We start from the raw sequence: 114125 nt of genomic DNA, 5'->3' as shown, positions 1-114125 counted from the left end.
GCGCACCATGGTGCGCAGCACCGCCATGCGCTGGCAAGCACTGCTGACCGAGCGCGAGACCCTGCTGGCACAGGGCGACGTCTCCGACCGCATCGGCTTCCTGCAGCATCAATTGAACGAACTGCAGCGCGAGGATCTGGACCCGGCGGCAATCGCGACGCTGGACGCTAACCACCGTCGCCAGGCCCATGCTGCCGCGTTGATCGCGGCCTGCGAGAGCGCTGCACAATGGCTCAACGGGGACGACACACCGGCGGCACTGGAACTGTTGCAGCAGACCCGCCATGCACTGGACAAGGTCGGCGAATACGACCCGCGCCTGAGCGAGGTCCAGGCACTGATCGACAGTGCCAGCATCCAACTGGAAGAAGCGCTGACATTGCTCGAACGGACGCGCGACGACCTCGATGCCGACCCCGCGCAGTTCGAGGACATGGAACGCAAGCTCGGTCGCCTACACGACCTGGCACGCAAACACCGGATCGGCATGGAGGCGCTGAGCGCACATCGCGACGCACTGCTCGCCGAAGTGGAGAGCCTGCGCGGTACCGGTGAGCGCTTGGACGGGCTCGACGCAGAGATCGCGCAGGCCGCGCAGGCTTGGCGCGAAGCCGCGACCGCGTTGACCGCCACCCGCGCGCGTGGCGCGCAAGCGCTGTCGCGCGACACCACCGCACTGATCGGCGAACTCGGCATGGGCGGGGGGCATTTCCTGATCCAGCTCGAACCGCACGAGAGCGAACGACCCGATCCGACCGGGGCCGAACGGGTCGAATTCCTAGTCGCCGCCAATGCCGGACAGCCACCTCGCGCTTTGCGCAAAGTCGCTTCCGGCGGCGAACTCTCGCGCATCTCGCTGGCGATCGAGGTCGCCGCACTGGGTCTGGACGCGGTCCCGACCATGGTCTTCGACGAAGTGGACTCGGGCATCGGCGGCGCAGTCGCCGATATCGTCGGCAAGAAGTTGCGCGCGCTGGGCGAGCAGCGTCAGGTCCTGTGCGTGACGCATCTGCCGCAGGTCGCGGCGCAGGGTCATGCCCATTACCGGGTCAGCAAGGCACCGGTCGAGGGCATGACCCAGAGCGCGGTGGAACTGCTGGAACCGCGCCAGCGCGAAGAAGAACTGGCACGGATGCTCGGTGGTGTTGAAGTCAGCAAGGAAGCACGCGCGGCAGCCAAGCGGCTACTGCTCAGCGTCGGCTAACGCACACGGGACACACCGCGTCACGGCGTAGACGCATCGAGGCACGGCAGGCCAACCTCATCGGCGCTCTACGCCCAGTGGGGGCATGCCGCCACACGACATGCCGCACTGGCTGCGCACTACCGAACTCATCCCCTCTTGCCGCCCAAGCGCTTGCTGCGCACGTACAGCACCAGCGAGTGCTCTTCCAGTTCATAGCCGTGCTCGGCAGCGATCTTGCGCTGCAACTCCTCGATTTCCGCGCTTTCGAACTCAATGATCTTGCCGGTATCCACATCCACCATGTGGTCGTGGTGGACACCGCGGTCCAGCTCGTAAACCGCCTGCCCACCTTCGAAGTTATGCTTGAGCACAAGCCCCGCCGCCTCGAACTGGGTCAGCACCCGGTACACCGTGGCCAAGCCGATCTCGTCGCCATGGTCAAGCAACTGACGATAGATTTCTTCCGCCGTCATATGGTGACGCGCCGACTTCTGCTCCAGCAGCTCGAGGATGCGCATCCGGGGATGCGTGACCTTCAAGCCGACTTTGCGCAGATCGTGGGATTCCATGGTGTCTCCGTTCATAGCTGGTTTATCGCCAACCGCCTTGGATGGGTCGCGGCGGTCGCTGTAAGTGTATCATCGACACGATTTCCCTCATTCCTGTCCCCGATGCGCACTCTTCTGCTGGTCGCCGCTCTTGCCTTGTCCACCGCTGGCTGCGGCATCATCTACAAGCAGCCCATCTACCAGGGCAATTTGATCAAGCAGTCGGCCGTCGAGCAGCTCAAGGTCGGACAGAGCAAAGAGCAGGTCAGTGCATTGCTGGGCAGCCCCTCGATTCCGGATCCGTTCCATGCCCAACGCTGGGACTACACCTCAACCGAGCGGCTGGATCGGCTGGGCCGGACCAAGATCAAGAATTTTGTGGTGTTCTTCGAGAACGACCAGGTGACCCGCTGGGAAGGCGACTACTTCCCCGACCAGGATGCCGAACTGTCCAAGAACAGCGTGCACCAATTCGGTCGCAATCTGGCCAAGGACAAGAAGAAGCAACGCCGCGGCGAGTAAGCCCATCGCCGCTATTGGCAACATAACAAGGTTTCAACCCGGCTTGGCACGTCGCCGACGGGCATCCTTCGGATCGACCAACAGCGGCCTGAGCAGTTCCACACGATCGCCGTCCTGCAACACCCGGTTCGGCGCGGCGATCTCACCGTAGATCGCACAGGGCATGCCCGGTGTCGCTTCGGCCAACGCAGCCGACGCCAACGCATCGGCGACCGTCGCACCATCGTGCAATTGCAGCGTCCGCGACACGAATCGCTCCGGCCAAGCCAGCACCACCTCGATCTGCAAGCAAGCTACTCCCGTTCCTGGTCGGCGACACGAACGAAGTCGTTGACCATGCGATCGGCCAGGCTCTGGAAACCCAGCGCCAGCGCCGGCCCCAACAACCGCGAGGCAGGCTCGAAGTCCAACATCAAACTGACCTTGCTGGCGCGCTCGTTGAACCCCTGAAACTCCCACTGGCCTTGCATCCGTTTGAATGGGCCGTCACGCAGCAGCATCTCGATGCGTTGGGGACGCTGCAACCGATTCTCGGTGGTGAACCATGTACGGAACGATCCCAAGCCCAGATCCAGCCGCGCCACCAGGGACTGGTCGCTCTGCTCCAGGATGTGGGCCGCATCGCACCAGGCAAACCGGCGCGGATAAGCGGCGACGTCGTTGACCAGATCGAACATGCGCGTTGCGGGGTGTTCGACCAGAGCGCTGCGGCGGATGATAGGCATTCGATACGAGGAAATCAGACCAAGACGATTCGGGAAGCCCCGAATCGGAGACAATAGCAAGATGAGCAAGAAACCTGGCAAGGATAAAGCAAACGGCCCGACGGCCAACAAGACCATCGCCCTGAACAAGCGCGCGCGCCACGAGTACCATCTGGAGGATCGCTACGAAGCCGGGCTGGCCCTACAGGGCTGGGAGGTCAAGTCGATCCGCGCTGGCCGCGCCAACATCGGCGAGAGCTACGCTTTCGTCCGTCAAGGTGAACTGTTCCTGTTCGGCGCGCAGATCACGCCGTTGATCCAGGCCTCCACCCATGTGGTCGCCGACGACCGACGCACGCGCAAACTGCTATTGCACCGGAACGAGATCGACAAGCTGATCGGTCGCGTCGAACGCGACGGCTACACCCTGGTCCCCACGGCGATGTATTGGAGCAAGAACAAGATCAAGCTGGAGATCGCACTCGCCAAGGGTAAACAGGACCACGACAAGCGCAACGCAGCCAAAGACCGCGACTGGGCCCGCGACAAACAGCGGATCATGCGCCGGCACAACAAGAACGCGTGATGCCTGGACCCGGACATCGCCTTGCGGGCAGAAAAAAACCCAACGGAGAACAGTTGGGTTCTGGGTGAATGGTGGAGGTGGGCGGAATCGAACCGCCGTCCGAAGGCACTCCATCCCCGGCACTACATGCTTAGCTCATCGTTGCATCTCGCCCCGGAACAGCACGATGTGCGAAGCGCATCCCGGGACCAGCCTGCTTGATTTAGCCAGTGGCTGACAGGCAGCCACCACCGACGATTCCGTGATAATGACCCTACGTCGCGAGCACGGACACAAGCGATTTCGGGGCTAGGCCTTAAGCGGCCAGAGCGTAGTTGTCGTCGTTGGCAACTATAAGTTTGCGGCTGGATTTACGAGGAAAGCTGCCCCCTCGGCATGCGCCAAGCGATTTTGCAACCCCCGTCGAAACCAGTGCACCCCCGGGGACAACGTCAAACGCTGACTACGATAGTGTAAGGATTGGCGAGGGCGGTCACAAGACGCGCCGAGGTGTTCGACTATATGGAGATGTTCTACAACCCCAAACGCCGCCATGGTTCAAATGGCGACCTGTCGCCTGTAGAGTTCGAGCGGCGCTACGCGCAACGAGGGTCATGAGTGTCCACGGAACCCTGGGCGTATCACTGGGCAATTCATTGCCTACACTCGCCGAGCATCGCAATCCAGCAGGCGGGGCCTCCAAGTGGACACAGCTGTCGCGATGGTTTGTTACCATGTCGCAGCACCCTTCGCCGGGTGCATGCTATGGACGACGCCACTCATTCCCCTCCCCTGCGCCACCCTGGCGCACCTGTCCCCGCTTCCCTTGCCGCCAGGGAGCGCGCGCATGCTTGAACTGTTGATCGTGGCCGCTCTAGTGCTGCTGAACGGCTTCTTCGCGATGTCGGAGATGTCGCTGATGACCTCGCGCAAGAGCCGGCTGAAGCAGATGGCGCAGTCCAGCTCCCGCGCGGCCAAGGCACTGGCGCTGGCCGAGAATCCCGAACACTTCCTCTCCACGGTGCAGATCGGCATCACCGCCATCGGCATCCTCACCGGCGTATTCGGCGGCGAAGCCATCGGCACGGCGATCGCCACGCGGCTGCAGGTGCTGTTCCCGGCGCTAGCCGCGAACTTCACCCTGATCGGCCACCCGCAGCCGTATTCGGCAATGATCGGCAAAACCCTGGCGATCGTACTGATCACCTTCCTGACATTGATCTTCGGCGAACTGGTACCAAAACGCGTGGCGCTGACCCGTTCGGAAACCATCGCCAGCATCGTCGCGATCCCGATGGGTTGGCTGGCGCGGATCGCCGCCCCAGGCGTTTGGCTGCTGTCGCGCTCGACCCGACTGGTGCTGCGCCTGCTCGGTCTGGGCAAGGAAGAATCGGCATCGGTGACCGAAGAAGAAATTCGCATACTGGTCGCCGAGAGCCACGAGGCCGGCGTGATTGACGCGCACGAGCGCAACATGATGAACCGGGTCATGCGCCTGGGCGACCGCACCGCCGACAGCCTGATGACCCCGCGCAATCGCATCGCCTGGCTCGATGCCAACGCCGAGCCGCAACGCAACCTACAGGTGATGCACGAACATGCATTCTCGCGCTACCCCGTGTACCGCGGCAACGATCAGGACATCGCTGGCGTGCTGGAAGTGAAATCGCTGGTGACGCGCATGGGGAGCGGCGGCGAGCAGTTGTTCCAAAGCCTGCGCGACACGCTGTTCGTGTCCGAATCCACTCATGCGATGAAGCTGCTGGAGATTTTCCGCGAGGAACAGCAGTCGATGGCGCTGGTGGTGGACGAGTACGGCGAGATCCAGGGACTGGTCACGGTCAGCGACCTGATGGGCGCCGTGGTCGGACGCCTGCAATCGGTGGACAACGCCGACGAGGATGCATTGGTAGTGACACGTAGCGATGGCTCGCTGCTGATCGACGGTTCGCTGGCAATCGAGGATCTGCGTGAATTGCTGGGCGGCGCGGAGTTACCCAGCGCCGAGGAAAGCGACTACAACACCCTGGCCGGCTTGTGCATCTACTACTTCGGACGCATCCCGCATACCGGCGAGTTCTTCGACTGGGCCGGCTGGCGGATCGAGATCGTGGATCTGGACGGCGCACGCGTGGACAAGTTGCTATTGCACAAGCTGCGGGACGATGACAGCGATGACATCACAGGGTGAATGGCCGTCGCGAACGACGGCAAAGGCCGCTGTATCGAGGGTAGCTGTGCGATAGCACTTGCCTGGCACAGGCCTCTGCCTCAGGGCTGGAGATGAACCAAGTATGGACGCAACGCAGCGTTAGTTAATGCCACGCTGCAACACCGACACCATCCGCCTCACCCCTGCAGAAGACGCAGGTCCGATTCGCTGACGAACACGTGACTCACGCGCGGCGTGGTGGTGTTCATGCCACGGTCATCTGAAACATGACTGCGCAAACGCTCCAGATAGATCGACATCTGCTGCAAGGCAGCTTCCAGTCCACAATCGTGCACAGAAGGCGCAGGATGTTGTTCGCTCATGTCGTCATCACCTATTAGAACTTCGTTGACCGAAGCCGCATCACTGCGACCGGTAACCGTAGTGAAACACGGTGCAGGCAGATGACACACCCGACAAAATCAACTCTCCGTGAAGAGGCTTCGATCCTGTGATACACATCGACACAACAGACCCTACAGCCGGACCGGCACTCGCTTCCTCCGCAGGCACTTGCGCAAACACCTAACGAATTCAGGCTGCAACGGCGCCCTCGCTCCCTATATCGGCGCCGGGCTAAAACGAGCATAACGGTGCGATGTCGTCGTAGCTGTTGGCAATCAACAACCACTCGTCACGGCAATAGCGAGTCAACGCCGATTACCGACAAATTACCCAATGCACGCTGCATTACAGCGACAACAAGCCGAACGCGGATGTACGCTGGCATCGCTATCGGTCATCAGCCGTCACGGCGACGCCGGCCACACGGCATCACCGCCACGCTGTGCCCCCACCCTGCCCGAGTGCCACCATGCCCCTTCTCCCGCCGTCCTCTAGCGTTTCCCTGCCGCCGTTGCGCGATCGTGTGGTCCTGATCAGCGGCGGTGCACAAGGTATCGGCCGCGGTGTGGCGCATGCGGTGCTGGATGCCGGCGGCTATGTCGCGCTCGGCGATCTCGATACCGAAGCCGGGCGTGCCTGTCTGGCCGAATTGGGTGCAAACGACCGCGTGCTATTCCGACGCCTGGATGTGACCGCCGAGGCGAGCGTGCGCCGTTTCATCGACACCGCGCTGGCGCGATTCGGACACATCGACGGCCTTGTCAACAATGCTGGTATCGCCGATCCATACACAGGGCCGCTGGAACGCCTATCGTTGCGCGAGTGGCACCGGCGCCTGGCCACGAACCTGGGCGGCGCGTTCCTGTGCTGCAAACACGCGCTGCCGGCCCTGAAGGCCAGCCGTAGCGGCGCGGCGATCGTCAACATCGCCTCTACCCGCGCCCATCAGTCGGAAGCGGACAGCGAAGCCTACGCCGCAGCCAAGGGCGGGCTGGTAGCCTTCACCCATGCGCTGGCAATCAGTGCTGGACCTGCGGTGCGGGTCAACTGCATCAGCCCAGGCTGGATCGCCACCGACGCATGGCGCAAGCCGAGCACGCGACGTAAGCCAATACTGTCGCGGCAGGATCACACCCAACACCCTGCCGGCCGCGTGGGCACACCGCAGGACATCGGCGCACTGGCGGTGTATCTACTCTCGGAACAGGCAGGCTTCGTCACCGGTCAGGACATCGTGGTGGACGGCGGCATGACCCGGAAGATGCAGTACGCCTGAACGCAACAGGTATCTACGGCACCAATGGCTGCAGGTGCGGATCCAGCGCCACGCGATCGTCGAAGACGAAACAGCGACCGTCGTACCCCTCTCCCCCCACTTCCTCGAAGTAACCGAGAATGCCGCCATCCAGTTGCAGTACATTCTCCATGCCATCGGCGCGCATCCAAAGTACCGCCTTCTCGCAGCGAATCCCGCCGGTGCAGAAGCTGACCACGGTCGCGTCGGCCAGGGCCGTGCGATACGGTGCCAGCGCCTCGGGCAGCTCGGTGAACTTGACGATCGGCAAGGTCAGCGCGCCGGCAAAGGTGCCGTGCTCCACTTCCTGCGCATTACGCGTGTCCAAGAGCACCACGCGCCGACCGGTGTCGTCGTGACCCTGGCGCAGCCAACGCTGCAACGTGACCGGCGCCACCGTCGGCGCGCGCGCGCCATCCAGTGGCGAGGCGGCGTCGCGACGGAAACTGATGATTTCCGGTTTAACCTTGGCTTTCAGCCGTGCGAACGGTTGCTGCACACTGACACTGGTCTTGACCCGTAAATCGGCAAAGCGCGGATCGGCGCGCAACTGCGCGTAAAAGGTGTCGATGGCCAGCGTCGCCCCAGCCAGGAATAAATTGATGCCCTCGCCCGCCACCAGAATGGTGCCGCGCAATCCGACCCGTTCAGCCGATGCGTGCAATTGCGTGGCAAACGCATCCGGATCGGCGATAGCGACGAAGTGATAGGCAGCGGTATTGGCGATCATCTGCGTATCTTAGCCTCGCACCTGCGCCTCTAGCCGCGCAGCAGCACGAACGGCAACAGCACCAGCGAAGCAACCAGCAGCATGCCCAGCAAGGTGCCCAGCACGAACAGTGGACGCCGCCGCAGCAAACTGACGAACGTCTCGGCGCTGCCATCGCGCAACGCCGCCGCGCGCTCGGCGCGAGCACGCGCGCCGCGCTGTGTCTGGTATTCGGCCAATAGCGCTTTGGCACGCGCTTGCTCGGCATCCTCGCGCAGCCAGATGCCGCCAGCAGAGATGCCAAACGTGCCGGCTCGGGTTTGGTAATAGTCGATGCAGGCGGCATCGAGCAACGCACACACCTCGGTGCGTTCGTCCTCGGGTACGTCGCGCAGGTTGAGCAATCGTTTGGCCATGCGCCGATGATAGCCGCTGCGGCGATGCGCTACCCTTGCACGCCCTGTCCGCCGTCGATGTTGCCCATGCGCCGTGTCCTGCTGTTGTTGAGCCTGTCGTTGCCAGTCTGGCTGTTGGGCGGCTGCACCCCGCCAGGCCCGCCGCCTGGCGGCCGGATCGCCAGCTTCCAGGCACTCGACGAGCGCGTCGGCAACGGTGCCGAGGCACACCCCGGCAATCGCGTGACCGTGCATTACACCGGCTGGCTGTACGACGAAAACGCCAAGGACAAGCAAGGCGTGAAATTCGACGCCTCCGCCGACCATGGCCAACCCTTTTCCTTCCTACTCGGCGGTGGCCAGGTGATCCGTGGCTGGGACGAAGGCGTGGCCGGGATGCGCGTGGGCGGTAAGCGCCGATTACTGCTGCCACCGGAGTACGGCTATGGCGACAACGGCGCCGGTGGCGTGATCCCGCCTGGGGCCTCGCTGGTGTTCGAGGTCGAACTGCTCGACGTCACGCCACGTTGAGCCAGTCGCAACGATGTCCACCGATAAGCTCGTCGCCCGCGTGCACGGCCGCATCGCCATCGTCGGTGGCGGCCCGGCCGGGCTGATCGCCGCCGAAACCGCGTGCGCGGCCGGCGCCGAGGTCGATCTGTACGAAGCCAAGGGCTCGGTCGGGCGCAAGTTCCTGATCGCTGGCAAGGGTGGACTCAACCTCACGCATTCCGATCCGTTCGCAGACTTCGTCTCGCGCTACCGCGAGCGCGCCACCGCAGTCGGCGACTGGCTGGCCGATTTCGATGCGCAGGCGCTGCGCGCCTGGGCGCAAGCGCAGGGCGTGGAGACCTATGTCGGCAGTTCCGGGCGAGTGTTCCCCCTGGACCGCAAAGCAGCACCGCTGCTGCGCGGATGGGTGCGCCGACTGAAGGACGCGGGGGTACGCTTCCACGTACAACACCACTGGCTGGGCTGGCACGCGGATGGTGCACTGCGCTTTTCCAGCGCCGCTGGCGAATACCTGGCCCAAGCCGATGCCTGCGTGTTGGCGCTGGGCGGCGGCAGCTGGCCACAGCTCGGTTCCGATGGCGCCTGGCAGGACACACTACGTGCCCGTGGGGTGGAGCTGGCACCACTGCGACCGTCCAACTGTGGCTTCGAGGTGGCCTGGAGTGCGCATTTCCGCGGGCGCTATGCCGGCACCCCGCTGAAGCCGGTGATCGCACACTGGCACGACACCGATGGCCGTGCGCAGTCGCTACAAGGCGAATGCGTAGTCAGCGACTCAGGCATCGAAGGCAGCCTGATCTACGCGCTGTCGGCGCACCTGCGCGAGGCAATCGCCACCTACGGCCCGACAACAGTGTGGCTGGACCTGGCGCCAGGCCGCACACTGCAACGTCTACAGGCCGAACTGGGCAAGCCGCGCGGTGGACGCAGCTTCGGCGAACACCTGCGCAGGCAGGCGGGAATCGATGGGGTCAAGACCGCTCTGCTGTTCGAAGTGCTGGGCAAACAGGCTGGTCAGGATCCGGCCCAGGCCGCCGCCACACTCAAGCGCCTGCCGCTGACCCTGTTGCGGCCGCGGCCGCTGGCCGAGGCGATCAGCAGCGCCGGCGGCGTGCGCCTGGAAGCGCTGGACCCACAACTGATGCTGTACACCCTCCCAGGCACCTTCTGCGCGGGCGAAATGCTCGACTGGGAAGCCCCAACCGGGGGCTACCTGCTAACCGCCTGCTTCGCCAGCGGAGTACGCGCCGGTCGCGGCGCCATCGCCTGGCTGCAACGCCACACTGGCTGAACACGGTAGCGCCCGGTACCGGGATGGGCCAGCGCGACGCTCAGAGCGTCGCGATCTGCACGCGACGGTTGGGGTCACGCTTGGCCGCATACATTGCCTCGTCCGCACGCTGCGTGAGTAGTGTCGGGTCAAAGACGGGGCCAGTCTGCAGAGCGATGCCGATGCTCGGCTGCAGCGGCAGACGCTGGCCTTCGACCAGACAGCCCTCGGCGGCGACGGCCAGCACCCGCTCCGCCGCAGCAGTCGCCTCGCGGTGCGGGTCGTCGAGAATGTCCAACAGGACCACGAATTCGTCACCGCCCAGCCGCGCAATGAAGTCTTTCTCGCGCAGGCACGTCTTGAGCAGGCGGGCGAAATGCACCAGCACCGCGTCACCGACATGGTGACCGTAGCGATCGTTGATACCCTTGAAATCGTTCATATCCAGGAACATCAACGCAGCATGGGCATCGCTGCGACGCCCAGATTGATTGAGCAGTTGGCGCAGAGCCTGATTCCAGGCCATACGGTTGGGCAGCCCGGTCAGCTCGTCGTGCAGCGCACGCGCTTCCATCATCCGCGCCGACCGGGTCTGTCCGGTAATATCGCTGACCATCATGTGGAAACCGGCACGTTGCGGCGCCAATGCATCATCCGGCACTAAGCTGAAATGCATGATCCGCGCCTGGCCAGCCGCATCGTTGAGCTCGGCGTCGAACTGCGCTGGCTGCCCATCCAACGCCGGTGACACGTGCGTGGCAAGCAGTTCGAACTGCACCTGATCCAGTACCTCGTGCAGATGACGGCCGACGATCTGTGCCGGCAGCAGCGCGAACCAATCGGCATAGGGCTTGTTAACAAACTGGAAGCGCAGATCGCGATCGACGTAGGCAATCAATGCCGGCGCATTATCGGCGATCGTGCGTAGCTGCGATTCGCTGTGGCGCAAACGCTGCTCGGCCAGCTGCCTCTCCGTGACATCCTGGATTTGCGAGACGAAATGCACCGGACGCTGGTGTTCGTCGCGCACCAGCGATACCGCAAGATGCGCCCACAAGGTACGGCCATCACGACAGAGATAGCGCTTGTCCAAGTGGTAATCGTTACGCTCGCCAGCAACCAACTCCTCCAGCAACGCCGCGTCCCTGGCAATATCCTCCGGATGCGTGATACGTCTGAAATCCATGTCCAGCAACTGCGCGCGACTGTAACCGAGCATCGCGCACAAGGCATCGTTGACCTCCAGCCAGCGTCCTTCCAGCGATACCAGCGCCATACCATGGGCGGCCGCCGAAAACGCACCGGAGAAGCGCTGTCCAGCAAGCAGCGCCGCACGCGTGGCCTCGCGTTCAGCGGTGACATCGCGCATCACGCACACCGCGCCGAGGATGTCTCCGTCGGGGGCGTACAGACGCTCGGCATTGCACAGCACGCTCCGCTGCTGTTGCCCCTTGGCGGCGATCACCATCTCCACGTCGCGTATCGACTCGCCACGCCAGGCGCGCACCAGCGGCACCTGCTCCATCTCGAGCAGGCGTTCGCCGTCTGCATCGAACAAATTGAAGTGCTCCGGCCATTGCGCCGGCGGCAGCGCGCGGGGATCGGCGCTATGCCATTGCCGCGCAACGCGGTTGAACTGACCCAGGGTGCCGTCGGCCGTACACGACACCACGGCATCGGGCATGGTCTCCAGCAGCAACGACAGTGTCTGCGCCTGGGTCTGGGCGATGCGGCCATCGCGGCGCGTCTCCAGTTGCGCGGTGACCTGCTTGGCTAAGCGCTGCAGTCCTTCGCGCTGACGCTCGCTCAACTGCCGCGGCCGGGTGTCGATCACGCATAAGGTGCCGTAGATATAGCCGCCACTGCCCAGCAAGGGCATGCCGGCATAGAAGCGGATGTGCGGCGCCCCCAACACCAACGCATTTTGGGCAAAGCGCGGGTCCAACAGTGCATCGGGGACTTCCATCAAGTTTGGCGACAGCAGCGCATAGGCGCAGAACGCCAGCTCGCGCGGGGTCTCGATCACGTCCAGCCCACAGCTCGCCTTGAACCATTGGCGCCGCTCGTCGATCAGCGACACAATCGCGATCGGTACTTCGCACAGTTGACTGGCAAGCCAAATCAGGTCATTGAAGACCGACTCCGGCGGCGTATCCAACATCTCCAGTTCGGCCAACGCACGCAATCGTTGCGGCTCCCACTCCGGCAATGGCAGAGGGATGAAGGAAGGAGGCTGGGTCTGGCTCATGCGGGGCATGCAGTTTAAATATAACCATCACAATAGCCGGCCATGGCGTCAAGGGAGAATGAGCCTAACAGGGCCGTCGGCACCAGCCGGACCCCACGCAAATCGCGGGTCCGCCCCCTGCCGCCGTCACCTGGTCCCGTCATCGGCGCATTCTGGCATCCCTCATATCGGCAGGGACTGGCTAGGACTGAAGGCTCCGGGTGCTCAGCGCGATTTACTATCGCTTAGGCGACGAATCCGCGGCGGCGGCTGAAACGAATCGCTGCGCGCAGCTTCCCAGTAATCGCGAAACACCGCATGGTCAGGAAGCGTCCGCAACAGTTCGCCCGGCTCCAGATAAGAATAGAGGGACGCCAGCGAGCGGATCTCCACATGCGAAACCCGACGTAGAATGTGTTCAGGCCCGAGCTGCGCCGGGTGTTGCAGGCCAGCGGCACAAAGCAGCTCGGCCAATGCCTTGAGCGTATTGGCGTGATAGTGCGCGACCCGGTTGGCCTTGTCGGTCGGATCTAGGTGCTGCCAGCGGCGGCGGTCCTGGGTGGCGACGCCAGTCGGGCAACGGTCGTTATGGCAGCTCAATGACTGAATGCAGCCCAACGCGAACATGAAGCCGCGCGCGGCATTGCACCAGTCCGCGCCCAGCGCCAGGGTCCGCGCGATGTCGAAGGCACTGGTGATCTTGCCAGCCGCGCCGAGCTTGACCCGCTCGCGGATGTCCAGCCCGACCAGCGTGTTGTGCACCAACAGCAGCGCCTCCTGCATGGGTACGCCGACATGGTCGATGAACTCCGCCGGCGCGGCGCCGGTGCCGCCCTCGGCACCATCGACAACGATGAAGTCCGGGTACATCCCGCTCTCCTGCATCGCCTTGGCGATGGCGAACCACTCCCAGGGATGGCCGATCGCCAATTTGAACCCGGTCGGCTTGCCGCCAGACAGCGTGCGCAGCCGGGCGACGAACTGCAGCAGCTCCAACGGCGTGGAGAACGCCGTATGGCGGGAGGGCGATACGCAATCCCGACCCAGCGCCACCCCGCGCGCGGCCGCGATCTCGGCGCTGACCTTGGCCGCCGGCAGCACACCGCCATGACCCGGCTTGGCCCCCTGCGAGAGCTTGATCTCGATCATCTTGACCTGCGCCAAGGTGGCACTGGCGACGAAACGCGGTTCGTCGAAATGCCCGTTTGCATCACGGCAACCGAAATAGCCGGAGCCGATTTCCCACACCAAGTCGCCACCACCTTCGCGGTGATAGGGCGAAATCGAGCCTTCACCGGTGTCGTGATAGAAGCCGCCTTGGCGCGCGCCACCGTTGAGTGCGCGGATGGCGTTGGCCGACAGCGCACCGAAACTCATCGCCGAAATATTGAATACGCTGGCCGAGTATGGCTGCGCGCAATCGGCACCCACGATGAGGCGAAAGTCGTGGTCGGCAATTTTGCTGGTGGCCAAGGAATGGTTGATCCATTCGTAATCGGCCGCATAAGCGCTACGCTGAGTCCCGAACGGCACAACATCCATGACGTTTTTGGCACGCTCGTAGACCAAGGCGCGCTGTTGACGCGAGAACGGTGCCTCTTCGATATCGCTCTGCAGGAAGTATTGACGCATCTCCGGACCGACCGATTCCAGTGCATAGCGGAAATGCGCCAGGATCGGGTAGTTGCGGCGCAACGTACTACGCGTCTGCAACAGATCCACCGTGCCAAGTACGGACAGCAGCGCGAATGCGACCACACCCAAACCCCACAGTGGCCAGATCGCGCACAACGCGATGGACAACGCCAGGAACAAACAACTGGCGATATAAGCTAGGTAACGGTGCATGACGTTCCTTGCGGGAGTCGAAAGCCAGCGGCGAGTGTAGGCGCTGACGGCGGGCAATGACGTCGGAGCGCGACTGCCCCGCTCCGCCCGCGTACAGCGTCATGAGACCATCCGGACAGGGACGACGCGACTACAGCCGGTCGTCCACCACCTCGCGCGGCCACACCGACTTAACGTCGTAGACCACTAGATCCGAGTTGCCGAGCGCACGAATCTGCGTGGCAGCGAGGCTGCGGTAAGCATCGTGCGCCACCGCCAGCACCACCGCATCGTAACGACCAGGGACCGGCGCGGGCAGCAGGTCGACGCCATGCGCACGCGCAGCCTGCGGATCGGCCCAAGGGTCGCAAGCGTCCACTCGGGCACCGGTGGCAGCCAACGTCTGGACCAATTCCAGCGCTCGACTATTGCGCAAGTCCGGGCAGTTTTCCTTGAAGGTGACACCGAGCACCAGTACATGGGCCGCCACCATCGGCACGCCCTTGCCGGCCAGCAACGCCTGCACCCGCGCGGCGACATGCGCGCCAACCCGGTTATTGACCTTGCGCGCGGTATGGATCAGATCCGGGTGATAGCCGACGCTTTCGGACTTGTGTAGCAAGTAATACGGGTCCACGCCAATGCAATGGCCGCCAACCAGACCAGGTCGGAACGGCAGGAAGTTCCACTTGGTACCCGCTGCCTCCAGCACATCCTGGGTATCAATGTCCAGCCGATCGAAGATCAACGCCAATTCGTTGACCAGGGCGATATTGACGTCGCGCTGAATGTTTTCCACCACCTTGGCCGCCTCGGCTACACGGATCGAAGGCGCACGCCAAGTGCCGGCCGTGATGATCTCCGCGTACAGCGCATCGACTGCCGCGGCAGCGGTGGGATTGGAGCCGGAAGTGATCTTGCGGATATCGGTGAGGCGCCGCTGGCGATCGCCGGGACTGACCCGCTCCGGGCTGTAGCCGCAATGAAAGTCGACGTTGCAGCGCAAGCCCGAGCCCTGCTCCAGCAGCGGCACGCACACTTCCTCGGTCGTCCCCGGGTACACCGTGGATTCGTAGATCACCAGATCGCCGCGCTTGAGTACGCCAGCCAACAATTGGCTGGCCTGACGCAGCGGCTGCAAGTCCGGCTGCTCCTGCGCATCGATCGGGGTCGGCACGGTGACGATGTAGACCGTGCGGTCACGCAACGCGGCCACATCATCGCTGTAGTGCAACTGTACGCCAGCGCGCAACTCCTCCGGCTGCATCTCCAAGGTCTGATCGTACCCAGCACGCAGTTGTGCCACGCGTTGTGCATCGATGTCGTAGCCAAGGGTGTCGTAGCGCGCACCGAACGCCACCGCCAGCGGCAGGCCAACATATCCGAGGCCGATGACGGCAATACGCGGGGACGGATCGAACAGAGTTTCGACAGGCATGCCGTTCCTTTGTTGGGCATCTGCGGCAGCGTGCCGCTGGCGCGGGGGGTGCGAGCTTCCGCAGTCCGCAGAAGATGCCCATGGTAAGCCCGACCGTGACGCGCACCAAGCCATGCGCTGCGGCACGTATGCGCGTCTTGACGCCCGTACATCGACGGTTTCCCATCAACGCAGGCAGAGTGGCCCAAGGTTATCCAGGATTGGCGGGGGAAACAGACCTTCCCCAAAAACTGGCGGAGAGAGTGGGATTCGAACCCACGGAAGGTTTGACCCTTCGCCGGTTTTCAAGACCGGTGCCTTAAACCGCTCGGCCATCTCTCCGATTTGGAACTACTGCATACCGTCGGAAAAATTCCGCAGCATGTGCGCACGCCATGTCGACCCTATCGACGTGCACGTGACTTCTCGCTGCGCCAAGGCAGACATCGCACATGCTGCTGTCTGCCCACACTCGGGTGCATTTTCGCACGCCAGCGCATGTTTTGCTCGCTCACCTCGACCGACATCGGGCTGGTCCGCTATCGACTGTCACTGCCACAGTGCAGACGCGAGGCTTCGAGCTGCCCTGGCAGGTGTTCGGCAAGGAAGTCGATGAACACCCGCACCGCCGGCAACAAGCCACGACGCGAGGCGAACACCGCATGGCAGATACCCTGCGGCAAGGACCATTTCGGCAATACCACTTCCAGTTCGCCGTTGCGCACCGCCTCCGCACAGACCGTCTCGGGCAGCAAGGTGACACCGAAGCCGTCCTTGACCATCGATTGCAGCAGCGGGAAATCGAACCCGGCCACGCGCGGCTGCAAATCAACACGTCGTACTTCGCCCGCAGGGCCATGCAGTTCCCAGTGTTGGCGCACCTCGTCCTCGCTAATGCTCAGGGTCACGTGCGAAGCCAACTCTTCCGGCTCCTTGGGGCGGCCAGCGCGGTCGAGGTATTTGGGGCTGGCCACCAGCAGTTCCTGCACCTGGCCGAAGCTGCGCATCACCAGACTGCCATCGTCGTCCAGGCGCGAGCGCACGCGCAAGGCGACGTCGTAGCCTTCGTTGATGATGTCCACGCGACGGTTGCTGATGTTCAACTGCAACCGCACCTTGGGATATCGATCAAGGAACATGGGCAACAATTTAGGCAATTGCATCTGCGCCAACGATACCGGCACGCTGACCCGGACCAGGCCACGCGGCTCGACGCTCAGCCGGTCCACCACTTCGCGCGCGGCCTGGGCTTCGGCCAGCATCATCTGCGCGTGGCGGTGCACGTTCATTCCCAGGTCGGTGACGGCGAAGCGGCGCGTGGAACGTTGCAGCAGACGCACGCCCAGGTCGCTTTCCAGCTGACTGATGCGGCGGCTCAAGCGCGACTTGGGAATCCCCAGCGCACGCTCGGCAGCGGCAAAGCCACCGTGATCGACCACCATCGCGAAGTAGTACAGGTCGTTGAGGTCGTGCATGTTCTTTTCGATATTCAGAACGATGGGGACAATCGGATCCGATCGGCTCTCATCTTACAACGACATAGGCCGTATAAAGCGACCGCATTCGCCACGATACCCTATCATCATGCGCCCCGGCCCCCCATCCCGCCCTCTAAGAGCGGCGGCCATGTCCAGCGGGCGCGGACAGCGCGCAGGAAACGCCTTGAGGCACATAAGGATTCCGGACACCGCCCGCGCCGTGTCCGGCAGCAAAGCCATCGTTTGTTAGCCACTCTCAACCGATACGTTCGACACCCCCCATATAGGGCTGCAGCGCCTGGGGCACGCTGATCGAGCCATCGGCGTTCTGATAGTTCTCCATCACCGCGATCATCGCGCGGCCAACGGCGGTACCGGAGCCGTTGAGCGTGTGCAGCAGCTCGGGCTTGCCGGTGGCGGGATTGCGCCAACGCGCCTGCATGCGCCGTGCCTGGAAATCGCCGCAATTGGAGCAGGAAGAAATCTCGCGATAGGTCTGCTGCGAGGGCAGCCAGACTTCCAGGTCGTAGGTTTTGCTCGCCGAAAACCCCATGTCGCCGCTACACAGCAGCATCTTGCGGTACGGCAGTCCGAGCGTCTCCAGCACCACTTCGGCGCAACGGGTCATGCGTTCGTGTTCGGCCTCGCTCTCTTCGGGTCGGCACACGCTCACCAATTCCACCTTCTCGAACTGATGTTGGCGAATCATGCCGCGTGTATCACGGCCACCGCTACCGGCTTCGGAGCGGAAGCACAACGAATGCGCGGTCATGCGCAACGGCAGCCGCTCGGCTTCGACGATCTCGTCGCGGACCAGATTGGTCAGCGAGATCTCGGAAGTGGAAATCAGGTAGCGCTTCTGTTCGCCCAGCGCAGTGGCGAACATGTCTTCCTCGAACTTGGGCAACTGGCCGGTGCCGTAGAGGCTGTCGGCGTTGACGATCACCGGCACGTTGGTTTCTTGATACGCATGCGGACCGGTGTGCAGATCGAGCATGAACTGTGCCAAGGCGCGATGCAGCCGCGCAATCGGACCCCGCAGCACGGTGAAACGCGCGCCCGACAGCTTGGCGGCGGATTCGCCGTCCAGCCAGCCGTGTTGCATCCCCAGCTCGACATGATCCTTGACCGGGAAATCGAACGTGCGTGGCGTCCCCCAACGCTGCACTTCGACGTTGTCGACCTCGTCCTTGCCGGTCGGCACGTCGGCCTGCGGCAGATTGGGAATCTCCAGCGCCAGCGTTTCCAACTGGGCGCGGATCTCGTCCAGACGCTGCTCCGACGCCTTCAGCTCGTCGCCGAATCCAGCCACCTCGGCCATCAACGCAGCCACATCCTCACCCTTTGCCTTGGCTTGGCCAATCGCCTTGGAACGGCTGTTGCGCAGGCTCTGCAATTCCTGGGTCCGCACCTGGATGCGCTTACGATCGGCCTCCAGAGCGTCCAGTGCGACCACATCCAAGACATAGCCACGACGGCTGCGCAGCTGCTCGGCAAGGACGGCGGGCTGTTGGCGAAGCAAAGCGGGATCGAGCATGGACGCGGCGGGCAGTGGCAATGAATACGCCATTATCGCCTGTCTGGCGTGGCTTTGCCGACGCCTGGCAACGCAGGGCGGGATTCACCACCCCCATGCCAGAATCGATGCGCTACCCACGGTGAATCCCATGCCCGCCTCCTCCCCGTCCTCCAACTCCGACCGCGTGTTGCATCTACCATGGCGCCTGCTCGCGATCACAGGCAGCGCCTTCGCCACCGGTCTGCTGTTGTTCTCGGTGGTCTGGCTGTTCGGACGCAAAAACGAGGATTTCCATCAAGCGCAGACAGCACAAGTAGCGCAGGAGACGGCACCGATCAAACCTCTACCTGAACCGCTACCCGCCAGCAACGGCGCCAGCGAAATGCCGCAGGCCAAACCGTCACCGCCGCAGGAGACGCCGAAGCTGGTCGAAACAGCCCCCACTCCACCACCTGCGCGCACCTCCAGCGCAGTGACAACCGGCGCCGAGGCTAGCGTCCCCTCCCCTGTCGCCAGGGCATCCGCGACAAGCGACCGGCCGGTACCGATCGAAGGTCAGATGCCGCCACCACGCTATCCGGCGGAGGCGTTGCGTCGTGGCGAGGCCGGCACGGCGGTGGTCCGCGTCGACGTGGACAACAGCGGGATGCCCACCAACGTGGCGCTCATCAAACGCAGCGGCTCGCGCGATCTGGACCGCGCGGCGATGGAAAGCGTGCGCCGCTGGCGGTTCCGTCCTGCGCAACAGAACGGACGGCCGGTGCCAGCCAGCATCGATATCCCGATCGATTTCAAGCCGGGACCGTAGCTGAATCCAAGCCCTGACACAGCGACCGTGTTCACATGCAAGTGACACAGCGCGCGAGGATCTTGGACAACACTACAGGCGTCCTCTCACGGTGCAGGAGTGCCGTCATGTCGAGTCACTACAAGACAACACCGCATCCGAATGACTGGCGACACGACCGTGCGCCAGAGGTAGGTGCAGACCAAGGTTCTCCGTGGGCATGGATGATCGTGATCGTCCTGGCATTGGGGGCTTGCGGGTGGTGGCTAGGGTTCGATCAAGAGGCTGGTATCAGCAGCCCACACACGTCATCGGCGACACCGGCCAACGACCCGCCGCCCCCGCAGAAGCGCCCAGGCTGATACCCACGAGTGCGCGCTGGGCGCGCAGTGCTCCCACTGCGCCATCAGGCTTCGCGCAAAGCGAACCCCGCATGACGCGCCAATGCGTCGAACCCCGGGAATGACGTCGCCACATTGGCGACCTCTTCGATTCTCACTTCACCCTGTGCCAACTGCCCGGCGATGGCGAAGGCCATCGCGATGCGGTGATCGCCGTGACTTTCGATCGTGCCCGCGCCCAACGTGCCGCCGTGGATGGTGGCACCGTCCGGCGTCTCATCGACGACGATGCCGAGCGTGCGCAGACCGGTGGCCATCGCCGCCAACCGATCCGACTCCTTCACTCGCAATTCGGCAGCACCGCTGACCACGGTCCGCCCCTGCGCCGCAGCGGCGGCGATAAACAACGCAGGGAATTCGTCGATCATGTCCGGCACCACCGTTTCCGGGATCTTGGCACCACGCAGCAGGGCATAACGCACGCGCAGATCGGCCACCGGCTCGCCGCCATGCTCGCTGTGGTTGTGCTCGACGATGTCGGCGCCCATCAGCCTTAGCGCCGCGAGCAGACCCGTGCGACGCGGATTGAGTCCGACTGCCTTCAAGGTGATGTCCGAGCCGGGGATGATGCTGGCCGCAACAATAAAGAACGCGGCAGAAGAGAAATCCGCCGGCACCGCGATATCGGTGGCACGCAGGCGCTGACCGCCGCGCAAGCGCGCCTGCCCCGGTGCGAACGCGATCTCTACCCCGAACGCGGACAACATGCGCTCGGTGTAGTCGCGGGTGGGATGCGGCTCCTGCACGAAGGTGACACCCTCTGCATACAACCCAGCCAGCAGCACGGCGGACTTGACCTGCGCGCTGGCCACCGGCGAGACGAAATCGATCGCACGCAATGCCTGACCACCATGGATGCGCAGCGGCGGCACGCCATTGGCCGCGGTGTCGATCCGCGCCCCCATCAACGCCAGCGGCTCGGTCACCCGACGCATCGGCCGCTTGGACAACGACGCATCGCCGACCAGCACGCTGTCGAACGGCTGCGCCGCGAGCAGGCCGGCGAGCAGACGCATGCCGGTGCCCGCATTGCCGCAATCCAATTCGCCCTGTGGCGCCCGCAGCCCATCGACGCCAACGCCATGTACAAGGCGCTGCGATGGCGACGGCGTTTCGATCCGCACCCCAAGCTTGGCGAAGATCGCCGCAGTCGAGCGTGTATCCTCGCCTTCGAGGAACCCATCGATCCGCGACACACCATCGGCCAGCGCCGCGAACATCACCGCCCGGTGCGATACCGATTTATCGCCCGGCACCGTCAGCGTACCCTGCAGTGCAGTTCCTTTGGTTGCGATCCAGCCTTGCTCGTTGCTCATCATCGTTCCTGAAAGTCACACCAAGCCCAGAAGGGCCCCGCCACGTCACTACGGTTGCTACCGTGATTCTCGACAACGCACCCTTGGCATCGGCAACACGATCAAGGCACTGACACCGGATACGCCCCCAACACCTTGATCTGCGCCGAGTGCGCCTTCAATTCGGCCAACGCCTGCTTCATCGCCTCGTCCTCTACGTGCCCGGCCAAGTCGATGAAGAATCCGTACTCCCACTTCCCCTGATGCGATGGACGCGACTCGATCCGATTCATGCTGATGCCATGCCGCGCAAATGGGCTGAGCACATCGAACAGGGCGCCAGGCTTGTCGTGAATGAACACCAGCACCGACGTGCGATCGTGCCCGGACGGCGGAAAAATCTTGCGCCCAATCACCAGGAAACGCGTGGTGTTGTCGGCATCGTCCTCAATCGATTTGGTGACGACCTTCTTAAGCGCGTACACCTGCGCCGCGCTCTCTCCGCCAATCGCGGCCGCATCGTCGGCATTGCGCGCGCGGCGCGCGCCCTCGGCATTGCTGGACACGGGGATCTTCTCGACCTTCGGCAAGTGCGCGCGCAACCAGCCGGCGGTCTGCGCGAACGCCTGTGGATGCGCGTAGATGCGCTCGATCGCATCCAGCCGCCCACTGCGCGACAGTAGGAACTGATGCACGCGCAACTCGGTCTCGCCACAAATCTTCAGCTTGGAAGTGATGAACATGTCCAGGGTGACCTGGATGGTGCCCTGCCCGGAATTCTCCACCGGCACCACGCCGAAATCGGCATTGCCGTTCTCCACTTCCTGGAACACTTCCTCGATCGACGCCATCGGCATGCCCACCGCCGAGCGGCCGAAGTGCTTGAGCACCGCCTGCTCGCTGAAGGTGCCTTCAGGGCCGAGATAGCCGACCTTGAGCGGCTCCTGCTGCGCCAGACACGCCGACATGATCTCGCGGAACACGTGCACCAGCACTTCGTCGCTGAGCGGGCCCTGGTTACGGTCCACCACCATCCGCAGCACTTGCGCCTCGCGCTCCGGACGGTAGTAGTCCACCGCCGCAGCAAGCTTGCCCTTGGCCAGGCCGACCTGGCGGGCAAACTGCGCACGCTCGGCGATCAAGGCCTGGATGGTACGGTCGATCTCATCGATCTTGGCACGCACGTCGGCCAGCGCGGGTGAAGCGGCGGATTTGGCGACGCTGCCGGAGGTAGGCTTGGCCGCTTTGGCACCAGCGGAGGGGGATTTTTTCGGCTTTGCGGCCATGGCTCATGGTTCCTTGATATTCCGGATGTACCGACAAGGCCATCCGGTCGCGGCTGAAGCCGCTTCTACAGTGACGACTCAGCCGTTGCGTTGCTGGAAATCGCGCATGAAATCGACCAATGCCTGCGCTCCGGCAAATGGCATCGCGTTGTACAGCGAGGCGCGAATGCCACCGACCGCCTTATGCCCCTTCAACGCCAGGAGCCCGGCCGCCTTGGACTCGGCGACAAAACGCGCGGTGAGGGTTTCGTCGGGCAGGAAGAACGGGATATTCATCCGCGAACGCGCCGCAGGCACCACTTGGTTGCGGTAGAAGCCGCCGGAGGCGTCGATTGCCGCGTACACCAGCCCCGACTTGGCGCGGTTGCGGCGCGCGAATTCCTCCACCCCGCCCTCGGCCAACATCCACTTGAATACCAGCCCGGCCAGATACCAGTTCCAGGTCGGCGGCGTGTTGAGCATCGAGTCGCGCGCCACATGCGAGCGGTAGTCGAAGATGTCCGCTCGCGGCTGCCCTGCCCGCTGCAACAGATCGCGACGGACGATCACCACCGCCACACCCACCGGGCCAAGATTTTTCTGCGCACCGGCATACAGCAGCGCGTAGTTGGAGACGTCGATCGGCTCGGAGGCGATGCTGGAACTGAAATCGGCGAACAGCGGCACCGCCCCGACGTCCGGCGTCTCGCGGAATTCCACGCCATGAATGGTTTCGTTGGCGGTGATGTGGACATAAGCGGCATCGGCGCTGAGCTGCCAGCCGGTGCGCGCAGGAATATCGCGGAAATCATCGGCCTCGCTGCTGGCAGCCACATGGACCTTGACGTAAGGCGTGACCTGTTTGATCGCCGTCTTGCTCCAGTGCCCGGTGACCACGTAGTCCACGGTCTGCCCCGGCGCGGCGAAGTTCAATGCTAGCAGCGCCTGCTGGGTGGTGGCCCCACCGGACAGGAACAGCACGGCGTAATCGTCGGAAATGCCGAGCAACTGCCGTAGATCAGCCTCGGCCTGCGCCGCCACTTCCATAAATTCGGGGCCGCGATGACTCAGCTCGACGAGGGAAGCCCCCACGCCATTCCACTCCAACATCTCCGCCTGCGCCTGACGCAGGACCGATTCCGGCAAGGCAGCGGGGCCGGCACTGAAATTGAACGCGCGGGTCATGGGGCACCTATCCGAAAGGCCCTCTAGTATGCCGCAGTGCAACAGCTTGCGGCCCGGCAATTTAGGTTGCAGATGCATCCATTGGCCTGGCAGACGCGTAATCTGTGCTGAAATCCCTGTCATCACTCACTCGCCTCCAGCCAGGAGTCCGCCATGTCCTTGCGCGATGCACTCAAGATTCCCAGCCGCGAGATCACCGACGAGGCGGTCTACCGCGACCGGCGTCGCCTACTGCAAGTGTTGGCGCTGGGGCCGATGTCGGGCCTGGTCGGCTGCGCCGCCGCCGAGCCACCAGCACCACCGAAAACCGTCGTGACCGTGGAACAAGCCCGCAGCGGCTTCCGTACCAATGAAGAACTCACCCGCTACGAGGACGTGACCAGCTACAACAACTTCTACGAGTTCGGCACCGACAAGACCGATCCGTCGAAAGCGGCCAAGACCCTTCGCACCTCGCCCTGGTCGGTCAAGGTTTCCGGCGAATGCGACAAACCCGGCACCCTGGCGCTGAACGACCTGCTCAAGGGCAGTACGCCGGAGGAGCGCATCTACCGCCTGCGCTGCGTCGAAGGCTGGTCGATGGTGATTCCATGGCTGGGCGTGCCGTTGGGCGAAGTACTCAAGCGCTTCGCGCCGACCTCCAAGGCCAAGTACGTCGCCTTCACCACACTGGCCGATCCACAGCAAATGCCGGGCATCCGCTACCGCTCGATCGACTGGCCGTACAAGGAAGGCCTGCGTATCGACGAGGCGATGCACCCGCTGACCCTGCTCGCCACCGGCCTGTATGGCAAACCATTGCCACAGCAGAACGGTGCGCCGCTACGCCTGGTGGTGCCATGGAAATACGGCTTCAAGAGCATCAAGTCGATCGTCGAGATCCGCTTTGTCGAACGCATGCCGGAGACCGCCTGGCATGAGCTGCAACCTTCCGAATACGGTTTCTTCTCCAACGTCAATCCCGCCGTGGACCACCCGCGCTGGAGCCAGAAAACCGAACGTCGCATCGCCGGCAAAGCCAGCAAACTGTTCGCCGAACGCATCCCAACCCGCCCATTCAACGGCTACGCCGATCAGGTCGCGGCACTTTATGCTGGGATGGATCTGAAGAAATGGTACTGAGCGTGCGCGACTCTGGAGAGCTGATTGGGGGCTCGAAAACGACGGACGCAATGGCAATGCACTGCGAGATGGCTGCGTGAGCCGTCGGGCATCGGGCAGCCTGATTGCCGCCAAAACGATGGTGCATGGACTGGCGATGCTGCCGATGGCCTGGCTGGGTTGGCAGTTCTGGCAGGTATGGCAGACCGGCAACGATGCACTCGGGGCCGATCCGGTGGCCGCGGTCGAGCACCGCACCGGCATCTGGGCGTTGCGGCTGTTGCTGCTGACCCTGGCCATCACGCCACTGCGGCAACTGACCGGGCAAGCGGTGCTGCTGCGCTTCCGGCGCATGCTCGGGCTGTACGCGTTCTTCTACGCCTGCGTACATGTGGTCGCTTATCTGGGATTGGATTTGCGCGGTTACTGGGCACAAATCTTCGAGGAGATCGTCAAGCGTCCCTACATCACGGTCGGCTTCCTCGCCTGGCTGCTGCTGATCCCGCTGGCGATCACCTCCACCCAGGGCTGGATGCGCCGGCTCAAGCGCAACTGGGGCAAGTTGCACAAGGCCATCTACGCGATCGGCGTGCTGGCAGTGCTGCATTTTTGGTGGCTGGTGAAATCGGATATCCGCGAACCATTGCTGTACGCAGCGATCCTGGCCTCGCTGCTGGGCTGGCGTGGCTGGCGTGCGCTCAGCGCGCGCCGAACCACAGCAATCCGCTGAGCGCGGCGGCCAATAGCAGCGCGCTGAGCAACAGCCACGGCCACCGGCGCACAGTTGCTGGACGCGCCATCGCGGTGTGCGTCGGTGTCTGCGCCGCACGCGCCGGATCGCGCATCTGCGGCTCGCCGCCGCTTGCCTGCGGCATTTCCAATACGAAGCGGTGTTGTGCGTCGAACACCACTTGATCGCCCGATTGCAGCCAACAGTTGCGCACCACGATGCCATTGACCTGGGTCTGCGCGTCGCCGAGGCTGCGCAACAGCACTCGCTCGCCATGTCGCTCCAGACGTGCATGGCGCTCGGCGAAGGCGGGGTCGTCGATGCGGATGTCGCACTCGCGCAGGCGGCCGACATGGCGCACCCGGTCAAGGGTGAAACTGCGGCCGTGATGCTGGCCGCCGAGGCCTCGCAGGACAAGACAAGGATCTTCGTCCGCGGTATCGCGGGGGTCGGGCGGGCGTTGCAGCGATTGACAGGCTCCCTGCAGCACCATTTCCACGCCGTCGGCGTAGACCGCGTCGCCAGCGCGCAGCAGCGCCATGCGCCGCACCCGTCGTCCGTTCACGTGGATGCCGCGACTGCCGTCAGCGACCTGCAACCACAAACCGCGTTGATCCAGGCGAAACTGCGCAAGCAGCCGCGCTCCCTCGCTGTCCTCGACCAGTCTCACCTCACCGGAAGCCAGTCGCACGATGCAATGTATGCCCGCGCGCAGGGGCCAGTCGGGTTGTTGACGGTTGCTGAAATGGACTTGCAGATCGGGCACGGCGCGCAGCCTAGCAGGTTGAAGGCGTGCGCAGAAGCGCGTGACACCTGGACAATGCGGCGTACATCCGCACAATGCAGGATCGTTCATGCGGGTTGTTCACCCGCGCAGGAGCCAGCATGTCCAGCATCGACATCCGTCACGACCATGGCAAGACCCCCGCGCAAGCGCGCAAGGCGATCGACGCCGCCGCCAAGAAACTGGCCGAACGCTTCGATCTGGAATCGCGTTGGGAGGGCGATGCGCTGCTGTTTTCACGCTCCGGGGTGGACGGGCGCATCGAACTGTTACCCAAACAGGTGCATGTGACGGCCGAACTGGGCTTCCTGCTATCGGCAATGAAGGGCACGGTGGAAAGCGAGATCCAGCGGGTTCTCTCCGAAAAACTCAGCTGAGCGCCGCAATCGGCGCTTCGACTCTGGGTAAGCGGGCGACAGCGACCTCGCTCCCACATCCCACTACGCTGGGGCCAGCGCTCTGGTTGAGAGCTAAGTGGATGGCGGACTTGGACGACAGGCTTGTGCAGCAGCGTCAGTCGAACGCGAACGGCTGTGGGTGACCGGCGAACAGCCGCCGCGACGCGGCGCATTCGGCAGTTTCGATATCACTGATAAAGCCCTTCGCATCGCCTAGCCTGAAGAACGCATCGAAACCACGCTCCAGGAATCCCTGTAGCTCCGACAATCCTGCCGCCTTGGCAGGACCGCGGGCGAAGCGCAGCAGCATGCGCACGCCCGGGGTCCGTACCGCCGAGGCCAGACCAAGACCGACGTCGGCGATCAGCTCGATCTGGCGCTGACGTAAACGCGGCAAGCCCGACCGCCGGTAAGCCTGGGCATAGAGATCCGTCTCCAGGCGCTGCTCCTTCGGCGCCAGTGCTTGCAGCACGACAGCCATGCGCAGATCAAGGGCGTGAGTCAACGCGCCCAGCTCGATGGCATCGACGACCGTGCCCAGCAACGCAGCGGGCATCAGCCGCTGCATCATTGGCAGTACCTTGACGATATCGGCATCGCGACGGCTGAAATCGCGGTCGCCATAGACGTCGGTGAGAAAGAACATCGCCGCAGGACGCCGCTGCGGATCTTGCAAAAAGTGCGCGAAACTGCGCTCCAGCCGCTGCGACTGCCAGCGCCGCAGTTCTTGCAACCAGGGCAGCGCGTTACGTGGCTCGCGTGCCGGATCGTGCAGCGCCTGGTGCCAGGCCAAACGGCGAGCGAGTCGTTCCAAGACGAGAGTGCTGCGTGCCATGACCGCCGATGATGGTCGTAGTCCCGCACGACCGCAATCATCACCGCGCTCGGCTACACTCACACCACTGCCCCTCGCGGACCGCGCATGCTTTCCCTCCACAGCGCCTCGCCACGCCCCCGTTCCAACGGCCGCATCGGTCTTGCCATCGCCGGCGGTGGTCCGATCGGCGGCATGTACGGCCTGGGGGCGTTGCGGGCGCTGGACGAGGCACTGGACGGGCTGGACCTGACCCGCCTGGATTGCTACGTGGGGGTCAGTTCCGGCGCGTTCCTGACCGCTGGCCTGGCCAACCGGGTGAGCAGCGCCGAGATTTGCCGGATCTTCGTCACCGGCAACAGCGACGATGCGCATTTCCGGCCCGAGGACTTCCTCCGTCCCAACGTCTACGAATACCTGCGCCGTGCCGCCACCCTGCCGCGGCTGGCCTATGGCTGGTGGCACGATCTGCTGACCGAGCCGCGCAAGACACGCTGGTCGGATCTGATCAGCCGCTTCGGCGGTCTGGTCCCCAGTGGGCTGTTCGACAACGCCGGCGTGGAGCGCTTCCTGCAGGACGTGTTCAGCCGCCGTGGCCGCAGTAACGACTTCCGCGCGCTGGACACGGATCTGTTCGTGGTCGCGGTGGACCTGGACAGCGGCCGTACCGTGCGCTTCGGCGAGCGCGGACTGGATCAGGTGCCGATCTCGCTCGCGGTGCAGGCCAGTGCCGCGCTGCCCGGGCTGTATCCGCCGGTGGAAATCGACGGGCACCACTACGTGGACGGTGCGCTGCGGCGCACGATGCACGCCTCCACCCTGCTGGAACGCGGCATCGACCTGATGATCGGGATCAATCCGCTGGTGCCCTACGACGCCACCCACGCACCGCGCCGCAACGGCCACATCGACCGCGCGCGGCTACTTGCCGGCGGTCTGCCAGCGGTGCTGTCGCAGACCTTCCGCACGCTGCTGCAGTCGCGCATGCAGGTCGGGCTGGAGAAATACGCACGGCAATATCCGCAGATCGACCAGATGGTGTTCGAGCCCAATGCCGACAACAGCGAACTGTTCTTCACCAATTTGTTCAGCTATTCCGCACGCCACCGGGTGTGCCAACTTGCCTACCGCAACACACTGTCCGATTTGCGTCGCAACGCGCAGACGCTGGAGCCGATGCTGGCCGCGCACGGCATCGCGCTGCGCCATGCGATCCTCAACGACCGCCACCGCACCTTCCTCGATGGCGTTGACGTGCAGCCGCGACGCATGACCGAAACCACCGCGCGGCTGCGACGTGCGCTGGACGATGTGGATCAGGTGGTCGCACAGCACCGCGCCAACCGCCGCGCCCGGCAGCGACCGCCGGACAACAATTAGCCCCACCGTCGGCCACGCGCTACTGCAGCGACAGGGTTGTGTGATTACTCTAGTCAACGTCGTAAGTTTAAGTCTCCAACTCAGCCACCCATCTGCCGAAGGAAACGTATCGTCATGGCCACTTTGAAGAAATCCGCACGTAAGCGGCGCAGTTCCACTGTCGCCGATGACAGCCTGCAGACACAGGCCGAGAAACTGTCCAAGCGCCTGGGCGAATCGGCACAACAAGTCTGGCTCGCTGGCGTGGGCGCCTTCGGCCGTGCCCAGGCTGAAGGCGGCAAGCTGTTCGAAACCCTGGTCAAGGAGGGGCTGAGCCTGGAAGAGAACACACGCAAGCTGGCCGGCGGTAGCGTCGATGCGGTACGCGATGCAGTCGAAAACCGGGTCGGTCAGGCCCGCGAGCGTGCAGCCGATACCTGGGACAGGCTGGAGAAAGTGTTCGAAGACCGGGTACAGCGCGCGCTGCGCCGGCTGGAAGTCCCTAGCCGGGAAGACCTCGGCGCCCTAATTGAGCGCGTGGACACGTTGAATGCCGAACTGCGCCATCTCGGCGGTAGGGGCCGGAGCGCGCAACCGGCTGGCAAAACCCCCACGGCGGCGAAACGGACATCCAAAACATCGACACCCCGCACCGGTGCGGGCAAACCTGCGACACCAGCGCGAGGGCCGGCGAAGTCCGCAGCGACCAAGGCGGCATCCACCAAGCGCGCCAGCCGCCAACGTACCGGGACACCTAAGGAATGACGGCGTTGCCCTGACTGCCGTCGCAGCGGCAGCGCCGGTCCGGCAGAAGACCGTTCGCTCAACGCCCCTGGCGGTTTCAGTATTAAGCGGGCCTTTACTAATCCGCCGCCTTCCTGATGCGGCCTTGCCGGGACCTTGACGCGCTAACGATACACTCGTGTCTCGAATTGTATACACGAGTGTAAGCATGTCCTCCTGGATTGTGGCAATAGTATTGGCAGTGACGGTATGGCTCGCCACCAGCCTTTACCTCTGGGTGGTCAGGCGTCGCGAAAACGAGACCACGGCCGGGCTGAATGCCCTGGTGGGCCTGCACTGGCGCGATTTTTCCCGCATGGTGCGGCGCGCGATGCGCGAGCAACGCGACCTCCACGACCCGATCGTGGAAGAAGACGCATCACTGGAACCAAAGAGCGATTTCGTGATGGTGCGCGGCGGCGAGCGCTGGCTACTGTCGTGCAAACACGGCCGCGCATACCGGATCGGCTCAAGCGCAGTCAACGAATTAGGTACGACTGCACGGCTGATGGGCGCTCGGGGTAGCATCCTGATCACCGAAGGCAAGGTGGAACGCGACGGCATCGCCGCCGCCGAGAAACAGGCGGTAGAGATCCTCGATGGTCGCCGCATCTGGCCGATGCTCAAACCATATCTGCCAAGCGAACTGGAAGACGGGGTCGTCGGCGCCAGCCGCCGACGCGCACAACGGCATATCAGCATCGCGGCTCTGGCCGCGCTCACCCTCGGACTTTTACTTGGCATCGGCGGCCTGCTACAACACGTCGGCGCGGCCGAGCCCGCAACAAGCACGGCCCTAGTGGCGATTGCGCAGACACCTGTGGCAGCCCACAGCGCGGCAACGGTCGGCACCAACTCAGCCCAGCCTATTACCGGCCACATCGTGGATGGACATGCTGAAAGTCGTGCAGATGTGTCGCCACCGGACCCGGCGAGCGAGCAGAGCCAACGTCATTCGATCTCCAAAGCCCTGGCACGAACCCCAGGGGTGATTCGCGGCATCTGGCAGACACCGATCACGCTGGTGATCGACCGCAACGGCGAAGACGCCCAAGTGTGGCCGCGCATCTGCAACGAGGTGGAGCGCTATTCTTCGCTGCGGAGCGTTCGCATCCAACTCAACCCGCGCCCAGGCCACGCTGAACCGGTACGCTGGCGGCAGTGTCAAACATTTTAAGAGCTGGCTAACAAAACATCGTCCGTCGCTGTCCAGCGAGCGCGGACAGCACGCAGGAGCCGCCGTGTGCAGTGGCGCATGAGGATTCCGAGCACTGTCAGCGCCCGTGCGCCCATCTGGCAGCGACGCCGTCGTTTCGTTAACTGAGCTCAGAGCCAAACGCGAAAACGGAATCCATCAAGAGGGAGGTTGCCAGCAGCGTCCCCCCGGTATGCATCACATCGCTAGCGCATCGGCAAGGTCGCAACGCGTGTCATCGCGGCAAATCAATAGACAGCGCTTGCCAATCCCGAATCCCTCGTCGAGAAACAGACCTTTCGTCACCAATGCACCCCGCGCATCAGCGCGGCGAAGGCAATCTGCTCCTGGCTGGGCTTGGCTTCGCGCAGTGCCTTGCGGTCGCCCTTGGCGGCGGCCGAATCCGGGAACAATTCGAAGGCGGTGTTCATCACCACCTCGTAGGCCTTTGGCGCCAACGCGTTGACCAGCGCGGCAAAGATGCCCAGACGCGTCGCCACGCGACTGGGGCGCTCGATGATCGCCTTGACCATCAGGTCGGCGGCCTCATCGACGCTCAACGTCGGCACGTTGTCGTACATCTTGGTCGGAGCGATCATCGGCGTCTTCACCAGCGGCATGTTGACCGTGGTGAAGCTGATGCCCTTGCTCGACAGTTCGCCCTGCGCACAGCGGCTCCAGGCGTCCAGCGCCGCCTTGGAAGCGACATACGCGGAGAAGCGCGGCGAATTGGCCAACACGCCGATCGAGCTGACGTTGATGATGTGCCCCTTGCGCCGCGCGGTCATGCCTGGCAGCACACCCATGATCAAGCGCAGACTACCGAAGTAGTTCAGTTGCATGGTCCGCTCGAAATCGTGGAAGCGGTCGTAGCTGAGTTCGATCGAGCGGCGGATCGAGCGACCAGCATTGTTGATCAATACGTCGACGCGGCCATGCGCTTGGAGCACGGTCTTGAGCAGGCGGTCGCACTCGTCCAGATCCGACAGGTCGGCGGTATAGGCGAACACCTTGCCGCCCTTGGCGTTCATCGCATCGCGTGCGGCATGCAGTTCCTGTTCGCCGCGCGCAACGATCAGGGTGATGGCCCCGGCCTCGGCAACGCGCTGTGCGGTGGCCAGGCCGATGCCCGACGAGCCGCCGGTGATCAACACCACTTTGCCGCGCACCTTGCCCTTGAGCGAGCGGTCGACGAACAGGTCCGGGTCCAACTGCCGTTCCCAGTAGTCCCACAGACGCCAGGCGTAGTCTTCCAGCCGCGGCAACGTAATGCCGCTGTCCTTGAGTGCGCGCTCGGTCTGGCGGCTATCAAAGCGGGTCGGATACGTAATGAACTTCAGCACCTCGCGCGGGATACGTAAATCCCGCAGCAGCATGCCGGTGAAGCGCTGGATCGGCGGCAGGCTGCCGATCGCGTCGCGAATATTGGCAGGCACGAAGGCAAACATCCGCGCATCCACCCGCAAGGTCATTTCCGGTGCATGGCCAGCGCGGCAAAAGATGTTGAGCAACTCGCCCATGCGCCGCGGCTCCGGATCGGTCAAGTGGAAGGTTTGGCCATCGAGCTTGGGTTTATGCGCGATGTGGTCCATCGCATCGGCGACGAAATCCACCGGCACCAGATTGATCCGCCCCCCTTCGATGCCCAGCATCGGCGCCCACGGCGGCAATAGCTGACGCAGCTTCTTGATCAGCGGGAAGAAGTAATACGGGCCGTCGATCTTGTCCATGGCGCCGCTGCGCGAATCGCCGACCACCATCGCCGGGCGATAGATACGCCACTTGATCCGCGTCTCGGCGCGCACCAGCGCCTCGGCGTCGTGCTTGGTACGCAGATAGGGATCGTCCAGCCCCTCGGCTTCCTCGAACATATCCTCGCGGAAAACACCCGGGTACAGCCCGGCCACCACGATCGAACTGGTGTGGTGGAACACACCAGCGCCGATCTGCGTAGCCAGTTCCAGCGCATTGCGCGTGCCGTCGAGATTGGCGAGGCGTTGCGCCTGGGCCTTGGCGGTAAGATCGTAAAGCCCGGCCAAGTGGAAGAAGTGCTTGACCTTGCCATTGAGCGCCTTGCACTGCGCCACGTCCAGCCCACAAGACGCGCTGCTCACATCCCCATGCATCACCACCAGGCGCTTGGGATCCCAACCCTGCTCGCGCACCAACGCATCGAACTTGCGCTGCGAATCCTTACGCAACAGCACATGCACGATGCCTTTGCGTCGCAGCAGATTGGTCATCAGATAGCGGCCGATGAAGCCGGTAGCGCCTGTCACGAAATACGTCATGCCCAGCTATCCCTCGTCCCGTGGCCACGGCCCTTGGCCCGCCCTCGGTACTAACTTGCCAGAGAGCGGCGAACAGGACAAACGCACGCTGGAGTATGGTGCCGGAGCGGGTGCCACAACGGCATCCGCAGCGCCTCAACGCTCACCAGGCGAGAACCGCGCGACCAGATCGTACGTGTCGCCGAGGAACACCTGACGCACGAAGGTCACCGGCAGCTCGCCACGCCAGGTGCGGCGATCGATCGACAGGCAGGCTGTGCCTGCCGCCACTTGCAACCACGCGGCCTGCGCGGCGTCGACGCCAACTGCACTGATGCGGTGTTCTGCGCGCGTCCAGGACACGTGTTGCAACAGCCAACTGCCCGGCGCGGTGATCGCGAAATCCATCTGCAAGGCTTCCGGTACCGCCACCGGGTTGATCACCCGTTCTTCCAATGCGAATGGGCGGCCATCGGCGAAATGCAGGCAATGCAAGGCCAGCAAAGTCCCTCCCGTGGCGACGTCCTGCTCCTGTGGCCGTGCCGAGTGCGCAGCGCGCTGCTGGCGTTCGAGCAACACGAAACGGTAGGCATGGCCACGCGCGGCGACCTCGACCGGGATGTCCGGGATTTCCAACGCAGCCTGCTCCATGTGCGGATGCGGGCGCGCCACGAACGAGCCAGCACGCCGCCGACGCTCAATCATGCCGGCATCGGCCAGCAGAGCCAGCACCTTGTTGACCGTCATCCGCGAACAACCGTATTGCGCCATCAATTCGTGCTCGAACGGAATCCGGTGGCCCGGAGGCCACGCGCCGCTACGGATACGCGCTTCGATCTCGCAGCGGATACGTTGGTTGAGCGGGATCGCGGGACGGTCCGAGTTCATCGGCAACCCCGGCATTCGCAGCGAGCACTGCGGGTGCAGATACGCATGCTCATGTATTCAGCAGCCTGTCGAGCGCATGCGCATAGCGCGCGGCGACCGCTTCGCGTTGCAGGTGACGGCCATCGTGCACCCATTGGCGGCCGTACCGCCAGACCGAACGAACCACACCGCCACGTGCTGCGAAAATCCAACTGTCCAGCCAGGCATCGTCTGCGCGTGCCTGCAGCGCCGGATGCGCAGCATCCAGCTCGACCAGATCGGCCCACGCGCCGACGCGCAGCCCCTGCTCGACCCCCAGCGCCTGCGCCGCACCCCGCGCCGCGCACTGGAACAGAAAACGGCCGCTGGAGAGCCCGTCGGCGCGGGTGAGGACGTTGCGACCGCGCAACGTCAAACGCTGGCCGTATTCGAGCAGACGCAGTTCTTCGGCCGCATCGATCAACACGTTGGAGTCGGAACCGACACCGATACGGCCACCGGCATCGAGGAAGTCAGGCAGCGGGAACAGCCCGTCGCCGAGATTGGCCTCGGTGATCGGGCACAGGCCGACCACCGCACCGCTGGCGGCGATGCCCCGCACTTCGTCGGCATCGACATGGGTGGCGTGGACCAGACACCAGCGCGCATCCACCGGCGCATGCGCGAGCAGCCACTGCACGGGCCGCTGCCCGCTCCAGGCCAGACAAGCCTCCACCTCGCGGGTCTGTTCGGCGATGTGCAGATGCACCGGGCCATCGCACAGCGGCAGCAACGCCGCCAGTTGCTCCGGAGTAACCGCACGCAAGCTGTGCGGGGCGATCCCCAGCACCGCATCGTCCAGTCCGCGTAAGGCGTGGCGACTGCCGTCGAGCAAATCGGCATACCCGTCGATATCGTGCAGCAAGCGCTGCTGTGCCGGGTGCGGTGCAACGCCGCCGAAATCGGCATGCGCATAGAACACCGGCAGCAAGGTCAGGCCGATGCCGCTGGTCTGCGCCGCCGCGACCAAGCGCTGCGCCATCTCGGCGCGGTCGGTGTAGGGCCGACCATCGGGCCCATGGTGCAGATAGTGGAATTCGCCGACACGGGTGAAGCCGGCTTCGAGCATCTCCACATAAGCCTGCTCGGCAATGGCCTGCATGCTATCCGGATCAAGCCGCTGCACAAAGCGGTACATCAACTCGCGCCAGCTCCAGAAACTATCGCCGCTGCGCCCCCCGATCTCGGTAAGGCCAGCCATGCCGCGTTGAAAAGCGTGACTGTGCAGATTGCCGAGTCCAGGCAGCGCGATTGCCATGCACCGATCGCCGGACACCGCCGCCACGCCGATCTCCAGCGCGGCGATCCGCCCGCCGCGAACGGCAATCCGCACATCCCGCGCCCATCCCTGCGGCAACAACGCGTGCGCGCACCAGAACCCGCTCGCCGTCTCGTTTCCGTCCACCGCTTGCTGCACCTGGGTCTGCACTGGACACCCTTTATCGACCGCAATATTGTATATACAAAATAGCCAACGAGCCTGCCCGCGACCATGCACTGCGACACGCTTTGGCACAATGCGCACCTGATGACGCTGGACGCCGAAGACGGCGGGTTGGGCCTGGTCCATGACGGCGTGGTCGCCTGCCGCGACGGTCGTATCGTCTACGCGGGAGCTGCGGCGAAATTGCCGGCTCCGCTGGCCGCGCAACGTAGCATCGACTGCGGTGGACGCTGGATCGGCCCTGGCTTGATCGACTGCCACACGCATCTGGTCTACGCCGGCAACCGCGCCGGCGAATTCGAGCAGCGCCTGCACGGCGTCAGCTATGCCGACATCGCCCGCGCTGGCGGCGGCATCGTCTCCACAGTGCGCGCCACGCGTGCCGCCGACGAGGACACCCTGCTCGCCGCCAGCCTGCCGCGACTAGACGCCCTGCTGGCCGAGGGCGTGACCACGGTGGAGATCAAGTCCGGCTACGGCCTGACCCTGGAGGACGAACTGCGCCTGCTGCGCGTGGCGCGGCGCCTGGGCGAACTACGCGCGGTGGCGGTGTCGCCGACGTTCCTCGGCGCGCATGCGGTGCCACCCGACGGCCAGGCGCAGACCTACATCGACGAGGTCTGCGAACGGATGATCCCGGCAGTCGCCGCGCAAGGCCTGGCCGAGGCGGTGGACGTTTTCTGCGAGCATCTGGCATTCACTCCAGCGCAAACCGAGCAGGTGTTCCAGGCCGCGCAGCGCCATGGGCTGGCGTTGAAGATCCATGCCGAGCAACTCTCCAATCAGGGCGGCGCGGCCTTGGCTGCGCGCTACGGCGCGCGCTCGGCCGATCACCTCGAATACCTGGACGCTGCGGGTATCGCCGCGATGGCCGCCAGCGGCACCGTCGCGGTGCTGTTGCCGGGCGCGTTCTACTTCACCCGCGACACGCAACTGCCGCCCATCGCCGCGCTGCGTGCGGCCGGCGTACCGCGCGCGCTGGCCACCGACTGCAATCCCGGCACCTCGCCGCTGACCAGCCCATTGCTGGCGATGAATCTGGCCGCGACGCTGTTCCGCCTGACCGTGGCCGAATGTATCGCCGGCTTCACCCGTGAGGCGGCGCGCGCGCTCGGACGCCAGGACCGGATCGGTCGCCTGCGCGCCGGGCTGAGTTGCGATCTGACGATCTGGGACATCGAAGAACCGGCTGAGTTGGTCTATCGCATGGGCTTCAACCCGCTGCATGCGCGTATCTGGAGAGGACAATGAGCGACAACGAGATCCTGCTGCGCCCCGGTGCGGTGAGCCTGGCGCAGTGGCGCGCCGTGTACCGCGGTGCCGGCCTGCGCCTGGATCCGGCCTGTGCCGATGCGGTGTTGCGCAGTGCGCAGACGGTGGAGGCCATCGTCGCCCGTGGCGCACCGGTGTATGGCATCAACACCGGCTTCGGCAAGCTGGCCAGCGTGCGCATCGAACGCAACGACCTGGACGTACTGCAACGCAATATCGTGCTCTCGCACGCGGCGGGAGTCGGTGCGCCGATGCCGGTGCCGGTGGTGCGGTTGATGATGGCGCTGAAACTGGCAAGCCTGGCGCAAGGCGCCTCCGGCGTGCGTGCGCCGACGCTGGCACTGCTGGAGGCGCTGCTGCGCCACGAAGTGATCCCGGTGGTGCCGTGCCAAGGCTCGGTCGGCGCCTCCGGCGACCTGGCACCGCTGGCGCACCTGGCCACGGTGATGCTCGGTGTCGGTGAAGCCTTCGTCGCTGGCGCGCGTTTGCCGGCTGCGCAGGCGCTGGCCCAGGCCGGGCTGCAACCGCTGTCGCTTGGCGCGAAGGAAGGCCTGGCGCTGCTCAATGGCACCCAATACTCCACCGCTTATGCGCTGGCCGGGCTGTTCGAGATCGAGCGGGTGTTCCAGGCCGCACTCGTCACTGGCGCACTCTCCACCGAGGCGGCGAAAGGCTCGGACACCCCATTCGACCCACGCATCCATGCGCTGCGCGGCCAGCCCGGACAGATCGCCACCGCCGCCGCGCTGCGCGAGCTGATGCGCGACTCGGCGATTCGCGATTCGCACCGCGACAACGATGTGCGCGTGCAGGATCCGTACTGTCTGCGCTGCCAGCCGCAGGTGATGGGCGCCGCGCTGGACGTGATGCGCCAGGCCGCCATCACCCTGGCGACCGAAGCCAATGGGGTATCCGACAACCCGCTGGTGTTCAGCGATACTGGCGAGGCACTGTCAGGTGGCAACTTCCATGCCGAGCCGGTCGCCTTCGCCGCCGACATGCTGGCACTGGCAGTGTGCGAAATCGGCGCGATCAGCGAGCGCCGCGTCGCCATGCTGGTGGATCCGGCGCTGTCCGGACTGCCGGCGTTTCTGACTCCGAAGCCCGGCCTCAATTCCGGCTTCATGATCCCACAGGTCACCGCCGCGGCGCTGGTTTCGGAAAACAAGCAACGCGCCTACCCGGCCAGCGTCGATTCGATCCCGACCTCGGCCAACCAAGAAGACCACGTGTCGATGGCCGCGCATGGTGCAAGGCGCCTGTTACCGATGGCCGAAAACGCGGCCAACGTGGTCGGCATCGAGTTGCTCGCCGCCGTGCAAGGTTGCGATTTCCACACGTCGCTGACCTCCAGCGCCGCGCTGGAAGCGGCGCGTGCGCTGCTGCGCGCACGCGTACCGACGCTGCAGGACGATCGCTACTTCCATCCGGACATGTGCACCGCCACCGCGCTGGTACGCGAGGGTGCATTGGCCGAAGCAGTCAGCATGCGGCTGCCAGACGTCAGCTCTGCCATCTGACCGTGCAGACGCGATTTTTTCAGTCGGAACGACAACCCCCATCGCAGCGAAAGCCGCTCCCGGATCAACCCCCGAGGCCCCGATGACATCCAGACCCGACTGGCTAAATGTGCACCGCGGTAATGCGCCGCTGATCGTCAGCTTTCCGCACACCGGCACCGAATTGCCGGCCCTGATGGCAGACCGCTTCGTCTCGCCATGGCTGGCGCAGCGCGATGCCGATTGGTGGGTGCATCTTCTGTACGAATTCGCCAGCACGCTGGGCGCTACCACGGTGCGCACCACGATCTCGCGTTCGGTCATCGACGTCAACCGCGATCCGGCCGGGATCTCGTTGTATCCCGGACAAAACACCACCGGACTGTGCCCGCTGACCACCTTCGACGCACAGCCGCTGTATCGACCCGGCACCGAACCGGATGCGGACGAGATCGCCGAACGGCGCGCGCGCTGGTTCGCGCCATATCACGCGGCGCTCGACACCGAGATCGCGCGTCTGCGTGCGCGACATCAGGCGATCGTGGTGTACGACGCACATTCGATCCGCTCGCGCATTCCGCACCTGTTCGACGGCGAACTGCCGCAGTTCAACATCGGCAGCGCCGGCCCGGACGGTGCGCTCGACGGCAGTTGCGCGCCCGCGCTGACCGACGCAGTCGAGCACGTATGCGCCAACAGCGGTTTCAGCCATGTGCGCAACGGCCGCTTCAAGGGCGGCTGGAGTACCCGCCATCACGCCGCGCCCGCGCAAGGCGTGCACGCGATCCAGATGGAGCTGGCCTGCCGCGGCTACATGCACGAACCGGAGACGATCTCACCCGCCACATGGCCCTCGCCCTGGCAACCCGCGCATGCCGCCGCGCTGCGTGCGGTCCTGCAGCAGGTGCTGCAAGCCTGCCTGGACTTCGCCAAAGCGCAGCCCAAATCGTCCGGACCGGTGTCGTTCGGTTGCGACCACTAGCCCGCCAACGCGCGTTCCCGTTTCCGTGCTTTTCCGCGTTCGCGCATTCGCCAGAGGAATCCAACATGTCCCGTTTCGACGCCACCCGCACCATCCATGCGCCCACCGGCAGCACCCTCACCGCCAAAAGCTGGTTGACCGAAGCGCCGCTGCGCATGCTGATGAACAACCTGCACCCGGACGTGGCCGAGCGCCCGCAGGAACTGGTCGTCTACGGTGGCATCGGCCGTGCCGCGCGCGACTGGGAAAGCTTCGACGCGATCGTGGAGGCACTCAAACGCCTGGACGACGATCAAACGCTGCTGGTGCAATCGGGCAAGCCGGTCGGGGTGTTCCGTACCCACCCCGACGCACCGCGGGTGTTGATTGCCAACTCCAATTTGGTCCCGCGCTGGGCCAATTGGGACCACTTCAACGCGCTCGACAAAAAAGGCCTGGCGATGTATGGGCAGATGACCGCCGGCAGCTGGATCTACATCGGCGCCCAGGGCATCGTGCAGGGCACCTACGAAACCTTCGTGGAAATGGGACGCCAACACTACGATGGCAGCCTGGCCGGCAAGTGGCTGTTCACCGGCGGACTCGGCGGCATGGGCGGCGCGCAACCGCTGGCGGCGGTGATGGCCGGCGCCGCCTGCCTGGCGGTGGAATGCCGCAAGAGCAGCATCGACATGCGCCTACGCACCGGCTATCTCGACACCTGGACCGACAATCTCGACGACGCCCTGCGCCTGATCGACGCATCCTGCAAGACGAAACAGCCGCGCTCGATCGGCCTGCTCGGCAATGTCGCCGATGTCCTGACCGAACTGCTCCAGCGCGGAGTGAAGCCGGACCTGCTGACCGACCAGACCTCGGCGCACGACCCGGTCAACGGCTATCTGCCGCAGGGCTGGACGGTCGAACAGTGGGACGCGCAACGCGTGTCCGCGCCAAAGGAGGTGGAACGGGCCGCACGCGCCTCGATGGCCAACCATGTCCGCGCCATGCTCGGCTTCCACACGCTGGGCGTGCCGACCGTGGACTACGGCAACAACCTGCGGCAGATGGCGCTGGAAGAAGGCGTGGCCAACGCTTTCGACTTTCCCGGTTTCGTTCCCGCCTATATCCGCCCGCTGTTCTGCCGTGGCATCGGCCCGTTCCGCTGGGCCGCACTGAGCGGCGACCCCGAAGACATCGCAAAGACCGACGCCAAGGTCAAGGAACTGATCCCCGACGACCCGCACCTGCACCGCTGGCTGGACATGGCCGCCGAGAAGATCCGGTTCCAGGGCCTGCCAGCGCGCATTTGCTGGGTCGGCCTGGGCGAGCGCGACCGGCTCGGTCTGGCGTTCAACGCGATGGTCGCCAACGGCGAACTGAAAGCACCGGTGGTGATCGGCCGCGATCACTTGGACAGCGGCAGCGTCGCCTCGCCGAACCGCGAGACCGAATCCATGGCCGACGGCTCCGACGCCGTGTCCGACTGGCCGTTGCTCAACGCCTTGCTCAACACCGCCAGCGGCGCCACCTGGGTCTCGCTGCACCATGGCGGCGGCGTCGGCATGGGCTTTTCGCAGCATGCCGGCATGGTCATCGTCTGCGACGGCAGCGAGGCCGCCGCCAAGCGCATCGCCCGCGTGCTGTGGAACGACCCGGCCACCGGCGTGATGCGGCACGCCGATGCCGGCTACGCCATCGCGATCGACTGCGCGAAAGACAAACAGTTGGATTTGCCCGGCATCCTGCGCTGACCGCCCTGCACGCCCGCGTACCTGCATGCGTGACGCGCCAGGGCCCGGATCCATTGCCTCGCCGGAAAATGGAATAGCCTTCCCTGCTCGCATATCGGCCCCTCAAGATCGCGGCCAGCGTGCCGAAAAGAGCTGCAACATCTCAAGGAGCCTGTATGGGCATCTTGGTCTATCTGACTCCTGCCGTGGCGCTATGGGCTGCCGTGGCGACCGCGTTCGCGCACGGCCTGTTTCAGCGACTCGGGCAAGCGTTTCGGCGCGATGCCAGCGCCCAGGAGACCATTGCGCGCTATCAGGCAGCCTTGACGCAACTGAAGGCGCAGGCCGCAACTCAGATGCAGGAGCTGGAGACCCTGCGCCACGAATACGAACTTATTCAAGCAGTTACCACGATGGAGGCGGAGACGGTTCCCGAAACGGAGCAGGAACCGGCTGCCACCGCGTCACCTTCGCCGTCGCAATCCCAGTCTCATTCCAAAACGTACACACCAAAATCCAGCATCACGCTGGCTCAGATCGACATCGCCGACGAGCTCGGCACCCTATTGGCGCACGTGGCCCGCGTGGCCCGTAGCATTCGCCGTTACAGCGCCTACAGCCGTGGCAACACTGGACCGGAACCGACCAACGCACGCTACGACCTGCACTGGCTCTCCGATTGTCTGCACAACCTTGATCAGGTCGGCCACGCTCTGGCGAGGAACAACATGGAGACGCTGACCGCAGCGTGCATCGAACTGCTGGAAATGTACGAACATTATCTGCGCGACGGATCCGGCTACAACAGCCGCGATACCTTCCAACGCCTGAGCAACCAGGTTCCACTGGCCGAAGTGACCGATGCGATCCGCTCCATCGCAGCCAAGGCCTCGCTGGCGCGGCAGGCACAGACCGCGCAGGAGCCCGATGCCGAACTCATGCGCGCCGATGCACTGCCGGTCATGTAACGCACACGGCTGCGGTACATAAGCGCACAGGAACAAGCGAAAGACGCCGTCCATTCCATGGTTTGCGTTGACCCGACCGTTCACCCGTGCTGTGATGCCTGCCGGTCAGCACCGAGCGACATCAATGGCAGACATCAAGGCGGCGTTCGAAAAGGCCGCCCATGACATCACACAGCGCGAGGAGCGCCCAGACAACGACACCCTACTGCGGCTGTACGCGCTGTATAAACAAGGCGCGGAGGGCGATGTGAGCGGCAAAAAACCCGGTTTCTTCGATTTCGTTGGCACTGCCAAATACGAGGCCCGGGCCAAGCTCAAGGGTATGCCCCAGGCCGAAGCGCAAAAGAAATACGTGGACCTGGTGAAGAAGCTGCTGGCCTGATGGCGCGCGACACCCGACGCCGCATCCTCGATACCGCTCTGGCGATGTTCAACGCGCAGGGCGAGCCTCACGTCACCACCAACCATATCGCCGACGAGCTGGAAATCAGCCCTGGCAATCTTTATTACCACTTCCGCAACAAAGACGACATCATCGAACACCTGTTCACGCGCTACGAGGAGCGCATGGACGCAGCAATGACACTGCCGGGCACCCGGTTGCCGGGGCTGGAAGATTTCTGGCTGCAGTTGCATCTGGTGTTCGAATGCATTTGGGATTACCGTTTCCTTTACCGCGACCTGATCGAAATCATTAGCCGCAGCCGACGCTTGCGCCTACGCTTCGCGCGCATCCTGCACCGTGCCGACGACAGCACACAGGCTGTATTGCAAGGACTGGCGCAGGCCGGTGCAATGCACGCCACGACACAAGAACGACGCTGCATCGCCACCAACGTGCTGGTGGTGGCAACCTTCTGGCTCAACTACGCCGCCGCGCGCGGCGAAAAGAACGAACAACTGGCGATTCGCCATGGCATCGCGCAGGTGATGCGGCTGATCAGCCCATTCCTGCGCGAGGCCGAACGCGCGCATCTGACCGCAATGACGCACGCCTATCTGGTGGACTGAGCGCGGCGTCTGCGCAACAGTGCAATTGCATGCCTGCGACCACGCGTGTGCCCGCTATAGGCCTGCGCGCCGCCCTCCTCAAGCCCTTCTTGTCTTAAGAGTTCTCTGCGGCGCGGCGACTGTCTTCATCGCCCTTTTCTTGGCGGTCGGCTTGGCCGCTACCGCTCGCTTGCGCGACATGGCACGCGGTGTCGCTTGCAGTCCCAGCTTGACCAGCACCGGCTGCAAGCGCGCTTCGACTTCGGCACTCAACGGCTGCACCTGACCGCGCAGCGCGGCCGCGCCCTCGCGCACGCTGTGTTCGGCACCATCAGTCCACTGCGCGATACGCGCTTTCAGGCTGGTCGCGCCATCGACTGCACCGCTAGCCGCCACAAGCGCGCGCCGATGAGTCAGCGACACCAGGCCCAAACCGGCCAACCATAGAGATCGCCGGGTCGGCAGGCCCGGCTCGGGAATAGCGGAACGTTTCTTCATCTTCATCGCCATCGCAGGTCTCCCGATGCCGACACGGCACCGTGAAATGCATGCTGGCGAGAGTGGCTTGAGTAAACACACTATCGCTTGCCAGCCGACGATGACGACGCCATGCTCGGCACAGATCACAGGAAAGCCACACATGGTCACATCCCAAAGCGCATGGGCTTCATTTCCGCACGACACCAAGGCCTATGCGTATCCCGGCGAAGCGTTGAAAAAAACCTGGCCCAAGCTGCATGCCGGCGACCGCGAACCCTACCCCGATCGGGCGCGTGCGCAGGCGCTGCTCGATGCTGCCGGCAAGGCGGGTAAAGGCCACGATGCGCAGGCATTGTCGGCAGCGCTGATCGAAGCGTGGCGCGCTTTCCACAACGGCCAGTTCGAACGTGCCTACACGGCCGGACAGGCGCTGGGCGTGCTGGGCGCCTCGGTGGCAGTAAAGGCCTTGGGCATCCATGCCAGCTATCTTGTCGCCGACGACAAGGACAAACTGCAACGTCTGCAACAGGCCGCCACCCTGGCCGAGGCGGCCATCGTCGCACTGCCGGAGGAGGCCAACAGCCACTATCGCCATGCCTTCGCGCTGGGCCGCTACAGCCAGGAGCTGAGCATCGCCAAGGCGATTAAACAAGGTATCGCAGGCAAAGTCCGCAAATCTCTGGAAACGGCGCTGGAACTGGAGCCCAAGCATGCCGAGGCGCACATGGCGCTGAGCCTGTACCACGCCGAGATCATCGGCAAGGTCGGCGCGATGATCGGTGGGCTCACCTATGGTGCCAAGGCCGCGAGCGCCGAGCAGCATATTCGGCAAGCGCTGAAACTGACCCCGGATGCGCCGATCGCACATATCGAACATGCCAACGTGCTGTTGCTGTTGCACGGCGACAAACGCGAGGACGAGGCCGCGGAGGCATTCGAAAAAGCCGCCACGCTCACGCCACGCGACGCGATGGAAGCGTTGGACACGGCTTTCGCGCGCAACCAATTGGAATAATCGCGCGCCAACGCGCACGCTGGCGATACTGGATCCCTTACCTGCCGGCTCTCAGCAGTCATCCGCCCAACATGACGGCGCCGGCAGTGCGCCGGCGCGTCGTGTCCTTCCCCCTAACGTCCCATGGGATCAGCCCTAGGGCGACGCGGTGCTGGCGACGTCGGTAACGCCGTCTTCGCCCGACAGCGGCTCCTCTTCGACCAGCGAACCGTCCAGGCGCTCCACGGCCTGCAGCTTTTCGCCCTTGGACAGGCGAATCAGGGTCACCCCCTGGGTATTGCGACCGACACGCGAAATCTCCGAGGCCCGGGTGCGCACCAGGGTGCCACCATCGGAGATCAGCAACACCTCGTCCTTGACGCTCAGCAGAACCGCGCCGACCAACTTGCCGTTGCGCTCGCTGGTCTGGATACCGATCACGCCCTGGGTGCCACGGCCCTTGCGCGGATACTCGCCAAGCGGCGTGCGCTTGCCATAGCCGTTCTCGGTCGCAGTGAGGATATAGGCGTCTGCATCGTCGGCCGTGCGCGTCTGTGCATCGGCTTCCGCTTCCTGCGCCAGGTCGGCATCGTCGGCATCCTCATCCTGGCCTTCGGCCGGCTCGGCCACGATCAGACTGACCACATACTCGCTCTTGGCCAGGCGGATACCACGCACGCCGCGGCTGCTGCGACCAGTTGGCTTAACCCCACCGCGGCTCTTGCGCCGCGCGCCGCGCGTCTCGTCGCCATCCTCGCCAGCAGCCTCATCGTCGGCAGCCAAGGCGTCGTCTGCCGCAGCCTCATCGACCGCCACCTCGTCTGCCTCCTCGTCCTTGGGCCGCTCGGAGAAACGCACGGTCTTGCCATTGGAGGCGAACAGCAGCACATCGCGCTCGCCATCGGTCAGCGCTACATCAACCAAGGCATCGCCCTCGTCCAGGTTGATCGCAACTTTGCCGCGCTTGAGTTGATAAGCAAACTCGCTCAGTGGAGTCTTCTTGACCATCCCCTTGCGGGTGGCGAAGAACACGTAGTGGCCGTCGGCGTACTCGCGCACCGGCAGGACCGCCTGTACCCGCTCGCCCTGCTCCAGCGGAATCCAGTTAATGACCGGACGGCCGCGCGCATTGGGGCCGGCCTCTGGCAACTGATACACCGGCAGCCAGAACACCTTGCCACTACTGGTGAAGGTCAACAACGTGTCGTGGGTGTTGACCAGCCACAGATGATCGATGAAATCCTCTTCCTTGGTCGCCGCCGCGCTACGGCCGCGTCCACCGCGACGCTGTGCGCGGTAGGCGCTGACCGGCTGGCGCTTGGCGTAACCGGCATGCGACAGCGTGACCACTACGTCTTCCGGCGCAATCAGATCGAGAATGTCCAGATCCTCTTCGCTATGGCGGATTTCGGTGCGGCGCGCATCGCCGTATTCTTCGCGAATGCTGACTAGCTCCTCACGGATCACTTCCAACAACACGTCGGGGTTCTCCAGGATCCGGATCAATCCGGAAATCGCCTCCAGCAACTGCTTGTACTCTTCGGTGAGCCGCTCCTGCTCCAGGCCGGTGAGGCGGTGCAGACGCATTTCTAGGATCTGCGTGGCCTGCACTTCGGTCAGCTGATAGCCACCAGCGCCCAGGCCAACCCCGCTGGGCAGATCGTCCGGGCGCGATGCTTCCGCCCCGGCCGCGCTCAGCAAGGCACCGACCAGACCCGGTTGCCAGGTTTTGGCCAGCATGCGTTCGCGCGCTTCTGTGGGGTTCGCCGAGGTCTTGATCAGCTCGATCATCTCGTCGATGTTGGCCAGCGCCACGGTCAGGCCTTCGAGGATGTGCGCGCGCGCACGCGCCTTGCGCAGTTCGAAGATGGTGCGGCGGGTGACCACCTCGCGACGGTGGCGGACGAACGCCTCCAGCAACTGCTTGAGATTGAGCAACTGCGGACGGCCATCGACCAGCGCCACCATGTTGATGCCGAACACCGACTCCATCTGGGTCTGCTGGTATAGGTTATTCAGCACCACGTCGGCGGCTTCACCGCGCTTGACTTCGATGTAGATGCGCATGCCGTCCTTATCGGACTCATCGCGCAATTCGCTGATGCCCTCCAGCTTCTTTTCCTTGACCAGTTCGGCGATCTTCTCGATCAAACGCGCCTTGTTGACCTGGTAAGGGATTTCGGTGACGACAATCGCCTCGCGGCCATTGTCCTGGATTTCGATCTCGGCCCTGGCGCGCATGCGCACCCGGCCACGACCGGTGCGGTAGCCGGCAATGATGCCGGCGGTGCCATTGACGATGCCGGCAGTGGGGAAATCCGGGCCGGGGATGTATTCCATCAACCCATCGACGTCGATCTGCGGGTTGTCGATCAGCGCGATGCAGGCGTTGATCGACTCGGTCAGATTGTGCGGCGGAATATTGGTGGCCATGCCCACGGCGATACCCGCCGAACCGTTGACCAGCAAATTCGGAAACCGCGTCGGCATGACCGACGGTTCCTGCTCTTTCTCGTCGTAGTTGGGCTGGAAATCGACGGTTTCCTTGTCGATATCGGCGATCAACTCGTGGGTGAGCCGCGACATCCGCGCTTCGGTGTAACGCATCGCCGCAGCGGAATCGCCATCGACCGAACCGAAGTTACCCTGCCCGTCCACCAACATGTAGCGCAGCGAGAACGGCTGCGCCATGCGCACCAGGGTGTCGTACACCGACTGGTCGCCGTGCGGGTGGTACTTACCGATGACGTCGCCGACGATACGCGCCGACTTGTAATAGGGCTTGTTGCTGTGCGCGCCCAGCTCGTTCATCGCGAACAACACGCGGCGATGGACCGGCTTGAGGCCATCGCGCGCATCCGGGAGCGCACGCCCCACGATCACGCTCATGGCGTAATCGAGGTAGCTCTTGCGCATCTCGTCTTCCAGGTTGACCTGGATGATTTCCTTGGCCGATTCTGCCATTCTGGTTCCGTAAGTCTGGTGGCGGATCGACCATAGCCTTCGGCCTGCGGCAAGCAGAGCTGCCGGTGCCGAACGCCGAGGACACGCCGCCGGCCGATCTAACCGCCGGATTCTATCACGACAGGCGTACGGATGCCCGGTTTTATCGGCATGGACAAGCACTTGCGCGCTTTTGCCGACACCTCTGGAAGGGGGACCCCTGCCGGATTCAGCCGCCGAAGGCCCCGCACATACGTGCCGGGTCCGGGCGCTCGATCACTCCGCGTTCGGTGACGATGGCATCGATCAAGGTCGCCGGGGTCACGTCGAACACTGGGTTCCAGGCGGCGATGCCATCGGCCACGGTACGCACGCCGCCGACGCCGAACAACTCGCCCGGGTCGCGCTGCTCGATATCGATCTGCGCGCCGTCGGCGGTGTCCATGTCCACCGTGGACGATGGCGCAACCACCATGAACTTGACGCCATGATGGCGCGCGGCGATGGCGAGCTGATAGGTGCCGATCTTGTTGGCGGTATCGCCGTTGGCGCAGATGCGGTCGGCGCCAACGATCACCCATTGCACCGCCCCGGTCTTCATCAGGTGCGAGGCGGCAGAATCGGCGATCAGGGTTGCCTCGATCCCATCCTGCTGCAACTCCCACACGGTCAAGCGCGCGCCCTGCAGCCACGGCCGGGTCTCGCCGGCGAATACCTTGGCGATCCGCTGCTGAGCGACGCCGGCGCGGATGACGCCCAAGGCGGTGCCGAAGCCAGCGGTCGCCAGCGAGCCGGTATTGCAATGGGTCAGCACTCCGCTGCCGGACGCGATCAGCCCGGCACCGAGCGCGCCCATCTTTCGATTGGCAGCCAGGTCTTCCTCGGCGATGGCCTGCGCTTCGCGCGCGAGCACGGCGCGCCAATCGCCACCAGCCCCGCCCAGCGCCTTGCGCATGCGTACCAGCGCCCAGGCCAGGTTCACCGCCGTCGGACGCGCGGCATTGAGCCGTTGCAGCGCCGGTTCCAACGCGAGCAACGCTTCGGCCCCAGTATCGGCTTGCACCGCACGCGCGGCCAGCACCACACCCCAGCCGGCAGCGATGCCGATCGCTGGCGCACCACGCACCGCCAGCGTATGGATGGCTTCGGCAACCTGATCGCTGTCGGTGCAGCGCACGTGCTCCACGACGAACGGCAATTTGCGCTGATCCAGCAGTTCCAGCGCATCGTCCGTCCACAAAATCGGGCGAATATGGTCGTAGCGTGCATAATCGATGGCGAGAGAGCGGTTCATCGCACCATTGTAACCGTCTGGCCATGGGCGCTTGGCGGATGCACGCGCGGGCAAGGTTCAGTTGACACTGAACTCCGCACGACACCCCTTGTCGACCCAGATGCCATCGCGGTCCCAGCCCCAACTGTCGTCCTGCACGCAGGCCGAACCGGAAAGTTGGCGCAACAACTGCACTGAATCCTCAACGCTGACTCCACAACGCCTGTGCGCATGACCTTTGGATTCGCACAGCACCACACGCGCACCGGGAGGAAAACCGGAGCCATCGCGGGCGCCGATCTCGAATTCGCCCCGGCAACCACGGGCAACCCAGATTTCGTTGCGGCCTACACCCCAACTGCGTTCTCTCTGGCAAGGCATCGAGGAGAGTTGCCGCATCAGCCGTACCGGCGCCCCATGCAGCATCACCGGACAACTCTCGACCCGACCACTGGACTCGCAGTGCAGCAGACGACGCATCACGCTGTGGTGCGGTTGTTCGGACGGAATGGAGAGAAATTCGGCACGACACCCCTGCGTCACCCACACGCCGGTGGCATCCACTCCCCACTCGCTGCCGCGAATGCAATCGTTGTCGGAAAGTTGCCGCACTAATTGCACTCCCTGTGCCGTGGGCATCAGGCAATGCGTCCAGAGCATGTCGCGCGATTCGCAGCGCACCACGGCCGCAGCATAGGCATCGACAGGCGCGTTCTGCTGCGCTTCCACGGACGACATGCTCACCGCCAATCCCAACCAACAGCCGCCAGCGAGCCCGTGAGACCATTTCATACTTGGCTACGCTCCTCTGCCTAGGTCCTGAAACATCGGACACCACACGGTGTGCATGCTAGCGCATACGCGGCCCGATCAAACCATCATCGGCATGGACAGCGCAATCACATTCCGATTTCGCCCATGACCATCGGTTCAGGCATGGGCGAAATCGTAAGCAAGTACCGCACCGATCTGCGTCGTGCCGCACATCGCCATCAACAATCGGTCCACGCCAACCGCAACACCGGCACAGTCGGGCAAGCCCGGCAATGCCTGCAACAATCGCTCGTCCAGTGGAGGCAGCGGCATGCCGCGCGCGTGGCGCACCGCGTGATCGCGCCGGAAGCGCCGGCGCTGCTCGCTGGCGTCATTGAGTTCGTGATAGCCGTTGGCCAGTTCGTAGCCGCCCAGGTAGAGCTCGAAACGCTCGGCGACCGGCGGAGCGTCATCGCGTACGCGCGCCAACGCGCACTGGCTGGCCGGCCAATCGTAAACCACGGTGATGCGATCGGCCGGGAATCCCGGTTGCAACCGATGGGTCATCAACAGGTCCAGCCAGTCGTCACGCCCCAGGCCATCGGCATCGATCCGGATCTCGCACAACGGCTGCTGCAATGCCTCCAGCGGCGCGACGAACGGATCCAGGCCCAGCGTTTCCAGAAACAGTCGCCGATAGCTGAGCACCTGCAACGACGCACTGCGCGTGACCAGGGCCAGCGCCTCGCGCACCAGCGCCACGGTTTCCTCGACCAGTTGCAGATGGTTCCAGCCGACCCGGTACCACTCCAGCATGGTGAATTCGGGATTGTGGCGACCGCCAGCCTCACCATTGCGAAATACCCGGCCCAGTTCGTAGCAATCGCCGACGCCGGCGGCCAACAGCCGCTTCAGCGGATACTCGGGCGAAGTGCGCAACCAGCGTAGTGCTGGACCAGCATCGACATGGCCACTGAAGCGGGTCTGGAAACTCTCGATGTTCGGCTCGGTATTGCCGGCCGCCGAAAGAATCGGCGTCTCCAACTCAAGCACGTCGCGGGCGGCAAAGAAACGGCGGATGCAGGCATTGAGCGCCGCGCGCAGACGCAGCGCGGCCAGGTCCACGTGCGTCTGCGTGACGGCGGCAGAAGACGCGAGCGAACTCACCCCTGCCCCTCGTGTTCGGCCAGGAACGTCAGCAGTTGCGTCTCGTCCCAGACCGCCACGCCCAGTTCCTGCGCCTTGTCCAGCTTGGAGCCGGCCTCGCTGCCGGCGACGACGAAGCTGGTCTTCTTCGACACGCTGCCGGCAACCTTGGCCCCCAAGGCTTCCAGCCGCGCTTTTGCCGCATCGCGGGTGAGTTGCGTCAGGCTACCGGTCAGCACGGCGGTCTGCCCGTCCAGCGGACCGGCGTGGCGTGTGGGTTGTTGCGGCGCGGCGTCGAGCAAGCGCTGCATCGCGGCCTCCGCATCCAGCAACCCTTGCCGCTGTGCAGGATCGGCCAGATAGGCGGCCAGATTGGCCGCGCCCGCCGCCGACAGTCCCGCGCCGATCCAGCCGCTTTCGTTGGCGCGCAGCAGTGCATCCAGCGTGCCATACGTGGCCGCCAAACGCTGCGCACTCTTGCCGCCAAGCTTGTCAACCGGCAGTGTGCCGAGCAGATGCGCCAGATCCAGGCGTTCGCGCAGTGCTGCAGGCGGACGACTTTCGTCGGCAAAACCGATTCCGGCTGCGATCAAAGCATCGACCACAGCGGCGTTGCCGGGCTGTTCGAAGAACGTGGCGATCGCACGCGCAACCTCGCCGCCGATGTCCGGCAGCGCTTGCAGCAGCACCGCCGGGGTGCTGCGCACGAATGCCAACGATCCCAACCAGTGAGCCAGCGCCTTGGCAGTGGTTTCGCCCAGGTGCGGGATGCCCAGCGCGAACAGAAAACGCGACAGCGTGGTGGCGCGGCTGGCATCGATGCCGGCGAGCAAATTCTCCGCCCACTTCGTCGCCAACTTGCCACCCAGATCCACCGCCAAATACCTACGCAGGAAATCGGCATGCCGCCATCCCGGCGCATGCTGCGCCAACGCGGCGTAACCGGCGGCATCGAGTACCAGCGCGCCCTTGCTCTCCTCCACTGCCTGCAACAGATCAGCGGCGCTGGCTGCATCCAGCGCTGCCTTCATCCGCACCAGATCTTCCACCCGCAACGCGTACAGGTCGGCCAGCGACTGCACGAAGCCGAATTCGACCAAGGCGTCGGCTTGGCGTTCGCCCAGGCCTTCAATGTCCAGTGCACGACGCGAGGCGAAATGGCGTACCGCTTCCTTGCGCTGCGCCGCGCACGCCAAGCCACCGCTGCAACGCCAGGCCACCGCATCGTCTTCCTTGACCAGCTCGGAACCGCACACCGGACACGCCGCCGGCATGGTCCACGGGAGCGTGCCAGGCGGGCGACGCGCTTCGATCACCCGCACCACTTCGGGAATCACATCGCCGGCGCGGCGCACGATCACCGTGTCGCCGACGCGCACGTCCAACCGCGCGATCTGATCGGCATTGTGCAAGGTCGCATTGGTGACGATAACCCCGGCGACCTGCGCCGGCTCCAGGCGTGCGACCGGGGTGGCGGCGCCGGTGCGACCGATCTGCACCTCGATCGCACGCAGCACGGTGGATTGCTCCTGCGCCGGGAACTTGTGCGCCAGCGCCCAGCGCGGCGCGCGCGCGACGAAGCCCATCGCCGCTTGCTGGTCGTAGTCGTCGAGTTTGTAAACCACTCCGTCGATGTCGTAGGGCAAGGCATCGCGCCGCGCACCGATGCGGCGAAAATAGGCAATCAGGCCATCGAAGCCGGTCGCGGTATCGGCCTCCGGCGCCACCGGGAAACCATAACGGCGTAGTAACTGCAAGGTCTGCGAATGGGTTTCGGGCAGTTCCAGGCCACGCACTTCGCCCACCGAATAGGCGAAGAACGCCAGCGGTCGGCGCCGGGTCACCGCTGGATCGAGTTGGCGCAACGAACCAGCGGCACCGTTGCGCGGGTTGGCCAGCAATTTTTCGTTGCGCTCCAGCGCGCGCGCGTTCCACGCGGCGAACGCGGCGCGCGGCATGTAGATTTCCCCGCGCACTTCCAGCACCGCCGGCATCGGCATGCCGAGCTCGCGCAACCTCAGCGGGACCGAGCGCACCTGGCGCAGGTTCGCGGTGACGTCCTCGCCGGTGCTGCCGTCGCCGCGGGTGGCGCCCTGCACGAACACGCCATCCTCGTAGCGCAAGCTGATCGCCAGGCCGTCCAGCTTCGGCTCGACCGAAAAGACGGGTGCGGCCAATTCCAGTTCGCGCTCGATGCGGCGCTCGAAGTCGGCGACTTCGGCAAAACGGATGCGGTCGTCGGCATCCTCGGCCACACCGGGCGTTTCGAACGCATTGGCCAGCGACAGCATCGGGATCGCGTGGCGCACTTCAGGGAAGCCGCTGTCCGGCCGCGCACCGACGCTGCGGGTCGGCGAATCTTCGCGCGCCAACGCCGGATGCGCGGCCTCCAGCGCCTCCAGCTCGCGCATCAGCGCGTCGTACTCGGCATCGGGAATGGCGGGATCGGCAAGGACGTAGTAGCGGTGATTGGCATCCTCCAGCTGACTGCGCAGTGCTGCGACGCGTTGCTGAGGAGTGGGCGTGGCGCTCATGCGTGGCAGGAACAGGGTAACGAAGAGAGGGGCGATAGTAGCGGGGACATGAGCAAGGCGGAACGTTGGGCAAGCCGGAACCCGCCATTCATGAGTCGGAAAAACCCGATGCCGCGCTTGGTCGACGTCATGCTGTCACTGCGGAGCACAATGCACGGCACGAGCGGCAATCCGGGTATGCAACTGTTTCATGTCTGCCCGCGCTGGCACATCTGTCGAAGCTCATTTCAATCACAGCCAGCCCGCTCGCGATGGCATGTGTCGCAGCGGCGTGGCAGAGATCCATGCGGATTTTGCGCCATGACTGCGTCTCGACATGCCCCAAGATGAATGGGAAGCTAGCGTCACCCAGTCCATCCTCTGGAGCATCCCGTGTCGTTACCGGTGTCGCGTCGCTCGTTTTTATCTCTCGCCACCTCGGGTCTGACGCTCGGTGCCGTGGGTCTGACCCCTGCGACCGAGGCGGCTCGGCGCAAGGCCGCTGGCGCAGAGGCAATGCCTGGCGTGATGCCGGCCACCGGGACGGTGTATCTGAACCTCAACGAATGCCCCCTCGGCCCCGCGCCTGCCGCACTGGAGGCTGTACGGGCAATTCTGCCGCGCGCCGGCCGCTATCTGCTGGAGTTACCCAACAGACTGGTCGCCGCATTCGCTGACCAAGAACAGTTGCCCAGCGACCACGTGGCAGTCTATCCCGGATCCAGCGAAGCACTGGCGCGCGCCGCACGCGCGTTCACCTCGGTGCGCGCTAGCGTGGTGATGCCGGATCCGACCTTCGAAGAGGTGGCCAATGTCGCCGCCGCGCAAGGCGCGCCGGTGCGGCGGGTGCCACTGCGCGCCGACGGCGCGCACGACGTCAAGGCCATGGCCAGCGCCGATCCGAACGCAGGACTGATCTATCTGTGCAATCCGAACAATCCAACCGGTTCGATCACCCCGCGTGCCGACATCGAATGGCTGCTGCGCAACAAGCCCGCTTCCAGCGTGCTGTTGGTCGACGAAGCCTATCTCCACTACAGCGAGCAGCCGTCGGTGATCGACCTGATCGACCAGCGCCAGGACCTGCTGGTGCTACGGACCTTTTCCAAGCTCTATGGCATGGCGGGCCTGCGCCTGGGCCTGGCGGCCGCTTCGCCAGGGCTGCTTGGTAAGCTCGCCGGCTTCGGCCACAACCCGGTGGCGATCACGGCGGCGGCGGCCGGCATCGCCTGCCTGGGCGATCGGCAACTGGTGCCGATGCGGCGCGCCGAAAACGCGCGTATCCGCGACGCCACCATCGTCTGGCTACAGAACAAGGGCTACGCCTGTTTACCGTCGCAGGCCAACTGTTTCATGGTCGACGTCAAACACGACGGCAAGGCCTTCGCGGCGGCGATGGCCAAGCAGGAGGTGATCGTGGGGCGCATCTGGCCCAGCTGGCCGAGGCGGGTACGCGTGACCGTCGGCACCGAGGCGGAAATGCTGCGCTTCCGCGAGGCGTTCATGCAGGCACGCAAGTAAACCCGACAAGGCAGGGAGACAGGGTCGGCCGCAATGGCGAATCGGTCGAAGGTCACGGCCGTTGCCGTTTCGGCAGCAAACACGACAGTGCCACGCACGTCTGTCGGAGAGCCAGAGGCCCACCGCCGCCCTGCGCCTACCAGCGCGGCGTCTTGGTCAGCGGCGGCGCTTGGTGCTGGCGATCATAGGCGCGCAGATCGTCGCGAATGTGGGCGATACGCTGACGGCCCAGCGCATTGCGGCTATCGTCCAAGACAACGCCGTCGAGCAGTTCGCCCATGCGCTGCACGGTCGGCAGCATCTTCTCCCAGGCATCAAGCGCGGTCAGCGGGGCCGGCAAGGTCAGGAAGAAGGCAATCGCCGGGGTCTCCATCTCGCGGATGTGAGCCATGTCGAAACTGCCCGGCTTCATGATGCTAGCCATGCTGAAGATGGGACCTCGCTCGGGATGGCCTTCGACCAGACGGTGGAACACGTTCATATGCCCGAACACCAGCCCGGTCTTCTCGGCGGCGACCACGATGTCCTCGCCGCGCAGCATCTGGCCGGCGCGCGCGGCGACGTAGAGCGAAACGATCTTGTCGAAATCCTGGCTCGGCCGTTTGCCGAGTTCGGTCCCGAGCGATTCGACAGCGGGCAGACCCAATTCGGGCTGGCGCGCCTGACCATCCAGGCCAGGATCGGCATCGGACAGCGCGGTGTCGCCGAGGGAGGGCTCACGCCGCGAATTGGCTGGATCGGTCGCTTCCACGCGCCGGCCCTGGCTCGGTTTTTTCGGTCGACCGAACACAAAGATCGCCGCAATCAACAGCAAACCCGCGGCGAGGATGCCGATGCGTAGCATTGCCATGTCGGACATTCAGGGGGTACTCCGGCAAGGGTGCACAGAAATATAAAGTCGCTTTAGCATCTCACGTCAGGCCGCGCCCGCCAAACGCGCGGCCTCTTCCAGGTCCACGCTGACCAGACGGCTGACGCCCGGTTCGCGCATGGTCACACCGCTGAGCTGGTGCGCCGCTTCCATCGTCGCCTTATTGTGGCTGACGAACAGAAACTGCACTTTTTCGCTCATTTCCTTGACCATCGCCGCCAGGCGGCCGACGTTGGCCTCGTCCAGTGGCGCGTCGACCTCGTCGAGCAGGCAGAACGGCGCGGGATTGAGCTGGAAGATCGCGAACACCAACGCCACGGCGGTCATCGCCTTCTCCCCACCGGACAACAGCGAGATGCTGGACACCCGCTTGCCCGGCGGCCGCGCCATGATCGACACGCCAGTGTCGAGCAGGTCTTCGCCGGTGAGTTCCAGATAGGCATGGCCGCCGCCGAACAGGCGGGGATACAGCGCCTGCACGCCGGAATTGACCCGGTCGAAGGTGTCCTTGAAGCGGCCACGGGTCTCGCGGTCGATCTTGCGGATTGCTTCTTCAAGCGTTTCCAGCGCAGTATTCAGATCCACATCCTGCGCTTGCAGATACTCGGCACGCTGCGCGGCCTCGCCGTATTCGCTGATCGCCGCCAGGTTGACCGGTTCCAGCCGGCGCATGCGCGCATCGATCTGCTGCACCGCCTGGTCCCATTCGCTCGGATCGGCGTGTTCGGGCAGGCCATTGATGACGTCCTCGAGCACGAAGCCGGCCTTGACCACCGCCGCCGACAGTTGTTCGGCATTGAGCACCAGTGCCTGCTGATCGAGCCGGCGTTGGGCGATGCGCTCGCGCTGGGCCAAGGCGTGTTCGTCGCGCTGTTGGCGGGTCTGCTCCAGCCCACGCAGCTCATTGTCGATCCCATCCAACTGCGCGCGCGCCTCGCCCAGCATGCGGTCGGTGCGCACGCGCTCGCTCAGCGCGGCCTGGTGTTCGGCTTGCAGCGCCTGCACAGGCGAATCGCCTTCGTTGAGTTGTGCGCTGAGTTCGCCCAGCCGTGTATCCAATTGCCCACGCTGGTTGCCCATGCGCTCCAGCGCCTGGCTGAGCGCCGCGATCTGGGTACGCTGCGATTCCAACGTCAGCGCCAGCGCGTGCGAGGCCTCGCGTACCCGGCGAGCGGCGTCGCGGGCCAAATCGCGCGCTTCGGTGAGCTGGCGGCGCTCGCTTTCCAGCGCCTGCCGGAGCGACTCCAGGTCGCCCATGCTGGTGACCGCGTCCTCCAGCTTGGAACGCGCCTGGCGCGCCTGCGTGCGGCTGCTGTCCAGGGTTTCCAGCAACTGTGCAATTTCGATCTCGATCCGTTCAATGCGGGTGCGCGCGGCATCGACCTTGCCTTGCTGGCTCTGCAATTGCCCGGCCAACTCGGAGACGCTGCGATGGGTCAGGTACAACTGGCGCTGCGCATCCTCGCGCTGCTGCTCGCCAGCCAGCAACTGATCGCGCATATCCGCCAGACGCCGCTCCAATTCGGCTTCGCGCTCCTGCAACGCGTCGATCTGGCCGCGCAAGGTCTGGATCTCGCGTTCGCGCAGCAACGCGCCCTGCTTGGCCGCGCCGGAGCGCGACACATGCAACCAGCCCTGCCCCAGACGCGCGCCATCGCGGGTGACGATCGCATCGCCTTCGCTGAGCTGCGGCAACAGCGCGCGCGCGGCGACCAGGTCCTCCGCCGCGTGCAGACGCGCCAGCAGCCGACGGATCGCCAGTGGTCCCTGCACCTTGGATGCCAAGGAGGTGGGGGCAAATTGCGCGGCGCTTGCGTCATCGCTGACCAAGGCAATGCGGCCTTCGCCGAGTTCGCTCAACGCATCGACCAAGGTCTCCGGCGCCTCCACCAGCACGCCCTCGATCAACTGCCCGAGCGCGCCCTCGACCGCGTTCTCCCAACCGCTTTCGACGCTGAGCCGTTCGCCCACGCGCGCCGCCGAATCCAGCCCGCGCGCCTGTAGCCACGCCAGCGCGGCGCCCTGTTCCTGACCCAACGCGGCCTGCTGCAGGGTTTCCAGCGACGACAAGCGACCGCGCGCGGCCTGCGCCTGCTTGCGCACTTCGGCCAGTTCCGTCTGCGCGGTGCGCTGCTGCTCCTGCAACGCCGCCACCGCTTGCTTGCGCGCCTCGACCTGCTCATTCAGACCATCCAGGGCGGCACGCTGGGTCTCGTGCTGTAATTGCAGTTGCTCGAAAGCCTCCGCCAGCGCATCCAGGTCCAACCCGGCGCGTTCGGCCATCAAGGCTTCGCGGCGGCGCTCGGCCTCCAGCGACTGTCGGTCCAGATAATCGACACGGGTGCGCTCCACCTCGCCAGCACGCGAGGCCTCGGCGGTATGCCGTTGGTGCGATTCCCAACGCTGCTGCCAGTCGGCCAGACGCGCTTCGGCATCGCGCAGGGCGTCCTGCTTGTACGTGTTGTCTTCCTGCAGCTGCTCCAACTGTGGGCCGGCGACATCCACCGATTCGCGCAGCAACGCCAGCTTGGCCTCATCGCTGCCGATGTGCTGACCGAGTTCGGACAGCGCCAGTTGCGCCTCGTCGCGCGCTTTGTGCAGGCGTTGCGACAAATCGCGTTGATGTTGGATCTGCTGTTCGATCCGGGCCAGCGTACTGCCGACCTTGTATACCTCGGCTTGCGCGGTGCTGAGCGCTTCGGCGGCTTCTTCGCGGCGCACGCGCCCGGTCTCGATGCGCGCTTCGGCATCGCGTTGCTCGGCGATCAGTTGCTGCAGCCGGGTTTCTTCCTGATCCAGCGCCTCGCGCAAACCCTGCAGGCGTCCGTCCAGGCCGCGGTATTCCAGTGCTTTCCACTGCGCATCCTTGATCCGTCGCTCTTCCTGCAATGCCTGGTATTGCTCGGCCTGACGCGCCTGGCGCTTGAGATGTTCGAGTTGCTTGCCGATCTCCTCGCGCAGGTCGCTCAGGCGCTCGAGATTCTCGCGGGTGTGGCGGATGCGAGTCTCGGTTTCCTTGCGCCGCTCCTTGTATTTGGAGATGCCGGCGGCTTCTTCCAAGTACACGCGCAAGTCTTCCGGGCGCGCCTCGATGATCTGGCTGATCATGCCCTGTTCGATGATCGAGTAGCTGCGCGGCCCCAGGCCGGTGCCCAGGAACAGATCGGTGATATCGCGGCGGCGGCACTTGGTGCCATTGAGCGAGTAACTGCTGCTGCCGTCGCGGCTGACCTGACGCTTGACCGAGATTTCGTTGAACGCGGCGTACTCGCCAGCGATGGTGCGATCGGAATTATCGAAGATCAACTCGACCGTGGCCTGCGACACCGGTTTGCGGGCCGAGGAGCCGGAAAAGATCACGTCGGTCAGCGAATCGCCGCGCAGCCGGCTGGCCGAACTTTCGCCCATCACCCAGCGTACCGCGTCGATGATGTTCGACTTGCCGCAGCCATTCGGACCGACGATGCCGGTCATATTGGTCGGCAGGTGCAGCGTGGTCGGATCGACGAAGGACTTGAAGCCGGACAGCTTGATGGTCGACAGGCGCATGAGGCGGGGAATCCATGGCAAGCGCTGCCGGCATCCCGACACGCGCTGCCGCTAATGAAAATCCAGGTGAAGTCCTACGTCCAACCGATTGATGTGCTTGCATCGACGGGCTGGAGACAGACGCGGGCCACTGAGTATAGCGGCCCCTGCGCACGGCGGGGCCAGCGGCATCGGAAAGGGGCCGACCTGCACCAGCCAGGGAACCACCGCACGTGGGGATCCAGAAACGACACAGGCACCTTGCGGTGCCCGTGTCGGTAAAAACGGAGGCGGCGATCAAGCTTCCGCTTCGACCACGACCTTGACCGTGGTTTCCACGTCGGCGTGCAGGCGCACCAGCACCTCGTATTCGCCGATGTTGCGGAACGCGCCTTCGCCCAGCACGACTTCGCCCTTCTCCAGCGTCATGCCGGCAGCGGTGAAGGCCTCGGCGATATCGCGCGGACCGACCGAGCCGTACAACTTGCCTTCGGTGGAAGCATTGGCCTTGACCGTGATGCTTGCGCCTTCCAGCTTAGCGGCACGGGCTTGGGCCTCGTTGTGGATGGCCTTGGCCTTGGCTTCGTACTCGGCACGCTTGGCTTCGAATTCAGCGATGTTGGCTGCGGTGGCCGGCACCGCCTTGCCCTGCGGCACCAAGTAGTTGCGGCCGTAACCCGGCTTGACGTCGACCTTGTCGCCGAGGCCGCCCAGGTTGGTGACTTTCTGCAGAAGAATCAATTGCATGGCGTTACTCCGTTATTCGTTAGCGGCGGCATGCGGCCACCGCAACGCGTGCTGTCCGAATAGGACGGGATTGGATTGCGCGGAGTCGGACATGTACCCAACCGACACCCGGCGGTTGCTTCGGTCGCCGCACACGGGAATGCGCGCGCTTCCGAACGACTCGGATCAAACGTCGTGGTTGTCCGTGTACGGGATCAGCGCCAGGAAACGCGCACGCTTGACCGCCGTGGCCAACTGACGCTGGTACTTGGACTTGGTGCCGGTCACGCGGCTCGGCACGATCTTGCCGTTCTCGGTGAGGTACTGGCGCAGGGTGTTGAGATCCTTGTAGTCGATCTCTTTGACGCCCTCGGCGGTGAATTTGCAGAACTTGCGACGACGGAAGAACTTGGACATGGACCTGCTCCTTAGGCGGCTTCGACGGCGTCGCCGTCGGCTTCGTTGGCGGCGGCGGACACATCGCCATCGTCGTCGTCGCGACGACGACGCTCACCACGGTCGGGCTTGTCGCCCTTCTCGTCCTTGCTCTTCATGATCAGCGACTGCTCGGTGTCGGCACCATCGCGCTTGATCGCCAGGTGACGCAGCACGGCGTCGTTGAAGCGGAAGCTCTCGACCAGCTCGCTCAGCACGGCCTGATCCACTTCGATGTTGAGCATGACGTAGTGCGCCTTCACCAGATTCTGGATCGGGTAGGCCAACTGCCGGCGGCCCCAGTCTTCCAGGCGGTGAATGGTGCCGCCGCCGTTCTCGACCAGCGACTTGTAGCGCTCGATCATGGCGGGGACCTGCTCGCTCTGGTCCGGATGGACCAGGAACACGATTTCGTAATGACGACTCATGTGGTTGTACCTTTCGGATGTGGCCCAAGGGCCAGTCAGCCCCCCGCAGGTGGCGGTGGAGCAAGGGTTCCCGCCCGAATAGGCGCAGGAAGCCAATAAGTATGGCAGCGCCCTTGACCAATGACAAGCTCATGCACCCAGGACGCCCGCTCTGCTCCGCGTCGTCCATCGCCATTGCGCCCCTCCCCGACCCCAAGCATCGACCAAAGGACCGAATGCGGCGGGCAGGCGCGATTCTGCGACACTAGCGCAATGTTATCGTCGACATTGACGCCCACAGCCCTCAGCGCAACGCAATGCCCAATGCCGTACCGATGCAGGGCGCGCGGGGACTCCCGCAGCCGCAAGCGATGAACCCAGGGTTGCCGAGCGTCGGCGGCTTGAGCGCAGGCCAGCCATTGCAGTTGTCGTTAGCACCGGAACTGCAGGCAGCCGCGCGCAGTGCCCACCGCCATCTGCTCGACGACGGCACGGCGCTTTACCTGCTGGCGTTCGATACCGCGCAATTCGACCCGGGGGCTTTCGCGGCAATGGCAATCGCCCGCCCGGACAGCATCGCCCGCAGCGTGCGCAAGCGTCAGGCCGAGTTCCTGTTCGGCCGTCTGGCCGCGCGACTGGCGCTGCAAGAGGTGCTGGGACCTGCGCAAGCGCAGGCAGACATTGCAATCGGCGCGACGCGCGCGCCCTGCTGGCCTGCCGGCAGCCTGGGCAGCATTTCCCATTGCGAGGACTACGCGGCCGCCATCGCCATGGCGGCCGGCACCCGCCACGGCGTGGGCATCGATCTGGAACGACCAATCACACCCGCGGCGCGCGCGGCGTTGCTGAGCATCGCAATCGATGCCGACGAAGCCGCTCGTCTGGCAACGGCGGCAGACGCGCAGTGGCCGCACGACCTGCTGCTGACCGCGCTATTTTCGGCCAAGGAAAGCCTGTTCAAAGCCGCCTACAGCGCGGTCGGACGCTACTTCGACTTCAGCGCGGCACGCCTGTGCGGCATCGACCTGGCACGGCAATGCCTGCATCTGCGCCTGACCGAGACACTCTGCGCGCAATTCGTGGCCCGGCAAGTGTGCGAGGTCGGCTTCGCGCGCCTACCACCGGACCTGGTGCTCACCCACTACGCATGGTGAGCACGCGGACAGTCGAACCCGCCAACGCCAACGCCAACGCCAACGGCAGCGGCACTCAAGACGTGGCGTGCGCCGCGTCGGTCGTGAAGCTCTCCCCGCAGCCGCACTCGGCGGTGGCATTGGGATTGCGGAACACGAAGGTCTCGCCCAGGCCCTGCTTGGCGAAGTCGATTTCGGTGCCATCGACCAACTGCAGACTGGCGGCATCGACATAAATCCGCACTCCGTCCTGCTCGAACACCGCATCGTCCGCGCGTGCCTCGTGCGCCAGATCGGTGACATGGCCCCAACCGGAACAGCCTGTGCGTACCACCCCGAAACGTAGACCCAGCGCACCGGGAGTCTGGTCGAGGAAACGCTGCACGCGTGCAAACGCGGCGTGGGTGAGGCGGATGGCCATGACGAACGACTCCAACGACTTGCGATACGACATTATACGACCGATGCCCGCAACGCCTCGCAAGCGCTACGCTCCAGCCAGTACACTTGTTCATTCCATAATCGAGCCACTGCGGCGAGGATTCAAGTCATGACGGTGGTGAGCGTTGAACATGCGCTGGCAGGGAAGATCCCGGTCGGCGGCGAAGTGACCGTCCGCGGCTGGGTCCGTACCCGGCGCGACTCCAAAGCGGGGCTGTCCTTCGTCAATGTCAGCGACGGTTCCTGCTTCGCGCCGATCCAGGTGGTGGCTCCGGCCGCGCTGCCCAACTACGAACCGGAAGTGAAGCGCCTGACCGCCGGCTGCGCGGTGATCGCGCGCGGGCACCTGGTCGCCTCGCAAGGCCAGGGCCAAAGCTTCGAGATCCAGGCCGAGAGCATCGAGGTACTGGGCTGGGTCGAGGACCCGGAGACCTACCCGATCCAACCCAAAGCGCATTCGCTCGAATTCCTGCGCGATGTGGCGCACCTGCGTCCGCGCACCAACCTGTTCGGCGCGGTGACCCGCATCCGTAACTGCCTGGCACAAGCGGTGCACCGTTATTTCCACCAGAACGGCTACCACTGGATCAGCACCCCGATCATCACCACCTCCGACGCCGAAGGCGCCGGACAAATGTTCCGTGTCTCCACGCTGGACCTGACCAACCTACCACGCGACGGCAAGGGGCAGGTGGATTTCAGTCGCGACTTCTTCGGCAAGGAAACTTTTCTGACCGTCTCCGGCCAGCTCAACGTCGAGGCCTACTGCCTGGCGCTGAGCAAGGTCTACACCTTCGGCCCGACCTTCCGCGCGGAGAACAGCCACACCACCCGCCATCTGGCCGAGTTCTGGATGATCGAGCCGGAGATGGCCTTCGCCGATCTGGCCGAAGACGCGCGGGTCGCCGAGGACTTCCTCAAATCCCTGTTCCGCGCAGTGTTGGAAGAGCGTAGCGACGACCTTGCATTCCTTGCCGAACGCGTGGACAAGACCGCCATCAGCAAGCTGGAGAGCTTCGTCAATTCGCCCTTCGAGCGCATCGAATACACCGATGCGATCGGCCTGCTGCAACGGTCCGGGCAGACGTTCGAGTTCCCGGTGGAATGGGGCCTGGACCTGCAGACCGAGCACGAGCGCTGGCTGACCGAGCAACACGTCGGCCGGCCGGTGGTAGTGACCAACTATCCCGAGCACATCAAAGCCTTCTACATGCGCCTGAACGACGACGGCAAGACCGTGGCGGCGATGGACGTGCTGGCCCCGGGCATCGGCGAAATCATCGGCGGCAGCCAGCGCGAAGAGCGCCTGGATGTGCTGGATAGGCGCATGCTGCAATTCGGCCTGGACCCGCAGCATTACGGCTGGTACCGCGACTTCCGCCGCTACGGCACGGTGCCGCATGCCGGCTTCGGCCTGGGCTTCGAGCGCCTGGTGGTCTATGTGTGCGGTCTGAGCAACATCCGCGACGCCATTCCCTACCCGCGCGCGCCGGGTAGCGCCGAATTCTGAAGCCAGTGGAAGAGGACGCGCCATGATCCTGTTCTTCGCGCTGTGTTTCGTCGGCGTGGCGATCGCCGGGGCCAGCGCGTTCCTGATCTTCTGGCCGTTGACCCTGGTGCATATCCGCGACCGCCACCCGCCGCTGGTGGCGGCGTTCGGACAGGGCGCCTTTCTCAAACCGATCGCGCTGGGCTGGCTACTGACCCGGCGCTATCGTCCGCTCGGCGACCGCGCGCTCTCCGGGTTAGCGACGCCGGCGTGGCTGTCGCTGCTAACCATTTTTTTCGGCCTGGGCATGGCCGCCCTGCTCTGGCTGCTCTCCATGGTGACCCAATGAACTCAGACAACTCCGCCCACGATCAGTGGTACCTGGCCAGCCTTGGCCGCCTGCTGGTGTGGGCCCGCCTGCGCGCGCGCGCGGCCGGCACCGCCGAGGTGCTGGACAGCGACGGCAATACCCTCAGTTACGACAGCGAAGACAGCGCACGCGCCGCGCTGTTCGATGCCGAGTTCGTCGCCTTCAACGGCCTGGACGAGGACGACGCCCGAGCACGCGGCTTCTCCCTGGAAGAGATATTCCCGCCGCAGGCAAAGGACGATGCCAGCCTGCGCGGGCGCATGACCCAGAGCTTGGGCGCACGGGTCTAAACGCCAACGATGCACATCCCACCCGCATTCGCCGAGACCGATCTGCGCGCGCTCGACCAGCTGATCGCGCGTGACCCCTTCATCACCCTGGTCACCATCGCCGACGGACTGCCCTGCGCCACGCCCTTGCCGGTGCTATACCGACGCGACAGCGCTCGCATCGTAATCGAAGGACACTGGGCAAGCGTCAATCCGCAGGCGTGGCATCGCGGGCCGGCACTGCTGATCGTGCATGGTCCGCATGCCTATGTCTCGCCTGGCTGGTATCCGGACAAGGAGGCGATGACACGGGTGCCGACATGGAACTACGCCACCGCACACTTGCATGGCCATCTGCAAAGCAGCGACGATGAAGCGCTGTTGGCCGATGTGGTCGCGCGACTGAGCGAACGCCACGAGCATGCGCTGGGCAGCGACTGGCGCTACGAGCCCCACAACGAGGCGCACCGACGCATGTTGCGTGGCATCGTCGGCTTCCGCTTCGAGGTCGAACGGGTGGAGTTGAAGCTCAAGCTCAGCCAGAACCATCCCATCGCGAACCAGCAGGCTGTACATGACGCGTTACAGGCACAAGCCGATCCGAGTGCGCAGGCAGTGGCGGCGCTGATGCGTCAACGGTTGCCGCCGGACTGAGTGCCACCCAGCTCAACCGCAACGGCTGGCCGGTTCGTACTGGTCGGTCTCCACGCGGCGAGCGCTGGCACGGCCACCGTCCAGCGGCGACAATCCCTCGCGAATGGCATAGCGGGTCAATTGCGCGATGCTCTGCATGCCCAGCTTGAGCATGATGTGCTCGCGGTGAGTCCCGATGGTCTTGACGCTGATATGCAGCCGCGCAGCGATGTCCTTGGTCGACAAACCCTCGGACAGCAATTGCACGACCTCGCGCTCGCGCGAGGTCAACAAGGTATAGGCCGAGGCGGCATCGCCGGGCGGACAGCGGTATTCGCTGACCAGCGATTGCGACAGGGCCGGGCTGATGTACAACTGATCCTTGCTGACTTGCTGGATGGCACGCAGTAATTCGCGAAAGGTACTGTTACGCGCCAGGTAACCTTTGGCCCCGGCATCGATGACCGCACGCACGTTGGCCGCCGTGTCGGAGGCGGCGATGCAGATTGCCTTACTGTGCGGACTGCGTTGCAACAGCCGCCGCGTGGCCTCGATCCCATTCAGGCCCGGCAGCATCACGTCCATTAGCACAATGTCAGGATGCCGTTTGGTCACCAGTTGCACGCACTCCAGGCCGTCGACGGCATGACCGACCACATCGATGTCCGGGGTGTTTTTCAGCAGGGCCACTATGCCCTCCAACACGATGCTGCGTTCGGCAGCAATCACGATACGTGTTTTCATTCGTTACCTGTCTTCGCAATGGATCCCCAAACGCTCGCGACCGCGTGAAAACCCGCGTCCCATGCGCCACTATTTCAACCGATGCGACAGTGTCATCCACGTCTGCGTGGCGCCACCAGCTTGTCACGCAAGGCAATGGCGGCCATCGGTTTCAAACTGATATGAATGGCAAGGACGACTGAATTGATACGAATCAGCGCATTCGTCTCGCTGCGTAGACTCCCTCCATCACCGATGGACCATACGAAACCTGAGATAAAAAGCGCGCGCATCGCCGGCAATCGGCACGCAGACATTTGCGTCATACACCCCGGCATTGCGTGCACTCATTCGGATGCAGGTGGGAGCGGAAGACGTGCGACTTCGCTCTGCAGCATGCAGCGGGCGAAATCGGTAAGCCGTTGCTGGATCGCCGCAGGTGGCATGCCCGCATCGATCGACTGCTGCATGGCCATCAACTGCGCGGCCAACTCTCCCTGCCAGCGCATGCGTTCGGTATCGCCGCTGGCGCGCTGCACTTCCAATGTAGCCTGTGCCTGTGCCGACGCATCGCCACGCACCAACGTTTCCATCGAATCGACCAGGCGTTGCAGCAGGCGATACACCGCCGTTGCGGAGAAGCCACCCAGCATCGCCAGGGTGGGCTTGCCGAAAGTGCGCATGCTACCGCTCTCGAAAAGATCCCTGGGCAGTACTTCAACCAGGATCAAGCCGGCGATCAGGCCCAGGATCATGCGTGCGCCATAGGATGCATCGTATTTTGGGTCGTAGGTGGCATTGGCGACGTAACGATGCACCTGGAACAACGAGGAGAACGACGCGCCCAGACCAGCGCAGAACAACAGGAACAGGGCATTCCACAACAACACGCTGCCGGAGGATTCCAAAAAACCAAGGCGCACGTTATTCGCGCTCACCTTGCTGGACAGCGCCGAGGCGACCAGTGCGAACAGAAAAAATAGCGACGTAACGGTCAACGCGCGCACCAGCGGCAACGGGCCGAGCAGACTCGCCCAATGCCGGCGACGACGCTCGGCATCGAGTAGAAACACCGCCTGCGGCGTCGCCGGACGGATGATCTGCGCGAGGCGTCGGTGCGTCAGCGCCAGTTCGTGCGCATAGTGCTCACTAGCATTGATACCGGGCACTGCGCTCTCCAGCAGGATCGACAGGCGTGCGATCAATTCGGCTGGCACGGCCATGCCGTGCTCCAGCACATAACGCGCCATCGCTTCGCACTCCACCCGCAGTTGCGGCAAAATGCCCGGAGGCGGCACCCGCGCAGGGGCAATACCGACACCGGCTAGCCAACGCCGCAGCGCGTCGGCCAATTTCTTGATCCACACGCGCATTGCAAGACTCCTGGACAGAAACGCTGGACAAAAACCGGGGGCGGTGGCGTACCGAGCGAATCAGTCTGCACTGGAGGCGCGCTCCAGCTTGCCCATTTCCACCGGCGTCCCTGCACGAGCGTAGAGTTGCAGTAAAACCTGCCCGTCCGGCGCTGTGCGCAGTTCAAGCGTACCGTCGCTCAAACGTCGGCAGTAGCCGGCATCGCTTGGATCAAGGGAATAGAGCCAGTGACCCTCGCGGTTTCCGGTGTAGCGTGCCTGCAGCATGCACAGCCGCGGCTGGCTGTAACGCAGCACGACCATCGGCACACCGGGTGCCTGCGGTATCGCATTCACCGTCATCTGCACCTGCACCGAATCGCGACCGTTTTCTGCCCTTAGCAAGCCATGCCACCGTCCCAGCAACGGACTGGGCTGGCCCGGTGCGGTATGCAGAACCACCGGCAGCGCTTGTCCATCGATGGACAGCCGCAGATCATCGCCACTGCGCTGCGCGGTCAAGCGTTTGCCCATCATTTTGTCGCAATACGCACCGCCGTTGATCGACTCCAGAGCGAAACTATCGCCCTCGCGCGACTGCACCTGCAACGCACAATTCAGCGGCGAACCGAAATTCAACACTGGCTTCCCTCCCTGTTGCGTCAGGCCGACGGCAACCAGGCGCTGTGCATCGAGCGCAAGGCTGCCACGCCATTGCCCGGCGGGCAGTGCATTAGCGGTTATTGCGAGCATGGGGGCCGGCGGTGGCGGCGAGGCCGCGACGACCAACGGCAGCACTAACCACAGCGACAGACAGAGGAAAAAACGCGGAAAATCATAAGAACGGATGTGCATGCGACGCTCCTTATTTAGGTGAAAAAACCTGTGCATCACAATGGCAATTCACCACGACAGGTCACGTGCAAAGACCAGTGCCAGCAGTGCCGTCATCGCCAAAATCGCAACAAACAACAATCCAATCCGACGTCGGAATCGGCGCTTGCGCTGCACGCGCGCCAGCGACAACACGTCGATTTGCAATGTTCGGCACCATTGGTCGGTGTCCCTGCGCGACAAAATGAACACGTGTTTACGCATGTTCTGACTCCGCCGAGCGATCATGCGAGTCGGAATCGGCGGATATATTCCACAATTTGACGCGTTGTCCCTCGAACAGCACCTCGCCGACCGGCGCTTGTGTTCCATGAAACAGAACCTGCAGGCGATGGCCGGGCCGCCATCGCCGCCGGGGAAGCACATGTAGCAGCAAGCGCGGTGCCTCGTCGGGAATCTCCAGCACATCCAATTCCACATCGAACGACAACGCAAGTTGACCGATCTGCGGCATCTGCCAGAGGCGCAATTTCCATAGCGGGATCTGCAGCGACGGTGCTCCAGTGTCGGCCGACGCGACCTGCAACACATCCTCGCTAGCGAAAAATGCCCGTAGCGTTTGCGCATGACGGGCGCGGCAACGGCACTGGGCATCCAAAAACGCCGCCGACAAACCATGCAGCAACAGATCGAACTCACAGCGCAACTTGCGCATCATTCGCCCTTCATCCAGCCAGGCTTGCGTGGAAAGCCCACGTGATAGCACAGCCACTGCATCACCACCTGATGCTCGCCGAGCTGGAGCACGGCGAAATTCTTTTCCGTGCCGATGATCGCCCCTTTCGGCGAATCGCTCAGGCAGCGATTGAGCAAAGCGCGCGCGGCTTCGATCTGTTCGGGCGTTTGCATCTGCGTCGGGTTGTCGCTACCGACCACAACCCGTTTGACGAACTTGACTTGAGTAAGGTCGAACATCGTTGACGAGTTCCCCGACGAGATGGTTCAACAGACCGCTATGGCCTTATGGGGTGGCTGGCACTGATACTGGCGCGCCGACCTTGCGCGGCGCCACCGAGCTTTGCAGGATGTCCATCACCCGCGCCAGGCCTTCAGGCATGCCCTTGTCCTCGGCATGAACCGACACGTGGTATTTGGCCGAGTTGTCGGAGCTGCGCGTGTTCTCCTTGTGCGTGGCAACCGACCCCTGGATGTTGACCTTGGCCTTGAACAGACCCCAGCCGAACTCCATGTCCGCCGACAGCGACGCCGAGGCATCGGTGGAAGACTTCTCGGAGAATGACGACTTCACTTCCATGTCGAAGGTGATGTCCACCGTCTGAATGCTCAGGCTCGGCACGTTGACGATGGCCAGCAGCGGTACCTCCAGTTCCACTTCTTCTTCGGCGATACCGCCAGGGTTGGTCGGGTCGTCGACTGGCCGTTTGAAGCGGAAGCTGGCGGTGCGAGTGTCGCCTTGCGCCTGCTGATCGGTGCTGCCGGCAGGCGGCGGCAGAAAGCCGATGACACGGATGAAATCGGCGGTGGCGCGAGCCAGTTTGACCTGTGCTTCGCAGGCCGCATCCAGCGGACCGCCGATCAGGTCGCCCATCGGCAGACCCTTGAACTGGCTGGACATATTGACGAGTTCGTCAGGCATAGCAGTGACTCCTTAAGTAGTGGGATTGGTGACATCGTCCGTGTCCGGGACGTCTGGCTTGTCGGCCATGACCGTCTTGAACACGCCCTGCGTCTGCGCCAGATGGTTCAGCAATCTGGCCGCTCCGTCAGTGGGTTCGGTCCCCTCCACGCGCAGCACGACGTGGACGGAACTCTGGCGTTGACTCTTGGCGCTCGCGGAGGTATCCACGCGCACACTGGAGCGGGTAGCGGTGCGCTTGGCCTGCCAGGCGCCGCGCGGGGCGGCCGGCTCCGACGCGAAGAAACCATCGGCCGATTGCAGCCCGCCCAGATCGCCGAGTTGCGCGTCGAAACTGATCTCCACATCCTTGATCCGCAGCACGTTGGTCGAGACCAGTGGCAGCAACGGTGCGCGGTAATAATCCTCGTCGCCCTCGGCGGCCTGCGGATGCTGAGACGGCAGGCGGATGATGACGCTCTTGGGCCGGTGATACTCGTCGAAGTAATCGCCGAGGTTGGCCATCTGGTGCTGTGCGATGCGGTCCTGCGCCTCGATCACCGCGCCGGCCAGCGCTTCGATCAAGTCGTTCAATGCAGTCGGTCCAGCCATGTTCGCTCCTGAGAAAAGAAGGCCGCCATCGGCGACGACAACGGGTCTGCAACGCTCGCGGCGCCGGGATATGCGCAGACACGAGCGACGCTAGACGCGCGGTGGGCGCTCAGCGCAGGTCTGGAAATGCCTCCACCCTGGCCAACCAACCCTTGAGGAACTTGCCAAGCGTCGGTCTCGCCGCGACCAGACGCTGGTAGTAATCGCGGCGGCCCTGCTTGTAGCGCATGTACAGATCAGGCTGATCGGCCGCTATTACCGCCTTCAGCGTGGCTGGGCCGAGCTTGCCGTCATCGATGAGTTGCAACGCCGATTGCTGTTCATTGAGGACGCGCTGTAGCAGTTTGATGGCGTTGTTACCTGCATTGACATAGAAGTCGAATACGATGTCGGCCAGCGGCTGCAGCGCGATCGCGTCACCATGCACCGCGTCCCAGTAGCAAGTCTTGTAGATCCGCCCCGCCTGCGCATCGGTGAGCGCACGCAGATTCTCCAGCGCAGGTTCCACCTGCAACAGGCTCTTGGCGTAGAGGCGGAACGTGGCGAGCGTGATGCCTTTGTTGGTGGCACCGCCGGGATCCTGCGGATCGTTGACGAAGCCGCCCTCGTGCCTGAGCAAGGTGGGAAAAAACACGTTGAAGTCGGCCATGCGATCCTCCGGGAATGCGCCGTGACGGGGCGTGGAGGAAGTCTGGCGAGCGTTCACGCGCGAGGGGATCGGCAAATATCCGATCCGGTGGTGCGCTGAGGCTGAGGCCGCGCTGCGGCGGAGGCGCAGGCGACGAACGGCACCTCCATACGCCCGCGTGTGTCTGGACATATTGAAAGGCAGACGCCCCCGTACGCTCGCGACGCGGTTCTGGGATAATGCCTAGCCATGAGCAAAATCGACCAGCTACTGCAAAACAACCGTAACTGGTCCGAGCGCATCAACCTTGAGGATCCCGAGTTCTTCAGCCGCCTGTCCAAGCAACAGACGCCGCAATACCTGTGGATCGGCTGCTCCGACTCGCGTGTGCCGGCGAATCAGATCATCGATATGGCGCCGGGCGATGTGTTCGTCCACCGCAACATCGCCAACGTGGTCGTGCATACCGACCTCAATTGCCTGTCGGTCATCCAGTTCGCGGTCGATGTATTGAAGGTGCGACACATTCTGGTCGTGGGCCATTACGGCTGCGGCGGCGTGCACGCCGCCCTGACCCGGGCACGCCTGGGCCTGGTCGACAACTGGATCCGCCACGTCACCGATGTGGCCGAAAAACACGAGCACTGCCTGCAACAGGCCGGCGACCTCGGCGTGCAGCACGCACGCCTGTGCGAACTCAACGTCGTCGAGCAGGTGGTCAACGTCAGCCGCACCTCGATCGTTGGCGATGCATGGGCACGTGGACAGGAATTGACTGTGCATGGCTGGGTCTACAGCCTGCGCGACGGTCGCGTCCACGACCTGGGCATGGAACTGGATTGCATCGAAGACCTGGAGCCGCGCTACACCGCCGCGCTAGCGCGTATCAGCCAAGACCATCAAGAGCGCTGAGCCGCTCGCCGAACCTCGCCACAAGGAAACATCCGCATGCTGCCCGCTCCGCTGAACCTACATGCATGGATCGACGAACACCGACATCTGCTCAAGCCGCCAGTCGGCAACAAGTGCATGCATGCAGGCGACTTCATCGTGATGGTGGTGGGCGGGCCGAATGTACGCTCGGACTTTCACTACAACGAAGGTCCGGAGTGGTTCTACCAGCTCGAAGGCGAGATGGTGCTGAAGATCCAGGAAAACGGCGCGGTACGCGAGATCCCGATCCGCCCCGGCGAAACCTTCCTGTTACCGCCCACAGTGCCGCATTCGCCACAGCGGCAGCCCGACTCGGTCGGCCTGGTGATCGAACGTCGGCGTCTGCCGCACGAGCAGGATGGGCTGCTATGGTTCTGCCAGCAATGCAACCACCTGCTGTACGAAGAATACTTCCCGCTGCAAAATATCGAGACCGATTTCCCACCAGTGTTCGCACGGTTCTACACGTCCGAAACCCTGCGCACCTGCGCACGCTGCGGACACGTGCACCCGCTACCGGCGCCTCCCGCCGCGCCGTGAACCTCCTGCGCCAACGGCTAGGGCGGCGATGCTACGCAGCCTGATCGCACTGAAGCCGCGCGACGTCCCGATCCGGGTCGCGTTGCGCAATACCGTCGCGGTGGTGGCGCCGCTGGCACTCGGCGTGGCCAGCGGACATGCCGAAATCGGCCTGGCCGTAGCCACCGGTGCGCTGAATACCATGTTCTCCGACCTACCCGGTCCCTACCGGGCACGGATGCAGCGCATGCTGATGGCGGCACTGGCGGCGGGCGTGGCGGCCCTGCTGGGCATGCTGATCGGCACGCAGACCCTGACGCTAGCGCTGGCCGCACTGGTGCTGGGCCTGGGCGGCGGCCTGTTGGTGGCACTGGGTCCGGTCGCGGCCCGGGCCGGGCTGACCAGCATGATCCTGCTGGTGGTCAGCGCCGACGTACACCTGCCACCGATGCAAAGCCTGGGCGTGGCCGCACTGATCTTCGCCGGTGGCGTGTTGCAGATGCTGATGGCGCTCGCCGCATGGCCGCTGCAACGGTATCGCCCCGAGCGCTTCGCCTTGGCGGACCTGATGCGGCAAATAGCGGGAATCGCGCGCCAACGCCCTAATGCGAGCGCGGTGGCGCCAGCGACCGAGGCCGTACTGGAAGCAATGGTGATGCTGCACGGCCAGCACCGTTCGCGCGGGCTGGCCGTGCAGTCCTTGCGCATCATCGCCGAACTCTGCGAACGCACGCGGCAAGAGCTACTGACCCTGTCCGACCTGCACGGGCGTCTGGAGACGAACTCCCCCGCACGACTGCCGATCGAGCGCGTGCTCGAACGCAGCGCAGTCGTGCTGGACCAACTGGCCTATGCCATGGACAACGCCGCCGATCCAAAGGCCGCCGCCGACTCGATGACCGGCTTTGACGATCTGGTAGACACGTTGGCGCAAGTGCAGGCGCAAACCGAAGACACTCGCGAGCGCCGCCTGCTGCGTATCGCCGTGGCCCGCGCACAAGGACTGGGCGGGCAGTTGCGCGCGCTGGTCCGCAACGGTCACTGGGCCAGCAGCCGCGGCGAGATCCAAGCCGAACTGGCCGAGGCACGCTTGCCGGCGGCACTTCGGCAACGGGCGCCACTACAGACCCTGCGCGCCAACCTGCGCATGTCCTCGGTCGCGTTCCGGCATGCGTTGCGCTGCGGAGTTTGCCTGGCGCTGGCGATGCTATTCGCGCGCTGGCAGGCGATCCCGCACGGCTACTGGATTCCGATGACCACCGCGATCGTACTCAAACCGGATTTCGGTGGCACCCTGCGCTTCGGCGCACTACGTGTGGCCGGCACCCTCGCCGGGCTGCTGCTGGCAACCGTCCTGACCCACGCCGTGATGGACGGGACGGCGGTGCGACTGCTGTTACTCACCATTTTTTGCCTCGGCTTCCGTCTGCTGACCCAGGTCAACTACGGCCTCGGCGTGGCCTCGCTGACCGGCATGCTGGTGCTGCTGTTGTCGTTCGAGGGAATGGCGCCAGGCGAGGCGATCGGCGAGCGCATCCAGGCGACGCTGCTCGGCAGCACCCTGGCGCTGGTCGCCTACGCACTGTGGCCGACCTGGGAGCGCCAGCATCTGCGCGCCACGCTGGCGCAGTTGCTGCTGACCTATCGCGATCATCTGGTCGCAGTGCTGGAAGGCCGCCTGCAGGCACTGCCGGAAACCCGCGCCGCCGCACGCACCGCGCGCACCAATGTCCAGGCATCGATCGAGCGGCTGCGCGGCGAACCGCTGCGCAAGCGCAATCTGCGCGAACTCACTCTCGCCGAATCGGTGCTGGCCAACAGCAACCGCCTGATCCGTGCCTCGTTGATGCTGGAAGCGGTGCTGCGCGAAGCGCCGGTGCCGCCGGCACTGCCGGAATTGCAGCACTTCCACGAACAGGCCCACATCGCTTTGACCCAACTGGCGGACAGCCTGCGCAACGGCACCCCACCAGCGCAGGCAACGCTGCGTGCCGACGAACGTCGCCTGGCCGAAGCGCTGGCCGCACATGCACAGGAGGGGGCTGAGGGCAGCGTTCTATCGGCCCTGGCCGATGCCAGCGACCGTATCGCCGACAGCATCGGCACCCTGACCCACGTGCTACGCAGCACGCTCTTGCCGAGTGCGCCCAACGGCACCGACAAAGCGACGCTCCGCCAGCGCTAAACTCTCGTCCTGTTTCCGGAAACCACAGCCGATGCACGCGCCCCTGTCCCGCCAACACGCCATGGCCCTCGACGCCGCCGATCCGCTGTGTGCGCTACGGCAGGAATTCCTGTTCCCACAGCATCAAGGCGCCGACCAGGCCTATTTCGTCGGCAACTCCCTTGGCTTGCAGCCGCGCGGCGCGCGCGCCGCAGTGCAGGAGGTGCTGGACACATGGTCGGCCGTGGCGGTGGAAGGACACTTCAACGGCGCGACGCAGTGGATGAGCTACCACGAATTGCTGGCCGCGCCACTGGCTCGCCTGGTCGGTGCGCAGCCGCACGAAGTGGTGGCGATGAACACGCTGACGGTGAACCTGCATCTGCTGATGGTCAGCTTCTACCGCCCTACCCGCGCGCGCCCAGCGATCTTGATCGAGGCAGGCGCCTTCCCCTCCGACCGGCACGCGGTCGCCTCGCAGATCCGCTTCCATGGCTTCGATCCGGCCACCGACCTGATCGAAGTGCAGTCCGACAGCACCGACGGCACGGTGTCGCTGGAGGCGATCGCGCGCACCATCGGCGAACATGCGCCGCGTCTGGCGCTGGTGCTGTGGCCCGGCGTGCAGTACCGCACCGGCCAGGCCTTCGATCTGGCCGCAATAGCGCAGTTGGCGCGCAAGGCAGGCGCGGCGCTCGGCTTCGACCTGGCGCACGCGATCGGCAACCTCCCGCTGCATCTGCACGACATCGCCCCGGATTTTGCGGTGTGGTGCCATTACAAGTATCTCAACGCCGGCCCCGGTGCGATCGCCGGCGCCTTCGTGCATGAGCGGCACGGGCATGGCGACACCCCGCGCTTCGCTGGCTGGTGGGGCCACGACAAGCGCAGTCGGTTTCAAATGGAGCCCGACTTCGTCGCCGCGCCCGGCGCCGACGGCTGGCAGCTCGGTAACCCGCCGATCCTGAGCATGGCACCGTTGCGGGCCTCGCTGGAATTGTTCGAACGGGCCGGCATGCCGGCATTGCGGCACAAATCGCAACAACTCACCGGTTACCTGGAGATGCTGATCCACGCAAGGCTGGCCAACACATTGGAGATCCTCACCCCCTCCGATCCGGCACAGCGCGGCTGCCAACTGTCGTTGCGCGTGGTCGGCGGTCGCGCGCGTGGCCGCTCGCTGCTCGAATACTTGCAATCAGTAGGCGTCCTCGGCGACTGGCGCGAACCGGACGTCATCCGCATCAGCCCGGTCCCGCTGTATAACCAGTATCACGATGTCTACCGCTTCATCGAAGCCGTGGAAACCTGGGCCGGCCTCTGAGCCGCACCTTCATGCGCGGCACACCGCCGCGTCCCTGTCGGACACCGCATTGAATCACTCTCCTCGCAACATCACCTTGATCGGCGCCGGCCTGGCCGGCTCCCTGCTCGCCATCCTGCTCTCACGCCAGGGCTGGCAGGTCACCGTGTACGAACGCCGTGGCGATCCGCGCATTCACGATTACGAGCGTGGTCGCTCGATCAACATGGCCCTCGCCGAGCGCGGCCTGCATGCGCTGCGCCAAGCCGGTGCCGACACCGCGGTGATGGCTAAAGCCGTCATGATGCGCGGGCGCATGGTGCACCTTGGCGATGGCCAGCCGCAATTGCAGCGCTACGGGCGCGACGACAGCGAGGTAATCTGGTCGGTGCACCGCAAGGATCTCAACATCAGCTTGCTGCAGTTGGCCGAGCAAGCCGGCGCGCGCATCCACTTTTACCGCCGCCTGCACACGGTGGATTTCGACGCCGGCTACGCGCGCTTTATCGACGACCGCAACGACCAACCGCACGACATCCATTTCGACAGCATGATCGGCGCCGATGGCGCTGGCTCGGCGCTGCGCGCGGCGATGCAACGTCAGGCGCCGATGGCCGAGCACATCGAATTCCTCGACCATTCCTACAAAGAACTGGAAATTCCCCCCGCCTCCGATGGCAGCTTCCGCATCGAGCCCAACGTTTTGCACGTATGGCCGCGCGGCCATTACATGTGTATCGCCCTGCCCAATCACGAAGGCACCTTCACCGTCACCTTGTTTCTGCCCAACAAGGGCGAGCCGAGCTTCGCCAGTATTCGCAACGGGAAGGAGGCCGTGGCGCTGTTCGCGCGCGACTTCGCCGATGTGCTACCGCTGATGCCGCAACTGGCCGAACACTGGGAACAGCATCCACCTGGCCTGCTCGGCACGCTGTGCCTGGAGCGCTGGCATTTGGGCGGACGCGCCGTGTTGCTCGGCGATGCCGCGCACGCGATGGTGCCGTTCCACGGACAGGGCATGAATTGCGCTTTCGAGGACTGTGTCGCCTTGGCTACGCAGCTACAACGCGAACCCGATTTGAGCCGCGCCTACGCCGCGTTCGAAGCCGAGCGCAAACCCAACGCCGGCGCCATCCAGCAGATGGCACTGGAAAACTACATCGAAATGCGCGACCGCGTCGGCGATACCGGTTTCCTGCTGCAACGCGAATTGGAACAGGCCCTGCAAGCGCGCTACCCGACCCGCTTCGTACCACACTACAGCATGGTTACTTTCCTGCGCACGGGATATGCACAGGTACTCGAACGCAGCCAGATCCAACGCGAGATCCTGGTGCAGGCGACGCAAGGCCACCGCGACTTGACCCGAATCGATTGGAACTGGCTGGAACGCACCGTACATGCGCGCCTGACACCGCTGGAAGGCGCACGCTGAGACGATCTGGCATACCCTGGCGCAATAGGCTTGACAGCCTCTTGACCTGCGTGACCGGCAACGTCCATCACGACGAATCGCACCACGGCCGGCCAGAATCGCACTGACAACTGCACGTCCACGGATTCGCTCGGTTGCCGACACATCCTCGCCCACACCACCACGATGCAACCATGCCCGACAGCTTTCTGTTCTACGACCTGGAGACGTTCGGCGCCGACCCAAGACGCACCCGCATCGCCCAGTTCGCGGCGGTAAGGACCGACGCGACACTGAATCAGATCGAGGAACCGATCAGTTTCTTTGTCCAGCCAGCCGACGACCTGCTGCCCTCTCCGGTCGCCACCCTGATCACTGGTATCACCCCGCAGCAGGCGCTGCGCGAAGGCATCAACGAGGCCGATGCCTTCGCGCGCATCGCCGAGCAGATGGCGCAGCCGCAGACCTGTACCCTGGGCTACAACTCGCTGCGCTTCGACGACGAGTTCATTCGCCATGGTCTGTTCCGCAACTTCCACGATCCCTACGAGCGCGAATGGCGCGGCGGCAATTCGCGCTGGGACCTGCTGGACATGTTGCGACTGATGCACGCCCTGCGCCCGGATGGCATCGTCTGGCCGCAGCGCGAAGATGGCGCCACCTCGTTCAAGCTGGAACAACTTGCGCTGGCCAATGACGTGCGCGACGGCGACGCGCACGAGGCACTCTCCGACGTCTACGCCACCATCGGCATGGCCCGGCATTTCCGTCGCTGCCAACCGCGCTTGTGGGAGTACGCACTGAAACTGCGCGACAAGCGTTTCTGCGCCAGCCTGCTGGACGTGACCGCGATGCAGCCGGTCCTGCACGTGTCGATGCGCTACCCGGCCTCGCGGCTGTGCGCCGCGCCGGTGCTGCCGCTGACGCGGCATCCGCGTATCGACAGCCGGGTGGTGGTGTTCGACCTGGAAGGCGACATCGATACGCTGTTGCGCTGCACACCGGAAGAAATCGCCGACCGCCTCTACACCCCGCAAGCCGACCTGCCCGAAGGCGAGCAGCGCATCGCGCTCAAGGAAGTGCATCTGAACAAGGCACCTGCGCTGGTCGCGTGGGCGCATCTGCGCGAAGCCGAATTCGAGCGCCTGGGCATCGACCCGGCGCAGGCGCTGGCCAAGGCCGCGCGCCTGCGCGAAGCCGGCCCAACCTTGGCGGAGAAGGTGCGCCGCGTCTTCGCCAGCGAGCGAGCAACCATGCCCGCCGACGTGGATGCCTCCCTCTACGATGGCTTCCTGGCCGATGCGGATAAGCGCGCGATGGCGCAGGTGCGGGCGACGGCACCGATGCAGTTGGCGCCTCTGGAACATGGCTTCCGCGATCCACGCCTGCCCGAACTGTTGTTTCGCTACCGCGCGCGCAACTGGCCACAAACGCTCTCGATCGCCGAGCAGACGCGCTGGGACGATTACCGACGCCGACGCCTTGAGGTCGACAACGGCCTGTCCGAGTTGACCTTCGAGACATATGCCGCGCAACTAGCCGATTTACGTCTAGCTCACCCTGAGGATGCTACCAAGCAAGCCCTGCTCGACCAATTGGCCGCCTGGGGCCAAGACCTGCAACGCACCCTATGACCAGCTATTTCAGCGACGCCAGCCTCAAATTCCTGCGTGCCCTGGCCCGGCACAACGAGAAGACCTGGTTCAACGCGAACCGGCACAAATACGAAGCGCACGTGCGTCAGCCGTTCCTGCGCCTGATCGTCGACCTACAGCCGGACTTGGCCGAACTCAGCGAACATTTCCGTGCCGACCCACGCGGCGTGGGCGGCTCGCTGTTGCGGATCCACCGCGACGCGCGCTTTTCCCACGACAAATCGCCGTACAAGACCTGGCAAGGTGCGCGCCTGTTCCACGCGCGACGCAAGCAAGTGCCGGCGCCATCGTTCTACATCCACTTGGAACCGGGCGAGAGCTTCGTCGGCGCCGGGCTATGGCATCCAGAGCCGGAGACACAGCGCAAGGTGCGTCAGTTCATCTTCGACAATCCCGGCAGTTGGAAGACCGCAGCGCACGCGCCGGCGCTGCGCCGGCGCTTCGAACTGGAGGAAAGCGAAGTCTTGGTGCGACCACCGCGCGGCTTTCCTGCCGAATTCCCATTCATCGACGATCTCAAACACAAAAACTGGGTGTTCTGGCGCCACCTCGACGATGCGGCGATGACCGGGCCCAAGCTACGCAGCCAGATCGTCACCGACCTGCGGACGCTGGGGCCGTTCGTGGATTACCTGTGCGCAGCGTTGGATCTGGAATTCTGAAAACCCATCGCGACCACACCACCCGTACACCCGGAGGCATGCGATGAAAAAGTGGCTGGCGTTGCTGTTGTTCGCGCTGTTGGGGCTCGGCGGCTACGTCGTCGCCGGTCCGTATCTGGCGATCCACGGGATCGAACAGGCGCTGCGCCAGCGCGATGCCGCCGCGCTGGAAGAGTATGTCGACTTCCCTACACTGCGGGTCAATCTGAAAGCACAATTCGACGATGCGCTATTGCGCCGCGCCGGACCCGACATGCAAGCGAACCTGTTCGGCGGCGCGTTGCTGTCGCTGGCCGGCAGCGTCGGTGGCATGAGCGTGGATGCGCTGGTCACACCTGCCGGCATCGGCGCACTGCTGCAAGGCGATGCGCTATGGAAACGCGCCAGCGGCGACACCGTCGGCGGCGACACCTATGCCGCGCCGCGTCCGCCACAACCGCTGCGTCAGGCCGAACAGCGCTTCGAGTCGACGTCGCGCTTCGTCGCCACGGTACACACCGCCGATGGCACCCCGGTGCCGTGCGTGTTCACGCGCGATGGCCTGCACTGGAAACTCAGCAACATCCTATTGCCATTGTAGGCGCAAGCTTGATGGCGGCGCAGACGCGGGAAATCCGCGCGTAACCACCCGCGCAATAGCGCAATGTCGCGCCGGCATGTATGCCGCAGCGCTCACCGCGCAGCGATGTCGTTGGCCACCCCATGCGGTACATGGCCGGCGGCGACCCGTTCGCGCGCCGCGCTGTCTATATTGTGCTGCGAATCGTCGAAGAAAATGTCCGCGCCGAACGCCTGCAAAAACGGGCCCTTGTGACGGCCGCCGAGGAACAAGGCTTCGTCCAGGCGTACGCCCCATTCGCGCAGGGTGCGAATCACACGTTCGTGCGCTGGCGCCGAACGCGCTGTGACCAGTGCGGTGCGGATCGGCGAGGCATCACCGGCCGGAAACGCCGATTGCAAGGCCTGCAAGGCCGATAGAAAGTTGCGGAATGGCCCGCCAGTCAGCGGCTCGCGTGCGTTTTCGCGCTCGTAGCGACCAAATGCCTCCACACCCTGCTCGCGCGAGAGTCGCTCGCCCTCGTCGCCGAAGATCACCGCATCGCCATCGAAGGCGATGCGCAGCTGGGTGGACAGACCTCCAGCGTCCAGGGCGCCGGCCGCCACAGCCGCCTCCTGCACACATTCGCCGGGCGGCTTGGGCAGGATGGTCGCCGCAGCAACCCCATGGCTGAGCGCACACCGCACCGATTCCGGATTCGCCGACAGGAACAGGTCGGTACCGAACGGTTTGATATAGGGCCAGGTCGCCTCGCCGGAGGTGAAGGTCGCGCGGACGATGTCCAAGCCGTAATGCTGGATCGAATTGAAGATGCGCAGACCGGTATCGGCGGAATTGCGCGAGAGCAGGATCACCTCCACCGGCGGGGTCTCCGGCGGCGTGCCCTGGTTCAGCGCCAACAGCTTGCGTACTACCGGGAAAGCCACACCGGGCAAAAGCACATCGTCCTCGCGTTCGCGCTGATAGGCGCTGTACGCCTCCACCCCCTCGCGTTCGAACAAGGCGTGGCCTTCTTCCAAATCGAACAGCGCACGCGAGGTAACCGCGACGGTGAGCAGACGGGGAGCATTGTCAGGCATGGGATGGGAACTCGAAACCCGGGACTCGGAAACGTCCAACGACACCAGTGTAGCCGAGCCTATGCAATGGACGCCGAACGCACTGCGGCGCTTGAGCGAGCCGGCAGTTCCACGTTTGCACTCACACCATTGCGCTCACACCATGAACTGCTCGCTCAGGATCCGTTCCTCCAGATTGTGTTCCGGATCGAACAACAGCGTGACCAGACGGTCGCGCGATTCGCGGATGGTCACTTCGACCACGTCGCGGGTTTCGTGCGAGTCGGCGGTGACGCTGACCGGGCGCTTGTACGGATCGAGAACCCGAAAGCGCACTTCGGTATCGGCCTTGAGGATCGCACCACGCCAGCGCCGCGGCCGATATGGAGCGATCGGCGTCAACGCCAGGGTATGCGAGCCCAATGGCAGAATCGGCCCGTGCGCCGAAGAGTTGTAGGCCGTGCTACCGGCAGGCGTGGCGACCATCACGCCATCGCCGATCAGCTCATCGATCTTGGTCTGGCCGTTGAGATCGATGCTCACGTGCGCCGCCTGACGGGTTTGCCGCAGCAGCGAGACCTCGTTGTAGGCAAGCGAGCCGGTGGTGGCACCGGACTCGGTGTGCGCCAGCATCTCCAGCGGTCGCAGCTTGGCCGGTTCGGCCAAAGACAGACGAGCGGCGAAGTCCTCGGCACGAAAGTGATTCATCAGGAAACCGACCGTGCCCAACTTCATGCCGAATACCGGCTTACTCATCCCGCCGTGGCGATGCAGGGTCTGCAACATGAATCCGTCACCGCCTAGCGCGCACAACACGTCGGCCACGGCCGGCTCGCAGTCGCCATAGCGTGCAACCAACTGCGCGTGTGCTTGCTGCGCCTCAGGCGTGGCGCTGGCGAGGAAACAGATCCGGGGCGAAGGCGGCAGTATAGTTGCATTCATTGCAACGATCATAACCGGCCAAGCACCACTGCGTCGCCGCACAAGACCATTTTTAAAGCATTATTGTCGTACCGCGAACGCAGCCTCCATCTCCACGATGTACCGAAGCACCGCAGCCACCCACTTCTAGCAGCCGTGCAGGTAGGCTCAGCCAATCCACCCCTCGACCGGATCATTGCGCTACACCTGGAGCAAAGCCGCGCTCCATGACACGCGGCACGGAGCAACGCCGCGAGAGATAGACAGAACGCTCCTACGACACCAACCTTCTACACCACAAACGGTCGGCTCAGGCGCGCACGCTCGGGCCTGAGCACGGGTTACACCCCATGCGCCGCCAGTTGGCTCAGACGCTGCACCGCCACCGACAGGGTCGGGTAATCCAGGGTTTTCTGTGCGGCCAACTCCTGCAGCATGCCCAGGGTGAAGCGCAGGCTGCTGTCGTCGCGCTGCAACCACTGCTGGACCTTGACCTCGGCGGTAGCACCCGGCACCGCCAGCACTTGGCCAGCTAGCGCGCTGTGCTGCTTGGCCAGTTCGTCGCGTAGCACGCCGCGGGCCACCGCATGCCAACGTCCATTGACTTCCAACGCGTCGATCTGCTCGAACAACCACGGCAACTGCAGGGCCTCGCCGAGGCGGAAATGCACCTTCGATACCTCCACCGGCTTGAGCTTGCGGGTGCGCGCCATTTCGATGATGTCGAACGCCGGCTCCAGGAAACGTAGCTCGGACAACTGCTGCGCCAACGCGGGCGGCAAGCCTTTGTCCTGCCACTGTTGCACCAGCGCCTCGTACAGCGGCCGCTGCGTTTCCGGCAATACACCGGAAGCGGCACGAATGGCGTTGAACGGCTCGTGGTAGCGCTCCACTGCCGCGGTGATGCCAGGCATCGTGCCCGGACGGAACAGCAGCCAGCGCACGAACGCCCGTTGCAAGGTCCAGGTCACCTCCAGCGCGTCGATCTGCACCGACTCGGGCACCTTGCCATCGAGCGCATCGATCTGCGTCCACAACGCGCGCGCATCCAGCGTTTCGCGGCTGATGGTATAGGCCTTGGCGACCTCGGCGATGCTGCGACCGGTATCCTCCTGCATTCGCATCAGGAAGGTGGCGCCCATGCGATTGATGGTGGTGTTGGTCACCGCGGTGGCGATGATCTCGCGCTTGAGGCGGTGCCGCTCCATCGCATCGGCATACTTTTTCTGCAGCGGCCGTGGGAAGTAACGTTGCAGCTCCTTGGACAGGTAAGGGTCCTCGGGGATGTCCGATTCCAGCAGTTGCTGGAAGGTGACCAATTTGGAGTAGGACAGCAGCACCGCCAACTCCGGCCGGGTCAGGCCCTGGCCGCGCGCCTTGCGCGCGGAAATCTCCGCATCCGAAGGCAAATATTCGATCTGCCGGTCGAGCAGCCCCTGCGCTTCCAAGGTACGGATGAAATGCTGCTTGGAACCCAAGCGCTTGACGCTCATTCGCTCCATCAAGCTAAGTGCCTGGTTTTGGCGGATGTTGTCCCACAACACCAGTTCGGCGACCTCCCCGGTCATCGAGGCCAGCAACGTGTTGCGCGCCTGCACAGTCAGCTTTTTCGCCTGTACCACATCGTTGAGCAGGATTTTGATGTTGACCTCGTGGTCGGAGGTGTCCACACCGGCCGAGTTGTCGATGAAGTCGGTGTTGAGCAGCACGCCGGCCTGTGCCGCTTCGATACGGCCGAGCTGGGTCAGGCCCAGATTACCGCCCTCGCCGACGATCCGACAGCGCAGTTCGCCACCGTTGACGCGCAGGCCGTTGTTGGCGCGATCGCCGACATCGCCGTGGGTCTCGCTGGCGGCTTTGACATAGGTGCCGATGCCGCCATTCCAAAACAGATCCACCGGCGCCTTGAGGATGGCGTGCATCAGGTCGTTGGGCGAAAGCTGCTTGACCCCAGGCTCCAGACCCAGCGCCGCGCGTACCGGCGGGCTGATCTCGATCGACTTGAGTGTGCGCGGATAGACACCGCCGCCGGCACTGATCCGTTTGGCGTCGTAGTCGGCCCAGCTCGAACGTGGCAGTTTGAACAGCCGCTCGCGTTCGGCGAACGCCACCGCCGTGTCCGGGTTCGGATCCAGGAAAATATGGCGATGATCGAACGCGGCCAGCAGGCGCAGATGCCGCGACAAGAGCATGCCGTTGCCGAACACATCGCCGGACATGTCGCCGATCCCCACACAACTGAAGTCCTCGCTCTGGCAATCGCGCCCCAGCGCGCGGAAGTGGCGCTTGACCGATTCCCAGGCACCGCGCGCGGTGATGCCCATACCCTTGTGGTCATAGCCGACCGAACCACCGGAGGCGAACGCGTCGCCGAGCCAGAAGCCATGGTCCAACGCCAACCCGTTGGCGATATCCGAGAACGTGGCGGTGCCCTTGTCCGCGGCGACCACCAAATACGGATCGTCCTGATCGTGGCGCACTACCTGCGGCGGAGGAACGATCTTGCCGCCCACGATATTGTCGGTGATGTCCAGCAGGCTCTGGATGAACAACTTGTAGCAGGCGATGCCTTCGGCCAGCACCGCATCGCGCTCGCCGCCAGCGGGCGGGCGCTTGCAGAAGAAGCCGCCTTTGGCACCCACCGGCACGATCACCGTGTTCTTGACCATCTGCGCCTTGACCAGGCCCAGCACCTCGGTGCGGAAATCCTCGCGCCGGTCCGACCAGCGCAGGCCGCCGCGCGCCACCGCACCGAAGCGCAGGTGCACGCCCTCCACGCGCGGGCCGTAGACGAAGATTTCGCGGTACGGACGCGGTTTGGGCAGGTCCGGCACCATCGACGAATCCAGCTTGAAGCTGATGCAATGCCCCAGCCCGCCCTCGGCAGTGCGCTGGTAATAGCTGGTGCGCAGGGTCGCTTCGATGACGCCCTTGAAGCTGCGTAGGATGCGATCCTCATCCAGGCTGGCGACCTGATCGAACAACTTCAGCAGCGCCGCACCGACTGCCTCCAGCTGCGCCTCGCGGCTGCCGCTGCGCGCGTCGATCACTGGCTGTAGCGCTTTCAGCGCGACTTCGTCGCCCTCGGCCAGCCGGCGCAATTGCGCCGACAGCGCCGCCTGACCATCGGCGATCTGCGCCTTGCTCTGGCTGCCAGTCGCCGGATCGAAGCGTGCCTCGAACAATTCCACCAACAAACGCGCCAGCAACGGGTAGCCGTTGCAGGTCGCTTCGACGTAGACCTGCGAGAACGGCACGCCGGTCTGTAGCAGATACTTGCAATAACCGCGCAGGATCGCCACTTGGCGCCAGCTCAGACTAGCGCCAACGATCAGGCGATTGAAGCCGTCGTTCTCGGCCTCGCCACGCCATATCCGCACGAACGCCTCGCACAGCGGTGCATCGGCAGTGGCCACGTCGATCGTGCCAGCAAGTGGCACGACCTCGAAATCCTGGATGGACAGCAACGTGCCATCCACGGTGAGCCGATAGGGACGCTCGGAGATCACCCGCAGCCCCAGGTTCTCCAGCATCGGCAACACGTCCGATAGCGGCAGATCGTCGTGCTGGCGATAGAGTTTCAGACGCAGGCTGTCGCTGCGGTCGCGGCACAACGCCTGCAAGCTCAGATGCAGGTCTTCCGGACCGCGCAGCGCGGCCAGGCGTTCGACATCGTGTGCGGCGATCTGCGCGGTCGATTCCTCGATGTAACCGGCCGGCAACGCGCGGCCATAACCGGCCGCCAAACGCAGACCATCGCGCTCGCCGCAGCTGGCGACCAAAGCCTCGCGTAAGTCGTCGTGCCAGTTACGCAACAGGTGTGCCAGGCGCGACTGCAGTTCGGTGATATCGAATTCCAGTGCCTCGCCCAGCTTTGGACGCGCAATCAGGTGCAACTGCGCCAGCAGCGATTCGCCCAGCACCACGCTGGAGTCGACGTGCTCGGCATGCAACGCGTCCTTCAGCAGTGCCTCGATGCGTAAACGCACGTCGGTATTGAAACGTTCGCGCGGGATGTACACCAACGCCGAAATGAAGCGACCGTACTTGTCGCGACGCAGGAACAAGCGGCTGCGCACCCGCTCCTGCAGGCCGAGGATGCCCATCGCGGTGCGGTACAATTCTTCTTCGTTGGATTGGAACAGTTCCTCGCGCGGCAGCGTCTCCAGAATGTGGCGCAAGACCTTGCCACTGTGGCTGCTCGGAGACAGTTCGGACTTGCGCATCACGTAGTCGTAGCGCTCGCGCACCAGCGGGATTTCCGACGGGCGGCGGTTGTAGGCGCTGGAAGTGAACATGCCCAGGAAACGCTGCTCGGCGACGATGCATCCCTTGGCGTCGAACTCCAGCACGCCGATGTAGTCCATGTAGCCACTGCGATGTACCCGCGAGCGTGCGTTGGTCTTGGTCAGGATCAACGCCTCCTTGGTGCCCGCCTCGCTGAGGCCCTGCGCGGCAAGCGTGCGCACTGGACGCGCCGGCGATTTGTCCTGGCCGCGCAGCAGGCCCAGGCCGCTGTCCTGCAACGGCGCCAGTACGTTTTCGCCGCCCTGCTTTTCCACCCGGTACTCGCGGTAGCCGAAGAAGGTGAAATGGTCGGCGGCGGCCCACCGCAGGAACTCCTGCGCCTCGCGCCGGCCCTTGTCGTCCACCGGAAGACACCGCGTGGTCAGGTCGTCGGCCAGGGTCAACATCTTCTCGCGCATGCCGCCCCAATCGCGCACGATGGTGCGCACGTCGCCGAGGATGCGCTGGATCGTCGCCTGCACGCGCGGCATCTCCTCCGGCGGTTGGCGATCGATCTCCAGCACCATCAACGATTCCGGCTTGCCTTCGCCGATGCTTTCCAGCACGCCGTTCTTGTCGCGTTGCATGCGCAGCACCGGATGGCCGAGGACATGCAGGCCGATGCCCAGGTCCGAGAGCAATATGCTCACCGAATCGACCAGAAACGGCATGTCGTCGTTGACGATCTGCAGCACGGTGCGCGATGACTCCCAACCATCCTCCTTCGGATTGGGATTGAACACCCGCACGTTGGCCGTTCCGGGTTTGCGCTTGCGCGCGAATTCCAGCATCGAGACGGCCAGCGCGGCCCACTCCTGCGCGGTATGCTGAGGGAATTCGTCCTCCTGCATGCGTTTGTAGAACGCCTCGGCAAACGCCTGCGCCTGATCCTGGCGAGCGGCAGGGTAACGCTTGCGCAGCGCCGCGAACACCGGCGCCAAACTGAAGCCAGCCGCTGCCACCGGTGCGGCATCGATCAGCTTGGCCATGGACTCGATGACCGGCACAGGCTTGCGCGAGGTCGCCGCAGACTTGGCCGTCGACTTGGCTGTTGGTTTGGCAACGGATGGGGGCGCAGGCTGACGGGCGGCGAGCGACGATTTGCTGGAGCGGGGAGCGACGTTTTTAGGCTTCATGGCGGAGAGCTGCAACGATGCTCGATAGGAAGGCCAAAATTGTACCGGTGCCGACTGTAACTCACGTACTTCATCGCAAACCGGATCGGCCTGTCTCGCCAGACACCAGCGCCGTACAGAACAGCCACAATCACCCCATCACACTATCCTCACCATGATTGACCGCGACTAGGTCCATCCGGATGACCCGAGACGCATGGCTGTCATGGCTGTTCAAATTATAAACTGGACGGTATAGTTCAAAATAATGAGCCTCTCTTTCGCTTCCCCACGCCGCATTGGGTCAAGCGCACGACCACCGCATCTGCGAGGCCGTGCGCAACTTGTGCGCCGGGCAAGGCATACCCCGAGCATGGACGCGGTCGCCGCGCGCGCCGGTGACTCCAGTCGCCTCTGTGCGCTGCGTCACAGCAAACACGCACAGCCCCGTACGTCCTGCAGAATCGCCTGGAGATAGCGACTTGTGCCTTCACCTCTTGACCGGAGTACCACCCCGATGACCTCCCCATTGCGCTCTCTCGCCCTGGCCTGCGCCGTCGTGATGGTCTTGGCATCGTGCAAGAAACAAGAACAACAGCAAGCCATGCCGCCGCCGGAAGTGGGCGTGTTGCAGGCCCAGCCGCAGACCGTGCCGCTGCAACGCGAACTGGTCGGTCGGCTGACCGCATTCCGCAGCGCCGACGTGCGCGCCCGGGTCCCCGGCGTGCTGGAAAAACGCCTTTACACCGAAGGCAGCGACGTCAAGCAAGGCCAGCCGCTGTTCCAGATCGATCCTGCGCCGCTGCATGCGGCGCTGGCCTCGGCACAGGGGCAATTGGCCGCAGCCGAGGCCACCTACGCCAATGCCAAGGCCGCCGCCGTTCGCGCCCGCAGCCTGGCGCCCAAAGCCTACGTCTCCAAGTCCGACCTGGACAACGCCGAAGCCAGCGAACGCAGTGCCTCGGCAGCGGTTCAGCAGGCCCGCGCGGCCGTGGAAACCGCACGCATCAACCTAGGCTATGCCACCGTGACCGCTCCCATTGCCGGCCGCGCCGGCAAGCAGCAAGTCACCGAGGGCGCGCTGGTCGGCCAGGGCAGCGCCACCTTGCTGACCACCATCGACCAACTCGATCCGCTGTATGTCAATTTCTCGATGAACGCCGACGAGCTTGCCCAGTTGCGTCAGGCACAAAGCACCGGCAACGTCACCCTGAACGCCGAGGACCAGTCCACGGTGCAGGTCAAACTTGGCGACGGCAGCAGCTACGCGCATCCAGGCACTCTGGATTTCTCTGGTGCCACAGTCGATCCCAGCACCGGCTCGGTGACGCTGCGTGCGCAGTTGCCGAACCCGGAGCGGGTGCTGTTGCCTGGCGCCTTCGTCAGCTTCACGGCCAACCTCGGCCAGCGCAAGGACGTCTATCTGATCCCGCAGGTCGCGGTGCTGCGCGATACCAAGGGGGCCTACGCCATGGCAGTGGGCAAGGATGGCAAGGTGCTACGCAAAGATCTCGGTCTGGTCGGCCAGCAGGGCGACAGGTGGATCGTCGGTGCCGGCCTGCAGGCTGGCGATCAGGTCGTGGTCAGCGGCCTGCCCAAGGTCAAGGAAGGCGCAGCAGCCATCGCCAAGCCGTGGACACCGGATGCGCCAACCCAGCAGGGGGGCCCAGCGTCGGCCAAGGCGGTCACCGGCCAACCGCAGGGCGCAGCGCACGGCGACACGCCGGCCGCCGCGACCGCTTCCGCCCAGCCGAAACAGCCGTAACGGACGCACACCATGCCTAAGTTCTTCATCGAGCATCCGGTCTTCGCCTGGGTGGTGGCGATCTTGATTTCGCTCAGCGGCGTGATCGCCATCCTTAACCTCGGCGTGGAGTCTTATCCGTCGATCGCTCCGCCGCAGGTGACCGTGAGCGCCACCTATCCCGGCGCCAGCGCCAGCACGACCGAGCGCTCGGTTACCCAGGTGATCGAACAGCAACTGACCGGCATCGACCACCTGCTGTACTTCAATTCGTCCTCGTCATCCAGCGGCATCGCCACCATCACTCTCACCTTCGAGACCGGGACCAACCCGGACATCGCGCAGGTGCAGGTGCAGAACAAGGTCTCGCTGGCGACGCCGCGCCTGCCGTCGGAGGTGACCGCCCAAGGCGTGGTAGTGGCCAAGGCCAACGCCGGTTTCCTCAGCGTGATCGCGCTGCGTTCGGACAACCCCTCGATCGACCGCGATGCGCTCAACGACATCGTCGGCTCGCGCGTCCTGGAACAGATATCGCGCGTGCCCGGCGTCGGCAGCACCCAGCAGTTCGGTGCCGAATACGCCATGGACATCTGGCTCAACCCGGAGAAATTGCAGGGTTACCACATGTCCGCCAGCGACGTGCTCAACGCGATCCGCGCGCAGAACGTGCAGTTCGCCGCCGGTTCGATCGGCTCGGATCCGGCGCCGCAGGGCCAGTCGTTCACCGCCACGGTCAGCGCCGAGGGCCGCTTCACCTCGCCCGAGGAGTTCGAGAACATCATCCTGCGCGCCGATGGCAACGGCACCGTGGTGAGGCTAAAGGACGTAGCCCGGGTCGCGTTCGGCCCGACCAGCTTCGGCATCGACACCCAATACAACGGCAAGCCGACCGGCGCCTTCGGCATCCAACTATTGCCCGGTGCCAATGCGCTGAACGTATCCGCGGCGGTCAAGGCCAAAATGGAGGAATTGCAGCCGAGCTTCCCGCAGGGCGTCACCTGGTTCACGCCCTACGAGAGCACCACCTTCGTCAAGATCTCGATCGAGGAAGTGGTCAAGACCCTGGCCGAGGCGATCGTGCTGGTATTCCTGGTGATGTTGGTATTCCTGCAGAACTTCCGCGCCACCCTCATCCCCACGCTGGTGATCCCGGTAGCGCTGCTGGGCACCTTCCTCGGCATGTGGGCGATCGGCTTCACCATCAATCAGTTGACCCTGTTCGCGATGGTGCTGGCGATCGGTATCGTGGTCGACGATGCGATCGTGGTGATCGAGAACGTCGAACGCATCATGTCCGAGGAGCACCTGGCGCCGAAGGCAGCCACGCACAAAGCAATGAGCCAAATCACCGGCGCGGTGGTGGCGATCACCGTGGTGCTGGCGGCGGTGTTCATCCCCTCGGCAATGCAGCCTGGCGCTGCCGGCGCGATCTACAAGCAGTTCGCGGTCACCATCGCGATGTCGATGGGATTCTCGGCATTACTGGCGTTGAGCTTCACCCCGGCGCTGTGCGCGGCCTTCCTCAAGCCGACCCACAGCGACAATCCGAACTGGTTCTACCGCACCTTCAACACATACTACGACAAGCTATCGCGGCGCTATGTCGGCGCGGTCGGCGGCAGCATCCGGCACACACCACGCTGGATGGCAGTGTTCGCCCTGCTGGTGGTACTGTGCGGCTTCCTGTTTACGCGCATGCCGGGCAGCTTCCTGCCAGAAGAAGATCAGGGATTCGCCCTGGCAATCGTGCAGTTGCCGCCGGGTGCGACCAAAGCGCGTACCAATCAGGTGTTCGCGCAAATGCGCGGCATACTGCAGCAGCAGAAAGCGGTCGAAGGGATGCTGCAGGTGGCCGGCTTCAGCTTCCTGGGACGTGGCGAGAACGTGGGCATGGGTTTCATCCGGCTCAAGCCCTGGGAGGAGCGCAACATCACCGCCACCGAACTGATCCAGCAACTGAACGGGATGTTCTACGGCATCAAGGACGCGCAGATTTTCGTGGTCAACCTGCCCACGGTGCAGGGGCTTGGCCAGTTAGGCGGCTTCGACATGTGGCTGCAAGACCGTAGCGGCGCCGGCCAAGAGGCGCTGCTGCAGGCACGCAACATGCTCCTCGGCATGGCCGCGCAGCGTCAGGACACCCTGACCGGGGTGCGCCCGAACGGCCTGGAAAACGCGCCGCAGCTGCAACTGAAAGTTGATCGCGTGCAGGCGCAGTCGATGGGGCTGTCGATCAACGACATCTACCAATCGATCCAGTTGATGCTGGCGCCGGTCTACGCCAACGACTTCTTCTACGAAGGCCGTATCAAGCGCGTCAACATGCAGGCCGACGCACCGTTTCGGAGCGGCCCGGAGTCGCTACGCAACTTCTATGTGCCCAGCAGCACCGCCACCGACGACAGCGGTTTGCGGCAGATGATCCCGTTGAGTACGGTGGTGAAGTCGGACTGGGTCTACGGCTCGCCATCGCTGAGCCGCTACAACGGTTATTCGGCAGTCGAAATCGTCGGCAACCCCGCTCCAGGCAGAAGCTCCGGCCAAGCGATGAGCGCGATGGAGGACATCGTCAACAACGATCTGCCGAAGGGCTTGGGCTTGGACTGGAGCGGCATGTCCTACCAGGAGATCATCGCCGGCAATACCGCCACGCTGCTGCTGGTGCTGTCGATCGTGGTGGTGTTCCTATGCCTGGCAGCGCTGTACGAGAGTTGGTCGATTCCGGTCTCGGTGCTGTTGGTGGTGCCGATCGGCGTGCTCGGCACAGTCGCGTTCTCTTTGCTGCGCGGCCTGCCCAACGACATCTATTTCAAAATCGGCCTGATCACGGTGATCGGCCTGGCCGCGAAGAATGCGATCTTGATCGTGGAATTCGCCGTCGAGCAACGCGCGATGGGCAAGACCTTGCGCGAGGCGGCAACCGAAGCGGCACACCTGCGCTTCCGTCCGATCCTGATGACCTCCTTCGCGTTCATCCTCGGCGTGCTGCCATTGGCCATCTCCAGTGGCGCTGGCGCCAACGCACGCCACGCGATCGGCACCGGTGTGATCGGCGGCATGCTGTTCGCCACCGCGCTCGGCTTGCTGTTCATCCCGCTGTTCTTCGTGGTGGTGCGGCACATGCTCGGCGACAAGTTGGACGAGCCATCGCAGGAATACGCCATCCGCCAGGAGCAAGGCTTGAACCTGCATCAGCAGGATCGGTGAGACGGTTGAGCCTGGATTCGGGAAATACTCAGCGCGAGAGCAAAGAAGCGGACGAAAGGCCGCTTCTTTGCCTCAGGACGTCAGCGACTACGGCTCAGCGCAACCCCGTCTCGTTGCGGGCGATCACCAACCGCTGGATTTCCGATGTTCCCTCGTAGATTTCGGTGATCTTGGCGTCGCGGAAATAGCGCTCCAGCGGCATTTCCTTGGAGTACCCCATGCCGCCATGGATCTGCACCGCCTGATGGGTGATCCACATCGCCGCCTCGGATGCGGTCAGCTTCGCTACCGACGCTTCGGTGGTGAATTGCTGCCCCTGACCCTTCAACCAGGCCGCACGCAGGGTGAGCAGCAACGCCGCGTCCAGCTTGCACTTCATGTCGGCGACCTTGGCCTGGGTCATCTGGAATGCGCCGATCGGCGAGCCGAATGCCTTGCGCTCCTTCACGTAGCCCAACGTGGCCTGGTAGGCCGCCCGCGCAAGCCCGATGGCCTGCGAGGCAATGCCGATACGGCCTGCGTCGAGCACGCTCATCGCGATTTTGAAACCCTCGCCCGGCGTCCCCAGCACCTCGTCCGCCGTCGCATGGTAATCCTGAAACTCGATCTCGCAGGTCGCCGAAGCGCGGATGCCGAGCTTGGGTTCGGTCTTGCCACGGTGAAACCCCGGCTTGTCGGTGTCAATCACGAACGCGCTGATGCCGCGCGCGCCCCGCTCCGGCTCGCTCATCGCAAATAGCACGATGTACTTGGCGACCGGACCGGAGGTGATCCAGCTCTTCTTGCCGTTGATGACGAAGCTGCCATCGTCCCGAGGCACCGCACGGCAGCGCATCGCGGTGGCATCGGAGCCTGATTGCGGCTCGGTCAGCGCGAAGGCGCCGATCTGCTCCCCTTGCGCGATGGCACGCACGTACTTCTGTTTCTGCGCCTCGTCGCCATTCTTGAGAATCCCGCCGCAGAACAGCGAATTGTTGACCGACATGATGGTGGAATGAGCGGCGTCGCCGGCGGCGATCTCGATCATGGCCAGCACATAGGCGATCGGGTCCATGCCAGCGCCGCCGTACTGCTCCGGCACCTCGATGCCCATCAAACCGTTCTCGCCCAGCAGGCGGATATTCTCCAGTGGAAACTCACCAGTACGGTCGTGGTGCTCGGCGCTGGGGGCGATCCGTTCCTGGGCGATGCGCCGCGCCACGTCCTGGATCATCAATTGCTCATCGCTAAGTTTGAAATCCATCTCGCGCCTCCCGGTTTTGTTGGTACCGACATCTTAACCATCCACCATACGCCAGCGTGTGCCCGACTTGACCCGACCCACCCCTCAGACGAAAATATCTTTATATCGCGATAGGAAGATATTTATGGATCTGGAGGACTGGTCGACCAGATTGAAAGTGTTCGCCGATGCGACCCGGGTACGCCTGTTGGCGCTGCTGGAGCATGAAGAACTGACCGTGGCCGAACTCTCGGCGATCACCCGACTGGCGCAACCGCGCGTCTCGACCCATCTGGCCAAACTCAAGGAGGCCGGGCTGGTCCGCGACCGCCGCGCTGGCGTGTCGGCCTATTATCGCTTCGACGAAAGCCTGCTGGACCCGGCGCAACGCGCGCTGTGGCTGGCGCTGAGCACCGGCAGCGACGACCCGCTACTGCGCCAGGACGCCGAACGGGTGGCTGCAGTATTGGCCAACCGCGCCACCGACCAGAACTGGGCAGATTCGGTCGCTGGCGACATGGAGCGTCACTATTCGCCCGGACGCACCTGGGAGGCGCTGGCGCGCACCGCGCTGCCGCTGCTGGAGACCGGCGACGTCCTCGACATTGCCTCCGGCGACGGCGTACTGGCCGAGTTGGTCGCCCCGCATGCGCGTCGCTACGTGTGCATCGACACCAGCGCGCGGGTGGTGGCCGCAGCCAGCGAACGCTTACGCCGGCTGAGCAACGTGGAGGTCCGCGAGGGCGACATGCATGCACTACCATTCGCCGATGCCGGCTTCGACCTGGTGGTGATGATGCACGCGTTGACCTACGCCACCAAACCGGCGCACGCTGTCTGCGAATCGGCACGCGTGTTGCGCCCAGGCGGTCGCCTGCTGCTGTGCAGCCTAGCCCACCACGAGCACAAGGCTGCCGTGCAGGCCTACGGCCACGTCAACCTCGGCTTCTCGGCCAAGGAATTGCGCAAGTTCATCGACAAGGCCGGCCTGGAAGTCTCCAGCCTAGAAACCGTGACCCGCGAAAAGCGGCCACCGCATTTCGAGGTGATTTCGTTGATTGCAATCAAACCCGGAGAACCGGCGGCTACCGCACGTCCGGAAAACCACACATCATCCAAGGCCAGCGCTGGAACCACGCCATGAACGCCTCTACTTCTCCCCAAAGCCCAGGCCAGCCCTGGCTGCATCCGCAGCGCGCCCAAGCGCTCCTGCAGGCGCTGTCCGAGCGCATCCTCATCATCGATGGCGCGATGGGCACCATGATCCAGCGCCATGGCTTGCAGGAAGCCGATTATCGCGGCGACCGTTTCGCCGCCGGCTACGACAGCGCGCAGCCCCCCCATGTGCATGGCCCTGGCTGCGATCATGCGATGCATGGTCACGACCTGAAAGGTAATAACGATCTCTTGCTACTGACACGCCCGGAAGTGATCGCCGAGATCCACAGCGCCTATCTCGAAGCCGGCGCCGACCTGCTCGAAACCAATACCTTCAACGCCACCGCGATCAGCCAGGCCGATTACCACCTGGAGCACCTGGTCTACGAACTCAACAAAGCCGGCGCCCGGGTCGCACGCGACTGCTGCGACGCGGTCGAAGCGCAGCAGGCCCGCGCCGGCGGACCGGACAAACCGCGCTTCGTAATCGGCGTACTCGGCCCGACCAGCCGCACCGCCTCCATCAGTCCCGACGTCAACGACCCCGGCTACCGCAACACCAGCTTCGACGAACTGCGCGCCACCTACCGCGAGGCCATCGATGGCCTGATCGACGGCGGCGCCGACACGCTGATGGTCGAGACCATCTTCGACACCCTCAACGCCAAGGCCGCGCTGTACGCGATCGAGGAGGTGTTCGACGCACGCGGCGGACGCCTGCCGGTGATGATCTCCGGCACCATCACCGACGCCTCCGGACGCACCCTGTCCGGGCAGACCGCCGAGGCGTTCTATGCCTCGGTCGCGCATGGTCTGCCACTGTCGGTCGGGTTGAACTGCGCGCTTGGCGCGAAGGATCTGCGCCCGCATGTGGAAACCCTGGCACGGATCGCCGACGGCTACGTTAGCACGCACCCCAACGCCGGCCTGCCCAACGCCTTCGGCGAATACGACGAAACTCCAGAAGAAATGGCCGCCACGCTGAAGGAGTTCGCCGAAGCGGGGCTATTGAATCTGGTCGGCGGCTGCTGCGGCACCACACCGGCCCACATCCGCGCGATCGCCGAGGCAGTGCGCGGGCTACGTCCGCGCGTGCCGCTAGCAGCACAGCGACAGGCCGCCTGAGATGCACACCCCGCGCGCGGCTTTCGCCACCGCCTTGCCGATGGCTCGGCGCCTGCGCGCCGCAGCGCACATGCGTTCGTGCACCTCCCCGCTCCTGGAACGCTGATCCAATGTCGTCCGCTCGCATCACCCGCCTGTCCGGTCTCGAACCGCTGCTGCTGACGCCGGACCTGCTGTTCGTCAACGTCGGTGAGCGTACCAACGTCACCGGCAGCGCGCAGTTCCGCAAGCTGATCAAGGAAGAACGCTACGAAGAGGCAGTCGAGGTGGCACGCCAGCAGGTCGCCAACGGCGCGCAGATCCTCGACGTCAACATGGACGAGGGCCTGATCGATTCGGAGAAAGCGATGGTGCGCTTTCTCAACCTGATTATGTCCGAGCCGGACATCGCACGCATTCCAGTCATGGTCGACTCTTCCAAGTGGAGCGTGATCGAGGCCGGACTGAAGTGCCTGCAGGGCAAGAGCGTGGTCAACTCGATTTCGCTCAAGGAAGGCGAAGCGGTGTTCATCGAACAGGCGCGCAAAGTACTGCGCTACGGTGCTGCGGCGGTGGTGATGGCGTTTGACGAGGTCGGCCAGGCCGATACCTGTGCGCGCAAGGTCGAGATCTGCACCCGCGCCTATCGCATCCTGACCGAGCAGGTCGGCTTCCCGCCCGAAGACATCGTGTTCGACCCCAACATCTTCGCCGTCGCCACCGGGATCGAGGAACACGATAACTACGCGGTCGATTTCATCGAAGCGACCCGCATCATCAAGCGCACCCTGCCCCACTGCCACGTCTCCGGCGGCGTTTCCAACGTCTCGTTCTCGTTCCGCGGCAACGAGAGCGTGCGTCAGGCCATCCACTGCGTGTTTTTGTACCACGCAATCTCCGCCGGTATGGACATGGGCATCGTCAATGCCGGCGGCATGCCGATCTACGACGACCTGGACACCGAACTACGCGAGCGAGTGGAGGACGTGATCCTCAATCGCCGCCGCGACGCCACCGAGCGCCTGCTGGAGATCGCCGAACGTTACAAGAAAACCGGCACACGCGAGACAGCACTTGCCATGCGAGAAAAACTGGCATGGCGCGAGAAGACCGTGCGGGAACGCCTGAGTCACTCGCTGGTACACGGCATCGACGAATTCATCGAGGTCGACACCGAAGAAGCCCGGCAACAATCCTCGCGTCCATTGGACGTGATCGAGGGGCCGTTGATGAACGGCATGAACGTCGTCGGCGACCTGTTCGGCGCCGGCAAGATGTTCCTGCCGCAGGTAGTGAAATCGGCACGGGTGATGAAGAAGGCCGTCGCCTACCTGCTGCCGTACATCGAAGCGGAAAAGCTGCGCAGTGGCGACACCGCCAAGTCCAACGGCAAGATCATCATGGCCACGGTCAAGGGCGACGTGCACGACATCGGCAAGAACATCGTCGGCGTGGTCCTGGCCTGCAACAACTTCGAGGTGGTCGATCTTGGCGTGATGGTGCCGACCCAGACCATCCTCGACCGCGCCCGCGCCGAAAACGCCGACATCATCGGCTTGTCCGGGCTGATCACGCCATCGCTGGAAGAAATGACCCATGTCGCTCGCGAGATGCAGCGGCAAGGGTTCTCGATTCCGCTGTTGATCGGCGGCGCCACCACCTCGCGCGCGCACACCGCATTGAAGATCGACCCGCACTATGCCGCACCGACCGTGTGGGTGAAGGACGCCTCGCGCGCGGTCGGCGTGGCCCAATCGCTGATTTCGCGCGAACTGCGCGCCGCATTCATCGCCTCCAACGACGCCGACTACGCCGAAATCCGCCAACGCCACAAGAACCGCGGCGACGCCAAACGCCTGGTCACGCTGCAACATGCGCGCGCACAACGCTTCGACGGTGGCTGGGACACCTACACGCCCCCCGCACCGCAGCAACCTGGGCTGCATGTGTTCGAGGACTACCCACTGCCCGAGCTGATCGAACTGATCGACTGGACCCCGTTTTTCCAAGCCTGGGAACTGGCGGGCAAGTTCCCAGCGATCCTCACCGACGAGATCATCGGCCAGCAGGCCAGCGAGCTATACCAAGACGCACGCGTCATGCTCAAGCGCATCGTCGAGGAAAAATGGCTGACCGCCAAAGCCGTATTCGGGCTATGGCCGGCGCAGTCGGTCGGCGACGATGTGGAAGTCCTCATTCCCGACGCCCGATTTACTCTGCATTTTCTGCGCCAGCAAGTGGACAAACCCATCGAGCGCCCGGACTTCTGCTTGGCCGACTTCATCGCTCCGCGCGATAGCGGCAAACAGGACTGGATCGGTGCGTTCGCGGTAACCGCCGGGCTCGGCATCGAGCCGCACGTGGCCCGCTTCGAGGCCGCACACGACGATTACAACGCGATCCTGCTCAAGGCACTGGCCGACCGCCTGGCCGAAGCGCTGGCCGAACGCCTGCATCAGCGCGTGCGCACCGAATTTTGGGGCTACGCCAACGACGAGACGCTGGACAACGACGCGTTGATCTCCGAACGTTACCGTGGCATCCGTCCTGCGCCCGGCTACCCGGCCTGCCCCGACCACAGCGAAAAACAAACCTTGTTCGCCGTGCTCGAGGCTGAGCGCAACGCCGGCATGTCGCTCACCGAAAGTTTCGCGATGCTGCCAACGGCGGCGGTATCGGGTTACTACTTCAGCCATCCGCACAGCCAGTATTTCGTAGTGGGACGGCTGGGCAAGGAACAGGTCGCCGACTACGCCCGGCGCAGGAACGTGCCGCTGGCGCAGGCCGAACGCTGGTTGGCCTCGAACCTGGACTACGATCCGGAATAAAAGCCGATACGAACACCCAGCAAAGCGATTTTGGCGAGACCCGCATCGCAAACGATTTGGTTAGTCTGGGGCGACAACAATGGCATCGATACAGTCTGCACCGGCTGTTCCCAATAGCAGAACTAGATGAACCGGCGTTGGGAAGCTGTACCTGCACTGTACCAGGCATATCAGAAGCGCGCGGTGTCGTTGCAGACGGCATCTCATGGCAATTCGTGCCAATGACCATCGAGCCTGACGATCAGCCAAACGGGCGTGCAGTTTTAGGTTTTTTTGACACACGCAAGCACGCGTGGCGGACCTTAGCAGGTGACAGCAGCGCGGAACGCAAGCACAATTGTTATCCACGCAAAATGAAAACACCCCTTCGTAACGGTTCTGTTAGCGCTGGTTACGACGGTTTCCCAACCATCCACGCTGCAAGCGTTTAACGGTATGCGCATTCTGGTCGCCGAAGACGATACTTCCATTGCCGTCGCGCTGCGCGATTCGCTTGTCGAATGCGGCCATGTGGTAGACCACGTCAGCGATGGCACCGCTGCCGATCACGCGCTCCTCGCCGAGTCCTACCATCTTCTGGTGCTGGATCTAGGCCTGCCGCGCCAGGACGGGCTGCAAGTACTGCAACGCTTGCGCGAACGCCGCGACGAGATTCCGGTTCTCGTGGTGACCGCGCGCGATGCGGTGGAGGACCGTATCCACGCACTCGACCAAGGCGCCGACGACTATCTCATCAAGCCGTTCGAACTGTCCGAATTCCTGGCCCGCACCCGCGCACTACTACGCCGCAGCAGCAGCGGCGGCGTCCCTGAACTGGTTTTGGGCCAATTGCGGATCAACTTGGCCGGGCGCCGCGTCTGGCTACAGGATCAGCCGCTGGACCTGACCGCACGCGAATTTGCCTTACTGGAAACCCTGCTGCTACGCAGCGGGCGCGTGGTCAGCCGTGGCCAGTTGACCGAAGCGCTGTGCGATTGGCAGCACGAAATCACCGACAATGGCCTGGACATCTCCATGCACCGCCTGCGCCGCAAACTGCACGGCACTGGGGTCGGCATCCGCACCATCCGTGGACTAGGTTACATGCTGGAAGAATCGCACGCTACCGCATCCACCACTGACGCGCCGCCCCCGCAGTGAGCGCAACCGCAGCCGCGCGACAGCCGGCATACCGCCACCCCAGCCTACGCCGACGCTTGCTGGCGTTCCTGCTGATTCCAACACTGCTGTTGATGCTGCTGGTGTCGGCAATCTTCTATATAGCGATGCTCAAATACAGCAACCATGTGCACGACATGGACTTGAAAGAAGAAGCGCAAGGCTTGGCCAAGGCAATCAACGACACTGGCGAGCAGCTGCCGTTATCGCTGCAGACACGTAAACTTCTGGAATACAGCAACAGCGACCGGATCTTCTTCGAGGTGCGCAGCCGCCGCCATGGTGTAATCAGCAGCAGCGCACAGCGCATTCCCGAGCACGCCGGTCCTGTCGAGATGGGGCGTGTGATGCTGTACAGCACGCACATGAACAACGGCGTGCCGGTCCGAGCGGCCAGCCTGTTGCTACCCTCGACCCGGAATGCAGACGACTGGCTGACGATCTCTGTGGCCGAAACCTTGGACGACCGCCAACGACGCGCACGCGAGATCCTGTTACTGATGCTCCCCACCGAACTCCTGCTCACCTGCTCCCTGTTCATCCTAGTCTGGCATGGCGTAAAAATTGGCCTGCGGCTACTGGGACCGGCAGTGCAGCGGCTCGACGACAGCCAGCGCGACCTCAACCCAATCTCTGGCCCGGACATCCCGCTGGAGGTGCTGCCGCTGACACAGGCCATCGATGGCCTGCTCGGACGGATCAAACAATTGATGGCACTGCAGGAACGCTTCGTCGCCGACGCGGCGCACCAGTTGCGCACACCGCTGGCAGGGCTGAGCATGCACGTACAGCGCGCCCAGGCCAGCAAAAGCCCACAAGACAGCGCCCAAGCACTGCAGCACATCCGCCAACTCACTGACCGTGCCGCTCGCACCTCCACCCAGTTGCTGGCGCTGACACGCACGCTGACCCCACGCGAAAATATCCGGCCTCTGCTGCCACTCGACCTGGCGCAATGGCTGCCACAAGCACTGGCCGAACGCATCCCCGACGCACTGCACGCCGACGTGGACCTAGGCTACGACGCCGGAGACAGCGACGCCGCCTGGGTGGCCGCAGACGCCTGGGCGCTGCGCGAATTGCTCGACAATTTGCTGGACAATGCGTTCAGACATGCCGCCAACAGCATGGTGACGGTCAGCCTGCGCTGCGATGGACACCACGTCCTGTTGGCTGTGGACGATGCGGGCACGGGCGTAGACGAAGCCTTGCTGCCACGTCTGGGCGAGCGCTTCTTCCGCGCGCCCGACGCGCCCGAAGGTGGGACTGGGCTGGGCCTAGCGATCGTCGCCAACATCACCGCGCGGCATCATGCGAAAATCCGCTATACGCGCTCGGCACTTGGCGGCTTACGCGCCGAACTGGATCTGCCAGCCAACACGGAACTACAGGCATGAGCTCGCAGCGCACGTTTTTGCACAGCATCCTGGCGCTAGCTGCCATCGCACTGAGCGGCTGTGCCAGCACCCCCTTACCGAATCTGACTCAGCCACTGCCAGCGCAGTGGTCCGACCTACCGGAAACAGCCAACCCACGTCCAGCAGGCAGCGCATGGTGGCAGGACTTCCAAGACCCGCAACTCGATGCACTGGTCGCACAAGCGCTGCACGACGACCTCGACGTGGCCCAGGCACTGGCCAAATTGCGTGCGGCACGGCGCATGAATTCGGTGGTCGACGCCCCCCTGCGCCCGCAACTACACATCCGTACCGAAGAACCGATCGACCCTGACGCGAGCGCCTCGTTTCTGGTCGCCGGGTTCAACGCCGAATGGGAACTCCCCCTGTTCGGCCGCGACAAGGCAAACCACCTCGTGGCCAGCGGCGATCTGCAGAGCGCGCAAGCCAATCTGGCACAAGTGCGTGCCGCCACCATTGCCGATGTGGTGCGCTACTGGATCGATCTGCGCCATGCGCAACAGGCCGAACGTCTGTCGCAGGACATCGCCAGCGCACGCCAGCAGCAAGCGACACTGCAGGCGACACTGGTCCGGTTGCAATTGGCCGCTCCAGCCACCGGGGCGCAGGCGCAGGCCGCCGCCCTGCAAGCGCGCAACGCAGTGGAAGAACCGCGCCGCGCTGCGGCTGCAGCCGCGCAACGACTCGCGGTGCTGTTGGGACGCTCCGCACCAGATCCAGCATGGAGCGCCACGACCGCGACCACGGCTCCGCCATCGTTGCAAATCGCCGCAATCGACAGCGTGCCGGCCGACCTGCTGCGGCGACGGCCCGACATCGCCGCGCATGAAGCCGAAGTGCTCAGCGCGGCAGGCACACTCGGCATCGCCAAGGCTGACCGCTACCCCAGCATTGGCCTGGGCGGCGCGATCCGCTGGTCGACCAAACTGGTGAGCTATCGACGCACGTCCACCCACGGCATCGCCTCATTGGGCCCGGTGATCGACATTCCCCTGTTCGACTGGGGCCTGCGTAAGGCCAAAGCAAAAGCACGCGGCGACCTGCTGGAGGCGGCCGCCCTAGCCTATCGGCAAAATGTGCTTGAAGCAGTAGCAGAAGCGCAGAACGCCTTGAGCACGCTAGAACAGCAACGACAGAACGTCCAGACCCAACAGCAAGCATTGCAGGCCCAGCAGCAGGCCGCCGACGCCATGCAGCAAAGGCGGCGGCTGGGCCTGGTCAGCGATCTCGACGTAGCTGCGCAGCAGAGCGAACGTGACCAGGCCGCATTAGCGTTGTCGGAAACGCAGCGCCAGCGCGACCTAGCCTACGTCGCCCTGCACATGGCACTGGGCAGTTCGAACACACCGATCGCGGCAAGTGTCAGCGCAAGTGACAGCAAAGGTAAGAAGAACTGATGGTCGCGCTGGCCCGCCAAACCCTGCGTTACGAATGGCGCCGTTTCATGCCGGTGGTCGTGTCGGTGGGCTTCGCCAGCCTGTTGCTACTGCTGCAGACGGCGCTGGTGCTCGGCATCTTCGGCAGCGCCAGTGTCTACATCTCCGGCTCCAGAACCGACCTGTGGCTGGGCTATCCGGGCACACAGAGCGTGGACCAGGGCCGCCAGATCGACCCGGACGCGGCCATGGCGCTGTATCTGGACCCACGGGTGGCGCAGATCGAACCATTCGTGTGGATCGACGGCGACTGGCGCGGGCCCACCGATAATGGCGCTGTGTCGATCTACGTCTCCGGCATCGACACCCGCGATGACGGGCTGATGTTCGCTCGCCTGCTCAGTCCGGCGCAACGCGTGGCGCTGCGCGAGCCGGACACGGTGATCGTGGACCGCTCCGAACTGGACAAACTCGGCGTCGGCATCGGTAGCAGCGCGCGCATCAACGGCCACCGTGTCCGGGTGATTGGCGTCGGTCGCGGCCTGCGCACGCTGGGTGGAGTCAACATCCTGACCTCGCTGGATACCGCGCGCGAACTCAACCGCGACGCCCCGCATCCAGAATGGCCGACCTACATCGTGGCGCGCCTGCGTCCCGACGCCGATCCGCAAGCGGTAGCGCAGACCATCGGCGACAGCAGCGCGTCGGCGCGCATCCAAGCATGGAGCGCAAACGATTTCGCCCGACGCACCATTCTGTTCTGGATGTTCAATACAGGCGCTGGTTCCGGCGTGTTGTTCATCGGCGGCATCGTGCTCCTCGTCGGCATGGCGGTCACCAGCCAGACGTTACTCGGGACCGTCCTCGGTGCCACCCGCGAATACGCCACACTCAATGCGTTGGGAGTCAGCATGCACGCACTGCGCTGGGTAGTGCTGGAGCAAGCCGCCTGGGTTGGCGCACTGGGCCTGGCCGGAGCCAGCATCCTGGGCGCGGCACTGGTGGCACTGGGGCGTGCGCACGACGTGCCAGTGACGTTCGATGCCAGCGGCTGGGCCCTGTGTGTCTGTGCGGTGCTCCTACTGACCTTCGTTTCGGCCTTGGCCGCGCTGCGCGGACTGCGCCGTGCCGATCCCGCACTGCTGCTGCGATGAGCCAGATCCTCGCCCCCGCCAAGTTGCATCCAGGCACCGCGTCCCTGAGCGGCAGCGGGCTATGCAAGAGTTTCACCTCCGGCAAGCTGCGCACGACTGTGTTGCACGACGTGGCACTGCAGGTCTGGCAGGGCGAACTGACCCTGATTTCCGGCCCATCCGGCTGCGGCAAGAGCACCTTGCTGTCGATCCTCAGCGGCCTGCAACGTGCCGATGCCGGTCAGGTACTGGCACTGGGCGAAGACCTAGGCCGGCTCGGTGCGACCGCGCTGGAGCACTTCCGCCTACGCCACACCGGCTTCATCTTCCAGGGCTTCAACCTGTTTCCGGCGTTATGCGCACTTGACCAGGTCCGGCTGCCCTTGCAGTACATGGGCATGGCCGCAACCGAGGTGCGCACGCGCGCCGAGGAAGCACTGGCCGAAGTCGGCATCGCCCACCGCCAGCACCTGCGTCCGGCAGAACTCTCCGGTGGCGAGAAGCAGCGCGTCGCGATCGCCCGCGCCCTAGCCAAGCATCCTGCACTGCTGTTCGCCGACGAACCAACCAGCGCGCTGGATGCCGGCAATGGCCAGATCGTGATCGACCTGCTCCACCGCATCGCCCGCCGCCACAACACCATGGTGCTGTGCGTGAGCCACGATCCGCGCCTGATCCGCCATGCCGACCGCGTGCTGTCGATGGAAGACGGCCGCATCCTCGACGACCGCCGCATGACCCACGCCCCCTCGCCCCTGTCCTCTCGGAATCCCGCACCATGAAAGCGTTCGCCATCGCGCCCCTGCTGAGTCTGTTGCTGGTCGCATGCGCGCCGTCGGACCGTGCGCCAACCACTACGTCGGCATCGGCATCGCAACCAACCTATCTGGCGGTCGCGCGCGGCCGCATCGACGTGGAAGGCGGTGTACTGAAACTCGGCCTGCCGGTCACCGCACCGTTGCGCGAAGTGGCGGTTCACGAAGGCGATGCCGTACAGCGCGGAGCGCTGCTGGTTGCCGCCGACGACCGCGCCGCCGCCGTGGAACTGGATATCGCCCGTACCCACGCACAGGCCGCTGCGACGCATCTGCGCCAATTGCAACAGCGCTTGGCACATGTCCAACAACGCCAGCGACGACTGGCAGAAGCCGCGCGCCTGGGCGCAGGCGACGAACAGAGCGCCGACGACGCCAGCGACGCGGTGCAGAGCCTGGATGACGAGTTACAGAATGCCCGCAGCGACGCGGCGCTGGCCGATGCGCAAGTGCGCGCAGCCGAATTACAGCGTGCGCAATATCAGTTGTATGCGCCTGTGGCCGGCCGCGTACTGCAACTCTCGGCCGCAGTCGGCGCACGCAGCGAGGCCAACACCCCCCTGCTCACCCTGCTACCGGACGCGCCGCGGCTGGTACGTGCAGAATTAAACGAAAGCTATGCAGGCAGCGTCGCACCCGGCATGAATGCAGAGGTCATCAGCGACGACGGTCGCCAGACCATTCTCGGCGAAGCAGTCGTGCGCTGGCTGGCACCGGCCTACGGCTCCACGCAACTGCACGACGATACGGCACCCTCCGGCAACGACCGCAGCGTGGCCTGCGTACTGGCGTTCACACGCCCCTCGACGCTGCGCCTGGGACAGCGTGTTCTGGTCCGCTTTCGCAATCCGGCCACCGCACAGCGGCACTGAACGCAGGTGATGCGCATGGCGGTGTCGGCACAGCCAGCCCCCACACTCGCACCCCAAACACAGCGGCCCCACGATGTAGGCGCGATGTCCAACGCCTTCCACCTCAACGCGCATCACAGGTTCTCAAGCCAGCACCGCTGAAAGGCTGCTGAAACGCGCAGAGGCGACCCTGCACAGATTATCGACACTGCGCAGCCGCGCCATTGCAATGACCCAATCTGCGGAATTTCACTTCGAAGGCGGCCGTCACGGCGTGCTGCTGATCCACGGCCTGACCGGGACTCCAAGCGAAATGCGCCTGCTTGGCAAGAGCCTGCAACGCCATGGTTTCAGCGTACACGGCGTACAGCTGGCCGGGCATTGCGGCGACGAGGACGATCTACTCGCTACCGGCTGGCGCGATTGGTACGCCAGCGTCGAACAGGCCGCCGCACGCATGCGTCCACAGGTGGACAGCCTGTTCGTCGCGGGGCTATCGATGGGTGCACTGCTGGCCTTGCGGCTGGCGGTCGAGCGACCGCAGTGGGTAGACGGCGTCGGCGTGCTCGGCGCCACCTTCCGCTACGACGGCTGGAACATTCCCAAGCGCGCGCGGCTAGCGTTCATATTGCCGCTGCTCAAACGCCTGGGCATCGGCAAACGCCGCATGTTCTTGGAAGAACCGCCTTATGGCCTACGCGACGAACGTATTCGCGCCCAAGTCAGCAGCGCCATGCTCGGTGGCGATAGCAGTGCCGCCGGTCTGCCCGGCAATCCGTGGTATGCGCTGGCCGAACTTCATCTACTCTCGCGCCAGGTGCGGCGCAATCTGGCCAAGGTCAAGGCACCTTGCCTGGTCGCACACGCCACCGATGACGACATCGCCCATCTACGCAACGCGCGACTGGTGATCGACAACGTCTCCGGGCCGACGGAGTTGCTGCTGCTACACGACAGCTACCACATGATCACGCTGGATCGGGAACGACGTACGCTCGGTACCCGCCTGGCACAGTTCTTCGCCGCACTGGCGGCCGCCGCACCGCGGCAGGCCGCCTGATGGCGCTGCAACCCTCCGTCGTCGGCATCTGGCTCGCGACCGTGGCGCTGGACACGACCGGACAATTGGCGTTCAAGTCTGTCGCCAGCAATCGGCAGGGCAGCGGTGTTGCGGGCTGGAGTTACATGGCGCGGCAACCGCAGCTATGGCTTGGGGTCGGCTGCTACGTGCTCGAATTCCTCTGCTGGACCGCATTTCTGTCGCTGGTCCCGTTGGGTCGCGGCGTCCTGCTCGGCTCGATCAACATCGTGGCGATCATGCTGGCCGGACGCTGGCTGTTCGGCGAGCGCCTGGGACGCATGCAGGTGGCCGGGATCTGTCTGGTCAGCGCCGGGGTGGCCGTGGTCGGGTTGGGAACATGAGCCGGGCGTCGCTGCATCGCTATGCGGTGGGCTTCGCCCTGCTGCTGAGTTTCGATACGCTGGCGCAAATCGGCTTCAAACTTGGCGGCGCCCATGCGTTCCCGCCTCAGGCCGAGCTGGCCTGGTTGTTGCGCCTGATCGCCAGCCCATGGCTATACGCCGCCCTGGCCGGCTACATCGGCGCGTTCTTCACCTGGATGAAATTGCTCGAACACGCGCCAATCGGCCCAGCTTTCGCCGCCTCGCATCTGGAGGTGGTGAGCGTGATGCTGCTGTCGGCGTGGTGGTTCGATGAACATATTGGCATGCTGCAAGCACTGGGTGCGGTCCTGATCGTGGCCGGTATCGTGTGCTTAGCGATGGGCGAGCGTGCGGACACCGCCCATGCGCATTGAGGTACCACCGACCGCAGGATTGCCACTGCGCTTGCACGACCTGTGGCCGGTCCGCAGCGACACACGCCTGGCCAGCGCGCTGAGCCTACCCGACGCGCTGCTTACATGCTCGGGAACAGCAGCCCTGATCATCGCCCTGCGCACGCTGGCGGCGGCCAGTCGACGTCGGCAAGTGGTGGTCTCCGCTTACACCTGCCCGCTGGTGGCGCTGGCAGTCGCGCACTGCGGCCTGCAACTGGTACTTTGCGATCTGTTGCCCAACTCTCTCGAGCTGGACCCAGCACAACTGGCACAGCGCTGCAGCAACGACACCCTAGCAATCATCGCCACCCATCTGGGCGGACGCCTGATCGACCTTGCGCCACTCAGCCGTGCCGCAGAGACGTGCAACGCGATGCTGATCGAAGATGCCGCACAGGCACTTGGCGGCATCCACGCTGACGGCACTCCCGCTGGCATGGGCGGCGACATCGGCTTCTGCAGCCTGGCCGCAGGCAAGGGCCTTACCCTCTACGAAGGCGGCCTGCTGATGTCCCCGCATGTGTCATTGCGCCGCGCGCTGGCCGACACCGCCGCACGCCTTGGGCAGCGGGACTGGAACTGGGAGCTAAGGCGCAGCGTCGAATTACTCGGTTACGCTGCGTTGTACCGACCCTATTGGCTGCGCTGGGTGTATGGCGCGCCACTGCGTCGCGCACTGCGTCGTGGCGACCGCGTGGCAGCAGCCAACGAGCGCTTCGGAACAACGATTCCACAGCACGCCGTCGGAGCATGGCGCGAAGCGGTGGGTGTGCGCGCCAGCGCCCGCTGGCCAGCATTCATGGCCCAGATACGCGAACAAGGCCGGCAACGCAGTGCACGACTGGCCACAATCCCGGGACTGCAAGTAATCACCGACTCCCCCGGCGCACAGGGCAGTTGGCCGATCCTGATGGTCCTGTTGCCCGATGCCAACGCACGCGAACGCGTGCTGGCCTCACTGTGGCCACGCGGCCTGGGCGTGACGGTGCCGTTCGCACATGCCCTACCCGACTACGACTACCTAGAGACGCTCGTCGAGCGCACCGCGATACCCAACGCCCACGATTTCGCCGCGCGCTGTCTTAGCATCAGCAACAGTCCATGGTTGGATGATGCGGGCTTCGAAACGATCGTGGCCACACTTCAGGCCGCCTGCGCCACCGCGATGCAGGCGCGCGCCACAGCCGACATGCAGACCATGTCCATCGACGTGATCGACACCTGCGGCTAAGAGCAGATGTCCATCAAGCTGCGCTACCTGCAGACGCGCCCGACCGGCATGCCGATGCTGTTTTTCTCCTTGCCAACTGAATCTTCTACGATCACTCGCAGATAGCAAACGCATACGCGCTGATTTTTACGCAAGCCAGGAGCCGCCAGCATCTGCTATCGCCTGCAACAAGCGCTGGTTCAACGCATGTTGCTGTGCCTGCCAGGCCGACAGATCAGCCGGCGACGGCGATGGTTGTGCGTCTAACGCTGCCAGCCTGCGCTTCCACCACTGCGGGTAATGCGCCAGCGACACCTCGCCGGTGATGTCACTGCCGCACAAATGCCCATGCAATACCTGGATCGCAGCCAGCAAATGCGGCACACGCAGTTCGCCTTGGTCCCAATTGGTGCGCACCTCCTGAGGATCCAGTACGTCCTTGTCCAGCGATAAATAGGTCGACATTGGCGTAGCCCGCAGATGCTCGAGGAGAGCGTCCATCATCTCGGCACTACTGGAAAAACCGCGCACCGCCTGCCCCAAACCCAGCCGTCGCGCCCAACGCACGTCTACGCCAGTGCACCAGTAACGCAACTTGCCGCGATACAGCGGCAGCAGGTGATTCTCCCAGGCATGCGCAAGACCGACGTCGCTAGAGGTGATGCCGGCCACTTCGATCCGCTCCACCTGCGGCAACGCGGCAATCCGTCGCACCCACGAACCGCAATGCACCGCGAACGGAAAGCGCATATTGTCCGGGTGATTGTCGAACACCACAACACGCAAAGGCACCGGCGTACGCTGTGCCAGCCGCGCGATCAGCGGCAGACTCAGATGATGGAAATCGCCGCTACCAAGCAACACGGTGCCATGGTGCACCGGCAACGCGGCGTCGAGCGCAGCGCCGAAACGGCGCAATCGCGCCAGCGAACAGGCAAAGCGCAGGCCATCACACCAATCGCGCAACGGCAGTCGCAACGCATCGGGCACCACGCCCTGCGAACCATCCAGATCCAAGACGACTGGAACGTGCATTTCATTCCTCCTGCGCTAAGCCAACGGACAACCCCACATCGTCGGCCTCGAACAACGGCCGCAGCAACCGCAGCAGCGCGCGCAACAGCGGGTTGCGCAGATATACGGCATGCCATGTGTAAGTGAAGCTGGCACCGAGTTGTGCCTTCACCTCTGGATCGGTCCAGCCGGCAACGTAGGCACGTAGCCCATGGCGGCAGGCGTAGTCGAGATTCTCCATCCAACTCAGCGCGTACAGGTTGTGTTCGTGTGAGGCCGGATAATGCAAACCAATATACTTGTCAAGCAAACGGCCATCGTGCACGTAGCACAGGTTCCAGCCAATGACGAGCCCATCGTGCCGGTACACGAACATGAGACCGCCGGAATCGGAATCGGTCAGTAAAGCATCAAAAAACTCTGCGGTAAGCAGGTCGAAATGCACCTCGCTCTGCGCGTACACCTCCTGATACAGCGCATAACACTGCGCACGCAGCGCCGGGTCGGCGAAGGCGGCACCCGTCGACAGCACCTCCACCTGCAGATCGGCGCGAGAGCGCAACTTGCGACGGATGTTGCGCCGGCGCGCACGCGACAGACGCGCCAGATATTCGTCGGTCGAGGCAAAATCGATCGGAACCCAGGCCAATGCCTGTCCGCGTAACAGCAAGTAGCCACTGCGCTGGCAGGCATCCAGGAACGCCTGCGCCCAAGCGTTGTCGGCAGCATCCAGAAGCGGGGAAGCTTGCGCGACATCCTTGACGATCAACAACGCGCGACGCCGCCCCAACTGCGCCCGCCATTGCCGTGGCAACTGTGCCGGATCGGCCGCACGCGGCAACCAGGCATATTCGGTGACGGTGCTACCGACGAAATTGGTGCGTGGCCGCAGCAGACGTTGCCACAGGCGCTGCAACGGCAGACGCGCCACCCACGCACGCAGCGTTGGGTGGGCGGTGGTGAGCAAGTCGAAGTCGGCCTCGAAGGCCGGCACCCCATGATCCAGTGGGCGAGCCTGGAACCCGACCGGCGGATGTTGCAAGAAGTGCTGCAAGAGTACCGGCGGCTCGAGTTGATTGACGAAAGGCATTTGCAAGATTGATCATTTAGCGTGAAGGTGAACGTCGCGGCCAGAAGCCGCTGTGCGACATATCATTCACTGCGGAGACCCCATGACCGAGTCCATAGAGTCGCAAATTTACAGCATCGTCGCCAAACACGTCGACATCGATCTGGGCAACCTGACGCCTGATTCCAAACTGCAGGACCTGGGCGTGAAATCGCTTGAAGCAATCGAAATCCTGTTCGACATCGAAGAGCACTTCGACATCACATTCCAGGAGCGCGATCCCAACCTGGACGACGGCTCGCTCAGCAAGCTGGTGCAGGCGGTGGAAGAAGCGCTCGCGACCAAAGCGGCTAAAGCGGCAACTTGATCACCTAAGCATGACATTTTCTACGTCTACGCAAGCGCAGCGCGTCGTCGTCACCGGCATGGGCGCGGTCAGCGCGCTCGGCATCGGCGCCCAGACGCTGTGGAACGCGACACGCGAGGGCCGCAGCGCCATTACCGAGCTGGTGTCGCCCCAACCATCCTTTCACCTGAAAATGCGCGTGGCCGCCACGCTGAAGGAGTTCGCGCCAGATGCGACCCAACTCGGAGGCATCGACCCCGACCAACTCGACCGCATGGCCAAGATGGCCTTGGTCGCCGCACAGGAAGCGATCACCCAATCCGGTTTGCATATCGATGCCGCACTCGGCCCGCGGTGCGCGGTGATCATCGGCACCGGCGCCGGCGCCGAGACCACCCGCGAGGAACAAGCACTCCGGATGTATCGCGATGGAGCCGAACGCATGCACCCGTTCTCCGTCCTGCGCAGCATGAGCAACGCGGCAGCCAGCCAGATCAGCATCGCGTTCGGCCTGCGCGGCCCGACATTTGCCGTGTCCAGCGCTTGCGCTTCGGCCAACCATGCGATCGCGCAAGCGGTGCTGATGATCCGCCATGGCTTGGCCGACGTGGCCGTCGTCGGCGGTAGCGAAGCCTGCCTAAGCGCTGCGGTAATCCGTGCCTGGGAAGCGATGCGCGTGGTCAGCCAGGACACCTGCCGGCCGTTCAGTGCGCAACGCAGCGGGATGGTGCTGGGCGAAGGCGCTGGCGTGTTCGTCCTGGAAAGCGCTGCACACGCTGCCGCGCGTGGTGCCGTCGTGTTGGCGGAACTGGCCGGTATCGGCATGAGTGCCGACGCTGGCGACATCGTCGCGCCCAGTGTCGACGGTACCGCGGCGGCAATGCAACTGGCACTGCAGGACGCTGGTCTGGCGTCGGAACAAATCGACTACGTCAACGCCCACGGCACTGGCACGAAGGCCAACGACCGCTGCGAAACCAAGGCACTGCGCCAAGTGTTCGGCGCACACGCCGAGAAGCTGGCGATCAGCTCGACCAAGGCCGTGCATGGCCATGCCCTCGGCGCTTCCGGCGCGCTGGAACTGGTGGCGACGATCAACGCGTTGCGCGAGCAAGTGGTTCCACCCACCGCCAACTTCCTCGACTCCGATCCCGAGTGCGATCTGGACTATGTGCCGGGTCAAGCACGCGCACGCACGGTACGCGCGGCACTGAGCAACTCGTTCGCCTTTGGCGGACTCAACGCGGTGCTCGCACTGCGTGCGGCGGACTGAGGCTTTCCCCGCCCACAACCGCGATGACGACGGGAGACGACGCGATCCGCACGCGTCGTCTCCCGTCCTGCTCAAACGACCTGCTTGGCGCGGGTCAGCAACTGGTCCAGCAGCGACAGACCCAGATCGATTTCCTCGTGGCTGATATGCAGCGACGGCGCCAGGGTGATGACATTCTTGTAGTAACCACCCACGTCCAGCACCAAGCCGATGCGCTTGCCGTTATGGCGCAGCTCACCTTCCAGGCCCATATCGACCATGGTGTCGAGCAACTTGCGATTGGGAGTGAAGCCATCGGCCTGGCAAATTTCCGCACGCAGCGCCAAGCCCAGACCATCCACATCGCCGATTTCCGGATGACGCCGCTGCAAGTCGCGTAAGCCGTCGAGGAAATGCGCGCCCTTGGCCATCACCATCGCCTCGTAGTCGGTCTCGGCCAACATGCGCATGGTCTCGAGACCAACCGCAGTGCCCAGTGGGTTGGAGGCGAAGGTGGAGTGGGTCGAACCCGGCGGGAACACAGTCGGGTTGATCAATTCCTCGCGCGCCCAGATGCCGGCCAGCGGATTGAGGCCGTTAGTCAGTGCCTTGCCGAACACCAGCACATCCGGGGTCACACCGAAATGCTCGATCGCCCACAGCTTGCCCGTGCGGAAGAACCCCATCTGGATTTCGTCCACGACCATCAAGATGCCGTACTGATCCAGCACCTTCTTCAAGCCGGTGAAGAAATTCGGCGGTGGAATCACATAACCGCCGGTGCCCTGGATCGGCTCGACGTAGAACGCCGCGTACTCGCACTGGCCGGCCTTGGGATCCCACACGCCGTTGTATTCGGTTTCGAACAGGCGCGCGAACCTGGCCACGCACTGCTCGCCGTATTCCTCCTTGGACATGCCCTTGGGGCCACGGAAGTGGTAAGGGAATTCGATGAACTGAGCGCGGTCGAAATGACCGAAACGACGACGGTAACGATACGAAGATGTGATCGCCGAGGCACCCAGCGTACGACCGTGGTAGCCACCTTCGAATGCGAACACCAGGCTCTTGCCAGCGCTGGCGTTGCGCACCAGCTTCAGCGAATCCTCCACCGACTGCGCGCCGCCCACGTTGAAGTGAACACGGCCCTTGCGGCCCCACTTGCGCTCGGCATCCTGAGCGATGGTCTTGGCCAGTTCGATCTTGGTCGGGTGCAGGTACTGGCTGGCGACCTGCGGCAAGCTATCGATCTGTCGCTTCAGCGCATCGTTCAAACGCGGATTGGCGTAACCGAAATTGACCGCCGAATACCACATCTGCAGGTCCAGATAAGGGACATCCTCGGTGTCGTACAGATAGCTACCGTCGCAGCGTTCGAAGATGCGCGGCGGCTCGCTGTAATGGACGGTGTCGCCATAGGAACAATACAGAGCTTCGTCGGCTAGCATCTGCGCATCGTCGAGCCCGCGTGGGTGATCAGCGCCAACGTGCGGCGCAAGCGGCGTGGAAAGCGAAACGTTCCGGTTCATCAGGATCAGGCTCGTTGGGTAACAGGAAGAGGAAAGGACTGCGTGGACGCGGCAGGCTCGACGAGTGCAGGCAGCAACGCGATGGCGTCATCGAAACCGGCAATGGCGCAATGGGCGATGCCGTTGGCGCGGCAGTGGCGCAGCAAACCATCTTTGGCGAACACCAAGTCGGCCTTGCCGGCCAGGCAAAAATCGGAGCGGCCGTCGCCGATCAGCAAGGTCGGGCGTGCCGGCGTCTGCTGCGCCATCACCGCACACTTGCAGGTGCCGCTGGGGCAATCCGGCCGCGCATGCGGCGAGGCCATCCGCCACTGCCCGGCGTCGGTGCGCAACAGACGGTTGGCGATGATCGGCAAGTGATGCAGGCCGTGCCTGGCCAGGATCCGCGCGATCGGGTAGTCCAAGCCATCGCTGACGATGCTCAACGGCATGCCCAGGCGCTCGGCGAGATGGACGAAGCGCACGAAAGCCGGATCGATGCGTACCGCGTCGAGCACCCGATGCAGTGCCTCCACATCGCCGCCGATCAACGCGACCTGTCCAGTCATGCACTCGCGGGCACCGATCCGCCCGGCCACCCAATCGTCTTCCAGCGCGCGCCACCCAGGGCGCCCAAGATGCTCGAGCAGGCTATCGGTCACGTCCTGCAAGGACACGGTGCCGTCAAAATCGCAAAGAATGT

Annotated in this window: 101 protein-coding genes, 1 tRNA gene, 1 other RNA gene and 1 pseudogene (2 of these 104 only partly in view); 54 read left to right on the top strand and 50 right to left on the bottom strand. The window is 64.2% G+C overall.

Going from position 1 to position 114125, the window contains the following annotated elements; translation table 11 throughout:
* A protein-coding gene (gene recN / locus XalbCFBP2523_RS02820; protein ID WP_045765826.1) for a DNA repair protein RecN crosses the window boundary here: on the top strand, nt 1–1204 show its 3' portion. 464 nt of this gene lie to the left of the window's left edge; 1204 of the gene's 1668 nt are visible here — the last part of the coding sequence; the start codon falls outside the window, past its left edge; its stop codon occupies nt 1202–1204.
* 128 nt (nt 1205–1332) lie between these two features.
* Here the strand turns inward: recN and fur are convergent, their stop codons facing one another.
* Nucleotides 1333–1755 carry a ferric iron uptake transcriptional regulator gene (gene fur / locus XalbCFBP2523_RS02815; RefSeq protein ID WP_012916179.1) on the bottom strand — a complete coding sequence of 141 codons (423 nt, stop codon included), beginning with the start codon at nt 1753–1755 and terminating at the stop codon, nt 1333–1335.
* A 102-nt stretch (nt 1756–1857) separates the two neighbouring features.
* Here fur and XalbCFBP2523_RS02810 point away from each other — a divergent pair, with 102 nt between their 5' ends.
* Nucleotides 1858–2256 (top strand): outer membrane protein assembly factor BamE, encoded by a 399-nt coding sequence (locus XalbCFBP2523_RS02810; RefSeq protein ID WP_045760733.1) that lies wholly within the window; start codon nt 1858–1860, stop codon nt 2254–2256.
* Nucleotides 2257–2289: 33 nt separating this feature from the next.
* Here XalbCFBP2523_RS02810 and XalbCFBP2523_RS02805 read toward each other — a convergent pair whose 3' ends face one another.
* Together XalbCFBP2523_RS02805 and XalbCFBP2523_RS02800 are read right to left on the bottom strand one after the other, a co-directional pair.
* Nucleotides 2290–2544, bottom strand: coding sequence for an RnfH family protein (locus XalbCFBP2523_RS02805; protein ID WP_045765827.1), 255 nt, complete (start codon nt 2542–2544; stop codon nt 2290–2292).
* A 5-nt stretch (nt 2545–2549) separates the two neighbouring features.
* A complete protein-coding gene (locus tag XalbCFBP2523_RS02800; RefSeq protein ID WP_012916182.1) occupies nt 2550–2981 on the bottom strand; it encodes a type II toxin-antitoxin system RatA family toxin in 432 nt (143 codons plus the stop codon).
* Between the two features lie 61 nt (nt 2982–3042).
* Here XalbCFBP2523_RS02800 and smpB point away from each other — a divergent pair, with 61 nt between their 5' ends.
* On the top strand, nt 3043–3546 hold the full coding sequence (smpB, locus tag XalbCFBP2523_RS02795; RefSeq protein WP_012916183.1) for an SsrA-binding protein SmpB: 504 nt from the start codon (nt 3043–3045) through the stop codon (nt 3544–3546).
* Nucleotides 3547–3615: 69 nt separating this feature from the next.
* On the opposite strand, the gene ssrA is transcribed toward smpB, so the two are convergent.
* Nucleotides 3616–3967: a transfer-messenger RNA gene (gene ssrA, locus XalbCFBP2523_RS02790) on the bottom strand.
* 59 nt (nt 3968–4026) lie between these two features.
* Between ssrA and XalbCFBP2523_RS02785 the strand changes: the two are divergent.
* Together XalbCFBP2523_RS02785 and XalbCFBP2523_RS02780 are read left to right on the top strand one after the other, a co-directional pair.
* Nucleotides 4027–4143 (top strand): annotated as a pseudogene (locus XalbCFBP2523_RS02785) (IS3 family transposase); the annotation flags it as partial.
* Nucleotides 4144–4372: 229 nt separating this feature from the next.
* On the top strand, nt 4373–5716 hold the full coding sequence (locus XalbCFBP2523_RS02780; RefSeq protein ID WP_045765828.1) for a hemolysin family protein: 1344 nt from the start codon (nt 4373–4375) through the stop codon (nt 5714–5716).
* Between the two features lie 158 nt (nt 5717–5874).
* On the opposite strand, the gene XalbCFBP2523_RS02775 is transcribed toward XalbCFBP2523_RS02780, so the two are convergent.
* The gene (locus XalbCFBP2523_RS02775; RefSeq protein WP_012916185.1) at nt 5875–6060 is read right to left on the bottom strand and encodes a hypothetical protein; all 186 of its coding nucleotides are present in this window, start codon (nt 6058–6060) and stop codon (nt 5875–5877) included.
* A gap of 491 nt (nt 6061–6551) precedes the next feature.
* Between XalbCFBP2523_RS02775 and XalbCFBP2523_RS02770 the strand changes: the two genes are divergently transcribed.
* The gene (locus XalbCFBP2523_RS02770) at nt 6552–7358 is read left to right on the top strand and encodes an SDR family oxidoreductase (protein ID WP_045765829.1); all 807 of its coding nucleotides are present in this window, start codon (nt 6552–6554) and stop codon (nt 7356–7358) included.
* Between the two features lie 13 nt (nt 7359–7371).
* Here XalbCFBP2523_RS02770 and XalbCFBP2523_RS02765 read toward each other — a convergent pair whose 3' ends face one another.
* Nucleotides 7372–8106, bottom strand: coding sequence for a sulfurtransferase (locus XalbCFBP2523_RS02765; protein ID WP_012916187.1), 735 nt, complete (start codon nt 8104–8106; stop codon nt 7372–7374).
* A 29-nt stretch (nt 8107–8135) separates the two neighbouring features.
* The gene (locus XalbCFBP2523_RS02760; protein ID WP_045758087.1) at nt 8136–8501 is read right to left on the bottom strand and encodes a DUF6164 family protein; all 366 of its coding nucleotides are present in this window, start codon (nt 8499–8501) and stop codon (nt 8136–8138) included.
* A gap of 57 nt (nt 8502–8558) precedes the next feature.
* Here XalbCFBP2523_RS02760 and XalbCFBP2523_RS02755 point away from each other — a divergent pair, with 57 nt between their 5' ends.
* Together XalbCFBP2523_RS02755 and XalbCFBP2523_RS02750 are read left to right on the top strand one after the other, a co-directional pair.
* Nucleotides 8559–9011: an FKBP-type peptidyl-prolyl cis-trans isomerase gene (locus XalbCFBP2523_RS02755; protein WP_196296906.1), complete on the top strand. Its 453-nt coding sequence runs from the start codon at nt 8559–8561 to the stop codon at nt 9009–9011.
* Nucleotides 9012–9024: 13 nt separating this feature from the next.
* Entirely contained in the window at nt 9025–10284 is a 1260-nt protein-coding gene (locus XalbCFBP2523_RS02750; protein WP_045765830.1) for a TIGR03862 family flavoprotein, read from the top strand.
* A gap of 40 nt (nt 10285–10324) precedes the next feature.
* On the opposite strand, the gene XalbCFBP2523_RS02745 is transcribed toward XalbCFBP2523_RS02750, so the two are convergent.
* The 6 genes from XalbCFBP2523_RS02745 to serS form a co-directional block, all read right to left on the bottom strand.
* Nucleotides 10325–12511, bottom strand: a complete 2187-nt coding sequence (locus tag XalbCFBP2523_RS02745) for a diguanylate cyclase domain-containing protein (RefSeq protein ID WP_045765831.1) — start codon at nt 12509–12511, stop codon at nt 10325–10327.
* 204 nt (nt 12512–12715) lie between these two features.
* Complete coding sequence (locus XalbCFBP2523_RS02740; protein WP_045765832.1) at nt 12716–14338, bottom strand: FMN-binding glutamate synthase family protein; 1623 nt, start codon at nt 14336–14338, stop codon at nt 12716–12718.
* Nucleotides 14339–14468: 130 nt separating this feature from the next.
* The gene (locus tag XalbCFBP2523_RS02735; RefSeq protein ID WP_045765833.1) at nt 14469–15755 is read right to left on the bottom strand and encodes a nucleotide sugar dehydrogenase; all 1287 of its coding nucleotides are present in this window, start codon (nt 15753–15755) and stop codon (nt 14469–14471) included.
* Nucleotides 15756–15986: 231 nt separating this feature from the next.
* A tRNA-Ser gene (locus tag XalbCFBP2523_RS02730) sits at nt 15987–16076 on the bottom strand.
* Nucleotides 16077–16273: 197 nt separating this feature from the next.
* Entirely contained in the window at nt 16274–17209 is a 936-nt protein-coding gene (locus XalbCFBP2523_RS02725; protein ID WP_012916196.1) for a LysR family transcriptional regulator, read from the bottom strand.
* A 259-nt stretch (nt 17210–17468) separates the two neighbouring features.
* Nucleotides 17469–18749 carry a serine--tRNA ligase gene (serS, locus tag XalbCFBP2523_RS02720; protein ID WP_045765834.1) on the bottom strand — a complete coding sequence of 427 codons (1281 nt, stop codon included), beginning with the start codon at nt 18747–18749 and terminating at the stop codon, nt 17469–17471.
* A 130-nt stretch (nt 18750–18879) separates the two neighbouring features.
* Between serS and XalbCFBP2523_RS02715 the strand changes: the two genes are divergently transcribed.
* On the top strand, nt 18880–19539 hold the full coding sequence (locus tag XalbCFBP2523_RS02715) for an energy transducer TonB (protein WP_045765835.1): 660 nt from the start codon (nt 18880–18882) through the stop codon (nt 19537–19539).
* 385 nt (nt 19540–19924) lie between these two features.
* Here the strand turns inward: XalbCFBP2523_RS02715 and aroA are convergent, their stop codons facing one another.
* From aroA to serC, 3 genes are all read right to left on the bottom strand, one after another.
* On the bottom strand, nt 19925–21238 hold the full coding sequence (gene aroA, locus XalbCFBP2523_RS02710; RefSeq protein WP_104629891.1) for a 3-phosphoshikimate 1-carboxyvinyltransferase: 1314 nt from the start codon (nt 21236–21238) through the stop codon (nt 19925–19927).
* A 98-nt stretch (nt 21239–21336) separates the two neighbouring features.
* Nucleotides 21337–22500: a prephenate dehydratase gene (gene pheA / locus XalbCFBP2523_RS02705; protein WP_045765836.1), complete on the bottom strand. Its 1164-nt coding sequence runs from the start codon at nt 22498–22500 to the stop codon at nt 21337–21339.
* A gap of 78 nt (nt 22501–22578) precedes the next feature.
* Entirely contained in the window at nt 22579–23664 is a 1086-nt protein-coding gene (gene serC, locus XalbCFBP2523_RS02700; RefSeq protein WP_012916201.1) for a 3-phosphoserine/phosphohydroxythreonine transaminase, read from the bottom strand.
* 153 nt (nt 23665–23817) lie between these two features.
* On the opposite strand from serC, the gene msrP reads away from it, so the two are divergent.
* Nucleotides 23818–24786: a protein-methionine-sulfoxide reductase catalytic subunit MsrP gene (gene msrP, locus XalbCFBP2523_RS02695; protein ID WP_012916202.1), complete on the top strand. Its 969-nt coding sequence runs from the start codon at nt 23818–23820 to the stop codon at nt 24784–24786.
* 118 nt (nt 24787–24904) lie between these two features.
* Complete coding sequence (msrQ, locus tag XalbCFBP2523_RS02690) at nt 24905–25495, top strand: protein-methionine-sulfoxide reductase heme-binding subunit MsrQ (RefSeq protein WP_045765837.1); 591 nt, start codon at nt 24905–24907, stop codon at nt 25493–25495.
* Here the strand turns inward: msrQ and XalbCFBP2523_RS02685 are convergent.
* Nucleotides 25464–26261, bottom strand: a complete 798-nt coding sequence (locus XalbCFBP2523_RS02685; RefSeq protein WP_045756880.1) for an FHA domain-containing protein — start codon at nt 26259–26261, stop codon at nt 25464–25466. The genes msrQ and XalbCFBP2523_RS02685 overlap by 32 nt on opposite strands.
* Before the next feature lie 119 nt (nt 26262–26380).
* Here XalbCFBP2523_RS02685 and XalbCFBP2523_RS02680 point away from each other — a divergent pair, with 119 nt between their 5' ends.
* The gene (locus tag XalbCFBP2523_RS02680) at nt 26381–26656 is read left to right on the top strand and encodes a polyhydroxyalkanoic acid system family protein (RefSeq protein WP_012916205.1); all 276 of its coding nucleotides are present in this window, start codon (nt 26381–26383) and stop codon (nt 26654–26656) included.
* 136 nt (nt 26657–26792) lie between these two features.
* Here XalbCFBP2523_RS02680 and XalbCFBP2523_RS02675 read toward each other — a convergent pair whose 3' ends face one another.
* Nucleotides 26793–27512, bottom strand: coding sequence for a DUF8198 family protein (locus tag XalbCFBP2523_RS02675; protein WP_045765838.1), 720 nt, complete (start codon nt 27510–27512; stop codon nt 26793–26795).
* Between the two features lie 87 nt (nt 27513–27599).
* Here XalbCFBP2523_RS02675 and XalbCFBP2523_RS02670 point away from each other — a divergent pair, with 87 nt between their 5' ends.
* From XalbCFBP2523_RS02670 to XalbCFBP2523_RS02660, 3 genes are all read left to right on the top strand, one after another.
* The gene (locus XalbCFBP2523_RS02670; protein ID WP_012916207.1) at nt 27600–28871 is read left to right on the top strand and encodes a patatin-like phospholipase family protein; all 1272 of its coding nucleotides are present in this window, start codon (nt 27600–27602) and stop codon (nt 28869–28871) included.
* A gap of 114 nt (nt 28872–28985) precedes the next feature.
* Nucleotides 28986–29615: a phasin family protein gene (locus XalbCFBP2523_RS02665; RefSeq protein WP_045760756.1), complete on the top strand. Its 630-nt coding sequence runs from the start codon at nt 28986–28988 to the stop codon at nt 29613–29615.
* Between the two features lie 187 nt (nt 29616–29802).
* Nucleotides 29803–30810, top strand: a complete 1008-nt coding sequence (locus XalbCFBP2523_RS02660) for a restriction endonuclease (RefSeq protein WP_104629890.1) — start codon at nt 29803–29805, stop codon at nt 30808–30810.
* Nucleotides 30811–31130: 320 nt separating this feature from the next.
* Here XalbCFBP2523_RS02660 and XalbCFBP2523_RS02655 read toward each other — a convergent pair whose 3' ends face one another.
* The 3 genes from XalbCFBP2523_RS02655 to XalbCFBP2523_RS02645 all read right to left on the bottom strand — a co-directional run bounded on the left by XalbCFBP2523_RS02655 (nt 31131) and on the right by XalbCFBP2523_RS02645 (nt 35409).
* The gene (locus XalbCFBP2523_RS02655; protein WP_045765840.1) at nt 31131–33119 is read right to left on the bottom strand and encodes an SDR family oxidoreductase; all 1989 of its coding nucleotides are present in this window, start codon (nt 33117–33119) and stop codon (nt 31131–31133) included.
* Between the two features lie 135 nt (nt 33120–33254).
* Nucleotides 33255–33986: a histidine utilization transcriptional repressor HutC gene (gene hutC, locus XalbCFBP2523_RS02650; protein WP_045762155.1), complete on the bottom strand. Its 732-nt coding sequence runs from the start codon at nt 33984–33986 to the stop codon at nt 33255–33257.
* Between the two features lie 49 nt (nt 33987–34035).
* A complete protein-coding gene (locus tag XalbCFBP2523_RS02645; RefSeq protein WP_230599273.1) occupies nt 34036–35409 on the bottom strand; it encodes a formimidoylglutamate deiminase in 1374 nt (457 codons plus the stop codon).
* An 87-nt stretch (nt 35410–35496) separates the two neighbouring features.
* Here XalbCFBP2523_RS02645 and hutI point away from each other — a divergent pair, with 87 nt between their 5' ends.
* The 7 genes from hutI to XalbCFBP2523_RS02610 all read left to right on the top strand — a co-directional run bounded on the left by hutI (nt 35497) and on the right by XalbCFBP2523_RS02610 (nt 42892).
* Nucleotides 35497–36699: an imidazolonepropionase gene (hutI, locus tag XalbCFBP2523_RS02640; protein ID WP_045765842.1), complete on the top strand. Its 1203-nt coding sequence runs from the start codon at nt 35497–35499 to the stop codon at nt 36697–36699.
* On the top strand, nt 36696–38240 hold the full coding sequence (gene hutH / locus XalbCFBP2523_RS02635) for a histidine ammonia-lyase (RefSeq protein ID WP_045765843.1): 1545 nt from the start codon (nt 36696–36698) through the stop codon (nt 38238–38240). The genes hutI and hutH overlap by 4 nt, the downstream gene beginning before the upstream one ends.
* Nucleotides 38241–38322: 82 nt before the next feature.
* Nucleotides 38323–39201, top strand: a complete 879-nt coding sequence (gene hutG, locus XalbCFBP2523_RS02630) for an N-formylglutamate deformylase (RefSeq protein ID WP_045765844.1) — start codon at nt 38323–38325, stop codon at nt 39199–39201.
* Between the two features lie 65 nt (nt 39202–39266).
* Nucleotides 39267–40934 (top strand): urocanate hydratase, encoded by a 1668-nt coding sequence (gene hutU / locus XalbCFBP2523_RS02625; RefSeq protein ID WP_045765845.1) that lies wholly within the window; start codon nt 39267–39269, stop codon nt 40932–40934.
* 155 nt (nt 40935–41089) lie between these two features.
* On the top strand, nt 41090–41881 hold the full coding sequence (locus XalbCFBP2523_RS02620) for a hypothetical protein (RefSeq protein ID WP_045765846.1): 792 nt from the start codon (nt 41090–41092) through the stop codon (nt 41879–41881).
* A 124-nt stretch (nt 41882–42005) separates the two neighbouring features.
* Entirely contained in the window at nt 42006–42263 is a 258-nt protein-coding gene (locus tag XalbCFBP2523_RS02615; protein ID WP_012916218.1) for an acyl-CoA-binding protein, read from the top strand.
* Nucleotides 42263–42892 carry a TetR/AcrR family transcriptional regulator gene (locus XalbCFBP2523_RS02610; protein ID WP_012916219.1) on the top strand — a complete coding sequence of 210 codons (630 nt, stop codon included), beginning with the start codon at nt 42263–42265 and terminating at the stop codon, nt 42890–42892. Before XalbCFBP2523_RS02615 ends, XalbCFBP2523_RS02610 begins: the two co-directional genes overlap by 1 nt.
* A 78-nt stretch (nt 42893–42970) precedes the next feature.
* Here the strand turns inward: XalbCFBP2523_RS02610 and XalbCFBP2523_RS02605 are convergent, their stop codons facing one another.
* Nucleotides 42971–43369, bottom strand: a complete 399-nt coding sequence (locus XalbCFBP2523_RS02605) for a hypothetical protein (protein ID WP_230595904.1) — start codon at nt 43367–43369, stop codon at nt 42971–42973.
* Nucleotides 43370–43511: 142 nt separating this feature from the next.
* On the opposite strand from XalbCFBP2523_RS02605, the gene XalbCFBP2523_RS02600 reads away from it, so the two are divergent.
* Nucleotides 43512–44366, top strand: a complete 855-nt coding sequence (locus tag XalbCFBP2523_RS02600; RefSeq protein WP_045765848.1) for a tetratricopeptide repeat protein — start codon at nt 43512–43514, stop codon at nt 44364–44366.
* 135 nt (nt 44367–44501) lie between these two features.
* Here the strand turns inward: XalbCFBP2523_RS02600 and gyrA are convergent, their stop codons facing one another.
* The 5 genes from gyrA to ligA form a co-directional block, all read right to left on the bottom strand.
* On the bottom strand, nt 44502–47309 hold the full coding sequence (gene gyrA / locus XalbCFBP2523_RS02595; protein WP_045760762.1) for a DNA gyrase subunit A: 2808 nt from the start codon (nt 47307–47309) through the stop codon (nt 44502–44504).
* 208 nt (nt 47310–47517) lie between these two features.
* Nucleotides 47518–48582 carry an S-methyl-5-thioribose-1-phosphate isomerase gene (gene mtnA / locus XalbCFBP2523_RS02590; protein ID WP_045764504.1) on the bottom strand — a complete coding sequence of 355 codons (1065 nt, stop codon included), beginning with the start codon at nt 48580–48582 and terminating at the stop codon, nt 47518–47520.
* Between the two features lie 57 nt (nt 48583–48639).
* The gene (locus XalbCFBP2523_RS02585) at nt 48640–49353 is read right to left on the bottom strand and encodes a DUF3011 domain-containing protein (RefSeq protein WP_052687859.1); all 714 of its coding nucleotides are present in this window, start codon (nt 49351–49353) and stop codon (nt 48640–48642) included.
* A 138-nt stretch (nt 49354–49491) separates the two neighbouring features.
* Nucleotides 49492–50439, bottom strand: a complete 948-nt coding sequence (epmA, locus tag XalbCFBP2523_RS02580) for an EF-P lysine aminoacylase EpmA (protein WP_104629896.1) — start codon at nt 50437–50439, stop codon at nt 49492–49494.
* 38 nt (nt 50440–50477) lie between these two features.
* Nucleotides 50478–52994, bottom strand: coding sequence for an NAD-dependent DNA ligase LigA (gene ligA, locus XalbCFBP2523_RS02575; RefSeq protein ID WP_045765850.1), 2517 nt, complete (start codon nt 52992–52994; stop codon nt 50478–50480).
* Nucleotides 52995–53366: 372 nt separating this feature from the next.
* Here ligA and XalbCFBP2523_RS02570 point away from each other — a divergent pair, with 372 nt between their 5' ends.
* Nucleotides 53367–54494 (top strand): pyridoxal phosphate-dependent aminotransferase, encoded by a 1128-nt coding sequence (locus tag XalbCFBP2523_RS02570; RefSeq protein WP_045765851.1) that lies wholly within the window; start codon nt 53367–53369, stop codon nt 54492–54494.
* 136 nt (nt 54495–54630) lie between these two features.
* Here the strand turns inward: XalbCFBP2523_RS02570 and zipA are convergent, their stop codons facing one another.
* The 5 genes from zipA to rpsF form a co-directional block, all read right to left on the bottom strand.
* Nucleotides 54631–55353, bottom strand: a complete 723-nt coding sequence (zipA, locus tag XalbCFBP2523_RS02565; protein WP_045758113.1) for a cell division protein ZipA — start codon at nt 55351–55353, stop codon at nt 54631–54633.
* A gap of 57 nt (nt 55354–55410) precedes the next feature.
* Complete coding sequence (gene smc, locus XalbCFBP2523_RS02560; RefSeq protein ID WP_045765852.1) at nt 55411–58914, bottom strand: chromosome segregation protein SMC; 3504 nt, start codon at nt 58912–58914, stop codon at nt 55411–55413.
* A 276-nt stretch (nt 58915–59190) separates the two neighbouring features.
* Nucleotides 59191–59640: a 50S ribosomal protein L9 gene (gene rplI / locus XalbCFBP2523_RS02555; protein WP_045765853.1), complete on the bottom strand. Its 450-nt coding sequence runs from the start codon at nt 59638–59640 to the stop codon at nt 59191–59193.
* Between the two features lie 165 nt (nt 59641–59805).
* Entirely contained in the window at nt 59806–60036 is a 231-nt protein-coding gene (gene rpsR / locus XalbCFBP2523_RS02550) for a 30S ribosomal protein S18 (protein WP_002804494.1), read from the bottom strand.
* A gap of 11 nt (nt 60037–60047) precedes the next feature.
* The gene (gene rpsF / locus XalbCFBP2523_RS02545) at nt 60048–60482 is read right to left on the bottom strand and encodes a 30S ribosomal protein S6 (RefSeq protein ID WP_012916231.1); all 435 of its coding nucleotides are present in this window, start codon (nt 60480–60482) and stop codon (nt 60048–60050) included.
* Between the two features lie 296 nt (nt 60483–60778).
* Between rpsF and XalbCFBP2523_RS02540 the strand changes: the two genes are divergently transcribed.
* Nucleotides 60779–61615, top strand: coding sequence for a 4'-phosphopantetheinyl transferase family protein (locus tag XalbCFBP2523_RS02540; protein ID WP_211286553.1), 837 nt, complete (start codon nt 60779–60781; stop codon nt 61613–61615).
* Nucleotides 61616–61670: 55 nt separating this feature from the next.
* Here the strand turns inward: XalbCFBP2523_RS02540 and XalbCFBP2523_RS02535 are convergent, their stop codons facing one another.
* On the bottom strand, nt 61671–62015 hold the full coding sequence (locus XalbCFBP2523_RS02535) for a HesB/IscA family protein (protein WP_045766730.1): 345 nt from the start codon (nt 62013–62015) through the stop codon (nt 61671–61673).
* Between the two features lie 129 nt (nt 62016–62144).
* Between XalbCFBP2523_RS02535 and asnS the strand changes: the two genes are divergently transcribed.
* From asnS to XalbCFBP2523_RS02515, 4 genes are read left to right on the top strand one after another with little or no spacing between them, the layout of a single operon-like run.
* Nucleotides 62145–63545, top strand: a complete 1401-nt coding sequence (gene asnS / locus XalbCFBP2523_RS02530; RefSeq protein WP_045765854.1) for an asparagine--tRNA ligase — start codon at nt 62145–62147, stop codon at nt 63543–63545.
* 22 nt (nt 63546–63567) lie between these two features.
* Complete coding sequence (locus tag XalbCFBP2523_RS02525) at nt 63568–63873, top strand: hypothetical protein (protein WP_045758117.1); 306 nt, start codon at nt 63568–63570, stop codon at nt 63871–63873.
* Nucleotides 63870–64184, top strand: a complete 315-nt coding sequence (locus XalbCFBP2523_RS02520) for a hypothetical protein (protein WP_045765855.1) — start codon at nt 63870–63872, stop codon at nt 64182–64184. The genes XalbCFBP2523_RS02525 and XalbCFBP2523_RS02520 overlap by 4 nt, the downstream gene beginning before the upstream one ends.
* Before the next feature lie 9 nt (nt 64185–64193).
* Entirely contained in the window at nt 64194–64817 is a 624-nt protein-coding gene (locus tag XalbCFBP2523_RS02515) for an FMN-binding negative transcriptional regulator (protein WP_045765856.1), read from the top strand.
* Nucleotides 64818–64829: 12 nt separating this feature from the next.
* On the opposite strand, the gene XalbCFBP2523_RS02510 is transcribed toward XalbCFBP2523_RS02515, so the two are convergent.
* From XalbCFBP2523_RS02510 to XalbCFBP2523_RS02470, 9 genes are all read right to left on the bottom strand, one after another.
* A complete protein-coding gene (locus XalbCFBP2523_RS02510; protein WP_045765857.1) occupies nt 64830–65540 on the bottom strand; it encodes a response regulator in 711 nt (236 codons plus the stop codon).
* A gap of 326 nt (nt 65541–65866) precedes the next feature.
* Entirely contained in the window at nt 65867–66769 is a 903-nt protein-coding gene (locus tag XalbCFBP2523_RS02505) for a hypothetical protein (protein WP_200894198.1), read from the bottom strand.
* Between the two features lie 183 nt (nt 66770–66952).
* Nucleotides 66953–67726 (bottom strand): hypothetical protein, encoded by a 774-nt coding sequence (locus XalbCFBP2523_RS02500; RefSeq protein WP_045765859.1) that lies wholly within the window; start codon nt 67724–67726, stop codon nt 66953–66955.
* Nucleotides 67727–67774: 48 nt separating this feature from the next.
* Nucleotides 67775–67912, bottom strand: a complete 138-nt coding sequence (locus tag XalbCFBP2523_RS02495; protein ID WP_230598278.1) for a hypothetical protein — start codon at nt 67910–67912, stop codon at nt 67775–67777.
* Between the two features lie 49 nt (nt 67913–67961).
* Nucleotides 67962–68423, bottom strand: coding sequence for a hypothetical protein (locus tag XalbCFBP2523_RS02490; protein WP_012916242.1), 462 nt, complete (start codon nt 68421–68423; stop codon nt 67962–67964).
* Complete coding sequence (locus XalbCFBP2523_RS02485; protein WP_012916243.1) at nt 68420–68680, bottom strand: hypothetical protein; 261 nt, start codon at nt 68678–68680, stop codon at nt 68420–68422. Before XalbCFBP2523_RS02485 ends, XalbCFBP2523_RS02490 begins: the two co-directional genes overlap by 4 nt.
* Nucleotides 68681–68726: 46 nt before the next feature.
* Nucleotides 68727–69362 (bottom strand): DUF2589 domain-containing protein, encoded by a 636-nt coding sequence (locus XalbCFBP2523_RS02480; protein ID WP_012916244.1) that lies wholly within the window; start codon nt 69360–69362, stop codon nt 68727–68729.
* A 12-nt stretch (nt 69363–69374) separates the two neighbouring features.
* Nucleotides 69375–69953 (bottom strand): DUF2589 domain-containing protein, encoded by a 579-nt coding sequence (locus tag XalbCFBP2523_RS02475; protein WP_012916245.1) that lies wholly within the window; start codon nt 69951–69953, stop codon nt 69375–69377.
* Nucleotides 69954–70062: 109 nt separating this feature from the next.
* Nucleotides 70063–70602 carry a glycoside hydrolase family 108 protein gene (locus XalbCFBP2523_RS02470; protein ID WP_045758124.1) on the bottom strand — a complete coding sequence of 180 codons (540 nt, stop codon included), beginning with the start codon at nt 70600–70602 and terminating at the stop codon, nt 70063–70065.
* Nucleotides 70603–70830: 228 nt separating this feature from the next.
* Between XalbCFBP2523_RS02470 and can the strand changes: the two genes are divergently transcribed.
* The 8 genes from can to XalbCFBP2523_RS02430 all read left to right on the top strand — a co-directional run bounded on the left by can (nt 70831) and on the right by XalbCFBP2523_RS02430 (nt 79811).
* Nucleotides 70831–71493, top strand: a complete 663-nt coding sequence (can, locus tag XalbCFBP2523_RS02465; RefSeq protein ID WP_012916247.1) for a carbonate dehydratase — start codon at nt 70831–70833, stop codon at nt 71491–71493.
* 36 nt (nt 71494–71529) lie between these two features.
* Entirely contained in the window at nt 71530–72054 is a 525-nt protein-coding gene (locus XalbCFBP2523_RS02460; protein ID WP_045765860.1) for a 3-hydroxyanthranilate 3,4-dioxygenase, read from the top strand.
* A 28-nt stretch (nt 72055–72082) separates the two neighbouring features.
* Nucleotides 72083–74218 (top strand): FUSC family protein, encoded by a 2136-nt coding sequence (locus XalbCFBP2523_RS02455; RefSeq protein WP_045765861.1) that lies wholly within the window; start codon nt 72083–72085, stop codon nt 74216–74218.
* Nucleotides 74219–74249: 31 nt separating this feature from the next.
* A complete protein-coding gene (gene kynU / locus XalbCFBP2523_RS02450; RefSeq protein WP_045765862.1) occupies nt 74250–75521 on the top strand; it encodes a kynureninase in 1272 nt (423 codons plus the stop codon).
* Between the two features lie 49 nt (nt 75522–75570).
* Nucleotides 75571–76935, top strand: a complete 1365-nt coding sequence (locus XalbCFBP2523_RS02445) for an FAD-dependent oxidoreductase (protein ID WP_045765863.1) — start codon at nt 75571–75573, stop codon at nt 76933–76935.
* Nucleotides 76936–77108: 173 nt separating this feature from the next.
* Nucleotides 77109–78548: an exodeoxyribonuclease I gene (sbcB, locus tag XalbCFBP2523_RS02440; RefSeq protein ID WP_045765864.1), complete on the top strand. Its 1440-nt coding sequence runs from the start codon at nt 77109–77111 to the stop codon at nt 78546–78548.
* Complete coding sequence (locus tag XalbCFBP2523_RS02435) at nt 78545–79231, top strand: DUF2461 domain-containing protein (RefSeq protein ID WP_012916253.1); 687 nt, start codon at nt 78545–78547, stop codon at nt 79229–79231. The genes sbcB and XalbCFBP2523_RS02435 overlap by 4 nt, the downstream gene beginning before the upstream one ends.
* A gap of 43 nt (nt 79232–79274) precedes the next feature.
* Entirely contained in the window at nt 79275–79811 is a 537-nt protein-coding gene (locus XalbCFBP2523_RS02430) for a DUF2939 domain-containing protein (protein WP_045765865.1), read from the top strand.
* Nucleotides 79812–79903: 92 nt separating this feature from the next.
* On the opposite strand, the gene XalbCFBP2523_RS02425 is transcribed toward XalbCFBP2523_RS02430, so the two are convergent.
* The 3 genes from XalbCFBP2523_RS02425 to XalbCFBP2523_RS02415 form a co-directional block, all read right to left on the bottom strand.
* Nucleotides 79904–80869, bottom strand: coding sequence for a 5'-nucleotidase (locus XalbCFBP2523_RS02425; protein ID WP_045765866.1), 966 nt, complete (start codon nt 80867–80869; stop codon nt 79904–79906).
* A gap of 135 nt (nt 80870–81004) precedes the next feature.
* On the bottom strand, nt 81005–81775 hold the full coding sequence (locus XalbCFBP2523_RS02420; RefSeq protein ID WP_104629895.1) for an NAD kinase: 771 nt from the start codon (nt 81773–81775) through the stop codon (nt 81005–81007).
* A 335-nt stretch (nt 81776–82110) separates the two neighbouring features.
* Nucleotides 82111–87045 carry an NAD-glutamate dehydrogenase gene (locus XalbCFBP2523_RS02415; protein ID WP_329955185.1) on the bottom strand — a complete coding sequence of 1645 codons (4935 nt, stop codon included), beginning with the start codon at nt 87043–87045 and terminating at the stop codon, nt 82111–82113.
* 643 nt (nt 87046–87688) lie between these two features.
* Between XalbCFBP2523_RS02415 and XalbCFBP2523_RS02410 the strand changes: the two genes are divergently transcribed.
* On the top strand, nt 87689–88936 hold the full coding sequence (locus tag XalbCFBP2523_RS02410) for an efflux RND transporter periplasmic adaptor subunit (RefSeq protein WP_012916258.1): 1248 nt from the start codon (nt 87689–87691) through the stop codon (nt 88934–88936).
* Between the two features lie 12 nt (nt 88937–88948).
* On the top strand, nt 88949–92122 hold the full coding sequence (locus tag XalbCFBP2523_RS02405) for an efflux RND transporter permease subunit (RefSeq protein ID WP_012916259.1): 3174 nt from the start codon (nt 88949–88951) through the stop codon (nt 92120–92122).
* 94 nt (nt 92123–92216) lie between these two features.
* On the opposite strand, the gene XalbCFBP2523_RS02400 is transcribed toward XalbCFBP2523_RS02405, so the two are convergent.
* Nucleotides 92217–93365, bottom strand: coding sequence for an acyl-CoA dehydrogenase family protein (locus tag XalbCFBP2523_RS02400; RefSeq protein WP_045765869.1), 1149 nt, complete (start codon nt 93363–93365; stop codon nt 92217–92219).
* 124 nt (nt 93366–93489) lie between these two features.
* Here XalbCFBP2523_RS02400 and XalbCFBP2523_RS02395 point away from each other — a divergent pair, with 124 nt between their 5' ends.
* The 13 genes from XalbCFBP2523_RS02395 to XalbCFBP2523_RS02335 all read left to right on the top strand — a co-directional run bounded on the left by XalbCFBP2523_RS02395 (nt 93490) and on the right by XalbCFBP2523_RS02335 (nt 108254).
* Nucleotides 93490–94488, top strand: a complete 999-nt coding sequence (locus tag XalbCFBP2523_RS02395; RefSeq protein ID WP_045765870.1) for an ArsR/SmtB family transcription factor — start codon at nt 93490–93492, stop codon at nt 94486–94488.
* On the top strand, nt 94485–95627 hold the full coding sequence (locus XalbCFBP2523_RS02390; RefSeq protein WP_045765871.1) for a homocysteine S-methyltransferase family protein: 1143 nt from the start codon (nt 94485–94487) through the stop codon (nt 95625–95627). Before XalbCFBP2523_RS02395 ends, XalbCFBP2523_RS02390 begins: the two co-directional genes overlap by 4 nt.
* Before the next feature lie 110 nt (nt 95628–95737).
* Nucleotides 95738–98434, top strand: a complete 2697-nt coding sequence (gene metH, locus XalbCFBP2523_RS02385; RefSeq protein ID WP_045765872.1) for a methionine synthase — start codon at nt 95738–95740, stop codon at nt 98432–98434.
* A 435-nt stretch (nt 98435–98869) separates the two neighbouring features.
* A complete protein-coding gene (locus XalbCFBP2523_RS02380) occupies nt 98870–99574 on the top strand; it encodes a response regulator (RefSeq protein WP_012916264.1) in 705 nt (234 codons plus the stop codon).
* Nucleotides 99571–100989: a sensor histidine kinase gene (locus XalbCFBP2523_RS02375; protein ID WP_045765873.1), complete on the top strand. Its 1419-nt coding sequence runs from the start codon at nt 99571–99573 to the stop codon at nt 100987–100989. The genes XalbCFBP2523_RS02380 and XalbCFBP2523_RS02375 overlap by 4 nt, the downstream gene beginning before the upstream one ends.
* Entirely contained in the window at nt 100986–102407 is a 1422-nt protein-coding gene (locus tag XalbCFBP2523_RS02370) for an efflux transporter outer membrane subunit (protein WP_045765874.1), read from the top strand. The genes XalbCFBP2523_RS02375 and XalbCFBP2523_RS02370 overlap by 4 nt, the downstream gene beginning before the upstream one ends.
* Nucleotides 102407–103540 (top strand): ABC transporter permease, encoded by a 1134-nt coding sequence (locus tag XalbCFBP2523_RS02365; RefSeq protein WP_045765875.1) that lies wholly within the window; start codon nt 102407–102409, stop codon nt 103538–103540. The genes XalbCFBP2523_RS02370 and XalbCFBP2523_RS02365 overlap by 1 nt, the downstream gene beginning before the upstream one ends.
* On the top strand, nt 103537–104301 hold the full coding sequence (locus XalbCFBP2523_RS02360) for an ABC transporter ATP-binding protein (protein WP_045765876.1): 765 nt from the start codon (nt 103537–103539) through the stop codon (nt 104299–104301). The genes XalbCFBP2523_RS02365 and XalbCFBP2523_RS02360 overlap by 4 nt, the downstream gene beginning before the upstream one ends.
* Nucleotides 104298–105206, top strand: a complete 909-nt coding sequence (locus XalbCFBP2523_RS02355; protein ID WP_012916269.1) for an HlyD family secretion protein — start codon at nt 104298–104300, stop codon at nt 105204–105206. The genes XalbCFBP2523_RS02360 and XalbCFBP2523_RS02355 overlap by 4 nt, the downstream gene beginning before the upstream one ends.
* Before the next feature lie 208 nt (nt 105207–105414).
* On the top strand, nt 105415–106245 hold the full coding sequence (locus tag XalbCFBP2523_RS02350) for an alpha/beta hydrolase (RefSeq protein ID WP_045765877.1): 831 nt from the start codon (nt 105415–105417) through the stop codon (nt 106243–106245).
* The gene (locus tag XalbCFBP2523_RS02345; protein ID WP_045765878.1) at nt 106245–106607 is read left to right on the top strand and encodes an EamA family transporter; all 363 of its coding nucleotides are present in this window, start codon (nt 106245–106247) and stop codon (nt 106605–106607) included. Before XalbCFBP2523_RS02350 ends, XalbCFBP2523_RS02345 begins: the two co-directional genes overlap by 1 nt.
* Complete coding sequence (locus tag XalbCFBP2523_RS02340; protein WP_012916272.1) at nt 106604–107002, top strand: DMT family transporter; 399 nt, start codon at nt 106604–106606, stop codon at nt 107000–107002. Before XalbCFBP2523_RS02345 ends, XalbCFBP2523_RS02340 begins: the two co-directional genes overlap by 4 nt.
* Nucleotides 106992–108254 (top strand): DegT/DnrJ/EryC1/StrS family aminotransferase, encoded by a 1263-nt coding sequence (locus XalbCFBP2523_RS02335; RefSeq protein WP_045765879.1) that lies wholly within the window; start codon nt 106992–106994, stop codon nt 108252–108254. Before XalbCFBP2523_RS02340 ends, XalbCFBP2523_RS02335 begins: the two co-directional genes overlap by 11 nt.
* A 126-nt stretch (nt 108255–108380) precedes the next feature.
* Here the strand turns inward: XalbCFBP2523_RS02335 and XalbCFBP2523_RS02330 are convergent, their stop codons facing one another.
* Together XalbCFBP2523_RS02330 and XalbCFBP2523_RS02325 are read right to left on the bottom strand one after the other, a co-directional pair.
* Complete coding sequence (locus XalbCFBP2523_RS02330) at nt 108381–109268, bottom strand: arginase family protein (protein WP_045765880.1); 888 nt, start codon at nt 109266–109268, stop codon at nt 108381–108383.
* A 1-nt stretch (nt 109269) separates the two neighbouring features.
* Entirely contained in the window at nt 109270–110337 is a 1068-nt protein-coding gene (locus XalbCFBP2523_RS02325) for a GNAT family N-acetyltransferase (RefSeq protein ID WP_045765881.1), read from the bottom strand.
* Nucleotides 110338–110419: 82 nt separating this feature from the next.
* On the opposite strand from XalbCFBP2523_RS02325, the gene XalbCFBP2523_RS02320 reads away from it, so the two are divergent.
* Nucleotides 110420–110683, top strand: a complete 264-nt coding sequence (locus XalbCFBP2523_RS02320; protein WP_045765882.1) for an acyl carrier protein — start codon at nt 110420–110422, stop codon at nt 110681–110683.
* 10 nt (nt 110684–110693) lie between these two features.
* Nucleotides 110694–111935: a beta-ketoacyl-[acyl-carrier-protein] synthase family protein gene (locus XalbCFBP2523_RS02315; protein ID WP_012916277.1), complete on the top strand. Its 1242-nt coding sequence runs from the start codon at nt 110694–110696 to the stop codon at nt 111933–111935.
* 71 nt (nt 111936–112006) lie between these two features.
* On the opposite strand, the gene XalbCFBP2523_RS02310 is transcribed toward XalbCFBP2523_RS02315, so the two are convergent.
* Both XalbCFBP2523_RS02310 and XalbCFBP2523_RS02305 read right to left on the bottom strand, forming a co-directional pair.
* Nucleotides 112007–113362, bottom strand: coding sequence for an aspartate aminotransferase family protein (locus XalbCFBP2523_RS02310; RefSeq protein ID WP_045766731.1), 1356 nt, complete (start codon nt 113360–113362; stop codon nt 112007–112009).
* An 86-nt stretch (nt 113363–113448) separates the two neighbouring features.
* Nucleotides 113449–114125, bottom strand: partial view of an MtnX-like HAD-IB family phosphatase gene (locus XalbCFBP2523_RS02305; protein ID WP_012916279.1) — the 3' portion only. Its footprint extends 16 nt past the window's final position; only the last 677 of its 693 coding nucleotides appear in the window; its start codon lies off the right edge, out of view — the gene reads right to left on this strand; it ends in the stop codon at nt 113449–113451.

The organism is Xanthomonas albilineans, assembly GCF_002939705.1.
Classification (GTDB): Bacteria; Pseudomonadota; Gammaproteobacteria; order Xanthomonadales; family Xanthomonadaceae; genus Xanthomonas_A; species Xanthomonas_A albilineans.
This window is presented reverse-complemented; position numbering and strand designations above follow the sequence as displayed.

Bases quoted from the DNA above. Each gene is read 5' to 3' on its own strand.
- fur (WP_012916179.1), bottom strand. From the start codon at position 1,755: ATGGAATCCCACGATCTGCGCAAAGTCGGCTTGAAGGTCACGCATCCC.
- XalbCFBP2523_RS02810 (WP_045760733.1), top strand. From the start codon at position 1,858: ATGCGCACTCTTCTGCTGGTCGCCGCTCTTGCCTTGTCCACCGCTGGC.
- XalbCFBP2523_RS02800 (WP_012916182.1), bottom strand. From the start codon at position 2,981: ATGCCTATCATCCGCCGCAGCGCTCTGGTCGAACACCCCGCAACGCGC.
- smpB (WP_012916183.1), top strand. From the start codon at position 3,043: ATGAGCAAGAAACCTGGCAAGGATAAAGCAAACGGCCCGACGGCCAAC.
- XalbCFBP2523_RS02780 (WP_045765828.1), top strand. From the start codon at position 4,373: ATGCTTGAACTGTTGATCGTGGCCGCTCTAGTGCTGCTGAACGGCTTC.
- XalbCFBP2523_RS02775 (WP_012916185.1), bottom strand. From the start codon at position 6,060: ATGAGCGAACAACATCCTGCGCCTTCTGTGCACGATTGTGGACTGGAA.
- XalbCFBP2523_RS02770 (WP_045765829.1), top strand. From the start codon at position 6,552: ATGCCCCTTCTCCCGCCGTCCTCTAGCGTTTCCCTGCCGCCGTTGCGC.
- XalbCFBP2523_RS02765 (WP_012916187.1), bottom strand. From the start codon at position 8,106: ATGATCGCCAATACCGCTGCCTATCACTTCGTCGCTATCGCCGATCCG.
- XalbCFBP2523_RS02760 (WP_045758087.1), bottom strand. From the start codon at position 8,501: ATGGCCAAACGATTGCTCAACCTGCGCGACGTACCCGAGGACGAACGC.
- XalbCFBP2523_RS02755 (WP_196296906.1), top strand. From the start codon at position 8,559: ATGTTGCCCATGCGCCGTGTCCTGCTGTTGTTGAGCCTGTCGTTGCCA.
- XalbCFBP2523_RS02750 (WP_045765830.1), top strand. From the start codon at position 9,025: ATGTCCACCGATAAGCTCGTCGCCCGCGTGCACGGCCGCATCGCCATC.
- XalbCFBP2523_RS02745 (WP_045765831.1), bottom strand. From the start codon at position 12,511: ATGAGCCAGACCCAGCCTCCTTCCTTCATCCCTCTGCCATTGCCGGAG.
- XalbCFBP2523_RS02740 (WP_045765832.1), bottom strand. From the start codon at position 14,338: ATGCACCGTTACCTAGCTTATATCGCCAGTTGTTTGTTCCTGGCGTTG.
- XalbCFBP2523_RS02735 (WP_045765833.1), bottom strand. From the start codon at position 15,755: ATGCCTGTCGAAACTCTGTTCGATCCGTCCCCGCGTATTGCCGTCATC.
- XalbCFBP2523_RS02725 (WP_012916196.1), bottom strand. From the start codon at position 17,209: ATGCACGACCTCAACGACCTGTACTACTTCGCGATGGTGGTCGATCAC.
- serS (WP_045765834.1), bottom strand. From the start codon at position 18,749: ATGCTCGATCCCGCTTTGCTTCGCCAACAGCCCGCCGTCCTTGCCGAG.
- XalbCFBP2523_RS02715 (WP_045765835.1), top strand. From the start codon at position 18,880: ATGCCCGCCTCCTCCCCGTCCTCCAACTCCGACCGCGTGTTGCATCTA.
- aroA (WP_104629891.1), bottom strand. From the start codon at position 21,238: ATGATGAGCAACGAGCAAGGCTGGATCGCAACCAAAGGAACTGCACTG.
- pheA (WP_045765836.1), bottom strand. From the start codon at position 22,500: ATGGCCGCAAAGCCGAAAAAATCCCCCTCCGCTGGTGCCAAAGCGGCC.
- serC (WP_012916201.1), bottom strand. From the start codon at position 23,664: ATGACCCGCGCGTTCAATTTCAGTGCCGGCCCCGCTGCCTTGCCGGAA.
- msrP (WP_012916202.1), top strand. From the start codon at position 23,818: ATGTCCTTGCGCGATGCACTCAAGATTCCCAGCCGCGAGATCACCGAC.
- msrQ (WP_045765837.1), top strand. From the start codon at position 24,905: ATGGTGCATGGACTGGCGATGCTGCCGATGGCCTGGCTGGGTTGGCAG.
- XalbCFBP2523_RS02680 (WP_012916205.1), top strand. From the start codon at position 26,381: ATGTCCAGCATCGACATCCGTCACGACCATGGCAAGACCCCCGCGCAA.
- XalbCFBP2523_RS02675 (WP_045765838.1), bottom strand. From the start codon at position 27,512: ATGGCACGCAGCACTCTCGTCTTGGAACGACTCGCTCGCCGTTTGGCC.
- XalbCFBP2523_RS02670 (WP_012916207.1), top strand. From the start codon at position 27,600: ATGCTTTCCCTCCACAGCGCCTCGCCACGCCCCCGTTCCAACGGCCGC.
- XalbCFBP2523_RS02665 (WP_045760756.1), top strand. From the start codon at position 28,986: ATGGCCACTTTGAAGAAATCCGCACGTAAGCGGCGCAGTTCCACTGTC.
- XalbCFBP2523_RS02660 (WP_104629890.1), top strand. From the start codon at position 29,803: ATGTCCTCCTGGATTGTGGCAATAGTATTGGCAGTGACGGTATGGCTC.
- XalbCFBP2523_RS02655 (WP_045765840.1), bottom strand. From the start codon at position 33,119: ATGACGTATTTCGTGACAGGCGCTACCGGCTTCATCGGCCGCTATCTG.
- hutC (WP_045762155.1), bottom strand. From the start codon at position 33,986: ATGAACTCGGACCGTCCCGCGATCCCGCTCAACCAACGTATCCGCTGC.
- hutI (WP_045765842.1), top strand. From the start codon at position 35,497: ATGCACTGCGACACGCTTTGGCACAATGCGCACCTGATGACGCTGGAC.
- hutH (WP_045765843.1), top strand. From the start codon at position 36,696: ATGAGCGACAACGAGATCCTGCTGCGCCCCGGTGCGGTGAGCCTGGCG.
- hutG (WP_045765844.1), top strand. From the start codon at position 38,323: ATGACATCCAGACCCGACTGGCTAAATGTGCACCGCGGTAATGCGCCG.
- hutU (WP_045765845.1), top strand. From the start codon at position 39,267: ATGTCCCGTTTCGACGCCACCCGCACCATCCATGCGCCCACCGGCAGC.
- XalbCFBP2523_RS02620 (WP_045765846.1), top strand. From the start codon at position 41,090: ATGGGCATCTTGGTCTATCTGACTCCTGCCGTGGCGCTATGGGCTGCC.
- XalbCFBP2523_RS02615 (WP_012916218.1), top strand. From the start codon at position 42,006: ATGGCAGACATCAAGGCGGCGTTCGAAAAGGCCGCCCATGACATCACA.
- XalbCFBP2523_RS02610 (WP_012916219.1), top strand. From the start codon at position 42,263: ATGGCGCGCGACACCCGACGCCGCATCCTCGATACCGCTCTGGCGATG.
- XalbCFBP2523_RS02605 (WP_230595904.1), bottom strand. From the start codon at position 43,369: ATGAAGAAACGTTCCGCTATTCCCGAGCCGGGCCTGCCGACCCGGCGA.
- XalbCFBP2523_RS02600 (WP_045765848.1), top strand. From the start codon at position 43,512: ATGGTCACATCCCAAAGCGCATGGGCTTCATTTCCGCACGACACCAAG.
- gyrA (WP_045760762.1), bottom strand. From the start codon at position 47,309: ATGGCAGAATCGGCCAAGGAAATCATCCAGGTCAACCTGGAAGACGAG.
- mtnA (WP_045764504.1), bottom strand. From the start codon at position 48,582: ATGAACCGCTCTCTCGCCATCGATTATGCACGCTACGACCATATTCGC.
- XalbCFBP2523_RS02585 (WP_052687859.1), bottom strand. From the start codon at position 49,353: ATGAAATGGTCTCACGGGCTCGCTGGCGGCTGTTGGTTGGGATTGGCG.
- ligA (WP_045765850.1), bottom strand. From the start codon at position 52,994: ATGAGCGCCACGCCCACTCCTCAGCAACGCGTCGCAGCACTGCGCAGT.
- zipA (WP_045758113.1), bottom strand. From the start codon at position 55,353: ATGTCCGACATGGCAATGCTACGCATCGGCATCCTCGCCGCGGGTTTG.
- smc (WP_045765852.1), bottom strand. From the start codon at position 58,914: ATGCGCCTGTCGACCATCAAGCTGTCCGGCTTCAAGTCCTTCGTCGAT.
- rplI (WP_045765853.1), bottom strand. From the start codon at position 59,640: ATGCAATTGATTCTTCTGCAGAAAGTCACCAACCTGGGCGGCCTCGGC.
- rpsR (WP_002804494.1), bottom strand. From the start codon at position 60,036: ATGTCCAAGTTCTTCCGTCGTCGCAAGTTCTGCAAATTCACCGCCGAG.
- rpsF (WP_012916231.1), bottom strand. From the start codon at position 60,482: ATGAGTCGTCATTACGAAATCGTGTTCCTGGTCCATCCGGACCAGAGC.
- XalbCFBP2523_RS02540 (WP_211286553.1), top strand. From the start codon at position 60,779: ATGCCCAATGCCGTACCGATGCAGGGCGCGCGGGGACTCCCGCAGCCG.
- XalbCFBP2523_RS02535 (WP_045766730.1), bottom strand. From the start codon at position 62,015: ATGGCCATCCGCCTCACCCACGCCGCGTTTGCACGCGTGCAGCGTTTC.
- asnS (WP_045765854.1), top strand. From the start codon at position 62,145: ATGACGGTGGTGAGCGTTGAACATGCGCTGGCAGGGAAGATCCCGGTC.
- XalbCFBP2523_RS02525 (WP_045758117.1), top strand. From the start codon at position 63,568: ATGATCCTGTTCTTCGCGCTGTGTTTCGTCGGCGTGGCGATCGCCGGG.
- XalbCFBP2523_RS02520 (WP_045765855.1), top strand. From the start codon at position 63,870: ATGAACTCAGACAACTCCGCCCACGATCAGTGGTACCTGGCCAGCCTT.
- XalbCFBP2523_RS02515 (WP_045765856.1), top strand. From the start codon at position 64,194: ATGCACATCCCACCCGCATTCGCCGAGACCGATCTGCGCGCGCTCGAC.
- XalbCFBP2523_RS02510 (WP_045765857.1), bottom strand. From the start codon at position 65,540: ATGAAAACACGTATCGTGATTGCTGCCGAACGCAGCATCGTGTTGGAG.
- XalbCFBP2523_RS02505 (WP_200894198.1), bottom strand. From the start codon at position 66,769: ATGGCGCGTTATGTGCTGGAGCACGGCATGGCCGTGCCAGCCGAATTG.
- XalbCFBP2523_RS02500 (WP_045765859.1), bottom strand. From the start codon at position 67,726: ATGCACATCCGTTCTTATGATTTTCCGCGTTTTTTCCTCTGTCTGTCG.
- XalbCFBP2523_RS02490 (WP_012916242.1), bottom strand. From the start codon at position 68,423: ATGATGCGCAAGTTGCGCTGTGAGTTCGATCTGTTGCTGCATGGTTTG.
- XalbCFBP2523_RS02485 (WP_012916243.1), bottom strand. From the start codon at position 68,680: ATGTTCGACCTTACTCAAGTCAAGTTCGTCAAACGGGTTGTGGTCGGT.
- XalbCFBP2523_RS02480 (WP_012916244.1), bottom strand. From the start codon at position 69,362: ATGCCTGACGAACTCGTCAATATGTCCAGCCAGTTCAAGGGTCTGCCG.
- XalbCFBP2523_RS02475 (WP_012916245.1), bottom strand. From the start codon at position 69,953: ATGGCTGGACCGACTGCATTGAACGACTTGATCGAAGCGCTGGCCGGC.
- XalbCFBP2523_RS02470 (WP_045758124.1), bottom strand. From the start codon at position 70,602: ATGGCCGACTTCAACGTGTTTTTTCCCACCTTGCTCAGGCACGAGGGC.
- can (WP_012916247.1), top strand. From the start codon at position 70,831: ATGAGCAAAATCGACCAGCTACTGCAAAACAACCGTAACTGGTCCGAG.
- XalbCFBP2523_RS02460 (WP_045765860.1), top strand. From the start codon at position 71,530: ATGCTGCCCGCTCCGCTGAACCTACATGCATGGATCGACGAACACCGA.
- XalbCFBP2523_RS02455 (WP_045765861.1), top strand. From the start codon at position 72,083: ATGCTACGCAGCCTGATCGCACTGAAGCCGCGCGACGTCCCGATCCGG.
- kynU (WP_045765862.1), top strand. From the start codon at position 74,250: ATGCACGCGCCCCTGTCCCGCCAACACGCCATGGCCCTCGACGCCGCC.
- sbcB (WP_045765864.1), top strand. From the start codon at position 77,109: ATGCCCGACAGCTTTCTGTTCTACGACCTGGAGACGTTCGGCGCCGAC.
- XalbCFBP2523_RS02435 (WP_012916253.1), top strand. From the start codon at position 78,545: ATGACCAGCTATTTCAGCGACGCCAGCCTCAAATTCCTGCGTGCCCTG.
- XalbCFBP2523_RS02430 (WP_045765865.1), top strand. From the start codon at position 79,275: ATGAAAAAGTGGCTGGCGTTGCTGTTGTTCGCGCTGTTGGGGCTCGGC.
- XalbCFBP2523_RS02425 (WP_045765866.1), bottom strand. From the start codon at position 80,869: ATGCCTGACAATGCTCCCCGTCTGCTCACCGTCGCGGTTACCTCGCGT.
- XalbCFBP2523_RS02415 (WP_329955185.1), bottom strand. From the start codon at position 87,045: ATGGCCAAGCTGATCGATGCCGCACCGGTGGCAGCGGCTGGCTTCAGT.
- XalbCFBP2523_RS02410 (WP_012916258.1), top strand. From the start codon at position 87,689: ATGACCTCCCCATTGCGCTCTCTCGCCCTGGCCTGCGCCGTCGTGATG.
- XalbCFBP2523_RS02405 (WP_012916259.1), top strand. From the start codon at position 88,949: ATGCCTAAGTTCTTCATCGAGCATCCGGTCTTCGCCTGGGTGGTGGCG.
- XalbCFBP2523_RS02400 (WP_045765869.1), bottom strand. From the start codon at position 93,365: ATGGATTTCAAACTTAGCGATGAGCAATTGATGATCCAGGACGTGGCG.
- XalbCFBP2523_RS02395 (WP_045765870.1), top strand. From the start codon at position 93,490: ATGGATCTGGAGGACTGGTCGACCAGATTGAAAGTGTTCGCCGATGCG.
- XalbCFBP2523_RS02390 (WP_045765871.1), top strand. From the start codon at position 94,485: ATGAACGCCTCTACTTCTCCCCAAAGCCCAGGCCAGCCCTGGCTGCAT.
- metH (WP_045765872.1), top strand. From the start codon at position 95,738: ATGTCGTCCGCTCGCATCACCCGCCTGTCCGGTCTCGAACCGCTGCTG.
- XalbCFBP2523_RS02380 (WP_012916264.1), top strand. From the start codon at position 98,870: ATGCGCATTCTGGTCGCCGAAGACGATACTTCCATTGCCGTCGCGCTG.
- XalbCFBP2523_RS02370 (WP_045765874.1), top strand. From the start codon at position 100,986: ATGAGCTCGCAGCGCACGTTTTTGCACAGCATCCTGGCGCTAGCTGCC.
- XalbCFBP2523_RS02365 (WP_045765875.1), top strand. From the start codon at position 102,407: ATGGTCGCGCTGGCCCGCCAAACCCTGCGTTACGAATGGCGCCGTTTC.
- XalbCFBP2523_RS02360 (WP_045765876.1), top strand. From the start codon at position 103,537: ATGAGCCAGATCCTCGCCCCCGCCAAGTTGCATCCAGGCACCGCGTCC.
- XalbCFBP2523_RS02355 (WP_012916269.1), top strand. From the start codon at position 104,298: ATGAAAGCGTTCGCCATCGCGCCCCTGCTGAGTCTGTTGCTGGTCGCA.
- XalbCFBP2523_RS02350 (WP_045765877.1), top strand. From the start codon at position 105,415: ATGACCCAATCTGCGGAATTTCACTTCGAAGGCGGCCGTCACGGCGTG.
- XalbCFBP2523_RS02345 (WP_045765878.1), top strand. From the start codon at position 106,245: ATGGCGCTGCAACCCTCCGTCGTCGGCATCTGGCTCGCGACCGTGGCG.
- XalbCFBP2523_RS02340 (WP_012916272.1), top strand. From the start codon at position 106,604: ATGAGCCGGGCGTCGCTGCATCGCTATGCGGTGGGCTTCGCCCTGCTG.
- XalbCFBP2523_RS02335 (WP_045765879.1), top strand. From the start codon at position 106,992: ATGCGCATTGAGGTACCACCGACCGCAGGATTGCCACTGCGCTTGCAC.
- XalbCFBP2523_RS02330 (WP_045765880.1), bottom strand. From the start codon at position 109,268: ATGCACGTTCCAGTCGTCTTGGATCTGGATGGTTCGCAGGGCGTGGTG.
- XalbCFBP2523_RS02325 (WP_045765881.1), bottom strand. From the start codon at position 110,337: ATGCCTTTCGTCAATCAACTCGAGCCGCCGGTACTCTTGCAGCACTTC.
- XalbCFBP2523_RS02320 (WP_045765882.1), top strand. From the start codon at position 110,420: ATGACCGAGTCCATAGAGTCGCAAATTTACAGCATCGTCGCCAAACAC.
- XalbCFBP2523_RS02315 (WP_012916277.1), top strand. From the start codon at position 110,694: ATGACATTTTCTACGTCTACGCAAGCGCAGCGCGTCGTCGTCACCGGC.
- XalbCFBP2523_RS02310 (WP_045766731.1), bottom strand. From the start codon at position 113,362: ATGCTAGCCGACGAAGCTCTGTATTGTTCCTATGGCGACACCGTCCAT.